Genomic DNA, 115,343 nt, shown 5'->3' with positions numbered 1-115,343 from the left:
TCACGGTGGAGGGTTTCATAGATGGCTTCTACGAGCGTAGTGGTCTTTCCGGTTCCCGGAGGACCGTGCACAATGGCTACGTCGCGGGTACATAATACTTTGTTTACAGCCGTTTCCTGCGTTGAGTTCAGCCAGGGAAAGCGCACGGGATAAAGTTCACGAAACCCGGCTTTGGCTGTTCCCAATAGAATATCCCTCAGCTCGGACAAACGATTGCCTTTTGCGCGAAGCACATCTTCCAAAGCCTCGAACATCGTTCGGTAGGACGTTTCATCAAAATAAAGTTGTACACCGAGGTTTTCTGCTTCTTGTACTTCCATGATGGCGCCTGCTCCAGGCATCACCACTACCATCCGTGCTTCATCTGCATAACTGACAGTGGCAATAAAATTCATATAGGAGATTCTTCCATCAGCAGACTGACGGAAAAAACAAACGGGGCGACCGAACTCAAAATTATGTTCTATATCAGTATTTTCACTACGTGTAATCTCTATTACTAACTGATTCAGTGAATTATAGTAACTTCGTCCCGGAGTGGCAGGATACCAGCAAAGGCCGCGTTTCACTTTTCGGGCAACACCCATATTTTCTGTTTGCCGCTTAAATTCCTCCTTTTCGTATTCGTACTCCATACGCAGCAGGAGTTGATGCTTCTGGAGATGTATGGTGGGACTGTTTGAATCTTCTTCTTTCATGGCTGCAAAGGTAATAATTCTTCGCTTTCGGTGGAAGAAATGCTTTATTTTGTTAAACTTTTCCTGCTTTTCATTTGTTTATTATATTAATTTGTAATCTTTACAATATTGAAAAACAAAACAAATAGTGGTTATGGTTTATGACTTAGTGATGCTTAAAGCGTTTTATGCTGCTTATGCTCAGAAAATAGAACGCGTTCGGAACGTACTGCAACGCCCAATGACGTTGGCAGAAAAGATTTTGTATGCTCATTTATATAATGAGAAAGAAGTAAAGGACTATAAGCGGGGAGAGGAGTATGTGAATTTCCGTCCTGACCGTGTGGCTATGCAGGATGCAACGGCACAAATGGCCTTGCTGCAATTTATGAATGCGGGGCGCGACCGGGTGGCAGTTCCTTCGACGGTGCATTGCGACCATCTGATTCAAGCCTATAAGGGTGCAAAAGAAGACATTGCAACAGCTACCAGGACGAATGAAGAGGTTTACAACTTCCTCCGTGATGTCTCTTCCCGCTATGGCATCGGCTTCTGGCAGCCGGGTGCAGGCATTATCCACCAAGTGGTGTTGGAGAATTATGCTTTTCCGGGAGGCATGATGATTGGAACAGACTCTCATACCCCTAATGCCGGCGGATTGGGAATGGTAGCTATCGGTGTAGGTGGTGCCGACGCGGTAGACGTAATGACCGGCATGGAATGGGAATTGAAGATGCCTCGGTTGATAGGGGTGCACCTGAAGGATAAATTGAGCGGTTGGGCTGCTCCTAAAGATGTAATTCTGAAGTTGGCAGGCATTCTTACGGTAAAAGGCGGTACGAACGCTATTATTGAATACTTTGGTCCGGGAACGGCATCGCTTTCTGCTACCGGAAAGGCGACTATCTGTAATATGGGAGCGGAAGTAGGCGCTACCACTTCTCTCTTCCCGTACGACGAACGTATGGCTACGTATTTAAAGGTAACCGGACGTGAAGAAGTTGCAGAACTGGCTACTTCCGTAGCTGCCGACCTTCGTGCCGATGAAGAGGTACTGGCAGATCCGGAGAGATACTATGACCGTATCATCGAAATAGATCTTTCTGACTTAGAACCCTATATAAACGGTCCGTTTACTCCGGATGCTGCCACACCTATTTCGGAATTTGCAGAAAAAGTATTGCAGAACGGTTATCCCCGTAAGATGGAAGTCGGCTTGATAGGTTCCTGCACAAACTCTTCTTATCAGGATTTGAGTCGTGCTGTTTCTCTGGCCCGGCAGGTTACGGAAAAGGATTTGCATGTAGCTGCTCCTTTGATTGTCAACCCCGGTTCTGAACGGATACGCGCTACTGCGGAACGTGACGGAATGATAGAAATTTTTGAGAAAGTAGGTGCCATCATTATGGCCAATGCCTGCGGCCCTTGCATCGGACAGTGGAAACGTGAAACGGATGATCCTACCCGCAAGAACTCCATTGTAACTTCTTTCAATCGTAATTTTGCTAAACGTGCCGATGGTAACCCGAATACTTATGCTTTTGTCGCTTCTCCCGAACTGACAATGGCGCTGACTATTGCCGGTGATTTGTGCTTCAACCCGTTGAAGGATACATTGGTAAATGGTCGTGGCGAGAAAGTGAAGCTTTCCGAACCCGTAGGTGAGGAATTGCCTCCACAAGGTTTTGAGTCTGGGAATGAAGGATACATTGCACCGGCTAATGTCAAGAAAGACATTGTAGTCGATCCGCACTCACAGCGTCTGCAATTACTGACACCTTTTCCTGCTTGGGATGGAATGGATTTACTGAACATGCCTCTGCTGATTAAGACACAAGGCAAGTGTACTACCGACCATATCTCGATGGCAGGTCCGTGGCTCCGCTTCCGCGGTCACTTGGAAAACATTTCGGATAATATGCTGATGGGGGCTGTCAACGCTTTCAATGGAGAAACGAACAAAGTATGGAACCGTTCTACCAATACCTATGGAACCGTATCCGGTACGGCGAAGCTTTATAAATCGGAGGGAATTCCTTCTATTGTTGTGGCCGAGGAAAACTATGGCGAAGGTTCCAGCCGCGAACATGCTGCTATGGAGCCGCGTTTCCTGAATGTGCGTGTTATCCTGGCAAAGAGTTTTGCCCGCATCCACGAAACGAATCTGAGGAAACAAGGCATGCTGGCATTGACTTTTGTTGATAAAGCTGATTATGACAAAATTCAAGAGCACGACCTGCTTTCCGTTATCGGACTGAAAGACTTTACTCCGGGACACAACCTGCATGTCGTTCTTCACCACGAAGACGGTAGTAAAGAAAGTTTTGAAGTACAACATACTTATAATGAACAGCAGATAGGCTGGTTCCGTGCCGGTTCTGCACTTAATGCAAGATAGAATATGGAAAAAATTACCGTACCTTTTATAACAGGTGATGGAGTGGGGGCGGAAGTGACCCCATCCATGCAGACAGTTGTGGATGCAGCTCTTAAAAAAGCCTACAATGGAGAGCGAAGCATCGAATGGAAAGAAGTATTGGCCGGAGAACGTGCTTTCAACGAGACAGGCTCCTGGTTGCCGGACGAGACGATGGAAGCTTTCCGTACTTACAAAGTAGGTATCAAAGGTCCGTTGACAACGCCTATCGGCGGTGGCATCCGTTCATTGAACGTGGCGTTGCGGCAGACACTCGATTTATATGTTTGCCAGCGTCCCGTACGTTGGTATAAAGGAGTGGTTTCGCCGGTGAAAGAACCGCAGAAAGTGAATATGTGCGTGTTTCGTGAGAATACGGAAGATATTTATGCCGGCATCGAATGGGAAGCCGGTACACCGGAAGCTGAAAAGTTCTATCGTTTCCTGCACGATGAGATGGGAGTAACGAAAGTCCGTTTCCCGGAGACTTCTTCGTTCGGTGTGAAACCTGTCTCTAAAGAGGGAACGGAACGCCTGGTGCGTGCAGCCTGCCGGTATGCACTCGAACATGGTTTGCCTTCCGTGACGTTGGTGCATAAAGGAAACATCATGAAGTTTACCGAAGGCGGTTTCAAGAAGTGGGGTTATGAATTGGCAGAGCGTGAGTTTGGCAAAGAAATAGCCGACGGACGCCTGGTGATTAAAGATTGTATAGCTGATGCCTTCTTGCAGAATACGCTGCTCATTCCTGAAGAGTATTCCGTCATTGCCACTCTGAACCTGAACGGAGATTATGTTTCCGACCAGTTGGCTGCTATGGTGGGTGGCATCGGTATTGCTCCCGGGGCAAATATTAATTATAATACGGGGCATGCCATCTTCGAAGCTACTCACGGAACTGCCCCTAATATTGCAGGAAAAGATATTGTGAATCCTTGTTCTATCATTCTCTCCGCAGTGATGATGCTCGAATACCTCGGTTGGAAAGAGGCGGCATCCTTGATAGAAGAAGCGTTGGAAAAAAGCTTCACCGAAGCCCGTGCTACTGCCGATCTGGCTCGTTTCATGCCTGGTGGCGTTTCTCTGCCCACTTCCGTGTTTACCCGCGAGATAGTGAAAAGAATAGAAAAGTAAGAATAACGATTAAAACGAACGAATTATGAAAAAGGAGTATTTGATTTACAAGCTGTCCGAGGATTTGAAAGAAGCTACCCGGATTGAGAACGAACTGTTCAAGAAGTTTGATGTGAAGCGCGGTTTGCGTAATGAAGACGGGACGGGTGTGCTGGTCGGTCTGACCAAGATTGGTAATGTAGTAGGCTATGAACGTATTCCCGGTGGTGGTTTGAAACCGATCCCCGGTAAATTGTTCTATCGTGGCTACGATGTAGACGACCTGGCACATGCCATTATCAAAGAAAAACGTTTCGGCTTTGAAGAAGTGGCCTATCTGCTGCTTTCCGGTCGCTTGCCCGACAAGGAAGAACTGGCATCTTTCCAGGAGTTGATTAATGACAATATGCCGTTGGAGCAGAAGACCAAAATGAATATCATTGAACTGGAAGGAAACAATATTATGAACATCCTGGCCCGTAGCGTACTCGAAATGTATCGTTTCGATCCGGCTGCCGATGATACTTCCCGCGATAATCTGATGCGTCAGAGTATCGAGTTGATATCTCAGTTCCCTACTATCATTGCTTATGCCTATAATATGCTTCGCCATGCTACTCATGGACGTTCGCTGCACATTCGTCATCCGCAAGAGAATCTTTCCATTGCCGAGAACTTCCTTTATATGCTGAAAAAAGACTATACGCAATTGGATGCCCGCACGCTCGACTTACTGCTGGTATTGCAGGCAGAACATGGTGGTGGTAATAACTCAACTTTCACTGTACGCGTCACTTCATCGACCGGAACAGATACTTATTCGTCCATTGCCGCAGGTATCGGTTCCTTGAAAGGCCCGCTTCATGGAGGAGCCAATATTCAGGTAGCCGACATGTTCCATCATCTGCAGGAAAATATCCGGGACTGGACGAATGTGGACGAAATAGATACTTACTTCACCCGCATGCTGAATAAGGAAGTCTATAACAAGACCGGACTAATCTATGGTATCGGCCATGCCGTCTATACCATTTCAGATCCCCGTGCCGTCTTGTTGAAAGAGCTGGCTCGTGACCTGGCTCATGAAAAAGGCAAGGAACGTGAATTTGCATTCCTGGAATTACTGGAAGAGCGTGCCATCGCTACATTCGGTCGCGTGAAGAATAACGGTAAGACGGTTTCGAGCAACATTGACTTCTATTCCGGCTTTGTATACGAAATGATCGGATTGCCGCAAGAGATCTTCACTCCTCTGTTTGCTATGGCTCGTATCGTGGGCTGGTGTGCCCATCGTAACGAAGAGTTGAACTTTGAAGGCAAGCGTATTATCCGTCCGGCATATAAGAATGTGCTGGAAGAGGTTTCTTATATTCCTATAAAGAAACGATAGTAGTAACAAATTGAAAGTGTCTCAGAATAGTAGAACCAATCTATTTTGAGACACTTTTTGCATTATTTCTTGTAGCGCAACTGGCGTAATAAATTCAATCCTTTCTTTATGATATGTTTCTATTTCCGAAACAATCTCTATTAACTTTTTCTTCTGGCGCAAAAATGTTCTTTTTTTGTTCCTTGTTTTTCGTATTGGGTAGTGGATATTTTAGATAATTTCATTAATAGTTGTCTCCCTTTGCTTCCTGGTTCCTATCTCAGAAATGAATGTAATTCCTGGTCTCCTATAATACTCCGATATTTGCAATATGAGATTTGGGTGAGCCGTATGGCTTGATATACATATCTCATATCGTAAATTCATAAAACCAGTTAATGAATTGATTTCAATTACACCTGAGGTTGTGGGAGTTTTTCTCCCACAACCTTGCTTTTGTAAAAGAGACATTTGCTGCAATGGCAGTTCCTTCTTCTTATTGCTTGATAAGTGGGATTGCTGTGGGAAGTTGGTTATAGCGTTTCAATGATCTTTTTTTGTTGTTGGAAGTAGGCGATGCGTTGGGCTTCTCCGCTTCCTGTAATCAAAGTGGAATGCCTTCTTAAGGATTGTATCCATTCTTTTTGTATCTGGCAGATGTAAGGACTTTGAGAATCCATGGAGTTGATAGAGAAAACTCTGATGAGGCTGATTTGAAAGTCTTGCTTGCTGATGAAGCTATAGGTTGCTTCGAAGTTAATATTCGAGAGATAGATGTAAAGTTCATTGTCTTCATTGAATTTGCCTTTGACAGATAAGTATTCCAGTTCAATGAGCAATTGTTGTAATTCCTCTTTTAAGATTGCGACGTCTGTACTGGAAATCAGTCCCAACTCTGCAAAATACTTTATCTCTTTTACAAAAGAGTAGAAAATGCATGTATCCCATATGAAGTATGTTTTTCTATTCATCTTTATATTTTCACCCAGCTTCTTGTGTGCATTGATAATTTTCTCCGGTGCTTTCAGGTCAGACAAGGAATGCGGGGTTTTTATTTTTCCGTTTTGATACATCCATCGGCATAAACGGAATCTGGAAAGATAATCATAAGAGGAATAGAGAGTAAATGGAATGGTATTGGAGGCTGTATATATTTCAGAACTGTTGTCTCCTTTGGTAAAATGAATGAGTTGCAGATAGCGGTCTATAATTTCATAATAACTTTCAAAAAGATCTTGTGAATATAATAAATTCAAATCAAAAGTAACCCGGTTTGACAAGTGATTACCTATGACTTGATCGATGGAGATGCCCAGACTGGTAGATATCGTTGCTATTTCATCAAAGGTGAACGCTACTTCCCCGCGCAGTCTGCGATAAATGGCTTCTTTCCCTATACATAGGGTTTCAGTCAGGTAGTTCGCTAAATTCTGTCCTTGGGGAAGTCTTTCTTTCATCTTACGAATCAAGTCATTTACGATATAATTCTTCATCTCAATTTTCTTATTTTAGTTGGTAAATGCGTGCCCTTATTTGGAACTTGCAAATATAGAGGTTGTGAGCGAAATATTAATGCTTTGTACCATGTATAGATTGAGAATAGTCTTTCTAATTTGGAAAAAAAGAGATGCTTAAAGTTGTATATGATGAAAAAGAGCTTCAAATACTTGCAGAAATTGCGATAATGGAAACAAAAAAAGAGCAGCGTTGCGTTTACCGAAAATCGCAATTACAATGTGTTGATAACCTCTCGTTGCTGCTTGAAGAATTGAATTCGTTGCATTTCTCCGCTTTCAGATATCATCGTCGAGAACTTCTTTAGTGATTGAATCCAATCTTTTAAGCTGGAAAATATTCCTTTGTCTTGTGTAGTGATTGAATTGATGGAATATATGCGAATCATACTGATTTGTAATGAATTTGTTTGCAGGTAACTATAAGTAGCTTCGAAATTCATATTTGATATATAAATCTTTACGTCATTGCCCGTTTCGGATTTACCGCGGGTAGACAATACTTCCAACTCGTCTATTAATAGGAATAAATCTTCTTTGATTTTGTTTTTATCTTCTTCTGAAAGCAGATGGATATTGCAAAAATACTGGATATCATTGACCAGATGCTGGAAAATCATATTGTCCCAGATATAAGCAGTAGAACGAATATGTGATGTCATATGAGCAAATTCTCTTTGCATGTTCACTAACTTTTGTGGGATTTCGAGTGATTTAAAGCATTGGCAGTTTATGCTTTCATTCTGGTACATCCATTTGTAAAACCGGAACTTGGACAGACTGTCATACTTCAGCGACAGAGTCTGAGGGATGATGTTGGAGGAAGTTCCCATTTCAGAACTGGGATCGTCTTTGATTGAGTGGAAGATCTTCACGTCTTTTTCCAAAATAGAATAATAGGTTTCAAAGGGATCTTTATGGTCTACTATATTTATGTTGAATACAGCATTGTCACGAAAACTTGTACCTATAATTTGATCTAGCGATATACCTAACTTTCTGGAAACAATGCTTGCTTCCATCATCGTAAAAGGTACTTCGTTTCTCAGACGGCGGTAAATAGCCTCTTTACCTATGTAAAGAATATCCATTAAGACATTGGCAAGATTATCTTTAGGGGAAAGCTTTTCTTTTACGGCGTTAATTAATGCTGCGTTTAATTCATTTGTTATCATAATCTTTGTGTAAGTTGATGTCATTCATATAACACTTTTAAGAATGTATTTGTTTCGAAAAACGTAAAAAATCCATTGAAAGGGATGATATTGGCGGAAAACGTAATAACGTAACGAGGAATGTTCACATGTAGAAAGGCGTAAGATTGGCAATGTTTCTTTTAAGTCATAGAAATACATTAACTCTGATGTAACTTTGCCATGCTATTTAAAGATTCCTTTATCTTATTTAGAGGATAAGAAAAACGATAATTGAAATGTGTGATAAAAAACAAATAGATAATAACCCTGAAGTAATTGTAAATGGTGATATCCCTGTTATTAAAGATGTATATGATCCGTTGACGGGTTTGCGTGACGGCACTATTACACCAAATGCTCCTATTGTGGTCACTGGGGAAAATCTGTGTTTGTCCTTGCCCGAAAATATGGTTTTGGGCCTTTCTCCTGCCGAAAACAGTGAACAGCTGATTAGGATTAAGACAGTGTGTAAGCATACTGATACCCAAGTGTTGATAGTTCTTCCTGATTTGCTTCCGGGAACATATCATCCGGTGATGGAAATACGCATGGAAGGAAAAGTTTGTTCAACTTATATACTGCCGGTACTATGGACAGTGCGTGATGAAGGGAATTCCGTTTATCTTCTCCGGAGGGACCGGAGTATATTGATTTGACGGGAATATTCTTAAAATGTCACGATAAAACGTTTTTAATTTCGTGCGTTTTCTCTATATTTGCTGCATCTAAATGAAAGAGTATGGATCAGGAATCCTTTCAACTGTTTTTAGGTGCAATGAGTATAGTGGCGCTTTTAGTTTTTGTTGCACTCTATTTTGTCAAAGCCGGTTACGGAATGTTTCGTACTGCTTCGTGGGGAATTTCAATCAACAATAAGTTGGCTTGGATACTTATGGAAGCACCGGTGTTCTTTGTTATGTTCTGGCTTTGGGGTAGGAGCGGAACCGGTTTTTCTATTCCCCAATATATATTTCTTTTGTTGTTTCAATTGCATTATCTGCAACGTGCCTTTGTTTTCCCTTTCTTACTAAAAGGTAAAAGTCGGATGCCGGTTGCCATCATGCTGATGGGTATTGTATTTAATGTACTAAATGGAATGATGCAGGCTGGCGGACTGTTCTATTTTGCCCCGGATAATTTGTATGCCGGTGGCTGGACGTATCTATTGCAGTTTCATGCGTTAATAGGTCTTATTCTGTTTTTTCTCGGTATGGGTATTAATTTGCATTCCGATCATATCATCCGTCATCTTCGTAAACCGGGAGATACCAGGCACTATCTGCCTGAAAAAGGATTGTACCGCTATGTGACATCTGCTAATTATTTCGGTGAATTGATTGAGTGGGCCGGTTTTGCTGTATTGACGGCTTCTCCGGCTGCCTGGGTGTTCGTATGGTGGACATTTGCTAATCTGGTGCCGCGTGCCAATGCCATTCATAGGCGTTATCGGGAAGAGTTCGGGGCTGCTGTGGGATGCCGGAAGCGGATTATACCTTTCATTTATTAAGTGAGATATTATGGAATCTAAGCTATTTACTCCCATTACTTTGGGACCATTGACATTGAGAAACCGTACGATTCGTTCTGCTGCTTTTGAAAGTATGTGCCCGGGCAATGTTCCCTCGGATATGTTGCTCGATTACCATCGTTCGGTAGCTGCGGGTGGTGTGGGGATGACGACTGTTGCCTATGCGGCAGTAACCCAAAGCGGATTATCTTTCGACCGTCAGCTATGGATGCGCCCCGAGATTATTACGGGGTTGCGGCGTATAACGGATACAGTGCATGCCGAAGGGGCTGCTGCCGGTATTCAATTGGGGCATTGCGGGAATATGTCTCATAAAAGTATTTGTGGCTGCCTCCCCGTGGGAGCTAGTGGAGGCTTCAACCTTTACTCTCCGACTTTTGTCCGTGGGCTTCGTGCCGATGAACTTCCGGGGTTGGCTCGTGCTTATGGTCGTTCTGTGAATTTGGCCCGAGAAGCCGGTTTTGATTCGGTGGAAATACATGCAGGGCATGGTTATCTGATCAGCCAGTTTTTGTCTCCTTCAACTAATCATCGCAAGGATGAGTTTGGCGGTTCGTTGGAGAACCGGATGCGGTTTATGGATATGGTGATGGAAGAGGTGATGAAGGCTGCCGGTAACGATATGGCTGTTCTTGTGAAGATGAACATGCGTGATGGCTTTCGTGGAGGTATGGAGATAGACGAAACGATGCAGGTGGCCAAACGCTTGGAACAATCCGGTGCCCATGCGTTGGTACTGAGTGGTGGCTTTGTCAGTAAGGCTCCGATGTATGTGATGCGGGGAAAGATGCCTATTCGTTCCATGACCCATTACATGACTTGCTGGTGGTTGAAGTATGGAGTACGAATGGTTGGCAAATGGATGATCCCCAGTGTACCTTTCAAGGAAGCTTATTTTCTGGAAGATGCTTTGAAATTTCGTGCGGAACTGAAAATGCCGCTTGTTTATGTAGGAGGATTAGTTTCGCGTGCCAAGATCGATGAAGTGCTGGACAATGGCTTTGAGGCAGTGCAAATGGCGCGTGCTTTGATTAATGAACCGGATTTCGTGAACCGTATGCTTGCTGAGGAGAATGCCCGTTGTAATTGTACGCACAGTAATTATTGTATTGCGCGGATGTATTCCATAGAAATGGCTTGTCATCAACATTTGCAGGAGGAACTTCCGGCTTGTCTGAAAAAAGAAATAGAGAAATGAAACTTGCTATTATCACCGGTGCCGATGGCGGTATGGGTACAGAAATAACACGGGCTGTGGCAAAAGCAGGATATCAGGTCATTATGGCTTGTTATCATCCGCAGAAAGCCGAAGGAGTGAAAGAGACGTTGATACATGAAACCGGCAATACATGCATTGAAGTCCTGGAGCTTGATTTATCCTCTCTTTCGTCGGTTGCTTCATTTGCTGAAGCCGTTTTGAAACGTGGAGAACCGGTGGAGTTACTGATGAATAACGCCGGCACAATGGAAACAGAACGTCGTATGACTGAAGACGGATTGGAGCGGACGGTCAGTGTCAACTATGTTGGACCTTGGCTGCTTACACGTAAACTGTTACCTTTGATGAGGGAGGGTAGCCGCATTGTAAATATGGTATCTTGTACTTACGCCATCGGGTGTTTGGACTTCCCGGATTTCTTTTTTCGGGGTAGAAAGGGGAGTTTCTGGCGTATTCCGATTTATAGTAATACGAAACTGGCATTGACATTGTTTACAATAGATTTGGCTAATCGGTTGAAAAACAATGGAATTGTTGTGAATGCTGCCGATCCCGGAATTGTTTCTACCGGCATTATCCGTATGCAGATGTGGTTTGATCCTTTAACGGATATTTTTTTCCGGCCTTTCATCCGCTCTCCACGTAAGGGGGCTGCCACAGCTATCAGCTTATTACTGGATGATGATGGAGGAAAACGTACAGGAACTTTAAACGCAAATTGCCGCGTAAAGAACCTCTCAGAAAAATATACTCGGCATGTGCAGATGAAAGAACTTTGGGATAAGACGGAGCAAATTGTAGGGAGGTGGTTATAAAAGAAATGAGGATATTTGAATATCCTCATTTCTTTTGATAATATGCTGATATAAGATTGTCAGATAGACAATTCTCTTAATACAGTGACGAGTTCTTTCTTGATCGGTTTGTCATTTTTGATGGCCTTGGTGAAAGGAACATAAACCACTTCGTCGTGTTCAATGCCAATCATGACGTTGCGCTGTCCCTCCATAATGGCATCAATGGCAGCTGCGCCCAAGCGGCTGGCAAGGATACGGTCGTGAGCGGTAGGACTCCCGCCGCGTTGCAAATGGCCGAGGATTGTAACACGTACATCATATCCCGGATACTCGTTTTTAACACGTTCTGCGTAATGCATGGCACCGCCGGTCAATTCGCTCTCAGCTACCAGTACAATACTACTGTTCTTTGATTTCCGGAAACCATTCTTGATGAATTCTTCCAACTGGTCTACTTCTGTACTGAATTCCGGAATGATGGCGGCTTCTGCACCGGAAGCAATCGCACCGTTCAAGGCTAAGAACCCTGCGTCACGTCCCATAACTTCAACAAAGAATAAACGTTCGTGAGAAGTGGCTGTATCGCGAATTTTATCTACTGCATCCAAAATAGTATTCAAAGCGGTATCATAACCGATGGTTGTATCTGTTCCATAGAGGTCATTGTCAATAGTTCCCGGCAATCCGATACAAGGCACGTCAAATTCTTGTGCAAAAATGCGTGCACCCGTCAAAGAACCGTCACCACCGATGATGACTAAGGCATCGATGCCTTCTCTTTTCATGTTTTCGTAAGCTGTCTGACGTCCTTCGGGAGTCGTGAATTCTTTGCAGCGTGCTGTTTTCAGAATCGTACCACCCAACTGGATGATGTTACTCACATTCTGACTTTTGAATTCTTTGATTTCGCCGGTTACCAAACCTTTGTAACCCCTATATATACCTTTAACCTGAAGTCCGTTGTAAATAGCTGAGCGTGTCACGGCACGTATAGCCGCGTTCATTCCCGGAGCATCACCTCCCGATGTCAAGATACCAATGCACTTAACTGTTCCCATAACAATCTTTTTGTTTAGTGTTAATAATCCGGGGGCAAAGATAGTAAAAAGCTGAGGGCGTGACTAATAAATTACGTTAATTTGCAGTTCCAAAAGGATGACATTTTGTTTTTATAGTCTCGTCCGTATCGCTTTGTATATTTCTTCCATTAGCCATTTGGGGGTAGAGGTGGCTCCGCAGACCCCGATAGAATTAGCTCCGGTAAGTAGGGAATTGTCTATCTCTTCCACATTGTCTATCAGATGTGAATTAGGATTGACTTTTTTACATTCGCTGAACAGCATTTTCCCATTGGAACTTTTTTTACCGCTTACAAAGAATACCAGGTCGTGCGAGGCTGCAAACTTGCGAATATTAGGAATCCGGTTGGCTACCTGCCGGCAAATTGTGTCGTAGTATTTGAAAGTAACTTCCGGGGAAATATGCTTCTCTATATATTTCACGATGTCTTGAAATTCATCCAAAGATTTTGTAGTCTGAGAGTAGAGGCGGATATCCTTACTGAAATCCAGTTTCTTGGCTTCTTCCAGTTTTTCAATGACAATGGCTTTCCCGGTTGTTTGGCCTACCAAACCTAACACTTCGGCATGTCCGGTTTTTCCATAAATAACAATCTGTTTGTTGCCATTGTCTTCCTGGATATATTCTTGCTTGATTTTCTTTTGCAGGCGAAGTACCACCGGACATGTGGCATCAATGATTTCAATATTATTCCGCTGTGCTATGTCATAAGTCTCGGGCGGTTCTCCGTGAGCGCGCAATAATACTTTGGCATTGTGCAGGTGGTTGAACTCTTCGTGGTTGATAGTGATGAGCCCCATTGCTTTCAGGCGCTCCACTTCCCGGCTGTTGTGTACAATATCTCCAAGGCAGTATAGTGTGCCTCCCTTCGCCAATTCTTCTTCAGCTTTATTTATCGCAGTGACTACTCCGAAACAAAAACCGGAACCTTCGTCTATTTCTACTTTTGCCATAGTGCAGGTGGTTGATAATTAGGTATATGGAGTTATGAAGAAAGGGCTACACCTTTCAGGCGTTAGAGCTACACCCTTTTGTACAAAAGGTGTAGCCTTACCGAACAAAGGGTGTAGCCTTTTGTCCTTTATGCTTTGACGGTCTTGCTGAATTGTTCGGCCAACCATTCTTTTTGTTGGAGAATAGTCATGTGGCTGTTGTCCAGCAATAGAGCGTCGTCGGCTTTTCGAAGCGGGCTTACTTCCCGGTTTTGGTCAATGTAGTCGCGCTGCTTTACATTTTCCAGTATTTCATCGAAACTTGCTTCTTCTCCTTTTGCTTTTAATTCGTCATAACGACGTTGGGCCCGTATTTCGGGAGATGCTGTTACGAATATTTTCAGTTCGGCATCCGGGAAAACAGTTGTACCGATATCCCGTCCATCCATGACAATGCCTTTGCTCTTGCCCATTTCCTGTTGCTGTGCTACCATGGCGGTACGCACAAAATCCAGTGTGGCAATGGGGCTGACTCGTGAGGATACCTCCATTGTACGTATCTTGTTTTCTACATTAACTCCGTTCAGGTAAGTGTCCGGGCGTCCGGTTTCCGGGTTCAGGCGAAATGATATATGGATGTTTTCAATTTGCGTCTTTAGCTTTCCGGTGTCGATATGGTCACCTTGGAAAATTCCGTTTTCTATGCTGTACAGAGTTACAGCACGATACATAGCGCCGCTATCTATATATATATATCCTATTTCGCGGGCAAGATCCTTGGCCATAGTGCTTTTCCCACAAGAGGAAAAACCGTCGATTGCGATTGTTATTTTCTTCATGACTTTTATACTATTGTTATATGAGGCGTAATGCCTGCAAAAAGTATTTTTTGATCTTTCATCTAAAATTCTTGCCAAAGATACGGTATTTTTAAAATATCTCATTACATTTGCCGCACAAAAGCAGATAGAGGCTTTTAGAAGAATTAAAAAAACAAAAATGCAACGCCTGTTCTGTAAAAAAAAACAGCGAAGTATGAACATTCATCGGAAAAGTGCTATATTTGCCCAAAATGAGAAACACTATTAATTATATTATAGATTATGGAAGTTAAAAAATCACCAAAAGCAGACTTGGAGAATAAGAAGTCGACTTGGCTGCTCGTCGGTTATGTAATCGTGCTCGCTTTCATGTTTGTTGCGTTTGAATGGACTAAACGTGATATCAAGATTGATATGAGCCAAGCACTTACCGATGTCTTTTTTGAAGAGGAAATTATTCCTATTACGGAACAACCCGAACAAGTTACCCCACCACCCCCTGAGGCTCCTTCAATAGCCGAAACACTGACTATTGTGGAAGATGATGCCGACGTTGAGGAAACTGCAATTGTATCTTCTGAAGAATTGAATCAGGCTGTAGAAATTAAATATGTTCCTGTAGCTGTAGAAGAAGAAGAACCGGAAGAACAGACTATCTTTGAAGTTGTAGAACAAATGCCGGAATTCCCAGATGGAGGTATGGCAGGTTTGATGCAGTATTTGAGCAAGAATATCAAGTATCCTACCATTGCGCAGGAAAACGGAACTCAAGGCCGTGTTACTGTACAGTTTGTGGTTAACAAGGATGGTAGTATCGTTGATGCAAAAGTTCTGAGAGGTGTTGACCCGTACTTGGATAAAGAAGCTGTCCGTGTGATTATGGGTATGCCGAAATGGAAACCAGGTATGCAACGCGGTAAACCTGTACGCGTTAAGTACACTGTGCCTGTAATGTTTAGATTGCAGTAATAAAATAACTATAAGTGGAAGAGGCTGCCGGGATGCAGCCTCTTTTCATTATCCGCTATTCCTAATTCAATTTTACTATGTTTACAGCTTCCGAGCTTTTGGAGAAAATAAATTCTCATGTTGCAGAATTGCAGTTTACTCGTACCCCTCAAGGTTTATATGATCCCGTCACTTATGTATTGTCTATGGGTGGCAAAAGGATTCGTCCGGTATTGATGTTGATGGCTTACAATCTTTATCAGGAAGATGTCAGCCGTATATTTGCTCCTGCAACGGGTATCGAAGTATATCATAACTACACCCTTCTGCATGATGATTTAATGGATCGTGCAGATCGCCGACGAGGCAAAGAGACCGTCCATAAGGTTTGGAATGATAATACGGCCATCCTTTCGGGGGATGCGATGCTGGTACTGGCTTACCAGTTCATGGCACAATGTCCTGTAGAGCATCTGAAAGAAGTAATGGATTTGTTTAGTTTGACCGCTTTGGAGATCTGTGAGGGGCAGCAATTAGATATGGAGTTTGAACGTCGTAAAGATGTGAAAGCGGAAGAATATCTGGAAATGATTCGTTTGAAAACTTCAGTTCTCTTGGCTGTGAGCTTGAAGATTGGTGCTCTTTTAGGAGGGGCATCTTCTGAAGATGCGGATAGTCTATATGATTTCGGTATGAATTTAGGAGTTGCTTTTCAGTTGAAGGATGACTTGTTGGACGTTTATGGAGATGCTGCCGTTTTTGGGAAGAATATCGGTGGTGATATCTTGTGCAATAAGAAAACCTATATGTTGATAAAGGCTTTTGAACATGCGGATGATAACCAACTGTCTCAACTGAATGCTTGGGTGGATGCTGATGCGTTCAATCCAGCAGAAAAAATTGCAGCTGTAACCGATTTGTATAATCAGATTGGTGTCAAGGAACTCTGTGAGAAGAAGATGGCAGAATATTGTGAATGCGCAATCAAGAACCTTGATGCTGTGAAGGTGGCTGATGAAAAGAAAAAAGAACTGAAAAATCTGATGACTAACCTGATGCACCGGGAAGTGTAGTCATATTAATCTGAAAAGTAATGCCTTATAGAAGATTGCCAAATACAGATCAAGCGAGACTACGGGCACTGAAAGCAGTGGTCGTAAAAGCGGATATATATAATGTATATGATTTGGCTGTATCTTTGAAAACATTGACTGAGGCCCGGAATTTCTTGACCAAGTTTGAGGCTGCACAGGCTTATTATACGGAGTGCTTTGAACGTCAGGCACAAGCGGGACGTAAACATCAGGCTAATGTGAAGACTGCACGTCTGTATATTTCCCATTTTATCCAAGTATTGAATTTGGCAGTAATACGTTCTGAGGTACGTAAGGCGCATAAAGAATATTACGGCCTGGACACAGGCAATAACAACGTGCCCGATTTGTCAACAGAAACCGCGTTGGCCGAGTGGGGACGAAAGATCATAGATGGAGAAAACAAACGTACTTCTCAAGGAGGGATACCTATTTATAATCCTACAATAGCAAAAGTAAGGGTGCATTATGACATCTTTATGGATAGTTATGAAAAGCAGAAAAACTTGCAGGCATTGACTGCCCGTAGCTTGGATGCTTTGTCTTCAATGCGTGCGGATGCCGATGAACTGATTCTTGATATCTGGAATCAGGTTGAAAAGAAATTTGAAAAGGTAATGCCGAATGAAAAGCGTATGGACCTGTGCCGTGATTATGGTCTTGTATATTATTACCGTACCGGCGAAAAACGTAAAGAACTGATTAAAGAATGAATTTAGTTGATTCACATTCCCATCTTTTTTTAGAAGAATTTGCAGAAGATTTGCCGCAAGTTATGGACCGTGCCCGCGAGGCTGGAGTTACCCATATATTTATGCCGAATATAGACAGTACCACTATTGAATCTATGCTTCGGGTATGCCATGAATATAAAGGTTATTGTTATCCGATGATAGGACTGCATCCTACTTCTGTGAATGCAGACTATAAAAAGGAATTGGACTTTGTTGCCCGAGAGTTGGCGGCGTCGAGGGAATATGTAGCAGTAGGTGAAATAGGACTGGACCTGTATTGGGATAAAACCTTCTTAAAAGAGCAGCAAGCCGCTTTGGATAAACAGATTGAATGGGCTTTGGAATATGACCTGCCGGTAGTACTCCATTGTCGGGAAGCTTTCGACTATATATATAATGTGTTGGAACCCTATAAGAGTACTCCGTTAAAAGGAATTTTCCACAGTTTCACGGGTACACAGGAAGAAGCTTTCCGCATCATGGAGTTTCCCGGTTTTCTGATTGGGATCAATGGCGTTGTAACTTTTAAGAAGTCTACTTTACCCGAAGTTTTGAAGAGTATTCCTTTGGAGCGTGTTGTTCTGGAGACCGATTCACCCTATCTCACTCCGGTACCTAACCGGGGAAAGCGAAACGAAAGCGCATACGTGAAATATACTTCGGTGAAAGTAGCTGAAATATATCAGAAGTCTCTTGAGCAGGTGTCGGAGGTGACTTCCGAAAACGCATTAAAAGTGTTCGGAATGCTCAAATAACCTCCTAAAGATTTTAAAGTTTATTAATTTTGAGATTTTATTTAATATAAAAAGGGGAGAATGAAGCGGAACAACAAAAAAAAGAATACATTTGTAGCTGAAAACGCTTGTGGTTCGCATTTTTTTTGTAATTTGCAGCCGATTTCGGAGGAGGCGTCTATTGGAGAGATGCTCGAGTGGTTGAAGAGGCACGCCTGGAAAGCGTGTATACTCCTAAAGGGTATCCGGGGTTCGAATCCCCGTCTCTCCGCGGGACAGTGAAATGGAGATAAAAACAACAAATATATAATAAATAATTTAATTAATTAATCTTAAAAATTAGACACACAATGAAAAAGTTATTTGCAATTGTTGCTGTAATGGGAGTCTTAACATTTGGCTCAACTCAACTTGTTCAGGCTCAAGATGCTCCTGCAGCGGAACAAACAGAACAGGCTGCTCCTGCAGCTACAGGCTCTGCAGACGTTGAAGAAGGTGGTATCCACAAAGAAATTAAGACGAAGTTTATTGAAGGTACTGCATCCTTCATGAGTTTGGTAGCCATCGCATTGGTTATCGGTCTTGCATTCTGTATCGAACGTATCATTTATCTGAGTTTGGCTGAAATCAACACAAAGAAGTTTATGGCTGCTATCGAAGCTGCTTTGGAAAAAGGTGACGTTGAAGCTGCTAAAGACATCGCACGTAACACAAGAGGTCCTATTGCTTCTATCTACTATCAAGGCTTGATGAGAATTGATCAAGGTATTGATGTAGTAGAAAAATCAGTAGTATCTTACGGTGGTGTACAAGCTGGTTACTTGGAAAAAGGTTGCTCTTGGATCACATTGTTCATTGCAATGGCTCCGTCTTTGGGATTCTTGGGTACTGTAATCGGTATGGTGCAGGCATTTGATAAGATCCAACAAGTAGGTGATATCTCTCCGACGGTTGTAGCAGGTGGTATGAAGGTTGCCTTGATTACTACTATCTTCGGTTTGATCGTTGCTTTGATCCTCCAAGTATTCTATAACTACATCCTGGCTAAGATTGAAGCTTTGACTAGTGAAATGGAAGATTCTTCTATCTCACTGTTGGATATGGTTATCAAATATGACTTGAAATACAAAAAATAATCAAGATGGCTAAGTTATCATATAAAGTATCATACTACGTACTGTACGTAATGTTTGCTGCCATTTTGGTAGTATTGGGATTGTTCTACCTCGGTGGAGATGCCCAAGGCGCTGCAGTACTGACGAGCGTTGACGCAGATATGTGGCAACCGGCTCAGACAGATGCGCTGATCTATTTGATGTACGCTCTGTTGGCTGTGGCTATTATTGCTACAGTGGTTGGTGTAGTGTTCCAGTTTGGATCTGCATTGAAAGATAATCCTGGGGCAGCATTGAAGTCTTTGATCGGTTTGATTATACTGGTTGCAGTTGTTATTATTGCTTGGGCTATGGGTAGCGATGAGCCTCTCAATATCCCGGGATATGACGGTAGTGACAACGTTCCTTTCTGGTTGAAGATTACTGATATGTTCCTCTATTCAATCTACATTTTGTTTGCCGGAACAGTTTTGGCAATCATTTTCAGTAGCATTAAGAAGAAATTATCATAACTAATTGGGGCAACTCAATTTAAAGAGTAATTACAATGGCAAAAGGAAAAAGAAAAGTTCCTGATATTAACTCAAGTTCTACAGCGGATATTGCGTTCTTGTTGCTGATCTTCTTCTTGATTACAACATCTATGGACACTGACCGTGGTTTGGCAAGACGTTTGCCGCCACCGCCGGAAAAAGACCAGAAGATAGATGATGCTAAGAAGAAAGAACGTAACGTATTGCAAGTCTTCTTGAATATGAACGACCAGTTAATGTGCGGTAACGATTATATCAACGTAGATCAATTGCGAGCAAAAGCAAAAGAATTTATTGCTAACCCGTATAATGACGAAAACAAACCGGAAAAGGTTTCAAAGAACGTTCCTTTCTTCGGTACTGTACAAGTTACGGAGGGGCATGTGATTTCTTTGCGTTGTGACCGTGGTTCTTCATATAAGGCATATATGGCTGTACAGAATGAGTTGGTAGCAGCTTACAATGAGTTGCGTGACGAATTAGCTCAGGAAAAGTGGCAGAAAAATTATGCTGATCTGGACCAGGAACAACAAGATGCAATTCGTGAAATTTATTCTCAGAAGATTTCTGAGGCAGAACCTAAAAAGTACGGAGAAAAGAAGTAATGGGAAAATTTAATAAGACTGGTAAACGCGAAATGCCGGCGTTGAACACTTCTTCTCTGCCTGACCTTATCTTCACCTTGTTGTTCTTCTTCATGATTGTAACAACTATGCGTGAGGTAACATTGAAGGTTGAGTTTAAGGTTCCGCAAGCTACAGAATTGGAGAAACTTGAAAAGAAGTCTTTGGTTACGTTTATCTATGTAGGAAAACCTACTGCCGAGTTTCGTAAGAAGTTGGGTAATGAAAGCCGTATCCAGTTGAACGACAGTTATGCTGAAGTTGCTGAAATCCAAGACTACATTATTGGTGAACGTGCCAGTATGAAGGAAGAAGATCAGCCGCAGATGACAGTGTCTTTGAAAGTTGACCAAGATACGAAAATGGGTATCGTAACAGATATCAAAGAAGCTCTTCGTAAGGCTTATGCATTGAAGATTAACTATTCTGCGCAACCGCGTCAGTAAGAAGTTAATAAACTATATTAATAAAGGTCGTTTGCACTGCTGCAAACGACCTTTATTTGTTTTTATATCACTACTACTTCGCGTTGTATACTTCGCGGTAGATGTGCTCTTTTACATTATCGAAGTCTTTCTCACATTGTATATCTCCGTAGGCCATGAGCAGCATGGGGAGATAGCCGTCTCCGGCTTTGTATGGAGGTTGCTGGTAAGGTTCTTCCCATAATGAGAATCCGTGACGTTGATAGAAGTTGATACGGCGTTGGGCCATTTCCTCATTGGGTACTTCTACTTCCAAGATAATCGGATGTTCCAGAAGCTGGCACAGGTGGTTCAGTACATTCTTTCCATGTCCGCCGTTGCGCTGTGCAGGGTCAACGGCAAAATGTTCTACGTAATAGAAATGTCCGAAATCCCAGTAGGTGATGAATCCTACCGGGGTGTCGTTGTGAAAGATGATGTTGTTATGAAAATGTGCCTTGGTGTCTGTATACCTGCGCAATTCTTCCAATTCCCGGTATTCCTCCGAGGGGAAAGAAGCGGTCATCAGCTGCTCCATATAATGGTATAAAGCGGTGTCGGCGGTAGTGATACGTTGAAGTCTGATCATAAATTGTTTTCAGTTTAGTTTTTATTATTCGGTATAGAAATCAATAATTCGCTGGATGGCCCGTTGGCAAACCGGGCAGAAAGTAGGATATTGGTTGGTACGCATGCGGCAGTTATCAGCAGGGCGATATATGCCTTTGGCAGAGTAGCCGGCTCCCTCGTATACACCTACGGGATATTTTTCACTTTCAGATACAGGGGTAGGGATTGGAGTTCCTTTCACAAGCATATCTTCCCATTTGGATGCGAAGTTGATGCGGGTGCTGATATTCTGTTCCCAGGGCTCTACATCCAGTGGATAGGTGTCTGTCATTACATCATTATCATAGAAATATTCATCGGCAAGTCCGCCGAAGCTATGCCCAAATTCGTGTACAACTACAGGGCGGAACATCGGATGATGTGCGGCTGTCAACGTATAGGAATTGTATATGCCACCGCCACCGTACTCTTCTGTATTGGCAAGGATGATAATGTGTTCATAAGGTATTCCTGCCAAGGCATCATGAATGGATTTTACGCGTGAAGTGGTGAGATACCGGTCCGAATAGAATGTGCTGAAATGAGAACTGAATGCCGTACGTTTCCATTCATCCAGGCGTGGTACGCTTACTCCGCTGTCTTCCGAGGGGCTGGCTACGGCTACAATGTTGAAGCGGTTCTTCATGGAATGGAAAGGCTCGTGCGAAAGCAAACTCTCGCAGGCAATGACGGCATCCTTATAGAATGTTTCCATTTCCTGAGCGGTATATCCCTCTGCAAGAATAGCTATGTCAATGCACTTGTCCGTGTCTCCGCTTTGCAGAAGATACTTATGGGGAGTGACGTGGTCGGTTCCTTTCCGGTGTATCAAGATATCATCCGGGCGGACCACATGCTTCATGCTTGCGCGTACGTTTCTGCGCGGATCAAGAAGCGATATTTCTATTTCTGCCGGATGCAGCGGGTAGGGGAGCAGGAATGTATTTTCAAAACCCTTCGTTACGGTTTTGGCTTCGTCCGTTTCCAACCACTCCTGAAAGAGAGCAGAGAAAGACGTTTTATAGATAATGGCACCACTGTCTACATCTCTCATTGTGATTTGCCCGTTTCCCTGCAGAGGGAGTTCGGACAGATGCTGCTTTCTTCCCGCCCAGGAAGGCAAAGAAGACAATTCGTCCAGGCATATCTCTTGCTTGGCGGCATTGCCGGTAAAGATATAATCTACACGCAGGGTTTTGTCTGCAAAATAATCCGTGAAATTCTGTGCATGCAGAGACAGCGATGCAATCACGCATAATAGGAATAACGAGTACTTCTTCATAACCGTTTGTTGTTTAATTTCTTACAAAGATACTATCTTTAAGGTTCATCTGCAATTTTCTTGAAGGGTGAAGATGATTTTTGTACATACGTCTGCATACTCCTGGTGAGGTTTTATTCTTTTTTTTGCAATAAAAGTTATAAACCGTATTTTTATTGGCAAAAAAATAGCTAACTTTGCATATTGCCGTATGCAGATACGGGAAATATAATAATTCATTAATCATTAGAATTAGAAATGGGACATCATCAATTGGATACCTTAGACGAGCAGATACTGAAGCTTATTGCCGACAACGCGCGTATTCCTTTCCTTGAAGTGGCCAGAGCTTGTAATGTATCGGGAGCGGCCATCCATCAACGCATTCAAAAGTTGACAAATTTAGGCATATTGAAAGGGTCTGAATATGTTATCGACCCCGAGAAGATAGGTTATGAAACATGTGCATATATAGGCATCTACCTGAAAGACCCCGCTACTTTTGATGCTGTGACAAAGGCTCTGGAAGCTATCCCTGAAATTGTAGAATGTCATTTTACAACGGGCAAGTACGATATGTTCATCAAGCTGTATGCCCGCAATAACCACCACTTGCTGAGCATTATCCATGACAAGTTGCAGCCGTTGGGGTTGGCTCGTACGGAAACCTTGATTTCTTTCCATGAAGCCATTAAACGACAGATGCCGATAACGGTAGAAGAGGAAGAAGATTAATCTTTACCGGCGGATATAGTCAACGAATGCATAGGGGCAGGGATGTTTCTCATCGACAGAATGAGATTCCCTGCTTTTTTCTTGCCATACCGCTGCATCTACTTCGGGAAAATAGGCGTCGACTTGTGGCGCTTCCGCATCTACTTCCGTCAGGCAGAGAACATCGGCCAAGGGGAGTGCCTGGCGATATACGCTTGCGCCACCGATAATGTAGACCTGCTCGTCCGGGCGGCAACTTTCCAATGCCGCTTCCAGGGAAGAGAATACTTCTGCCCCGGGATAAGCTGCATCGCTTCGGGAAGATAGAACTACGTTGCGCCGGTTGGGCAGGGCGCCTTTGGGCAGAGATTCAAAGGTCTTTCTGCCCATGATGATGGTGTTTCCGGTGGTCAGGGCTTTGAAACGTTTCAAGTCGTTGGGCAACCAGAACAAAAGTTTGTTCTCATAGCCGATGCCCATGTGGCGGTCTACGGCAGCAATAATATTTATCATAAATCTTTCTTATACTGATACTTTTCCGGCAATATGCGGATGCGGGTTATAATCTACTAATTCAAAATCTTCAAACTTGAAGTCAAAGATGCTTTTAACCTCCGGATTGATTCTCATTTGTGGCAATGGCCTTGGTTCGCGTGAGAGCTGGAGTTTTACTTGCTCCAGATGGTTCAGATAGATATGGGCATCACCGAGGGTATGGACGAAGTCGCCGGCTTGCAGACCCGTAACTTGTGCCATCATTTGCAGGAGCAGGGCATAGGAGGCGATGTTGAAGGGGACTCCCAGGAAGATATCTGCACTGCGCTGGTAGAGTTGCAGGCTGAGTCGTCCGTTGGCCACATAGAATTGGAAGAAAGCATGGCACGGAGGCAGGTTCATATTGTCCAGGTCGCCCACGTTCCAGGCGCTGACGATGATGCGGCGGGAGTCGGGATTGTGCTTGATGGTTTCGACAGCTTCACTGATCTGGTCGATGAATCCGCCTTTATAGTCGGGCCACGAACGCCATTGGTAACCGTAGATATGCCCTAAGTCACCGTTCTCGTCGGCCCATTCGTTCCAGATACGTACACCGTTGTCCTGCAGGTATTTCACGTTGGTATCGCCTTTGAGGAACCACAGAAGTTCGTATATGATAGATTTCAAGTGAAGTTTTTTAGTTGTCAGGCAGGGGAAGCCTTCGTCCATGTTGAAGCGCATTTGATGTCCGAATACGCTGATAGTGCCGGTTCCGGTGCGGTCGCTCTTCTCTGTGCCTTCGGTCAGGACCCGGTTGAGCAAGTCTAAATATTGTTTCATTGTTATTATGCGGATAGTTTATCGCAAAGATACTGCTTTTGGGGAATACACGAAAGTTTCAAATGATAATTTCCCCCTTTAGGGAGCAGATGATTTACAGGAAAGGCGTCATCAGATTACCCACCCAGCCTACAAACTTCTTCCATGCAGAGCGCTTCTTCCAAACTTCGGGGGTCAGTAACGTACTGTTCAGCTTGTCTCTTTCAAACATTTCGTTCAGCTGGTGGGTAGTCGCGGGGTCGAAGATGAAAGCATTCGTTTCGTAGTCGTAGCGCAGGCTGCGGCTGTTGAGGTTGGCAGTGCCCACGGTGCAGAAGGTGCTGTCCACCATCATAATCTTGGAGTGATGGAAGCCGCCGTTGAAGAGATAAATCCTGGCTCCCCGTTTCATCAGCTTGTGTACGATGTAGAAAGAAGCTTCGGGAGTGAAATAAATGTCCGATACGGCAGGTATCATGATTTCTACTTCCGTACCCTTTTTCAAGGCGCTCTTTATTGCCTTGCGGATGGACTTGGTGGGGACGAAATAGGGGTTCACAATCCGTATATTCTTCTGTGCAGCCTGGATGGAAGCACTATAGGCATGGCTGATGGAGCGCGGCGTTTCGCGCGGAGTGCGGTCTACGATGGCTATTTCTTCGGCTATGCTGTCCGGAAACTGGGGGATGTCGGGGAAGTAGGCCGGTCCCCCGATGTGCTGTCCCGTTTCGCGGTTCCACATGGTGAGGAAGATGCCTTGCAGGTAACGGACGGCATCCCCTTCGAGGTGGATGTGCATGTCGTGCCATTTCCCGATTTTGGGCAGGCCGTTGATATAATAATCGGCGATGTTCATGCCGCCGGTATAACCTATTTTACCGTCTATCACTACAATCTTGCGGTGGTCGCGGTGGACGGCGTGGTTTACCCAGGGAAAGGTGATGGGGTCGAACTTCACGATCTCGATGCCACGCTCACGGATGGCTTTCAGGTGATGCTTCTTCAGAGGCTGGTTGTTGGACCAGTTGCCGAAGGCATCGAACATGGCACGCACCTCTACGCCTTCTTTCACCTTTTCGGCCAGGAGGTCGAAGAGGGCGTTGGCAATGGAGTCGTTGCGGAAGTTGAAGTACTCCAGGTGTATGTGGTGCTTGGCTTGGCGGATATTCTCGAAGAGGTCGACGAACTTGTCTCGACCGGTCATCAGCAATTTTACTTCGTTATTGTAAGTGACGGGGGCTCCCATTTGCTGCAAGTAGTCCATAACGATCGAGTCGCTTGCTACTTGTGCCCGGATATTACCAATGGAAAGGATGAATAATATGATGAATAAAACTTGTCTCAAAACTCTCTCTTCTTATTTCGTTTTACGAGGGAGCAAAGATACAATTTATCATTGAAAATGCCAACTATGCCATTGATGAAATCTTGCGATAACCGAAGTAGAGCAGCACGATGCCTGCTATTACCAGTGATTTGGGGTCGACTTCCGTTGCTCCGCTCTGAAGGGCGGTATTGAAAGTTTCGCGCAAAGTATCGAGTACCAGTTGCAAGCCGTCGAAGGCAATGAACAGGACGAGGGCGAGCGTGAAGCAGAACGTGGTCCATATCTGCGACAAGCGTTGGACGCGGTCGGGCAAGTGGCGCATGACGCGGCGGCTGAAGCCATTGTCGGCTATTTCCTGCCGGTGTTCGGCAAAGAATGAAGCGAGGAGTTTATCATCATTTTCCATCATAACCATTTTGTTTTAAGTAAGTAGCCATTTTATCTTTTGCCCGCGAGAGGTGGCTTTTTACGGTTCCCGTCGGGCATCCGGTGATGCCTGCAATCTTTTCGATGCTTTGATCTTCGAGGTAGAAGAGGGTGATGCAGGTGCGTTCCATTTCTTTCAGTGAGGCCAGGGCACGGTAGATGTCCATGTGCTGGCCTACGTCTTGTTGCAGTGTGCTGCATTGAGCGTCTACCCGATACGTGTCCAGGTCATCGGTTTCTTTCCGGCTGCGAATATAATCATAAAATACATTATAGGCAATACGATAGAGCCAGGTTGAGAAGCTGGAAAGATTCCGAAATGAGGCAAGGTTGGTATAGGCTTTGACGAAGGTATCTTGGGCCAGGTCGTCACTCAGTTCGCTGTCGCCGCAGGTCTGGTGCAGGAAGAATCGCCGCACGGGCGACTGGTACTTCTTGACCAACTGGTCGAAGGCCCTGGTGTTGTGAAACACCACGACCTGTGCGACTAACGATATGTCGTTGAGTTGACTCATTTCTTGTCTTCCTGCTTCTGACTGTAATAGATGACTAACTGGCCGAAGCCGGTAAACATGATGAGCAGTCCGATGCAGCCGATGCTGAACTGGGTGGTGATGGCCCAAAGGAAGATGAACAGTCCGATGCCGACGAAGATATTGTTGATGCCTTTGCTGCGTATATCGTTGGAGGCGGCTTCCTTGAAGAAGTTCTCGGGTAACTGCTGTCCGCGGGCCAGAGCTTGCTCGGCAAGGCGGTATTTGGCCTTCCGGTTCTTGTAGCGGAAGAAGAAGATGACGAAGATGATGAGCAGCGGCAGACCGAAGACAAATACGATGGCTGTTACGGTGATAAGAGTTTCGGAGGCTTTGTCGCCGAAGCTGAAGCTGCCCCATTCCAGTCCGCTGTCGTTGCGGTGGTGCTTACTGCTGCCGGAGCGGTTGCTGTCGGCGTCGGTTTCGTAGGTCATGATACTGAGGGTGTCGGTCATGGTCTGCCCGTTGATGACGGTGTCTTTGAGTTCTATCACTCTTTTCTTGTTTCCATGACTGTCGTTTTCAGTCACGGTTCGGTTGCCTCCTTGTACCAGTGCGCAGTACAGCATGGCAAGCATAACTCCTAAAATAATCCGTTTCATACTCTATCGTTTTTTAAGTTTTTATTTCTTTGTTTGTTAGACGTAGCTTGATATGCATAAAGTTGCAAAGAGAAGAAATTTTTTTGAGAAAAGATGCATGGAGGGAGACTTATTGTTAGTCTGATATGAAAGATACTTGTTGGCGAAGCAAGACAAGCTTTACTGCAAGATGCTGCAAACTTGTTGCAACGATGCAGCATACTTGTTGCAGTGCTACTGCAAATAGGTTTGCAATGTCGCTGCAAAAGGTTTGCAGTAGCACTGCAACTTATTTGCAGCGACGCTGCAACACGTTTGCAGTAAAACTGTGGCAGGTCTGCAGCGACAGCAATAGCAGTGGCTGATGTGAATACCTACATCAGTTATGCTGGGGGGATGCCTTCCCCTGGTGCCGAACAAAAAGTACCTTGTAGATTGATAAAAGGTCTTTTTTGTATTACCTTTGCGGACACAAAACAATTCAGAGCATGGAATTACCTGCAGCATTTACCGAGTATTCGCATACCCTCTTGGGCGTTGAAGAATATGAAAGGCTGGCTGATGCCTTGGAAAAGGAGCAACCGATTAGTATACGACTGAATGAGGATAAGTTAACCGACTCTTCGTTTAGTCTTTTTCGTACCTCTTTTAGTCCTGTCCCTTGGTCTTCTACCGGTTTCTACCTGGAGCGGCGTCCGACGTTCACCTTCGACCCCTTGTTTCATGCCGGCTGCTACTACGTGCAAGAAGCCTCGTCCATGTTCGTGGAACAAGCTCTGAAACAGTATCTCACCGACCAACCGGCCGTAATGCTCGACCTCTGTGCTGCCCCCGGCGGCAAGTCGACCCATGCCCGCAGCGTACTTCCCGCAGGCAGTCTGCTGGTTGCCAATGAAGTCATCCGCAACCGCTCGCAGATATTGGCAGAGAACCTCACGAAGTGGGGACATCCCGGCATCGTAGTTACGAACAACGATCCCGCCGACTTTTCTGCCCTCGAAGCTTTCTTCGACGTAATACTGACCGACGTCCCCTGCTCCGGCGAAGGCATGTTCCGCAAAGACCCCGTTGCCGTCAGCGAGTGGAGCCCGGAGAATGTGGACATTTGCTGGCAACGCCAGCGGCGCATCATCTCCGACATTTGGCCTTGTCTGAAGCCCGGCGGCATCCTTATATATAGTACCTGTACTTATAATACACAGGAAGACGAAGAAAACATCCGTTGGATACGTGACGAGCTTTCTGCCGAAGTGCTTCCTCTCTCCATCCCTGCCGATTGGAATATTACAGGAAACCTGTTGGCAGGCGAAGACTTCCCCGTCTACCGCTTCTTGCCGCATAAGACCCGCGGCGAAGGTTTCTTCCTTGCCGTGCTCCGCAAGCCGGGGATGAGCGACGGAAATACCAGGGCTGAGCAAGCTCTTTCTCAGGGAAGGTGTTTTGAAATGCCGGGGAAAAGGAGTGATAACCCCAGGGATAAGGGACGGAAATCCCAGGGCAAAGGAACAAAGACCCCGGGAATCTCCAAAGAGCAGTTATCGTCCCTCGGTCAATGGCTGACGGCTCCGGAGAAGTATGAGTGGTTGATCGATGCCAATCGCGTCAGCGCTTTTCCCCGTGAGTATATGTCCGAGTTGGCAGCTTTGCGTTCGTCACTTCGCATGGTGCAGGCCGGTGTAGAGGTTGCCGAACTGAAAGGCAAGGATTGGATACCTGCGCACGGCCTTGCCATGAGCAGGGCACTGCGTCCGGATGCCTTTGCCTGCGAGGACGTCAGCTACGAGCAGGCCATCGCCTACTTGCGCAAGGAGGCTGTTGCACTATCCGAGGCGGCTCCCCGCGGAGTGGTGTTACTCACTTACAAACAAATCCCCCTTGGCTTTGTCAAGAATATCGGTAACCGGGCTAATAATCTTTATCCTCAGGAGTGGCGCATCCGTAGTGGCTATTTGCCGGAGGAAGTGCTGGAACTGATGTCAATTCTATAATAATCAGACCAAAGCAGCCGAGAAATAATTCTTGTTTTATTTCCCTGCTGATGCAGTGTTTTAGTTTTTACAGCATTTATTATATAAATAATTGTAAAACTAAAACTACTGCCTATGCTAAAGAAAATGATTGCTGCTTTAAGTTTACTCAGTATCTTTGCAGCGTGCCAGAGCGACGAGGACCCCGCACCACAACCCAAACCTCGTAAAGACATCTCCCTTACACGTACCGAACAGGAAATTACGAATTTAGGAACGGATTTCGCTTTCCGCTTCTTCAATCAGGTGTGTAGAACTGAAAAGTCTAATTTGTTTATCTCACCTTTGAGTGCTACGCTCTGTCTCTCCATGATTACCAATGGAGCTGCAGGCAATACCTTAGCAGAAATGCAGACCGTCCTGGGATTCTCCGGTTATTCAATCGAAGATATGAACAGTTATAACCGGAAGCTGGTTTCGGCTCTGCTCGATCTGGATAATACTACCCGCTTGGGCATTGCCAACTCTATTTGGATAAGGCAGGGATTCAGTGTGTATGACGACTTTGTGAATGTGAATAAAAAGATGTACGATGCCCAGGTACAGGAACTGGACTTTACGTCTCCCAACGCCAAAGACATTATAAACAAGTGGTGTGCTGAGAAGACAAATAATTGTATTACGGAAGTGCTGAAGTCGATTCCGGAGAATGCACGTCTTTATTTGTTGAATGCCCTTTATTTCAAGGGAATCTGGACGAATCAGTTTAAGAAATCCAATACGGCTGCAGATCAATTTACAAATCTGGATGGAAGTAAATCGACCGTACAAATGATGAACATGTCCGAAGGACATTTCAATTATACGGAGAATGATTATTTCTCCATAGCAGAGTTCCCTTATGGCAATGAAGCTTTCAGTATGGCAGTGCTTCTGCCGGCTGAGGGGAAGTCTTTGGAAGATTGTTTGCCGCAATTGACGGATGAGCGTTGGCAGGAGTGGAACGATGATTTGTCGGGGACGACTCTGAATGTCAAGCTCCCCCGGTTTGAGTTGAAATATGATAAGGACTTGATAGACGACATGAGGGCAATGGGGATGAAGGATGCTTTCAACGGTACGGTTGCCGATTTCTCTAAAATGTCTGCTGCTGATTTGTTTGTAGGATTATTGCAGCAATTTACTTATATAAAGGTGGATGAAGAAGGTACCGAAGCAGCAGCTGTGACTGTTGGAGGAATGCTGGACGCTGCTGTTGGCCCGGGTATGTCTAAATCATTCCATGTGAATCGTCCTTTTGCTTTCCTGATAAAGGAGAAGAGTACAGGGACTATTCTCTTTATGGGTAAGATCACAAAATTATAGGTACAATCCATAAAAGGAAAGGGATCGCTCACTATCAGAGTGAACGATCTCTTTTTTTATAATTGACTTTTGTATATTTGTGCCATAGCCTTCTGATACTGATTCTCTAATTGCAGAAGGTTTGTCTTGCTCTGATAAACTACCGATATTTCCACGAAATACTCTATCATGCTGATTTGTCCGCCCATGAGTGCTTGTTTCAGCAGTGCGAGGTCTTGTTGCTGCTGGAAGGTACGTCGGTACTCTTCCATAGAGGTATGCAGGTTGCGCGCCTCTTCGTAGAGCTGCCACAGTGTGGAGCTGGCCTGCAGGGCGGCGTTCTCTTTCTGATAATCGATGTTGAGTGCCTGCGTTTTGGCAATCTTTACCTTGTTGCGGTTTTCAAATATCGGGAAGGAGAAACCTACCACGACACCGTTCATCGGATGGCCGGAATCGGTGTTCCGGCGATAACCCAGTTCCAGTTTGGGCAGCCAGCCTTGCCGGCTTGCCGAAATCTGTTGTTGGGCGGCGGCACTTGCGCCTTGCAGGGATTGCAGGGTGGGGTCGGAAGCAATGAGCTCGTCGCACACCTGCCCGAAGTCGGTGGGAAGTGGAGTAACGGGGTAATCCGTCAGCCCCAGGGCTTCGGCTGCGGGGCGGTCACCGATGGTCAGGGGTTGGTTGCCGTTCAGGGTGGTCAACTCTTTCAGCTTGTTGTCGAGGGTAGTGCGGTTCATGCGGGCTTCGGTACGCACGTTCAGCAGTTCCAGGTTGATTTTGTTTGTCTCCAGGGCGTTCGCGTCGCCGGTTTCCATGCGGCGGGCGTACATGGCGGAGAGTTCTTCGGCATTCTTCAACCGCTCGTCGAGCAGGGCTTGCTGGCGTTGCAGCATGATGATGTCCAGGCACACTTCCTTGGCCTGCAACAGTATCTGTTGGCGGAAGGCGATGGCTTGTGCGTCGAGGGCATTGGTCTTCAGGCGGTTCATCTTGCCCCGTGTGGCGTAGAGGGTGGGGAAGTCGAAACTCTGTGAGATGACCAGTTCGCCGGCCGTTTCGTCACTGTTCTTGGAGTCCCAGACGTGGGCGTAAGACAGGGTAGGGTCGGGCAGGTTATTGTCCGTCTTGTTTTCCAGCTTCTGCGAGGAGATGAGGTGGATGTTGGCTTGCAACTCCTTGTTGTTGGCCTCTATCTGTTGGAGGACGGCGTCGATGCCGCCGGTTTGTGCACGCATCCCCACAAAAGTGAGGACGGCGGCACTGAATATCATAAATCGTTTATTCATTATCTGACGTTTTAGGTTGTTTATTACGGTGCATCATCAGGTAAACAATCGGAATGATGAAACCGTTCAGGAACGTGGATGTTAAAAGTCCGCCCAGAATCACCTTTGCCATCGGGCTCTGTATCTCGTTGCCGGGCAAGTCACCGCTCAATGCAAGCGGGATAAGTGCCAGCGCACTGGACAGGGCTGTCATCAGAATCGGGTTCAAGCGATCCAGCGAACCACGGATTACGCTGTCGCGGACACTGTAACCTTCTTCTTCCTGCAGATGGTTGTAGTGGCTGATGAGCAGCATTCCGTTTCGGGTGGCGATACCGAACAAAGAGATAAAGCCGATGATGGCCGGAATGCTGACTTCACCCGTAGTGATAAGCAGGGCAAACACGCCACCAATCAATGCCAGCGGTAGGTTGATGAGGATGATGGCGCTCTCCTTCACACTGCGGAACTCGTGATAGAGCAGCAAGAAGATGACTACGATGGACATGAACGAAGTCAGCGCCAGCGTGCGGCTGGCTGCCTGCTCGCTTTCGAACTGGCCGCCATATTCCAGATGATATCCTTCCGGCAGCTTTATCTGCTTGTCCACGCGGTCTTGTATGTCGTTCACCACACTTCGCAAGTCGCGGTCGGCCACATTTGCCGAGATCACAATCTTACGTTTCACGTTCTCGCGGCTGATGGTATTCGGACCCATGGCCGAACGGACTTCCGCTACATAGTTCAGTGGAATCTTTTGTCCGTCGCCTGCGTCAATCATCAGGTTGCGGATTTTCTCCATCTCATCGCGCAGATCGTCTTTGACGCGTACGGTGAGGTCGAAACTCTTTCCTTTTTCATAAACCTGCGAAACGGCTTCGCCCGCCAGGCAAACGTTGACGAACTCCGAGAATTCCGGCAGTGAGATGCCGTATCGAGCCAGCATTTCCCGTTTGGGCGAGATGATGAGCTGTGGGCGTTCTATCTGCTGCTCTACGTTCAAGTCGGCAATGCCGGGGATGCCCTGGATGGCACTCTTGATTTCGTTACCCAGGGTAAACATGCGGTTCAGGTCGTCACCGAACAACTTGATGGCGATATTGGCCTTTGTACCGCTCAGCATGGCGTCGATGCGGTGGCTGATGGGCTGTCCTATTTCGACATTGGCGCCCACGATGGTGCCCAACTTCTGGCGCACGTCGGCTACAAGTTCACTGCGCGAACGGTCTTTCAACTCAAACGGAGCTTCAATCTCGGAAACGTTTACGCCCAAGGCATGCTCGTCCAGTTCGGCGCGTCCCGTTTTACGGGCCACGGTCTGTATCTCGGGAATAGAGAGCAGAAGTTCTTCGGCACGATGTCCCATCTTGTCACTTTCTTCGAGCGAGATACCCGGCAGTGAAGAGATATTGATGGTGAACGAACCTTCGTTGAAAGGCGGCAGGAACGAACGTCCCAGGGTGAAGAAGCAAGCCAGTGCTACCACAAACAGGGCGATAGTGCCACCGAGTACACTCTTCTTATGTTCCAGGACGAAGGTCAGCGCCGAACCGTACCATTGCTTCATCTTGCGTGCTACAAAAGAGTCGCCGGTAGCGTTTTTCTCCTCTTTGGCTTTTTCTTTGCCCAGCAAGTAGGAGCAGAGCACCGGTGTCACTGTCAGTGCCACCACGGTAGAGGCTGCCAATGCTACAATAAATGCGATGCCCAGTGGTACCAGCATCCGGCCTTCCATGCCGCTCAGGAAGAACAACGGCACAAAACTCACCACAATTATCAGCGTAGAGTTAAGGATAGGCATACGTACCTCTTTGGAAGCGTTGAACACTACTTCCAGGACAGAGAGGCGCTCTTCGACAGGCTTCTGCCGGTTTTCGCGCAACCGTTTGTAGACGTTCTCCACATCCACAATGGCATCGTCCACCAGCGATCCGATGGCAATGGCCATACCTCCCAGGCTCATTGTGTTTATCGTGAAACCCATGTAGTGCAGGGCAAGGATGGAAGTTATCAAAGACAACGGTAGCGTTACCAGTGAAATGACGGTAGTACGCACGTTGGCAAGGAACAGGAACAGTACGATGACAACGAATATACCTCCTTCCAACAACGACTTCTGTACATTTCCGATAGAGCTTTCGATGAAGCGGCTTTGGCGGAAGATGTCCGTAGATACCTTTACGTCGGGGGGAAGATTCTTTTGAAGATCTTTCAGCGAAGCTTCCAGCTTGTCGGTCAGTTCCAGCGTACTGGTTGCAGGCTGCTTGGTGACGGTCATCAATACGGCAGGTTTACCACGTTCCGAGGCAGTGCCCAGTTTGGGAAGCTTGGCTCCGATTCTGACGTCGGCGATATCTTCCAGCAGGATAGGAGCGGAGGATGTTCCGTTGCTGCGTACCACAGCTTTGGCCACTTGCTCTATCTGGTCGGTAGAGAGTACTCCGCGCACGATGTACTCGTTGCCATATTCATAAAGCACGCCGCCGTTCGCATTCAGATTCATTTCGCGTGTGGCGTTCATTACTTCGCTCAGCGTCACGCTGTAGTGGCGCATCCGTTCAGGGTCCAGTTGTATCTGGTATTCCTTGATGTCTCCACCCAGTACGGCCACTTGTGCTACGCCGCCGGTAGAGAGTAACCGCGGACGTATCGTCCAGTCGGCAATGGTGCGCAGGTCCAACATGGAAGTCGAGTCTGCTGTCAGTCCTATAATCAGCATCTCGCCCAGGATGGACGATTGGGGTCCCAACGTCGGCTTGCCTACATTGGCGGGCAGCGATTCGCCGACTACCGCCAGCTTTTCGCTGACGATTTGCCGCGCCAGGTATATGTCCGTGTCCCAGTCGAATTCAACCCATACCACGGAGAATCCGTTGGTAGAGGACGAACGTACGCGACGTACTCCCGTTGCGCCGTTGACAGCTGTCTCTACGGGAAAGGTGACAAGCTGCTCCACTTCCTCGGCTGCCATGCCGTTGGCTTCGGTCATGATGACTACCGTCGGCGCATTGAGGTCGGGGAATACATCCACTTCCGTATGCATGGCGGTGTATGTACCGCCAATCAGCAGCAACAGCGATGCCACCAGTACCAGGATACGGTTGTGGAGAGAAAAATGTATGATTTTGTTTAACATTGAATTAAAGTGTTAGAGTGTTAATGTGATAATGTTATAGAGCGATATCACTCTATAACTTTATCACCTTATCACTAAATTAATGTTCATGACTATGTGCCGGAATCGCATTTGTAGCCGATGCCAACTTCACTTGGTAGGTTCCTTGGGTTACGACGCGGTCACCTGCTTTTATGCCGGAAAGTATCTGTACGCTTTCACCGTTATCCGCGCCGAGGGTGACAAGTTGCTTCTTGTAACCTTCTTCGTCCAGTTGCAGGTAAGCGAAGAAACTGCCTTGCTCCTCAGTCAGTGCCGTGTGCGGCAGGGATATCACACCTTCCATCGGTGTGGAGAGCAGGAATATTTCTACAAATGCACCGGGAATGATGTCTCCCTTGTTATCGAACTCGAAAGTGACGGGCACATAGTAGCCGTTCTCGCCCGAAGCTTTTCCATAAGAAAGCATACGGCCATCCAATTCTTTCAGTGTATATACCTTATTATTATAAGGAGTACTGAAATTGGCCGAACCGATACTACTCAGATACGGATAATACTTCTCCGATACATCGGCACGCAGAAACAGTTTCCGGTTTTGGGTGACGCTGACCAGTGGTTGTCCTACTGCTACATAATCCCCCTCTTTCACCAGCAGGTTTTTTACATATCCGCTGATGGGCGAGACAACAGCCTGCCCGCTGGCAGAATGATTCTTGGCAACTGCCTCATAACTGATGCGGGCATTCTCGTAAACCTGTTCGGCTTGTGCAAACTCTTTTTCCGATACAATCTTGTTTCCTACAAGCGCTTTCATGCGTTCGTATTCTTTCTTGGAAACTTCGTAGGCAATGCGCGCTCTTTGTACCGGGTCGCCGTCTGCCATGTTCTTGGAAGAAAGAATTACCAAGGGAGTTCCTTTGCTTACGCTCATGCCTTCGATGACCTTGCCTTTGAATGAAACGACACCTGCCACTGTAGCTACGGCTACGCTTTCGTCTCCTTGTGCCGCCAGTACCTGCCCGCTGGTTTTGATAACCTGGTGGAAGATACCGGGTTCAACTGTGCTGACTTTCACGCCGGCAGCTTGTGCCTTGGCGGGAGGAAAAATGATTTCATCGCTTCCGCCGTCACTGTGACTGTCTTCTCCTTCGTGCTCATGGCTATGGCCTTCGTGTTCGTGGTCATGCCCTTCGTGGCTGTGCTCTTCTGTTTCGTGATTATGTCCTTCGTGATTTTCTCCGGACTTGCTGTTGCAGGAACCCAATAGGAATAATCCTAAAGCTCCCATGAAAATAACTTTTCTCATGATGATATTTTGTTCTTACTTTTAAATTTGAATACAAAGTTAGGAAATGGGAATTGCAGTTTGGTTGCATACATTCCCATCCGGATGAAACCTGTTTCCGGCGGTATGCCGATGCAGGATTAAGCAAGAACAAAAGGAGGGGCGCGAAGTCCCGTGGCACGTGTGATAAACGTGCCGTGCAGAGATTCTAAATAGACACAATCCTGCCTGTTTATATCGAATTCGGGCAAGATGAGTAATTTGGAAAGAGGCTCAAAGAGTAAAGTAACTACCCACGGAGTGTCCGGATGTAACCAGACATCGTTCGAAGTGGGCGTTTGCTGGAAGAAGTGCGTGGTCATGCATCCGGTGTCACAGCAACAATGGTCACCTCCGTTGCTATGCTGATGTCCGCAGCAACTGGTAGTGACATCATTCTTCATGCAAATCAGTCCGTCGGCATGATGATGATGGGGAATGACGGGTATCACCAGCATTATTAAGCTGATGAAAAACAGGAAAAGTGTTATGTACTGTCTTTTTTTCATTCCTCTATCTCTGAATGGACGCAAAGATAGAGGTTAATAGCTTAATTACCAAACACAAAATGCTAAAAAGAATTGAATAATTCATTCAAACCTTCGTTCATGCTGGGATGAGTGAAGATAAAATCTCGCAGGAAACTGTAATGTTGTCCCGTTTTCATGGCCAGTGCCACTGTATTGATTACTTCCGGAGCATCGATACAAAGCAGTGTACAGCCGACGATGCGTCCGGTGTGCGAATTGATTACTGCTTTGAGCATGCCGTCCATGTTGTGCTGCGTGCGGGCACGCGGAACCACGGCTGCCGGAATGCGTGCTACTTGCACGGGGTAACCTTGCTTCACGGCTTCCTCTTCCGTCAGTCCGATATGCGCCAGCGGTGGGTCGGTAAAGATGGCAAAAGGTATCGGATGCCGGTCGTTCAGACTTCGCTTCTTATCTCCGAACAGCTGGTTGCGGATGATGCGGAAATCGTCGATGGACAGGTAGTCGAACTGTTCGCACCCCCGGACATCTCCCAATGCCCAGATATGTGGAGTTGTGGTTTGGAGATATTCGTTGACAACGACGGCTCCCTGTCCGTTTACCAATACCCCGGCTTTGGATAGATTCAATGCATCGATCATAGGTTTACGTCCGGTAGCCAATAGCAGTGCATCTCCTTTCAGATAATAGGGAGTGCCATCCGTGCTGTCCGTATAGGTCAGGGTGATTCCGCCGGCGGTGTCATGTACCGACTGGATACGGGCATTCTGTCTGATATGGATATTTTTCCGTTCCAATGCTTCGAGCATGGATGCGGCGATGTCACGGTCTACTTTGGGTAGAAAGCGGTTTCCGGCTTCCAGCAGGGTGACCTGACTTCCGAAGCCCGCATACATGGTTGCAAATTCCAGCCCGATGGCGCCTCCGCCGATAATGAGTAATTCGGCAGGCAGCTTGTCCAGGCTTAGCAAAGTCTCGCTGGTATATACATACTTGCTGTTCTTAATTCCGTCTATGGCAGGCAGAACGGGGGTGGAACCGGTATTGATGAATATCTCTTTTCCTTTCAGAACAATTTCTTCCTTATCGGAAGTCACTTTGATTGTATCTTTCGACAGGAAAGAAGCTGTTCCGTCATAGAGGGTTATATTAGGGTTGTTTTTTACATTTTCATAATTCTTTTCACGTAGGAAAGCCACCAGTTTGTCTTTCCGGCCGACGGCTTGTGCATAGAGCTTGGACTGATTTGGGTAATCGTTGTAGAATCGTTGTTCGGCATACTCGGATTCATGAATCAAGGCTTTGGTAGGAATACAGCCTACGTTGACACACGTCCCTCCGTACATGTGGGGAGAACGTTCCGCAATGGCTACTTTCCAATTGCGCTCGGCCAGTTCGGTGGCAAGTTTCTTGCCGCCTTTGCCGAATCCTATAATAAGGGCATCATATTGTTTCATATTCTTTCTCGTTATTAAACGGTTAATGAAATGAAACAATATGAATTAACAATTTGTTCGGCAGGAGAGTTAAGGAATGTTTACCGTTCCAGTTCGCGAAGCGAGTCCATCTTCTTCTTTTCCAGAAATTCATAGATACCACTCAGATGTTCTTTCACCTGCTTGTTTCCGAATTCATAAACCTTGGTTACCAGCCCGTCCAGGAAGTCGCGGTCGTGACTGACGAGGATCAGCGTGCCGTCGAAATCCATGAGCGCCTGCTTCAGGATATCTTTGGTTTTCATGTCCAGGTGGTTGGTGGGCTCATCCAGTATCAGCAGGTTTACCGGTTCGAGTAGCAACTTTATCATGGCAAGGCGCGTACGCTCTCCTCCGGACAGCACTTTTACTTTCTTCATAGATTCTTCCGGACCGCCAAACATGAAAGCGCCCAGCAGATCGCGTATCTTGTTACGGATTTCTCCTTTGGCAACGTCGTCGATGGTTTGGAACACCGTCAGGTTCTCGTCCAGCAGGGAAGCCTGGTTTTGTGCAAAGTAGCCTATCTGTACGTTGTGTCCTATGGTGAGAGTTCCTTCATGCTCTATCTCCTTCATAATGCACTTCACCAGGGTAGACTTACCTTCGCCGTTTTTGCCTACGAAGGCCACCTTGTCACCTCTCTCTATAGTGAGGTTGGCATTCTTGAACACGACGTGGTCACCGTAGCTCTTTCCTACGCTTTCCATAATGACGGGATAATTGCCCGAACGGGGGGAGGGTGGGAATTTCAGCCGCAGTGCTGAGGTATCTTCTTCGTCTACTTCCAGTATCTCCAACTTCTCCAGCATCTTTACGCGGCTCTGCACCTGCAGGGTTTTGGAGTAAGTACCTTTAAATCGCTCTATGAACTCTTTGGTTTCGGCTATGAACTTCTGTTGTTCCTCGTAAGCCTTCTGCTGCTGTTCACGGCGCTCTTTGCGGAGTTCCAGATATTTGGAGTAGTTTACTTTGTAATCGTAAATCCGTCCCATGGTTACTTCGATGGTGCGGGTGGTAATGTTGTCCACGAACTTGCGGTCGTGGCTGATGACGATAACGGCCTTACCATTATTAATAAGGAAATCTTCCAGCCATTGGATGGACTCGATGTCGAGATGGTTGGTAGGCTCGTCCAGTAGCAGTACATCCGGCTTTTGTAACAACAGCTTGGCAAGCTCGATGCGCATGCGCCATCCGCCACTGAAATCACTGGTTTGGCGGCCAAAGTCGTCACGCGTAAATCCCAGGCCGAGTAATGCCTTCTCTACATCTTCCTCATAGTTTGTTGCATCAATGGCGTAGAACTTCTCGCTCAATGCCGAAACGTTCTCGATAAGTTCCATGTAGCTGTCACTTTCGTAGTCGGTGCGTGTTTCCAGTTCTTTGTTGAGGCGTTCTATCTCGGCTTCCATCTCGTGCAGGTGGGCAAATGCCTGTGCTGCTTCCTGGAATACGGTACGTCCGTCTTCCGTCATCAAGTGTTGCGGCAGATAGGCTATGACGCAGTCTTTGGGAGCTGAAATCCTGCCGCGGGTAGGCTGCCTGGCACCTGCCAGTATCTTTAGCAAAGTACTTTTTCCCGCGCCGTTTTTTCCCATTAGGGCGATGCGGTCTTTTTCGTTGATGACAAAGGATATATCACTAAATAAGGTAGTGCCGCCAAACTCTACGGCCAGTCCGTCTATAGAAATCATTGTGTATTATTTAAATTGAGGCGCAAAGATAACATAATTATATTATTTTTTATATCTTTGCCTCGTACAAACAAAATGCGTAAGTCATGGAAACTGAAAAATTGTCAGAGGATTATCGCCCGCTAATATTGGTTGCGGAGGATGATGAAAGTAATTTTAAGTTGATTAAAGCTATTATCGGCAAGAAATGTGATATATTATGGGCGAAGAACGGTGAAGAAATGGTTGCTTTGTTCAAGGAGAACCGTGATAAGGCGGAAGCCATCTTGATGGACATAAAAATGCCTATTATGAATGGTTTGGATGCTACGGTAATTATACGCCAGGATAATGGGACGTTGCCCATTATTATGCAGACGGCCTATGCATTTACTACCGATCGTGAGAAAGCTATGGAGTGCGGAGCATCGGAGGTATTGGTGAAACCGATTACATTGAGTGCTTTGCGTACCTGCTTAAGCAGATATCTGCCAAAATTGGTGTGGTAGATTGAGAATAGCGTACATTATAAAATGAGGGGATGATAAAACGATTGTTTTACCATCCCCTTATTTTATTGTATGTCTGTCTGTTGCTTCCTTTCCTCCATTTTCTTCTTTACGAACTCAATCTTCAGATTGGCTTCTTCCATGTTCTTTTTTATCTCTGTTATGGACGAGAGTAGCTGTGCCAATTCGTAGACACTTGCAAGTGCCTGGCGATCGGCGGGAGTCATATTGGTGGAGTAGGGGCGTTCTCCCTGATAGTCCACTTTGATATTCTTGTCTTTGTTCAGATAAAGGAAGCCCATGACGTTGCCGTCTTCACCCATCTTGAAATCCGCCTTTTCTATCTTCTCACCAAGGTCAGTGGTTTCGTAGCTGTCTTTGGCGGCAGGCGTTTCAGCAAAGCTGCCATCGGGGGCAGTGACTTTGACGGCTACATGATGGATGTTGTGAGAACCGCAGTAAATGGAAGTCATACTCATCACACCGTTTTCATCTACCTGGAAGCGGAGGAAGGAGCGGTGTAGATTCTTTTCTATCACTTGTGAGGGATGCAGGTAGTTACCGATTGTTTGATACTCGGCATCTTTCTCGAAAGTATATTTACCTTTAATGGCGTCAAATTCCTGCTGTTTCGCCTGGAGCATGCTGTCAAGGTAGACCAGGCTCTTTTGCTGCTCTTCAAGTTCCACTTCCTGCATCAGTCCGATGCCTGCACGGCGGGTTTCAAAGGCTTTGGGATAGAGAATCTTGATGCTGTCGATCAGTATTTTGGCTTCGCTGTAATTGCCCTGTTCAAAAGCTTGGCGGGCAGCCTGCAACTTTTCACCGGCTTTCTTCTCTACGTCATCGCAGGAGAAGAGCGTGCAACAGAGGCACGCAAGGAGTATTACTTTCTTCATAATTGTTGTTCTTTTATTAGTGAGGACAAAAATAGAAATAATATCTGTATCTTTGCAGCTCGAAAATGATTTATTGACAAATGATAGAGTTGACGCCAGAAGAACTGAAACAACATTTTAGTGACGATATATTCAAACGGATATCCGAAACTGCTGATGAATTGGGATTGGAATGCTATGTAGTTGGCGGATATGTACGCGATATTTTCCTGCAACGTCCCTCCAAGGATATTGATGTGGTGGTGGTGGGCAGCGGCATTGCAATGGCCGAAGCATTGGGCAAGCGCCTGGGGCGTGGTGCACACGTATCCGTCTTTAAGAACTTTGGTACGGCACAATTGAAGTATCACGGTACGGAGGTGGAATTTGTAGGTGCACGGAAAGAATCCTATACGCACGATTCCCGCAAGCCGATCGTGGAAGACGGCACATTGGAAGATGACCAGAACCGTCGCGACTTTACCATCAATGCATTGGCCGTTTGCCTGAACCAGACACGTTATGGTGAGTTGGTAGACCCGTTCGGAGGTATGGAGGACTTGAAAGAGAAGACTATCCGTACTCCGCTCGACCCTGATATCACGTTCAGCGACGACCCTTTGCGCATGATGCGCTGCATCCGATTTGCTACCCAGCTGAACTTTTACATAGACGATGTAACCTTTGATTCCTTGTGTCGCAATAAAGAGCGTATTTCCATTATTTCCAAAGAGCGCATTGCCGACGAGTTGAACAAAATACTTCTTTCACCGGTACCTTCCAAAGGATTTATTGATTTGGACCGTTCCGGGTTGTTGGAACTGATCTTCCCCGAACTGGTTGCTTTGCAGGGAGTAGAAACCCGTAACGGACGGGCACACAAGGATAATTTCTATCATACCCTCGAGGTGCTTGATAATATAAGTAAGAAGACCGATAACCTTTGGTTACGCTGGGCAGCTCTTCTGCACGATATAGCCAAGCCCGTAACCAAACGTTGGGAACCCCGTGCCGGTTGGACTTTCCACAATCATAACTTTATCGGCGAGAAGATGGTACCCGATATCTTCCGTAGGATGAAGTTGCCCATGAACGAAAAGATGAAATATGTGCAAAAGCTGGTCAGCCTGCACATGCGTCCTATCGTCATAGCCGATGATGTTGTTACCGATTCGGCTGTCCGTCGTCTTTTGTTTGAAGCAGGCGATGACATTGATGACCTGATGACTTTATGCGAAGCCGACATCACCTCCAAGAATACGGAACGCAAGAAGCGCTTTCTGAATAACTTCCAGCTGGTACGCCAGAAGTTGAAAGATCTGGAAGAGCGTGACCGCATCCGCAATTTCCAGCCTCCGGTCAGTGGTGAGGAGATTATGAAAACTTTCGGCTTGTCTCCCTGTCAGCAGGTTGGTACTTTGAAAAGTGCTATTAAAGATGCAATTCTGGATGGCGTTATTCCCAATGAATACGAAGCCGCCCGTGCATTTATGTTGCAACGGGCGGAGAAAATGGGGCTGAAAAAAGTAATAGAGTGATAAGGTGATAATAGTGTTATCACTCTATTACCTTAATCCCAAATCCCTTTCAGAAAGTCCTCCAATTTAGCGTCACCGGCTAACCCCAGTCTTTTACGCATCCGGCTGCGGGCCTTGTTTACTCCAATTCTGGAAATACCCAATGTGAGACCAATCTCGTCACTGCTTAATTCCAGAATAACAAGCATGGCAATCAGCTCGTCTGTACGGGTAATATCCGGGCTTAACCGGTGTAGGGCAGGAATATAATTGGGATAGAAGGCGGTGAAGCTACGGCGGAACTCAGCTTCTTTGTCGGAATTGAAAATTTGGGTGCTGATTTTCATCCGAAGGTCGGTAACAACTTTCTGTTTCGACACGGCATCCAATCGTGAAGACACTTCGTTGAGCTGGCTGGATGTCGTGTGAAGCTCTTGTGTCAATGAAGCATTATGCTGGCTTAACTCTTGTTTTGCCTTGAACAATGCCTCGTTGCTTTGACGCAATTCTTCCTGCATTTCCAGCAAGGATTCGTTTTTCTCTTTCAGTTCCTGTTGTGCCTGGAGTAACCCGCTGATTTGTGAGAGGCGTGCGTTACTGATCTGACGAAGGAATTGCTGGCGCTGACGCATATACATCCCCCCAACGAGAAGGATGGCAAACAGCAGTCCGACCAATAGCCAGGTAAAAATTAGCGTCCGTTGCTTCAAAGACACCTCGGCGGCAAGAACAAGGTTCTCATGTTCCTTGCGTCCTGTTTCGTAACGGATATTGGCTCCGATAGCAGCATTGGCACGTGCCTGATGCCGCAGGCTGTCGCTTGTTTCAGTATATAAGGAGTATATAGATGAAATCCGGTCCGGCATTCCTGTTTGGATGTAGGCACGTATCAATTCATCGCCGACGGAAATGATCCCTTCCGGAAAACGGGACGTTTGAAAATTCCGAAAACTCCGCTCCAACTGTTCCACTCCTTCTTGTTCGTGTCCCGGCGTTCGCAGCAATGCCATGCCATAGTAAGCATACAAATTGTTCTGGGCAACCGGGTCTATATCGGTGGTATCTTTTAGCAAACGGCAACATTCATCCAGTTGTCCGGCTATGGAGTCTGGGTAGGCGGCATAATAATATTCCAACCGGTTGATGCGTAATAAAAGATTGAAGTAATTTTCCGCGCTTTTCGGAGTAGCTTTGATAGCTTCCTGGATATAAAACAGCGCAGAATCCTTCTTCCCGGCATTGCTGAAGCAGGCGGCACGCAGACGGTACACCTCTTCCAGCGTCCAGTTATCCAGCTTCTTGGATACTTCCACGGCAAGGGTATTGGCTTCTATGGCTTTATCATATAGTTCAAGGGTAGTATATACCCGGCTAAGGTCGTTGTAACATTCTATCAACCCGTCCCCCGGAGTCCCCGGACGGGCTGTGTACCAGTCTATCGCTTCCTGAATGGCGGTTATTGCCTTCTCGGGTTCTCCGTTTTTCCAGTAGAGGTAACCCATGTAGTCATATATTTCACCTTCATTGCCTACTTTGCCTTCCGCTTTCCGGCACGATTCTACCGCATGTTCCATCAGTTGCATGGGTGTTTTAGTGTCAATACTGCAAAACTCCAGAGAATATGCCATAATATGCCATGTCCGGGCATCTCTCCGTGGATCGTCCGTAGGGGGAAGTGAAAGAAAAAGGTGTCCGATACTGTCTACCTGCTTCATCCGGTTTTGAGCCAGGTAGAACTTGCAGGAGTGGGCAAGCAGTTCCGGGCGAAGCACCTGGGTATAGTAAGGGTGGCTACTGTTCAGCAGGCTGTCAGTCAGAAATTCGCTGCCGTCCACTTTGTCTTGATACATCAGGGCATTATAATAATAGGACAGCACCCAGCCCATCAGGAAGTTCATATTTTTGCCCCTTTTGGGATGTTCCGGCATAGCACGCAAAACGGAGGCATACAGTTGCTCTATTTCCTGGTATCTCTTTTCTTTAAGTAAGGTGGTATATTGGTCGGTACAATACCATAAGCACGAGTCTGCATCCTGTGAAAGCCATTCACGGATATCACTCCGGTTAATCGGTTGGGACGACTTGTGGCATCCGGTTAATGCCACATAGAGAAAGAAACAAAATATATATAATAAGGTGTGTTTGTTTATCATTGTACAATCGGAATAATATTAAATGATTAAAGATACATAATTTCTCTAATCTCCTTGCAAAACAAGGGAGAAAAGGTGCTTTTTTAAGAAATAATTGACGGTTTTCGTTTTTGGGTATCGAATTGTCCATCGGCTTTTTCTCCCTTACTGCTCGTAAGTTAGTATTTTCGTACCGTCCGGTGAAAACAATTGCCGTGCTGCTTTGATAAATAAACGGCATTCGTTATCTTTGTACGCATTCTGCTTTTTAGGGCGGAATGAGACATGTGACAACGGAAGCGTTTAAAAATACCAATCTCCATAAATCAAACTTCGCAACTTTGATTCAGTGTTGTTGGAGATGGTAGCAACAAACGCTCACGTCCTTTTGTTATATACCTACTTATTGCAAACCCTTCCGGGTATGCTACGTAGTAGCCTATATACAACAAATGGCGTGAGTGCTGTTGCTTTATCTAACAACACGGGTATTGCGAAGACCTGATTTATGGATAAAGTTAACAGTGGCTCACGCCTTTCTTGTGTTTAGGCGCGATAAAACGTAGTGTAAAATGAATATGATGATTTTATGAACCTGATTATTCCCGGATGGGAATCCGTTTTGCAGATGTTGATACCGATGTGTACCGTTATCTGCATGGCGGGAGCGATTTTACTTCTTCTTAATGCAGAAGGCAGTCGCTCCAAGCGTTTGCTTGCGTATGTCATGCTGGCTTGGGGAATAGCTTATGTAATCCGCATCTTTGGTATTTTACTCGGCTTTATGGGAACGATGGAGAGTAGCGTCCTTGACCCTTTTGTCTTGATAGCCGGTAATCTTTATGCTATCATTACCCTTTTCTATCCTCTTGAAGTCGTCCGCCCCGGCTGGCTCAACCCGAAACGCTGTTTGCTGGTCATGTCTCCTTATCTGGTGATTGTAGCTTTATATTTTGTGATTATGTATCTGCTCGGCGAAACTCCTGTCTGTCTGGATCATTGGGATACCCTTCTTATAAATATGGGACAATTCAATGTCTGGTACAGATTAGTTATCGCTTTTTCCGTGTTTGCATATATCGCTTATCTGATTCTGATTGTCTATCGCTATGAGGTTTCATACCAGCAATGGTGTGATGCAAACTATGCTTCGACCGAAGGCATGGAAATATCCTGGTTGCGGTTTTATGGTTTAGGGACGATGTTTATCATGTTCGCTTTCTGCTGGATATTGCTGGACGGCAATACCTATTGCTATGTAGTACATAATATCATAGTCCAACTGTTTTTCGGTTTCATCTTTTACAAAGGCTTCTTCCATGAAAACCCGTATCCGGAAAACTTCTTCCGCCATACCATGAATGAAGAAGAAGCCCGGAAAAATGAAGAAGTGGAAGAACTGCCGCCTCTTTTAACCGTGGATAATGTGGAACAACAGGAAAAGAGTATGAATGAAACGGTATTTCTTGTAAAACTGCCCGAATACAAAACAAAAGTACAGCAATGGATGGAAGAAACAAAACCTTATTTGCGTAAGGATTTCAAATTGATGGATGTTGCAGGGGTGCTTCCGTTGAACCGGACTTACCTTTCACAGATATTCAATGAAGGCTGGGGAGAAAGTTTCAGCGATGTGGTACGCAGCTACCGCATCCATTATGCCGAAGAACTGCTGCGGAATCATTCGGAACTTACAGTCAACCAGGTTGCTCTGAAATCCGGCTTCACTTCACCTTCGGCATTGCACCGGGCTTTTGCACAATATCACGATGGAATTACACCTAAACAATACCGTGAAAAAGAGAATTCAGGATAAAATTGCCCTCAATTCCGCATGAATACTAAGATTTTGATAAAATGACAATATGGTTTTGACGAATTGCAAATTAAGGATATATAGCTTTGCAAAATAGAATAAACAACGATAGTTAAGAACAAAATAAATACATGTATTGATGAATAAAAAAATCATTAGTTGCCTGATAATAGGCTTCATTCTTTGTTCCTCACTGAATGCACAAACGACGCAGGAAGGAAATAAAGGTACTGCCTCCGACAGTACATTCGTTTTCCATTACCCGCCTTGCATACAAATGTTCAAGGCAGACTACAAAAGCAACCGGCAGACACTACAATTATTAAAGAAACGGTTGCAAACGTTTTCCAAAGGAAAGGATACGCTCTATGTGAATGGTTATTCCGGGGAATGTGAAAATGACTCTCGCAACCAGCGTACAGCTTTTCACCGTTGTATCAACCTGAAAGGTTATCTTATTAATTACTATGGATTGCGCGAACGGGATTTCAAAACAGTAAATACCCCTCATAACCATCCGGATTTGGGAGATATAGTTGTAATCAGCTATTCATCACTTCCACCACTTAAACAGATGGAAGAGGACGTATCGAAATCCCTTCCGGCTGAGAAAGAGCAGAAAACCGAAGAAATCACTCCGGTCGTTGTGGAAAAAGAGACGGAACCGGTTAGAGAAAAGCAGGAAATAAAGGAGGAGATACAGCAGGTGGAGCAACAAGTCACCCCGGTGCAGCAACAAGTGAAATCCGAACCGGAACAGACGGACAAACCGATGCAAACAGACGAATCAGTATCCGCTCCGCAAACGTCATCCCGCTACGTGGCCGTCAAGACCAACCTTGCGGCATGGGCGGGTACGATAATGAACCTTGCCGCCGATGTGCAGGTGAGCGAACATATTTCTGTGGAATTACCGGTACTCTGGTGTCCGTGGCACGTCAGCGACAAACATGCCGTTAAGACCTTTACCATCCAGCCGGAAGGCCGCTATTGGCTGACACGTCCCGGCGAAGGGCATTTCTTCGGCGTACATGCGCACATAGGTTGGTTCAACGTGAAGTGGAACCGCGACCGCTATCAAGATACCTCCCGTCCGCTTCTGGGTGCAGGTATCAGTTACGGTTACTTGCTGCCGCTCGGCGAACACTGGGCAGGCGAGTTTACCCTCGGTGCGGGATACGCCAACATGAAGTATAACACCTATTATAATATAGGCAACGGCGCACGGATAGACACCCGTACAAAGAACTATTGGGGCATCACCCGTGTAGGTATTTCCGTTGTATATCGGTTCAATCTTAAATAATAAACGATATGAAGAAACGATACTATTTGCTATTCTTATTTATCATCCTGCTTACGGGTTGCGTACACGACTACCCGACGATGACAGACGATGGCGAGGAAGGCGTTGACCCTACACTCGTACAAGTAAATACCGAAGTGACACTTGATTTGGAGCTTGTGCCCTTACAGATTATCACCGATAAAGCACGCTCGGGAACCACGAAAGCCGCTACCGATACCTACCGCCGCCGCTTCATCATCGATGCCTACCACGACGGCAAAGTCGCCCAGCGGCAAGTAACGGTACTCGAAGAAGCGGAAGAAAGCGGAAGCGACAAAATCACCCTGCCCATCAACCTGAAACTGCACGCATTGGAATACACGCTGGCAGTCTGGACGGACTACGTGGCGGCAGGTACGGAAGCCGACCTTTATTACAACACGGAGGACTTGCAGCAAGTGTCCTGCACCACGCCCTATATAGGAAACACCCCTTACCGCGATTGCCTTTACGGAACGGCACCGCTCGATTTGCGCCCGTACCGGGACGAATGGAACGCCAAAGTACAGGTGCAGGTAGATATGGTACGCCCGCTGGCACAATACGAGATTATCGCTACGGACGTAAAGGACTTCCTGCGCAAGATGAAGAAAGAGCGTGGCACAGCCGAAGGTTACAGCGTCACCTTCTCCTACGGCTTTTACGTTCCGCTGGGCTTCAACGTCCTGACGGGCAAACCTGCCAATTCGCAGGCGGGAGTGAGTTTCACCACCCCGCTGACACTGCCCGCCGACGGCTCGGAAGAATGCACGATAGGCACGGACTACATTTTCGTCAATGGCACGGAATCATTCGTGGTGCTCACCATGGAAGTAAAAGGCCCTGCCGGGGAAGTCGCAGCCCGTACCGCCGGACTGGAAGTGCCCTACCGACGGGGACACCTCACCACCGTGCGCGGAGCTTTCCTTACCAACGAAATGAAAGGCGGGGTGGATATAGACACCGGATTTGACGGGGATATAGACTTTGACCTCGACGGTTTAAAATAGAAACGAGTGAATTACCAATAAATTTATAACTTAAAAAACTCTGAGAACAATGAAAAAGTACCGATTTTATCTCTGGTTAATCGCCCTCGCAGGGCTGATAACCTCGTGCAGTCCGAACGAAACCGAGGCGCTGACTGCCGGTGAAAGCAACCGCGTGAGCTTCACCGCCTCGCTGCCTGCCGACTTTGCACAACCCGGAACACGGGCACTGCCAACGCCTCCCACGGAGATTAATGGTGGTCAGCATAAGCTGCGCTGCATACTCGAAGTATGGAGCAAGGATTTAAGCACACTGATTGTCCGTCAGGAAAAAGTCCCCACTACAGGAGATACCGACATCAAGTTTGAGTTCGAGCTGGAGAATCCTGCCGACTACAAGGCTTTGTTCTGGGCGGATTATATTCCGATAACTACAAATGGAATACAGAAGACCACCCCGAACAGTTACACACATTATCAGGATAACAGCTATACAACGGATGATGAAACTGACGGGCTGAAAGCCGTAAGTATAGCAAATTACCAATATAACCCTCTAATTCGGGACGCTTTCTTTGCCTGCAAGGATTTCACGAAAGGAGTCGGGGCGCTGACCAATTTTAATGTGACCCTTACCCGTCCGCTTGCCAAACTGACCATTGCAGAAAAGAATGCAACGAACTTCAGTTACTGCAAACAAGTAAATGTTACCCACGATATTCCCACGACGCTGAATGTAGCCACGGGAGCCGTTTCGGGAACAGTTACTAAGAAATATTCTGCATATTATTCTAATAATTCTGCATATGGTGGTTTTGGCAACGATGTCATCATCAATGGCGAAACGTGCAAAACTCTCTTCTTCAACTATTTCTTTGCCGGGGATAACGACACGATGGGAGAAATCGCGCTCGAATTCGAGCCCGACGATGGCAGCAACAAAACGCTGAAAACCGTCACCATCCCCGCCGGAATACCCCTGAAACGCAACTACTGCACCAATGCCGCCGGAAGCCTTATCAACGAGGCGGTGACTCCTTCGCCCAATACGGTAATGACGGTGGATATCACGGATGAGTGGGGGACATCGGATGAAAATCATGACATTACCACTACCATCGATACTTGGGACGGCAACTATCCTGCGGACGTAGCAACAGCAAAGGCATGGCTCGGAGAGGCAGTCTCCTCCGGTACGGACGGCAAAGACTACGTCTTCGAAATCTCCACAGCGAAGCAGCTTTGTGCATTGCAGAAGTTAATAAATCAAAACATATCAGACGCCGTCACTACTAATAATACATATACTTATGCCACCTATAAACTGACAGCCGATATTAATCTGAACAACCATCAATGGATGCCGTTAGGTATTTTTAATATGGGTGGCATGGCCTTTTACGGAGTATTCGACGGGCAAGGACATACCATTTCAGGACTAAATGTATCTGAAAGCCAAAAATATTATGTTGGTTTTATCGGTTACGTACAAAACGGTGGAATCGTCAAGCATTTAACAGTAAAAGGTGAGGTCGAATATACTGGTACAGGGGGTGCAAGCATCGGAGGAATAGCAGGTGATAATTACGGAACCATTGCATTCTGTAGCTTTGAAGGTACAGTGAAGGCTACCGAAGTGAATACTTCTGAAAGCCGTCTTGGATGGATATGCGGGAAAAACCTGCAGGGGACTTCAGACAGCAATGTAGGACAGATTACTTCCTGCTTTGCCAAAGGGACAATCAGCGGTAATACAGGTGTACAAACGGGTGGAATGACAGCCATTAATACAGACCTAAGTGGTAATTCAGGAGTCATTTCAGGATGTACGTGGTATTACAAAAGTGGTGCTACTCCGGAAGGCATCGAGAAATGCTATTCAGGATGGACTTCGGGCGGTGATAACGCTTCCTACTCTACTGAATCAGAATTATCTGGCAGAGTCAGTACAATGAACCAAAATGCCACTAATTATAATTATAAATGGGAAGCCAGTGGCAGCACATTGAAACTGGTTAAGAAACAGTAATAATCCTAACAGCGAAGTTTGATTGAAGAGGTGTAAAACGGCAGGTACGGACGGACTCAACCGAGGAAGTCCGTGCCTCTCCGTCCGCCTCCTTTCAAACCCACTGTAAATTCAATTCAAACAGCTATTCGGGCAGTTTGCGTAAATGTCCGGGTGCAGTCGGCAGCACTCCCCGTTTCGCAGCGGGGAATAGCGCAAAAGCGAGAGATTCAACTAATTTATTAATCACAACAGCAAGACAGAAAGATACGCCATGACTGAGAATGAAACAATACCGGGAGCATTCAAAGCCCTCGCAACAGGATACGGCATCATAGGGCTCGATTATGCTTATATCCCTGCGACATCTGTTCCTGAATTTTCTTTGAAAGGCGACAAACCCTTCACGATCTTCACTACGGTTTGTTTCAAAAATACACAGAACGGATCGATTCTCGAACAGAAGGATATGTTTCAGATGGGTATCATGGATGGATTGCTCTACGTTGCAGCAATAGATTGGTGTGTCACTAAGTTCTCGGAATATAAGGTCGCTGAGTTTGTCACCGACCATTGGTATTCCATTGCCATAGTCTATGATGGCAAAATCTTGTCCGCATGGCTGGAAGGAGAAAAGAAAGATTCTTTCAAATGCAAAGCACCCTACAAAGGAAAGGCGGAAAAGGAACTATGTATCGGAAAGCGACTGGATGCGTATTTTAAGAACTTTCTCATTTTCGACCGGGCATTGTCCGGTAATGAAATCAGCAGCCTGACTTCCGGTGAAGAAACATTGCAGCAAGAAAGCCTCGTCTGGTTCGATTTCAGCAAATACGGAAGAAGAAGCCAAAGTCCTAATGGGATAAAAATAACAACGAAATGCTTTGGCCGCATCGTCATAGTCTATCCAAGCAGGCAATTCCGTTTCACGATAAACCGTAGGTATCAGAACATAGAACAAATGCTCAACGAGCTATTTGAAACTTCAAAAACCGTCAATTTTACCGGTCGCATTGGCTACAAACCCGAAGCAGGTACTCACCATTTGGCAGGACTGGTATCCCTCGGTACATCCAAACCGATAATGTGCGAAGTCGATGGTGAAATCGTCACTATCTGGGAAAGTATTACCATTGCCCAAACAGGTATATAAACAAAACCAGTTACCCTAAGCATCAACTTTTATTATATTTATGAAATTCACAAAAGAAACACCGGAGCCCAACCAAATCCATGGTTTGAATTCCGGTGTAGTCTTTTAAGAATATCACCCTCCTTTATTCTTCTATTTGGAACTTACGGCTTACCTTCATTAAATTAATCGTGTAAGTCACCACATTCTGTGCTTCTTGTATCATGGTCAGATATACCATGCTGACTTTGATGCTTCCACTTTGGCTTTGAATGCGCTGCAATTCTTCCCGTTTCAGATGGGCAAGCTGTCCGTTGAGGTCGTTTGCTTTACGTATCTCCGTTTCAAGGTTCTCGTAGTCATTGGTTTCCAGTCTGTGGCGGCATACTTGCAACAGGTATGTAATGTCTTCCGTTACATCGGCAAATTCACCTTTCTGAATGGCATCCAGTGGCTTGAAATTATTGTCTATATGTTCCAGGCACGGTTCGCAAAGACGGCCGACGCTATACACCAATTCACTGGCGAAGTCATTACCTTGATAGTAATAAAGACCTTTTTCCAAAACAGTGTTGTTGTCGAGGCGGCACATGGCAAGAGTTCCGGTACGTTTTATCTGCTTGATGAGCTGTTTCTCAAACTTCACTGAACCCATGGCACGGCGCAGGCCACGCAGATTTTCGTGTAAGAAGGAGGTCACGGTACGTTCGAAGTTCTCTTCTGTAAATTCCAGCACCTTGGCTTGTTCTTCGCGGGTGTGTTTACGGAGCAGTTCCAAAACTTCCGCATTGTCGGTGCTTTGCATCAGTCTCTTTAATGTTTCGTTACCTTTCTCTTTAGCTTTACGCTTTTTGTACATCACTTGGCTGCGAATCAGCATGAATACGGCCAGTCCGATGAGGGCGACAATGGCTATTGTGCCACCGAAGTAGATAACCATGGCTACAAAGAAACAGATTGTGAAGGCAGCTCCGGCTGTGATGAACCAACCACCGATAACACTCAGCACACCGGTGATACGGAATACTGCCGAGTCACGCCCCCAGGCACGGTCGGCAAGCGAGGTACCCATAGCCACCATGAAAGTGACGTAAGTAGTAGAAAGAGGGAGCTTCAAGGAAGTACCCAGTGCAATCAGCAAACCGGCCAACACCAGGTTAATGGAGGCGCGCACCAGGTCGAATGCGGCACCGTCGGCAATGATGGCCTCGTCTTTCTGGAAGCGGGTATCAATCCAGCGTTTGGCACCTTCGGGCAGGGATTTGGAGATTCCGTTGCCCATTGCCATACTAAAACGTACCAATGTGCGGGCTATCGGGGTGCTTCCGAAATTCTCTTCACCTTCGTCCTGGCGGGAAAGATCAACAGAAGTCTTGATAACGTTGTGTGCTTTCTTAGAGGTGCAGAGAGCATAAACCATAATGGCACCCGCACCAATCAGGAAGTACCAGGGAGTTTTGGCAGGGCCGAGCAGTGAAGTCATCAGGAAGCCGTCGGGACCTGCAGCCATTCCGTTGGTGGTGTAATCTACGAAGGAAGAATAACCGGCCAAAGGCACACCGATGAAGTTTACCAAGTCATTTCCGGCAAAGGCCATGGCCAGGGCAAATGTGCCCATCAGTACCACTACCTTGAAGATGTTTACTTTGAGCCAGTGCAGTATCTGCATCAGCACGGTGAAGAAAACAAAACTATAAAGAATAAGCAATCCGGTATTTTCCTGTATCCAATGCTTGTTGTCGGGAGTCATGAACGAACTGTCCTTTAGACCCTTTATCAGCATGAAGTAGATAATGGATGTGGCAGCTATGCCTCCAAACAGGGCAATGCTGTATTTCATCTTCTTCTTATAATTAAAGGTAAACACGATACGTGCCAGCCACTGTACCAGCATACCGAAGAAGAAGGCGATGGCTACGGACACGAAGATTGCCATGATGACGGATAAAGCCTTGTCGGTGTTGATAAGATTTCCGAGTCCCAGCGTGTCACTGTTGTGGACTTTGATGAGTGCCAATGCAAATGTACCTCCCAGCAACTCGAATACCATCGAAACAGTAGTGGAAGTCGGCATACCCATCGTGTTGAAAACGTCCAGCAATACGACGTCCGTCAGCATCACGGCGAGCAGGATACACATGATTTCGGCAAAATAGAAATGTTCCGGCTGATAGATTCCATGTCGTGCAATGTCCATCATGCCGTTGGACAGGGCGGCGCCGATAAATACGCCGATACCTGCGATGAACAATACTGTCTTGAAAGAAGCCGCTTTAGCTCCGATGGCAGAATTTAAAAAGTTGACCGCATCGTTACTGACGCCTACCACAAGATCGAAGATGGCAAGTACGAACAGAAAGACGACGATACCTAAGTAGATTGTTTCCATAAATATGTATTTTATTTCTGACTGCAAAGGAAGGACTTTCGTGTTGCAGAGAAATGTCATACATGTTACAGAAATGTTACAAGGCAGTTGCTTTTAAGTATTCGTAGAAAGTATATTGCGAACGTACTTTTTCTTTTTGCGGTCGCGACGATTTCCAGCGGTTGCGCAGGTGGTCGTCTACGAAACATGCTTTCCGCCTGTCGGACAGTTGGATGGAGAGCATATCCGTGAGTTCCCGTTTTAAGTCGGGGTCCAGTATGGGCGTTACGGCCTCGATGCGGCGATACAGGTTGCGTCGCATCCAGTCCGGTGAACCGAGGAATAACTTCGGATCTCCCTCATTGCCGAAGTACCAGATACGGGCATGTTCGAGGAATGTATCTACAATGCGTGTTACATAGATGTTACGGCTATATGTCTGTCCGGGTATGAGGCAACAGATGCCGCGTACAATCAGGTCTATTTCAACGCCTGCCTGCGATGCTTCGTAGAGGCGGTCTATCATGGCAGGGTCTTGCAGAGCGTTCATCTTGAGGATGATTCTGCCTCGCTTTCCGCTTTGTGCCAGTTCCATTTCGTGGCTGATGAGGCGGTTCAGTTCCGGTATCAGGTTGAAGCGTGCCACGAGCAGGCGGTGGAAAACCGGGTTTTCCTTGCCTTGCAGGGTGCGGAACAGATTGTGCAGGTCGTTTACGATGACCGGATTGCATGTAAACAGTCCGCTGTCGGCATAGAGTGTAGCAGTCTTTTCATTGAAGTTTCCGGTACTGATGTAGGCGTAGCTGGTCAGTTTGTGTCCTTCCTTGTCGCGACGCAGAACGAGGGCTACTTTGGCATGGACTTTCAATCCCGGTATGCTGAAGATGATGTTGATGCCGGCGGCCTTCATCATCTCGGCGGTGGCAAGGTTGTTCTCTTCGTCGAAACGGGCTTTCAGTTCTACAAATACAGTTACCTTCTTCCCGTTTTGTGCGGCAGCTATCAGGGTGTTGATGACTGTCGAGTTTTCGGCCACACGATATTGGGTTACCATGATTTCGCGTACGGTGGGGTCGTGCACTGCTTCGTACAGGAAGTGGATGAAGTGGTCGAAAGAGTGATACGGATAATGCAGCAGCAGATCTTTCTTCTCTACATAGCGGAAGATGGATTCGCGCTCGTCCAGGCACGTCAGCTTCATGGGCTGGGGTTTCTTGATGGGGCGCACGGTGTGGTTCGGGTTAGGCAGATGGCGCAAATCTTCCAGGTTGAGGTGTTTGTCGCCCGGCACCAGTTCGCGGCGGTCTATGCGGTAAGCATCTACCAGGAAATCCAGGAAATCCTGCGGCATGGCACGGTCGTACACAAAACGGCAGACTGCTCCGATTTTGCGCTTCTTCACTTTTGTCTTCACCTGTTCGATGATTTCGGAAGTATTGGCAGCATCGTCTATCAGGATGTCCGCATCCCGTGAAATCTTGATGCAATAACTGCTGTCCACTTCGTAGCCGGGGAAGATGACGTCCAGGTTTGCCTTGATAATGTCTTCAATGAACATCAGGTAATAGTTCTTCCCTACTTTGGGGAGCTGGATGAAGCGGGGCACTTTGGTGTATGGCTGCTTCATTACGAAGTATTGTGTATATTCGGGCGAGTCGGCAGGCACACCTTTCAAGTGCAGGCGCACGGCAAGGTAGAGGCGGTTGTCGCGCAGGAATGAAACCACTTTGTCTTTGGTCACCGGCACAGGAGCCAGATACGGAAAGATTTCTTCCTGGAAGAAGCGGCGCAGGAATTCCTTGTGGAAGGGCTCTACGTTGCGGCTTTGATAGAATATGATATGGTGTTTCCGCAAGGCGGGCAGTATCTTCTGTTCGTAGATGCGGATACGCTCTTCCAATTGGCGGTTCACTTCGTTGTTGATTTCGTCTACCAGTTCGATGGCGGACTGCACGGACTCTTCGTCACTTTGTGCGGCGCCGGTTGCTATCGCTTTATGGTCTGCCACACGTATTTTGTAGAACTCTTCCAGGTTGGACGAGTATATGGAAATGAAATTAATGCGTTCGTACAGTGGCAATGTGTCATCTTCAGCCTCCAGCAGTACGCGGTAGTTGAATGACAGCCAGCTGATGTCACGTTTGAAATATCTGTTCTCCATGGTGGTTATTTTTCCCAAATATAATTACCTTTGTCAACATAAACAATAGAAAGATGACAAAAGTTGGTTTATTATCGGATACGCATGCTTATTGGGACGAAAAATACCTGCAATACTTCGAGTCGTGCGACGAGATTTGGCATGCCGGAGACATCGGCTCGCTGGAAGTGGCACAGAAGTTAGCGGCTTTCCGTCCGTTCCGTGCAGTGTATGGCAATATAGACGGGCAGGATATCCGCCGGCTCTATCCGCAGATTCTGCGCTTCACGGTAGACGGGGCGGAGGTGCTGATGAAACATATCGGTGGCTATCCGGGCAATTACGATCCTTCCATAAAAGGTAGCATTCTGGTACATCCGCCGAAGTTGTTCATCAGCGGACATTCCCATATATTAAAGGTGAAGTATGACAAAACACTGGATATGCTCCATATCAATCCGGGAGCGGCAGGTATTTCCGGTTTCCATAAAGTACGTACGATGGTGCGCTTTATTGTAGACAATGGAACCTTTAAAGACCTCGAAGTGATAGAACTGGCAGGCTGATTTAAGCTTTATTATTTTGGATTGTCCCGATTTATTTAGATATTTGCAGTCCGAATAGCAACGAGAGCCGTGGGGCATGGTCCTCCTTCTTATTTTATTCTCCATTTGATAGAAACCAAAAAAGAACTGAAATATGAAAGGAATTATTCTTGCAGGTGGCAGCGCCACTCGTCTCTATCCGTTGTCCAAGGCTATCTCCAAGCAGATAATGCCCGTCTATGACAAGCCCATGATTTATTACCCGCTCTCCACGCTGATGTTGGCGGGAATACGTGAGGTACTGATCATCTCCACTCCGCGTGATTTACCCATGTTCCGTGATTTGCTGGGAACCGGCGAAGAACTCGGAATGTCTTTCTCCTATAAGATTCAAGAAAACCCTAACGGGCTGGCACAAGCCTTTGTGCTGGGTGCCGAATTCCTGAATGGCGGTCCGGGCTGCCTCATCCTGGGCGACAATATGTTCTATGGTCAAGGCTTTTCCGCCATGTTGAAGCGTGCTGCTTCCATAGACAAAGGTGCCTGCATCTTCGGTTACTATGTAAAAGACCCGCGTGCTTATGGTGTGGTAGAATTCGATGCCGACGGCAAAGCCATTTCCCTCGAAGAAAAACCTGCGCAACCCAAGAGCAACTATGCCGTTCCCGGTCTATACTTCTATGACTCCACCGTAACAGCCAAAGCCGCCGCCCTGAAACCTTCTGCCCGTGGCGAGTACGAAATCACCGACCTCAACCGTCTCTATCTCGATGAAGGTACCCTGAAAGTCGAACTCTTCGGCCGTGGCTTTGCATGGCTCGATACGGGCAACTGCGACAGCCTGCTCGAGGCAAGCAACTTTGTGGCTACCATACAGAACCGTCAAGGCTTCCGCGTCAGCTGCATCGAAGAAATAGCATGGCGCAAAGGCTGGATAGACATCGACCAACTCTACCGCCTGGGCGAGCAACTCGGCAAGACCGAATATGGCCGATACTTAATGGAACTCGCCGACTCCCGTCGTTGATTAATTGATAGTTGATAATTGATAATTGATAATTATCCTACTGTCTCCCCTTTGATTTTTAATTTATAATTTATAATTAATATGAAAACCTATCTTGTAACCGGAGCCGCCGGATTTATCGGCGCCAACTATATCAAATATATCCTGGCGAAACATAATGATATCAAAGTCGTGGTATTGGATGCCCTGACCTACGCCGGAAACCTGGGCACCATCGCCCGCGACATTGACGACGAACGCTGTTTCTTTGTAAAGGGCGATATCTGCGACCGTACCCTTGCCGACGAACTGTTCGCCAAATATAAATTCGACTATGTAGTGAACTTCGCCGCCGAGAGCCATGTGGACCGTAGCATCGAGAACCCCCAACTCTTCCTGATAACGAACATCCTGGGTACGCAAAACCTGCTCGATGCCGCCCGCCGCGCCTGGGTGACGGGTAAGGATGATTCCGGCTATCCCACCTGGCGCAGCGGTGTACGCTATCATCAGGTTTCTACCGACGAAGTTTATGGCTCGCTGGGTGCCGAAGGCTACTTCACGGAACAGACCCCGCTCTGTCCTCACAGCCCCTACAGTGCCTCCAAGACCAGTGCCGATATGTTCGTAATGGCCTATCACGACACTTATAAAATGCCCGTCACCATCACCCGCTGCTCCAACAACTACGGGCCTTATCACTTCCCCGAGAAGTTGATTCCGCTCATCATCAAGAATATCCTCGAAGGAAAGAAACTTCCCGTCTACGGTGACGGCAGCAACGTGCGCGACTGGCTCTATGTAGAAGACCACTGCAAGGCTATCGACCTCGTAGTTCGCCAAGGCACAGAAGGAGAAGTCTACAACGTAGGCGGTCATAACGAGAAGACGAACCTCGAAATCGTAAAGCTGACCATCGCTACCATCCGTCGTCTGATGGAGGAGGAGCCCCGCTACCGCGAAGTCCTGAAGAAGCAGGTGAAAACTGCGGATGGCCGGATTGATATCAGCTGGATTAACGAAGACCTGATTACGTTCGTGAAAGACCGCCTTGGTCACGACCAGCGTTATGCCATCGACCCGACGAAGATTACCAATGCCCTGGGTTGGTATCCCGAGACGAAGTTCGAGGTGGGTATTGTGAAGACCATCGAATGGTATCTGAATAATCAGCCGTGGGTGGAAGAAGTGACCAGCGGTGATTACCAGAAGTATTACGAGAAGATGTACGGAAAGAGATAAAAGCCCAATCTCTTCCAATACAAGTTTTTTATCAATTTGCTTCCACGCTTCCACCTCTTGTCTATAACTCCTTGTTCATCGGCATTACAACTGCGGTGGAAGCAACAAAAAGAGGTGGAAGCAAATTCTGCTTCCACCCCGAACCTTTACTTTAATGTCTGAAATGTAGCTCTGCAATAAGTGTATGCCCTGTACTTAATAAGTACGGGGCATACACTTTGTTCTTGAAAGCCTATAGATTGATTGTAATTTAACGGTCGTGAGCTGATTTGTTGATGGCCGTGAACAGATTGAATCACGTCCATGAATCAATCAGCTCACGGCCGTTAAACGCTCTTGATCTCTATAGTCCGAGTGGATGAATGCAGGGGGAATGAGGGGCGATATCTTATGCCGACAGCGCCACCGCCAGCAGCAACCCCAGAAACAGCATATTGCGCGAAGTCTCTCCCAATATCCGGTTCAGCTTTTCTCCGCTGCGGATGCTTACCATCCTGCGCCATGTCAAGGCATGCAGATAGAAGTAGACGCAAGGTGCCCAAATGAATTCGAGCGGTGTCAGCCTGCTGGTATAGACAAACCACAGACAGAGCAACACGGCTGCAATGCCCAATCCTAAATACATATTCCTGCCGAAAGCCTCGCCGAAGCGCACTACCAAGGTGCGCTTGCCGCTTATGGCATCTTGCTCGCGGTCGCGATAATTGTTTACCATCAGCAATGTGTCTATCGCCAGGCCGCTGACCAGTGAAAGCACTACCACATCCATGTTCAGTGTATATGCCTGTACATAATACGTGCCGGCCACGGGCACAAAGCCGAAGAACACCAGCACCAGCAAGTCGCCCCATCCGCGATAGGACAATATCGTGGTATAGAGAAAAGCAAACAGGATGCATACTATCCCCAGGACCACCAGTTCCCAGCCTCCATGAGGCAACTGCCCCCATACCGTGAACAGCAGTCCCAGTCCCGCAAGGCACGACAGCAGCAACATAATGCCTATTCCCTGCTTCATGGCGCCGGGCGTAATCCATCCTTCGGCGCAGGCGCGTTTGGGGCCGAGGCGGTCTTCGCGGTCGCTTCCTTTCAGATAGTCGAACAAATCATTGATGAAGTTGGCGGCAATCTGCATGCCGCAGGCGAAGAGTGCACACAGCAAGGCGGGCGTAGTCTTGAATTGTCCGTCGCTGAAGGCCAGGGCACTGCCCAGCAATACGGGAATGACGGCGGCTGTCAGTGTCTTGGGACGCGCGGCAAGCAGCCAGGCATGAAGCGAATTTGACTTGATTTCTTTCATATGCTGTTTTAATAAGTATCAACATCCGTCTACAAAGATACTGAAAAATGCCTATATTTGCACCCACTTATGATGAAGAAGTTACTATATATATCCGTTCTTTCCTTGTTGCTCTTTTCCTCTTGTAAGTCGAAAAGAAATCTCGTTGCGTCGTTGCCGCAGCAAGTAATAAAGACTGATACTACCCAGTTGGCTGATACTGTCGGCTTGCCGTCCTCCCTTTCCCCGATGCTGACCTTCGATCAATCCGATCTGCGTAATATTCACCGCCAGGAGGTGACGCGTGCTCCGAAGAAGAAAAAGAAGGAAGAACCGGTGAAGATTCAAAAGGAGATAGTACAACGCGGTACAAAGATTACAACCAAAACCATTCATGTTTCTTCTGCTTACAAGGGCGTCAGCCGTATCAAAGAATACGACTTTACCCATCGGGATGTCCCTGCTTCCTTCGAGGGGTTCCGCATTGCTTTTGTTTCTGACTTGCACTATCAGAGTTTATTGAAAGAAAGGGAATTGAATGACCTTGTTCGCCTGCTTATTGACCAGAAAGCCGATGTATTGCTGATTGGCGGTGATTTCCATGAAGGTTGCCAGTATGTGCCTCCCGTCATGGCTGCGCTTGCCAAAGTAAAAACTCCGATGGGGACTTATGCTGTTTTGGGAAACAACGACTATGAAGCCTGCTACGACGATATTGTGGAAGAAATGAATCGCTATGGGATGCACTTGCTGGAACATAAAGTCGATACATTGAGGCGTGGCAATGAACAGATTCTGATAGCCGGCGTGCGCAATCCTTTTGACCTGGCACGGAATGGCAAATCGCCTACGCTTGCCCTGTCTCCCGATGATTTTGTCATCCTCATGACCCATACTCCCGACTATGCGGAAGATGTCTCTATTGCCAACACCGACCTGGTGCTTGCCGGGCATACACATGGCGGGCAGGTGACGTTGTTTGGCCTTTATGCGCCAATCGTTCCGTCACATTACGGTCAGCGCTTCCTTACCGGATTAAAGTACAATTCGGCTCATGTTCCGATGATTATCACGAATGGCATCGGCACTTCACAAAAGGCTGTACGCATGTTTGCACCTGCCGAGGTGGTGATGATAGTGCTCCATCAGCTGAAAAACTGAAAACTTGCCGGAACATATTTATTTCTCAGGCATCAGCACCACTCCCAGCTTCTTCTTACCATCCATCTTTACCGTAACGGGACTTTCAAAGTGTACATGGCGCAGGTACTTGCTCTCGTGTACGGCAGGTTGTGCATTCAGGAAGTCCTGATTGTATACACCATCATTCATAAACGCATTGATAGTGAAGTAACCTACTCCGAACGATGTCAGGTTCTGGAAGAAGTGTGTTCCCTGGCTGGGGTCTACACGGTAGTTCGTCAGTCCGGCTTCTACAATGACACGGGCTGCACTGATATGCGGCCACTTCACGGGGATGCCCAGCCAAGTATCGCTGCTACCCCAACGGCCGGGACCTACCAGGACATAGTTCTTGCCTTCGTTCAAGAATTGCTGATTCAACTTCTCTATCTCCCAGGCTATCTCCTGATTGTGGGAAGCACTGTAATCATCGGTCTTCACATAAATAACGTCGTAGATGTCATTCATAATCCCATGTCCCAGCGAATTGTTGGAGCGCAGCAGCACTTGTTCGTCGGGAATGGTGGTGAGGTCTTCGTCCAACATCTCCTTGCTATCGACGATAGGACGGATTTGCAGCAGATAGAAGGTTCCGGTCTTATCCTTTTCGCGGCTCATGGTGGCGGCAAACTCTATCTCTACCGGGCGGCGCATCTCTTGTTCCCCGTACTTCAACACTAATTGCAGAATGCGGGGTAACGGGAATACATCGTGTTGCAGGATATTGGCAAAGGTGATGACTTTGCGTCCGCCGGGGTATAGACCGTCACGTATCACCTGGTCGTAAGGGTCGTAAGTGGAGGCGATGTAGTTCAAGGCTCCGTCTTTCTCAGCCTCCTTGACGTGGAGTTTCAGCAGATTGAAGCCGTCGTCGATAGAGAAATCCTGTCCGGCATTGCGCAGGTCGAGGGCATAGAAACGGGTTTGCGTCTCTTTCAGCGCTATGTCCAGTTCGCTGGTTTGCAGCACCTGGTTGGGGTGATAGGGGGAGAAGCGGAGCGTCATGCCACCGTCCACAATATATTTTCCCAAGCCGAGAGCCAGGTTAACGGTACCTTCTTCAGCCTTTTCGTCGCCGATGGGGTAGTAGTTGAGCGAACGTGCCACACCGGACATGCTGGGATAGTAACGGTCGCCATACTGGTTGCCGACTACTTCTTGCAAGATGACGGCCATCTTTTCCTGGTCGATAACATTGCTTGTGGCCTGCATATATGCCTTGGAGTCGCGGAAGTAGACCGAAGCATAAACTCCCTTGATCGCATCGCTCAACATACGCAGCATTTCGTATTTATCGTCCAGATACGGAATCATATAGGTGTTGTAGATGCCCGCAAACGGCTGGTAGTGCGAGTCTTCCAACAAAGAAGACGACCGGATGGCGATAGGCGACTTCACTACATCGAAGAAAGTAAAGAAGTCCTCCACCAGGCTGTCCGGCAACTTGGCTTTGAGGAAATAACGCAGGATGACGTCATCATCTGCATCCGACAAGGCTATCTGATACAGATTGTTGGTATCCATGAATTCGTCGAACACATCGGTACAAAGCACAACGGTCTTCGGGATGGCTACACGGGCATTCTCAAAGTCTTCGAATTCGGGATGGTGCTTCACCATGTTGTCGATGAATGCCAGGCCGCGGCCTTTGCCTCCCAACGAACCATCACCGATACGGGCAAAGTTGGAGTAACGGTCGAAGCGGTCGCGCTTGAAGACGGCTACCACACCCTGGTTCTTCATCTTGCGGTACTTCACGATGGCTTCGAAGATTATTTTGCGGTGAGCATCCACATCTTGCAAGCTGTTCCAGGTGATGGGTTTCAGGAACTCCGCAACGGGGAACATGGCACGCGAGTAGAGCCAGCGGCTGACGTGGTTGCGGCTGATATGATAGAGGAACGATTCTGCCGGTACGGCAAACAGGATGTTCTGCAATTCTTTCAGGTTCTTTACGCGGGCTATCTCCTCCAGAGTGTCCGGGTTGCGGAAGATGAAGTCGCCGAAACCGAAGTTATCCGATACGATGCGGCGCAAGTCCACATCCATCTTCTTGGAGTTCTTGTCGATGAAAGCGGCATCGTACTTGCTTGCATAAGAGGCGTTCTCCGATTCGGAGGACTGTATGATAAGGGGAACGAACGGGTCTTCTTTCCGTATGGCGGCACATAGCTTGATGCCTGCCAGTCCATCCTTTTCACCACGCTCCACGCGGGGGAAGCGGACATCGGTAATTACTCCCAGTATATTGTTCTTGTATTTCTCGTAGATGTTGATGGCTTCCTCGTAGGTACGTGCCAGGACAATCTTGGGACGTCCTCGCATGCGCAGCGTACGTTGGTGGGCGTTCAATGCTTCGGTAGAGAACTCCTGGCTCTGCTTCAATACGAATTTATAAAGATTGGGCAGGATGGAAGAGTAAAAGCGGATGCTATCTTCCACCACTAATATAAGCTGCACGCCCACTTCGTTGACGTCGTGCTCCAGGTTCATCTTGTCTTCTATCAGCTTGATGATGGAAACCAGCAAGTCGGTGTTGCCCAGCCAGCAGAATACATATTCGAAGGGGCTGAGGTCTTCGTTGGCGATGCGCTTGGTGATGCCGTGGCTGAAAGGGGTCAGTATCACCATAGGGATGTGCTCGTACTGGCTTTTGATATGCCGCGCCACGTCGAAACTGTCATTGTCTCCCGTACCCGGCATGCAGATGATGAGGTCGAAAGAGATGGTGGCAAGCTGTGACAATGCTTCTTCGCAGCTGGATGCTTGTGAGAAACGCGGCGGGTAGCGCAGGGAGAGGGAGGTGTATTCGTTGAATATTTTTTCGTCGATACGACCGTCATCTTCCAGCATGAAAGCATCGTAAGGATTGGCTATCAGGAGGACATTGAAAATGCGCCGTGTCATGAGATTGGCAAACTGCGTATCCTTGAAGTAGAGCTGGTTTAATTTATATTTGCTAAGCATTGTTTCTCACGGTTTATTGGTTTGATTGGCAAAAGTAATAGAAATCAAACCTATTCGGATAGTTTTTCGACCACTTTTTTTATATTTGTCCGTAAAATTGCAAGCCTGAAGCATTTATTACCAATGAATAAGTAAACCCCTATGATGACAAAATACAGACTCTGTTCGGAACAAGTCCGATATAAATCTAATATAAGTCCGATACAGCTTGCTAAGGAGATGCTGTGCAAAAGGTACGTTTTAGGTACACTTTTGATACTATGGATGTCGGTTTTTGGAACAGTTGATTTATTTGCCGGTTCGTTTCGGACACTGGGTGTCAAGGATGGATTAAGTAGCAGGCAGGTGTTTCGGATAAACAAGGATTCTGCAGGTTTTGTCTGGGCGTACACTCACGTTGGCATAGATCGCTATGATGGGAACGAGATTAAGCATTATAAATTGGATGAGACGGTTGATCCTAAAGAATATATACAGCCTTCTACAGTTATGGCCTGTGACAAGTCCGGTATTCTTTGGGTTGCCTTGAAGAACGGGAAAATTTATGCTTATGACAGGCAGACAGATTCTTTCCGGTTGCGCATAAATTTGTCCGACTATCTCCCTTATCCGGTGCTGAACAATATTTTATTTGACAGTAACAACCGTTTCTGGTTATGTCTGTCCGACGGGGTTTACTGTTGGGAAGAAGGGACCGGCCCAGCCATTGCCGGCTTGAAAGGGCAACATGTCTGTAGCATTGTCCAAGCGGACGGCGGGCTGTTTTTTGCAGGTACGGACAAGGGGGTGTGGCAACTGACGGAAGAGACGTCGAACCCGCTTTTCCTGGAGAAACCCATCCATTTTCCGATGGAGATGCGTGTTGAATCGCTGTGTGTGTACGGAGCGAAACTGTTTGTCGGCACTTTTTCCGATGGCGTTTTTGTGATGGACAGGGCAGTAGGGCGGATATACTCCTTGGACGGCTTGGCTCTTCATGTTCCGGTCAGCGTTTTTGCCAAGACCAAAGCCAATGCATTGCTGATTGGTGCGGACGGCGCGGGACTTTTCTGTGTGGATGCTGTCACCGGAAAGCTTCTGAAACATTACATGGTTGATGAGGATGACGAAAGAGGTTTGAGCGGCAATACTGTATCTGATATCTGTGTTGATGAATATGGAGGTATCTGGGTCAGTACTTCTACAAACGGCATCAGTCATCTGGATCCGTTGATGCCGGATGTCTATCGGTTCAGGCATGAACGGAACAATGCCAATTCTTTGAAATCCAATCATGTGAATGTGGTCTTCCAGGATTCCGAAGGGGATTGCTGGTATGGCACGAACAACGGTATCAGCTTATACCAGCGCAAGGGAGGCAAATGGACGCACTATCTGGAAAACACAGGACTTAGCGGTAAAGTGATATTGGCCCTTGCCGAAGATGCAAAAGGGAATATATGGGCCGGCGGTTATGGAACCGGAGTTTATTGCATCCATAAGAAAACGGGGCGGGTACAGAAGTGGGAGAGCAGGAGCGCACATCCGGACAGGGGGATGGGCACTGATTATGTCTATGCCATCCATGCGGAGGGAAATGAAATTTGGTTGGGCGGAATAGAAGGGGAACTTACTTGCTATAACATAGAGACGGGCGCGTATACATATTATCCGATTGATTGCATAGGCGATATAAAACGGGGTGTGGACGGTTCGTTGCTGATTGCCGGTTGCGGCGGATTGGCCATTCTTGACAAAGCGACGGGGAACACCCGTTGGTACCAGCAGTTCGGGGAACTCTCTCTGCACTATCCCATCCGTTGCCTCATGCAGTCTTCGTCCGGAGACATCTGGCTGGCGACGGATGGTGACGGACTTATTCGCTTCAACCCCGGCAAACAGGAAGCGCATATCTATACGGCAAGCGATGGTCTTGTATCCAATTCTATCAACAGTCTGCTGGAAGATAATGACGGGCGTATCTGGTTCAGTACGGAGAAGGAGCTGTACTGCCTGGACTTGGCAGGGGGCATCGTTGTCGGAGTCAATGATTTCCTGGGCATCGGGTGGGGACATTATAATCCGAATGCCGCTTTCAGGCTGGATGACGGTTATCTCTCTTTCGGTACGGCGGAAGGGGTGGTCTCTTTTCTTCCTTCGCTGGACTTCGGGCAGTGTGTGTCGGCCGAGCTCATATTGACGGACTTCAAGCTGCTGTACGAGTCGGTGAAGGCAGGCCGGAAAGGTTCTCTTCTGGCAACAAACATTAATGATACGCGGCATGTCGGCCTGAAATACAATCAAAATTCCTTTTCCATTTCTTTTTCTACCATTAATTTTACATCTCCGCACAGAATCAGATATGAGTACATGCTGGAGAACTACAATGAACAATGGGAGTCTTCCAATTCGGTGGGAAGTATAAACTATATGAACCTTTTTCCCGGTAAATATATCTTCCGTTTGCGGGCGTTCGACAAGTACAGTGGTCGGCAGATAGGGGAGCGTAGCCTTGAGGTTGTCATCCATCGCCCTTATTGGCTTTCGTGGTGGGCGTTGCTTGTTTACTTCATGATACTGTCCGTGTTCGTTTATGTGTTCGTACAGTACCGCAGGCATAAGCTCAATGAAGATAGAGTGAAGGAAAAGATACGGTTCTTTATTAGTATAGCCCATGACATATGTACTCCGGTGACATTGATAAAAGCACCTTTGAGTGAGCTTGAGGTGCAGCCGGAACTGCCGGATGAGAGTCGGAAGACGGTAGCTGTAGCAGTAAAGAATGTGGAAAAACTGCTTTCCATGATTACCCAGTTGCTGAATTGGCAGAAGATGGAGCTTCATACCGAATGTTTGAAAGTTTCGCTATATGATATCAAGGCCTATCTGGAGGGGAAAATGGCGGAGTTCCGTCTAGCTGCTATGCAAAAGGGCATAGAGTTGCAACTGGAGGTGGAAAGGGATATGCCGAAGGTGTGGATTGACAGGGGAAAGATGGATCATATTATAGATAATCTGCTTTCCAATGCATTGAAATATACGGAGCAGGGTATTGTCCGCATTGCCGTAAAGACTGCAAAGAAGAAGTGGACGATTGAAGTGCGAGATACGGGCATCGGTATTCCGAAGAAGGAGCAGCGAAATATTTTCCATGAATACTACCGGGCGCAGAATGCGACGAATTCCGAGGAAACCGGTTCAGGCATCGGGCTGATGATTACTCGTCGGCTTGTAAAGCAGCATCATGGCAGCATTTCATTCAGCAGTGTAGAGGATAAGGGAACGACTTTTGCCGTTACTTTTCCGCAGAAGATAAAGTCGGGTATTGTCGTTGAACCGGAAAAAGACAAAGCGAATGCATCTGCGGCAACTGTATGCTTACAGAATAATGGTGACGATGTAGGGAAGAACGTACTTCTTTTGGCAGAAGATGATGCGGACATGAGGGAGTATCTGACAAACTGTCTTTCCTCCGAATATAAGGTAATCGGTGTGTCCGACGGCGGGAAGGCACTGGAAATGGCTCGGGAAATCAATCCGGACATTATCATTTCAGATGTTGTGATGCCGGTGCTGGAAGGAGACGAACTGTGCAGGATTCTGAAGTCATCCATTGATACGAGCCATATACCTGTTATATTGTTGACAGCACTTAGTGAAAGGGAAAACATCATCTTTGGGTTGGAAGCCGGTGCAAGCGACTATATCATCAAACCTTTCGACCTGTCGGTATTGAAAGTGCGGATAAGGAATATCCTTCAAAACAGACAACACTTGCGTGATACGGTATTGTCACTGAATGCCCGGCCGGAAGAGACGGATTATACCAGTCAGCTGGATAAGGAATTTTTGGATAAAGTGATGGAGGTCATTCATGAAGAATTGTCTAATTCCGAATTCTCCATCAATGACTTCTGCAGGATGTTGGGTATGAGCCGCACTTCGGTCTATAACAAGATAAAAACATTGACAGGACAAGGCCCCAATGATTTTATCCGGATTGTTCGTTTGAACAAAGCAAAGGAGTTATTGGAATCTCGGAAATATTCTATCGGAGAAGTTTCTACTATGGTGGGCTTTTCTGATCCGAAATATTTCAGTACATGCTTCAAGAAGCAGTTTGGTGCCAGTCCTAGTAAGATTTGATATAATAAAGATAGTTTTCGAACCATTGCGGATAGGTATTAAACCTTTTTTGCTAAATAACGAACCTCCGTTTTTCTGATAGTGCGTAATATTGTAGACAGAAACAATAATAAAAAATCGCATATAAAAATGGAAACGTATTTGGGTCTTGATTTGGGTGGTACCAAACTGCTGATTGGTGAAATGGACAGCCATGGCAATATTTTAAGGTATAAGAAGTATGATTCAGGGTATTTTAACCAGCAAGCTGCATTGGAAATTATTAAATCGTCGCTTGACGATTATATCCGTACCGTGGGCTGGTATGACCAGAAACCAGTGGGCATGGGAGTCGGTTTGATTGGTCGCGTCGATCCTGAGCAAGGGATCTGGTTGCAGATTGACCCCAGTCGCACACAACCGATAGCTCTGGCTAAGGAACTGGAGGAAACATACGGTATACCTTGTCATATAGACAATGACGTGAAGAGTGCCACAAGAGCCGAACGGGTGTGGGGATTCGGTCAAATCTCCAAGAACTTCATCTATATGAATGTGGGTACCGGTCTTGCTGTAGGTACGGTGGTGAACGGCAGGCAGATACGAGGCAGTCATTTTAATGCCGGTGAAGTGGGTCACGTACGTGTCGGTGTGAATGTCGGTGTCAAGTGTGGTTGCGGCCGGATGGACTGTGTGGAAGTCATTGCTGCCGGTATTGGGTTCGACAACTGTGCCCGTTTGCTTTGCAGCCAATATGAGACCAGCCTGCACATCCCGGCAGAAAAGGGGGAAAGGGTGCTTGTCAGTGAAGTCTTTGCACTCAGCCAGAAGGGAGATCCTCTTTGTACGGTATTGGTGGAGAATGCTGCCGAGGCTCTTGCCAATCTTATTATGAACCTGGTGCGCGTGATTGACCCTGATACGGTGGTATTGGGCGGCGGTGTTGTATCCGATGGATATATGCACGGAAAGATTCTGGAAAAACTGCATCCCACGACCATGCGTTTTGTGAGCAACGGAGTTGTTATCACGAAACTGAATCCCGGCTTTATCGGTCTGTTGGGAGCGGGAGCAGTAGCAATGAATATGTAATTGTCATTCAGCGCGCAAATGATATAAACTAATTTTAATCACTTACTTATGAAAATTACTATAACAAATAATGAAAGAGAGTTTGACTGCGCTGCTGCGTGGCGTGTTATCGGAGAAATTCTGAATAAACCTTCGAGCGTTATCGGGCTATCAACAGGGCGTACTACCGGCAATCTGCATCGGTTGATTGGAGAAATATACTCCAAGTATCCTTTTAATGTGGCTTCCACCACTTTCTTCGGATTGGATGAAGTGACCAATGTGCCGCGTGAATATGCAGGTGCGTGCTATACAATGTTGAAAACAGAGTTAATGGATGCTTTGGGTGTCAAAGATGAAAATTTCCTGATGCTTCCTACTGTTTCAGATGATTTTGAAAAAGCCTGCAAAGACTTCCAGCAGGAGATAGCAAGACGTGGAGGCATCGACCTGCTGATTTTGGGATTGGGGGAAAACGGACATTTGGGGTTCAACCAGCCAGGAAACCCTTTCGATACTGAAACATGGGTTACCGGTATGCACGCCGAACTGGAAGTGCGTATCCGCCGGGAAACGAATACGCCTCCCGAAAAGCAGTTGGGCGGTATTACATTGGGAATAAAGAACATCATGCAGGCCCGCCGGATTGTATTGGTTGCCAAAGGCACCAATAAGACGGATATTGTGAAGCAAATGCTGGAAGGTCCCGTGACGACAGATGTTCCCGCTTCTATCCTGCAACTTCATCCTAATTGCGAGTTCCTGCTGGACAGTAAGGCTGCTGCAGGGCTTTCTGCCAAATAATTGAATCCTTTATTAATTCTCTAATATTATGACACAAAAAGAAAAACAAATCAACTATATGGGGCCATTTATTACGATGGTGTTCCTGTTCTTTATTGTAGGTTTCCTTACCACTGCCAATACCCAATTCCAGGGACCTCTGAAAGAGACTTTTCTGGCAGAAGTGGGCGGGTTGAAAAATACTTTTGCCACTTTAATCACATTTTCCTGGTTTCTGGCATATCCGGTTTGTGGAGGATTAGGTTCGTCTTGGATTGGCAAGCACGGCTATAAAGGCACGCTGATGCGCGGGCTGTTGCTTATGATTGCAGGCTTGGGCTTGTTCTTTGTCTCTTCTTATTTCACTGTACACTTTCCCGGAGCCAATTGGCATGTGGGGGAAAATGTTATTCCAGGCGGTTTCCTTATTTTCCTCTTGGGCTCTTTTGTGGTCGGTGCTTCGGCTACTATTCTTCAGGTAGTTATCAATCCTTACCTTACGGCTTGTCATGTGAAGGGTACCCAATCCATCCAGCGTCTGGCTATAGGTGGGTCTGCCAACTCGGTGGGAACGACATTGGCTCCTTACTTTGTAACCGGCGTTGTTTTTGGTGGTCTGGCGATGGAGGATATACAGATAAACCAGTTGATGATGCCGTTTTTTGCATTGATGGTGGTGATTTTCCTTATTGTCTTGCTGTTGATGAAACTCTCCCTGCCCGATATACAGGGAACAAGGGCAGAGAAAGGTGAGAAGCTCGAAAAGAGTGTCTGGTCATTCAGCCATCTAACTTTGGGCGTGGTGGCTATCTTTTTTTATGTAGGTTGTGAAGTCTGTATCGGGGCGAATATCAATATGTATGCCATTGAGATGGATTATGCTTCTCCGGCGCTGATGGCTACGCTCTATTGGGGCGGCATGCTCGTGGGGAGGTTGGTAGGCAGCTCGTTGAGCCGGATTTCTCCGCGTGTACAGTTGACGGTCACGACGATAGGAGCAGGTGCACTTGCTCTGGTGGCCATTCTATTGAATAACCCCTGGTTGCTTACGGCGGTCGGATTGTTCCACTCCATCATGTGGGGGGCAATATTCACCTTGTCTGTGGCTCGTCTGGGGAAATATACGTCCGTTGCTTCCGGTGTGTTCATGATTGGAGTGGTGGGAGGCGCCATATTGCCTTTGTTCCAGGGTGTGCTTGCCGATCTTATGGGCGGTTGGAGATGGTCCTGGCTCCTTGTACTTCTGGGTGAAGCGTTTATGCTGTACTATGCACTGATAGGCTCGCGAGTCCGCCAAGCAGCCGATTGATTCTTGTTTACCAATAATTACCATAGATAAATATGAATAACATGAAGAATTTTAGAACGATTGTTTTGACCGTACTGGCTGTATTGTTGTCGTGCGGCAATCTGAGGGCTGCGGATGGGCCGAAAGCCCCGCTTGACAGTAAAGTGATTGTGGCATACGTCACTTCCTGGAGTCACGTCATCCCCGACCCCAAGTACATGACTCACATCAATTATGCCTTCGGGCATGTCAGTGAGACCTTCGACGGTGTAGGCATTGCCAATGAAGACCGCCTGAAGCAGATGGTGGAGCTGAAAAAGCAGAAACCGGACCTGAAGGTGCTACTCTCCATCGGCGGTTGGGGCAGTGGACGTTTCAGTGAGATGGCCGCCAACGAAAAATACCGCAAGTCATTTGCCAAAGATTGTCGGCGGGTGGTGAAAGAGTATGGGCTGGACGGCATCGACATCGACTGGGAATACCCTACGAGCAATGCTGCCGGCATCTCTTCCTCTCCCGACGATACGAAAAACTTCACGCTGCTGATGCGTGACATCCGCAAGGCCATCGGTCCGAAGAAGCAGTTGACTCTTGCTACTGTGGCTTCGGGCGAGTATATAGACTTCCCGTCCATCCTTCCTTATATTGACTTCGTGAACATTATGTCCTACGACATGGGGAATGCTCCCAAACATCACTCTGCTCTCTATTCTTCGGACAACAGCAGCGGGATGACGGGCGACAAGGCTGTGAAAGCCCATCTGGCTGCCGGTGTGCCTGCCGACAAACTGGTGATGGGTATGCCTTTCTATGGTCGTGGCGGAAAGGGGTATCCCAATTTTCAGGATTTCAACAAAGTGGGATATGCCAAAGGATTCCGCGAATGTTGGGACGAGACGGCCCGGGTACCTTATCTGGTGAATAAGGAAGGTACACTGGTTTTCGGTTACGAGAATCCGCGTTCGCTAGCCATCAAGTGCCAATACATCCTGAAGCAGAACCTGCTGGGCGGCATGTATTGGGACTACGACGGTGACAACGAGCAGGGCGACCTGCGCCGCACGGTCTACGAGAACCTGATAGAGCGCAAGCCTTTCCACGACCGTATGTACCGGGTATTGGTGCTCACAGAGAGCGCCGGACAGCACAAACCTTTCTCGGATGCGGCTTTGAAGTGGCTGATAGACGAAAGCAAGGTGCAGAACCTGCAGATTCAGGTACTGAACAGTGCCCGCCTGCTGGCACAGAAGGAAGTACTGAACGGTACGGATTTGGTCATCCAGTTGGACTTCCCTCCCTATACATGGCCCAAGGAAGCGGAACAGAATTTTGTAGACTACATCAATGAAGGTCGTGGCGGCTGGATAGGTTTCCACCATGCCACGCTGTTGGGCGACTTCGACGGCTTTCCTTTGTGGCAGTGGTTCAGCGACTTTATGGGTGGCATCCGTTTTCAGAACTACATTGCCCCGCTTGCCGATGGCACGGTAGTGGCCGAAGACAAGGAGCACCCGGTGATGAAGAACGTGGATGCTTCGTTCGTCCTCCCGGACGATGAATGGTACACTTACGACAAGAGTCCGCGCCCCAATGTACGTGTACTGGCCCATGTGGACGAGTCTACTTATTCTCCGGTTTCGGATGTGAAGATGGACGACCATCCGGTGGTATGGGTCAATGAGAAGGTGAAAGCACGCAATGTCTACTTCCAGATGGGGCATAGCCCGAAGCTGTTCAATTCGGATGACTTCACCACGATGCTGCACAATGCCATTTCGTGGGCATTGGGTAAATGACATGCTATATATAAGGTAGATTTTTTTAGGTAATGGCTTTTCGTTAGGTAATTGTTTGTAATAGGTATTTAGTAGCTCCCGTATCGTGCTTGTTAGTAGGCTGCGATGCGGGAGTTTTGTTTTTGCTCAAGAGCGCCTCTCGCCCCATTTGACAGACACTGGCGTCTGTCGCGATGAACACTGGTGTCTGTCATGACAAACACTGGCATCTGTCACGACAGACTCCAGTGCTTGTTAAATGGGGGATTTCTGTTGAAATAAAAACAGATTGTTCTCCTTGCAGAAATAGACAGTCAATCGGGACATTTTCATAATCAGCATCTTGTTATTGATGGATTTTAAACTCATAATGATAATGAATGAACCTTTCGCTGAGATGGAATGCCTATATTTGAATACTTGTATGGGCAATATTAATTCAAACCATGAAAATCCGGATTTTATCATTGGCTGTCATGCTTTCATTGAGGTATAGCCAAAGGGCTTCGGCTGTTTATTTATTGTCAGTTTTGTTTTTTGTGGGCTGCACAGCTCACGATAAACGGAGCGGGAATGAAAACGTCACTGCAATTCGTATAGATTGGAGCAATGTCAGGGAGACGTTCGATTATGCTCCGATGGTGGAAGACAGTGTGTTGGTGATACCGTTGGAAACGCGGGACGATTGTCTTATTGGTGAAGTCTCCAAAGTTATCTGTCGAAATGGCCGGATATATGTAGGGGATGCAATGAGGCAGGCTGTTTGTGTCTTTGATATGTCCGGTAAGTTGGTGACAAGGATATGCTCGTTTGGCAACGGGCCGGAGGAGTATCTCAGTGTCACCAGTTTTACGGTACATGGCTCGGGTATTATAATTTATGACAGCTTTACAAGGAAATTGTTCTTTTTTGATTCAGCGGGCATTCTCCAGAAAACGGAGGATGTGCCGGATATTTGGGGAATGGATATGTTCTGTATAAAGAATAAACTTTATCTAGTAAATGACGGCAGTTCTTCTCAACGGGGATTTTACCACTTGTTTTCGGTGAATCTTGACAAGGCAGAAGAGCATGAGGCTTTTTTGCCGTTTAAGGATCCGGGAAATTCCGGGTGGGGTACGGAGTCCGTCATTGCTCCGCTGAAAGATGAGGCTTTAATCTATACTTGTCCTTTCGACACACTTTACATGGTGAAGGATGGGGCTGCTTATCCTGCCTATTTCGTCGATTTTGGGCGTAAGAGGCTTCCGCGGCAATACATCGGAGAAGAGGGCCGCATTGCATTGAAGGCAGCATTTGACGGCAACTATGTCAGGGGCTGTGAGAATGTCGTGCAATCGGAGAAATACATCTTTTTGCGGTTTGGAGATTCCAATGAGGACTATACCGGCATCTATAATAAAGAAACGGGGAATTTGGAAGTCGCCAAGACGGCTGTCAATTCATTGTTGGGGGATTTGCCACTTCAGAAGAATAAATTCCATATAGAGGATGAATGCCTTATCCAATATTATGCCATTTCCTTTTGGAATCTGGCATTTGAGATGGAAGGTGAAGCCGGTCTGGATAGGCACAGATTCTATTCGGCAGCTTTGAGACAACGGATTGACGGGTTTCGACGCATGGATGGGGCAGAATCCAATCCGGTTATCTTGATACAAAAGTTGAAACAATGAAATGTGCCGGTGTCTTTGGCCCTTATCTTGCATAGGCTTCCATTTTCATCGGCAGGTACATGGACAATAGATTAAAATCATTTTGTTGCAGTGTCTCATTGCTCTCTAATCCTCTTCCGGTGCAGCATTGGGATAGCGTATGTTTCTGAAAAGGAGCTGCATATATTCTTCCTCTTTCTTTTTGCCTTCTTCTGTCAAAAGAATCTTCATCATTGCAGACGGATATCCTCTTTTGATTGCATTTATTCCTATACATTCATTGTACGATTCTTTATAAGGCTGGGAAGCCTGACTTTAAAGATAAAGACAGTATCAGCATTAAAATAATCCTTCATATTGTCTTCAGCGATGATTCTTATATATTGGGCGGTATCCAATTTTGCTGTTTCTTCATTTGAGCCTGAATCCGGTGCTCCTTGAACCATGAATTTGCCATCGGCCACTTTTATTCTCATATCACTACCGGAATCCATGTTCAATGCAGCTTTCACCTCTCTGTATGGCATGTTTTTTGCCGCACGGTAATGGCTTGAATACGTGTCGAAACAAGGATACAGAATCAGACAATCCTTGGACTTTGATTCTAAAACCATCTGATAGAACATTCCTATATTCATCTTTTCGTTTATTCTGAATATGGTCAACCCGGCAATCACCTTGAAATCTTTCAGTTTAATCAAATCGATGCTATGCTGCTTCGAGCAATGGGAACGATGCATTCTGAAAAGACGATTCTGGGCAAAGGCATTTGCTGAGAATGAAAGCATGATGGCAAATGATAAGACTAAAGTTTTCATATCAGTCCGAATTTTTAAAAGTGTATTTGAGAATGATAGGGTTAGCATCATCATCCAATGAATTTAACTTTTTATAATCTGCTTTATCAAGTAAATCCGTAGAGACGTAGGTGTTTAATAAATCTGTAGGAATAATAGCATAAGCATATTTCTCATCCACAAATATTGGTGAGAAAAAATTCATTTCTTTGAATGAATTAAATAGCAAATGCCGATTATTTCGTTTGTCAATTAATAAATGGTATATTTTTCTTTTCCAATAAAATGCAGTAAAATAATAGTTGGAGTTTTCGCTATATTGAATAAAAATTGTTGCATAGTTCGTGCCAAATGTTTTATTCCATTCTAAATAATACCGAATATCTTTTCCTGCTGGCAAGTTTTTTATTTCAAAATTGTATTCTCCAAAATCCCATGAATATTTAGGCTGTAACTTTTGATTGACATATACAAAATTATCGCCATTGTATGCTTGAACAAAATGAACAGAATCATTGTACAGATAAAATGGGCTATATACATGATGGTATAGGGTTTTAATTATGTCATCAGACAGATTGTAGGTTTCAGAGACTACATTTTTCAGAGAGTCATCATACAATGCCATTTTAGTTCCCGTTTTAGTGTCGCTATAAAATAAGTATTGATTAGGGTTTATAGCTATAAAATTATGGGCAGTAGACATTGAACTTGGTAATTTTACATGGTGTCTATAAATAATTCCTAAACTGTCATAAACATAAATACCTGCTACCGGACTTAATAGTTCTAAGTCTCCACTGAATCTGTTAAAATCAAAATCATATAATTCTGAATATTCGCCCGGTCCATTTCCTTGTTTACTAATGCTTCTTATGTATTTACCCTCCATATTGAATATTAAGATCTGATTCTGATTTTTATCCAGTATGTAATATCTGTTATTATGTATCTTTACAGATAGATTGTACCCTTTGATTAAGGAACTGTCATTTGTTTCTAACGGTATTAATTCCATTTTAGAGAATAAGTCATAGAATGAAACTGTATTTTTACTATTCAAATCTATATAGACAGCTTTTGCACGTAGTCCTTTAGAATTATGAGAACATGAGACTAATAGAATGAGTAAACATATAACTGGAAAATATCTTTTCATTGCCATATTAAGAATAGAAGTTAAGACTCGATAATAGGTAGAGTGGAGATTTTCTATTATACCTTATGCCGTTTGATAATAGGCATGGCAGATAACATCAAAACTGTTATAAAGAAACGCATAGACTTCCATTTTCATCAGCAGGTACATAGATAGCTGACAGAGTGCAAAACGTCAATACTCCACGAACCATTGCTGATGTCCATAAGCTATTTGTATTTCTTTGAACTTTGGATAAATAGAAAGATAGTACGATGTTATATAACAGCAAGCTACTCACTTTCCATAAAATAGAGAAACAGTCTTGCCCGTTTCCAAATATCCAAAATGGAATTCCCCAAAGAGTCCAGACTAAACCAATCAACACTGGCTTGAAAATGTTGGAACATCGTAAATGATTTTCCATGAATCCACGCCATCCAATTTCTTCTGCTATTACAGAAAGTGCTCCTAAAGTGCTACCGACAATCAATGCATAACCGGTTATTATGCCCCACAGTTGTACAATTCTTAAATAAGAATTATCCACAATGGGGATTCCCATGTACGAAAAATCATTGTGGGAGGGTATTGATATGTGGCCTATAGTCTCTACGTTCAAGAGGTTTCCGCCCACATATATAAGGAGCATTGCCAATAAAGGAAATAAGCATGCAGTAGCCGCAACATAACTGATAGAGGCTTTCCATGAAATATTCTTAAAAGTCAATTTGTTGTGTGAGCAAAATTTGCTAAAGTTCCCTTTCTCAGCTGCCCATGCAGCGAAAGCAGGGGATAAATACAAAAAGAAATCTATGATATGTATCCATCCGGCATTCATCTCAGCCGAATAAGCATATCCTATAATGGCTCTTGCTATGATTACAATAGCTAAGTAGGATAGAAATGTTGTCATAGGTTTCCACTCATTGATGTTTTTTTTCATGGTACGTTGTATTTAGAAGGTTCATAATTTCAATCAGACTTAAACCAAAGCCGTTTTCCGGTGCAAGTATAAGGGTATATTTTGACGAATAAGTTGAGAAAATCTCGAAAAAGGTTTGAATATTATTATATATATCATTATTCATGGCTATTCTTGAATTTTTCGACTCATTTTGATGATTTCTAAACCTTTGTGCCGGAAGTATGCGCTAATTTTACAATCGGTTTTAAATACAATTGAATAATCGAATAATTATAATAGTATAGGTATGAAATACTTTTCAATGGTGTTGCTTATGATTGCCTCGATGCTGTCATGCTCTTCGAAGGGCGATGAGCTGAAAGAGCTTCCGCCTTTTCCGGACGAGCCGGCGACAGAGGAGCCGAATCCCATTCCTGGTTCTACCGACAAAATCGTTGTCGGTTATGTCACATCATGGTCAAACCACGAGGTGAAGCCGGAATATGTTACCCACATCAATTATGCCTTCGGGCATGTACAGGGAACATTCCGTAGTGTCGGAATCTCCAACGAGGAACGTCTGAAGTCGGTTGTCGCCTTGAAGAAACAAGCCGCCCACTTGAAGGTGCTCTTGTCGATAGGAGGTTGGGGCAGTGGCAACTTCAGCGAGATGGCGGCAGATGCCGACAATCGCCTCGCCTTTGCTGCCGACTGCAAGCGTGTGATTGATGAGTTTGGTCTCGACGGCATCGATATAGACTGGGAATTTCCTACGAGTGACATGGCAGGCATCTCTTCGTCACCCGACGACACCCACAATTACAACCTGATGATGCGCGACATCCGGCAGGCTATAGGCAGCGACAAGCTTCTGACGCTCGCAACAGTGTGCTCTGCCGACTACATCGATTTTGAAGGCATTATGCCTTATATCGACTTTGTCAACATCATGGCATACGACATGGAGAATCCTCCTAAGCACAATGCACCCCTGTATCAGTCTTCAAAATTCCCCGGATGGTTTAACTGCGACATGGCGGTCAAGGCGCACCTTGCCAAGGGAGTGCCCGCATCGATGCTTGTGCTCGGTATGCCTTTCTATGGTCATGGAACCGATGTCTACGACCACTCCACGGATTTCAAGAATGTAAAGGTGCCCTCGGGGTACACTAACTGCTGGGACGATGAGGCAAAAGTCCCTTATGTGACCGACAAGAATGGACGTTTTGTCCTCAGCTACGACAACGCTCGCTCAATAGGTTTGAAATGTGATTATATTCTCGAATACGGACTTCTCGGTGCCATGTTCTGGGACGATGCTGGCGATGACAGCAACCACATGCTTCATAAGGCTATAGCCAATAAACTTTTTGTTGAATCTAACTGACAACTATATATACATATCAGTAGATGCTTTAAGAGGAATGATGTTTTCAGGTAGAAGAAAGAGGGTATGTCACGGTGATGGCACACTCTCTTTCTTTTTAGACGGTGTGCTTTGGGGAAAATGATGAATTTTTGACCCTCTTTGATAGTTATTAAACCTATGCGGTGTTAAAATGCAGATATTAGTGCTTTTTTAAACCTCAAATGTTATTTTTTACCCATTGTTGGAAAGATTCATTAATACATTTGCAGGCAGAGAATATTTATTTTATTAATGATTTTATTAATGATTATTTTTATCTAATGCTAATGGGAAAGTTATGCAGATTACATCTCCTTTGGTTGGCTTTGTTGCTACCGGGAGTGTCCTTCGCACAAAATCTTTTAAAAGTGCAAGGTTGTGTTACTGACGAGCAGAACGAGCCACTTATCGGGGCTACCGTGCAGACTAAAGACAAGTCTAAAGGCACGATAACAGATAGCAGTGGCAACTATGTCTTGTCGGGAGTTCCCAAGGGTTCAACCTTGGTGTTTTCGTATGTCGGCTACAAGTCGAAAGAAGTAAAGGCAACATCAGTTTCTCTGAATGTTGTTTTGGAATCGGATGATGAGATGCTCGATGAAGTGGTTGTCATCGGTTATGGCCAGCAGCGCAAGGTGACGCTGACGGGTTCTGTCTCTAATGTAAGTAGTAAGGAACTTCTCAAATCGCCGGCCGCATCGCTTGGTAACAGCCTTTCGGGTAAGCTTCCCGGTCTCCAGTCGGTGCAGTACACCGGTGTTCCCGGTGCCGACGATCCTGTCATCCGTATCCGTGGTGTCGGTTCGTTCAACAGCGCCGAGCCTCTCGTGCTTGTCGATGGTGTAGAGCGTGAGTTCAGCCAGATAGACCCAAACGAGGTGCAGGACATTTCTATTCTTAAGGATGCGTCCGCTACGGCTGTCTTCGGTGTGCGTGGTGCCAACGGTGTTATTCTCGTCACCACTCGTCGCGGTGCGATAGGCAAGCCTACCATCACACTAACAGCTTCAGCAGGTCTTCAGCAGATTTCTAAATTCCTTGAGCCTGCAAACTCCTACGAGTATGCAACGGCTTACAACCATGCTCAGGCAGTGGAAGGAGTGGCCGAGGACGGATGGAAGTTCTCGAAGGAAGCTATACAGCACTGGAAGGACATGGATATGCCCACCGTTTATCCAAGCACCAACTGGTTTAAGTACTTGATGAATGACCACGCATGGCAGCAACAATATAATATTAATGTGTCGGGTGGTACTGAACGTGCCCGCTATTTCGTTTCTGTCGGTATGCTCGATCAAGACGGTCTTTTCAAAACCTTCGACCAGGGTGATGACGCGAACTTCAAATACCGCCGTTACAACTTCCGCGCCAACCTCGATGTAGATTTCTCTAAGCTGAGTACGCTTTCTATCGGCATCGGTGGACGCATTGGCAGACGCAACTCTATCGGTAATGGTGAATATAACGGTCAGTCTGGTGTCTTTGGTGTTGAGGGGCTTCTCAACAATGGTACGCCCATGTCTGGCTACGGTCTTGATAGTGAGGGACGTCGCATCGTTTCCGACCCTGACCTCGTTGGCGCAGTTGGCTCCGATGGTCTCGGCCTTATCTACGAACATGGTTATACTACTGAGCGTCAGAGTGTTGTAAACCTCGATCTTCAGTACAAGCTCAAGCTCGACTTTATCACCAAGGGGCTTGATTTCCGTATCAAGGGTTCCTACAACTCTGACTATACACAGCAGAAAAAACGTACTACTGACGGTGGAATCAGCTACAAGGCCACCATCGCCAAGGGTGAATACAACGAAGACGGTTCTCCGAAGATTGTTTATGTCCGTCGGGGTGACTCATGGCCTCTTGGCTATGAGGAGAAAAAATGGGGAGGTAGAAACTGGTATGCAGAAGCGAGCCTCAACTATGCCCGCAAGTTCGGTGACCACAATGTGGGTGCGCTTCTTCTTTATAATGAATCCAAGAATTACTATCCCGGCGGTATCTACAATTCCATCCCACGCGGCTATGTGGGTATGGTGGCCCGCGCCACTTATGACTATCAGACCAAGTATATGATAGACCTCAACATGGGCTATAACGGCTCGGAGAACTTCGCCAAAGGCAAGCGCTTCGGCTTTTTCCCTTCCGCTTCTATCGGCTGGATCATCTCTTCCGAGAAGTTCTGGGAGCCTATCCGTAACGTTGTTTCCTATTTCAAACTTCGCGGTTCTATCGGTAAGGTAGGTAATGACCAGGGTATTGGCCGTTTCCTCTATCTGCCCGGCACGTGGCAGTTCTACACCAACGACAATGGTAAAGGTGGTGCATGGTGGACCAACGACCGTACAGGTAACTTTGGTACCAACAACGGTGTGTTCATGCCTGGCGCACGCGAATCCAGCAACGGTAACCCCGATGTTACTTGGGAAACAGCTACCAAGCAGAACTATGGTGCGGATGTACGCTTCTTTGGAGACCGTTTGAGCCTCGGTGTCGACCTCTTCTGGGAAGACCGTAAGAACATCCTCGTTTCCAACGAAACAACCATTGCAGGTATTTCCGCTCTCAAACCTAACTCCATCAACTTTGGCCGTGTCAAGAACCATGGTTATGAAGTGACCCTACGTTGGGCCGACCGTATAGGTAAAGTGGACTACTCAATAGCTCCTACATTTGCTTTCGCACGCAACAAGGTTGTGGAAATGGCAGAAGTGAAGAAGGAATTCCCACACATGTATCATACGGGGCATCCTGTAGGTCAGCCTTTCGGCTACGACTTCTTTGAGTTCTATGTTCCTGGTGAAACCGAACAGCGCTACAAGGAAGTTTACGGCGTTGACATGCCGGACCAGCAGATTACATTGCGTCCCGGTGACAGCGTATTCGCTGACCTCACAGGTGATGGCAAGGTGGATGCCAACGATGTACATGCTATCGGCTACAGCGATATTCCCGAGTATACTGGTAGCATAAACGCAACCCTCAACTGGAAGGGTCTCGACTTCTCCATGACTTGGGTAGGCGCCACTCACGTTAACCGTCAGCTCAGTTCTTTCTATACTCCGGCCTTCGGTACCGGTAACCAGTCCATGCTCAATAAATGGGTCTATGACAATTCCTGGACCGAGGATAACCCCGGTGCCATCCTGCCACGTATCTCTCTTGAGAAATCGGCACGCGAGCATAACGGTTCACTTTCAGACCCATGGATGGTCGATGCATCGTATATCCGTCTGAAGAACCTTGAGATTGGTTATTCATTCCGCATACCCGGTGTGCCCATCAACAACATCCGTGTTTATGCCAATGGTTATAACCTCCTTACTTTCACAAGCTTCAAGGCCAATGACCCGGAGGCGCAAGCCGGCTATGGTAGCACGCGTTATCCTATGACCCGTGTTTATAACTTCGGTATCAACTTAAATTTCTAACATTCAAGACAATGAATCTAATAAAGAAACTCAGAATAAAGACTGTTACCATTATATGTGTAGCTGTTACCATGATGGGGATGGGTTCGCTGAACTCCTGTGTCGATGATATTAACATCGGAAATGGCTTCCTTGACAAGCAGCCGGGTGTCGATGTGACCGTAGACTCCATCTTTGTCAAGGGAGAGAATGCAAAGCGTTTCCTCTGGCACATGTACGGTGCTATGCACAACCCTTTCACCTATACAGGTGCAGTATGGTATTCTCACCCCGATGCCCTTACCGATATTTGCCAGTCGTACTGCGGATGGCACAATCTTGGGAAGTACTACGGTGGTGACCTTACCGAGACCGACCAGGATAACGGCGGTTTCGCCAAGTTCCCCTTCATCGCCAACGGTGACGGCAATAACCGTGCAGGCATTTGGCGTACCATCCGTGAGGGTTGGATTTTTGTCGAGAACATCGACCGCGTTCCCGACTTGAGCGAATCAGAGAAGAGCCAGCTCCGTGGCGAGGTGTATGTCATCATGGCATCGCGCTATCTCGATGCTTTCCGCAACTTCGGAGGCCTGCCCAAAGTGGACCGCTCATTCATGGCCGCTGATGTGGTAGATGGCAGGCGTATGAGCGTAATTGAGACGGCAGAGTTCATCGACGAGCTTATCCAGGCCGCTATCAACGAGCCGGGTCTTCCTTTCTTTGTGCAGGATCAGGCCACCAACTCCGGACGTCTGACCAAAGGCTCGGCCTATGGTCTGCGTGTAAGGCTGTGGAACTTCGTGGCTTCGCCTCTGTTTAATAGTGACAAACCTTATCTTGAATTCACCCGTAACGAGGAGAATCAGGACCTCAATCAGGTATGGACCGGTGGTTACAAGTCCGAACTTTGGCAGAAAGCACTGAAGGCTTGTGAGGATTTCTTCCAAGCCAATAGCGCCAACGGCAACTATTTCGCCCTTGTACAGCCCACCGGTAACAGTGAACAAGACTATTGCAACGCTTTCCGTGCTGCCTACTGGTTCCGTGGCAACAGCGAGAAGGTGATTGAAGTTCATGCCGGTTTGGGTACAAATGCTTGGAATGGTGACTGGAACGTAGAAGGTATGGATGAGTTCGGTATGGCTCTCTTCACCCTCGAATATATGGAAATGTTTGGTATGGCAGACGGTCGTAACTTCCCTTACGACAACGTGTTCAATACCGATAACCCCAACAACGTAGATATTTTTGCCAACCGCGACCCGCGTCTTTACGAGACAATGGTGGTGAACCGCAACAATCTTGTCGAGCAATATCAGGGGCTTTCGAGCACCGAGATATGGCAAGGTGGCAATGTTGACCAGACCTTCAGTCCTGCTGTTACCGACAATCCATGGTCTACCCGTATGAAACTGTTCAAGTATCTCCGCGACAACGGCTATGCGGCATACTATCCGACCAACTATGCTTATCTGCGTATGGCCGACATTCACCTTTGCTACGCTGAGGCACTCGCACAGACAGGCAATCTGCAGAAAGCCTGCGACGAAATGAACAAGGTGCGTGCACGCGTAGGTCTTGGCAAGGTAGAGGTCCTGAACCCAGGGCTCAACCTAACTACCAACAAGGACAACTTCATCGAGCAACTCCTTAGGGAACGTGCCTGTGAGTTCGGTTATGAAGACTCGCGCTGGTATGACCTCATCCGCTACAAGAGAGTCGACATATTCAAGAAACAGGTACACCAGTTGCGTGTATGGCGCAAGGATGCCAATGGCAAGAAAATGGATCCCGCCGACTACGGTGGCAACACGAGTCTCGAACCCGGTGAACCTTGGCCCAACTGTATCTATGAGAAGATACCTTGTACCAACAATATCCGCGTATGGTGGGATACTGACAGCCAGACGAGCAAGTGGACCGATAAATGGTATCTCTCGCCTATTTCACGTGATGAGATCAACAAGGGCTATGGCCTGAACCAGAACCCAGGTTGGTAATACAGATTTTAAATACCAATAAGACTTGTAGAATATGAATATAAATAGAATGTTGATGCTTGCGACTGTATTTGCCTCTCTCACGGCAAATGCGCAGGTAAAACTCAACGATAAGAATGCAAATGCCTATGACTTGGGTTACGGCGTGGAAATAAGCAATTTCCTCAGCACCGCTTCCGCAACCACAATCACAGGCGAAGAATTGCAGCAGACTTCGGCAACGAACCTTGCCCAGGCCCTCTATGGACGTCTGCCGGGCCTCACGGCTCTATCGCAAGGCGGCTTCTCGGGCGACGAAAAGAAGGGTGCCTCATTTAATATCCGTGGCTATCATACGCTTAACGATAAAAACATTCTCATCCTCGTCGATGGCTACGAGCGTCCCATCGACCGCCTCAGTGTAGAGGAAGTGGAGAGCGTTACCATCCTCAAGGATGCCGCTGCTACAGCACTTCTTGGCCATGAGGGCATCAATGGTGCCATACTGGTGAAGACAAAGCGTGGCACAGAAGGCAAGACACGCATCAAGGTGAACTACAGCCATAAGTTCCAGTTCGACCCTGAATTCGCAGACATGGTAGACGGTTACGGCTATGCCAATGCCTTCAACAATGCCCGTCGCAACGACGGACTCTCTGCCGCATATACCGAGCAGGAGCTTAACCTCTTTAAAGATGGTTCCGACCCGCACTTCTATCCTAACGTGAACTGGCGCGACCTTACTTTCAAGAACACTGCCGAGGAAGACCATGCATACGTTTCGGTGTACGGAGGTACGAACAAGGTGAAATACTACACCCATATCGATTATACCGATGTGCGCGGTGCCTTCAAGGACACCAAGCAGGCCGATTACAATGCGCAGTTGCGACAGTCGAAGGCCAATATCCGCACCAATCTCGACTTCAACATCACCAACACTACTCTTATGTCGGTGAATCTCTTCGGCATGTTCCAAGAGACCAAGCGGCCTTCCGACCTCAGTGCCGATGATGCTACAGCTGCCATCTACAGACTGCCGGCCAGTGCCTTCCCTTATAAGACCTCGACAGGTATATGGGGTGGTAACGAGGCATACGGTGATGCCAACCCCATTGCCAAGATTCAGGAGTCCGGCTTCTACAAGACCCATCAGCGGCAGTTATGGGTAGATGCCAAGCTGTCGCAAAACCTCGACTTCCTGGTCAATGGCCTGAGCGTATTTGTCAGTGCCGGCTATGCCAATTCGGCGATCTACGCGGAGAACTCACACAAGGCACACCAGTATGGCTACGAGCGTTACACCGGTACCATTGGCGACAAGAACAACGTATCTCTGAGCACATTCGGTAACAAGGAGACCAACCTCACCTTCAGTAACTGGAATGACAGACAATGGTGGAAAGCAAAGGCCAGCATAGGCTTCAACTACAAGCGTTCGTTCTTCGACGACGACCACTTCAATGCTACCGTCCTTTACGACAACAGCGGTTCGAGCACCGATGAACGTGGAAACACCTTCTATCGTCAGAACATCATGGGAGTCTTCCACTACGACATTCGGAACCGCTATGTGGCCGACCTTGTGCTTGCAGGCAACGGCTCCAGCCGTACCTATCCTTCTAAGTGGGCATTCTCACCCACACTGTCGCTCGGCTGGATTTATGCCAACAGCGACGAGGGCCTGCTCAACTACGGTAAGTTGCGTGCATCGGCCGGCATCCAGCATACCGACTATATGCCTACCTATGGCATGTGGCTTCCCACATGGGATGTTACACACGGCTATGTGATTATTGGTAACAACTACGGTGCTACCTGGGGCGCATCGCTCGGAGCCTTCCCCACTACCAACTTCGCACAGGAGACCTCTACAAGCTTCAACCTCGGTACCGACCTTCGCCTGGCGAATGCTCTTGACATCTCAGTAGATGCCTTCTACCAACTTCGCAGCCACATCATGCTCTCTGCAAATAATGAGAACTCATCAGTAGTAGGTATACAGTCGTCATACAACGATGTGGGCGAAGTGAAGAGCTACGGTTTCGAGGTAGGTGCCAAGTACGTGAAGAAGCTCACTTCCGACCTTAATCTCAATCTCGGTGCCAACTTGTCGTGGGCACGCAATGAGGTGAGCAAGTTTATCGGCACACCGACCTATCCGCTGAGCGACCCTGTAGGCCGCCGTGTAAACGAGGCGTGGGGATTCAAGTCGGCAGGCTTCTTCAAGGATCAGGCCGATATAGACGCCAGCTACCGTCAGGAATTCTCTACTGTAAGACCTGGTGACATCAAATATCAGGACCTCAACGGTGACCAGGTAATCAACGAGTTCGATATGACCAGTCTCGATGGTGCTACCGATATTCCTGAGCTCAACTACGCCTTCAATGTCGGTATAGAGTATAAAGGCCTCGGCCTGAATGCATGGTTCCAGGGCATCGGCAACTATATGAAGCGTCTTCCGTCGACAATATGGGGGGGCATGGCCAACAACGGCAACCTTTCAGTGGACTACTACAACAATTGCTGGGATGTGGCTGGCGACAAAGCTCTCTACCCACGCCTGACAACTCTGGACAATAGCAACAACAATCAGGCAAGCAACGTCTGGCTCAAGCCTGTCCACTTCTTGAAGATGCGCAACATCGAGGTCTACTACAAAGTTCCTGCAACGCTGCTCTCAAGGCTCTCTCTTACCGCAGCCAGGGTGTTTGTTCAGGGCGAGAACCTTCTTTCCTTCGACAATGTTGAGGCTATGGATGCCGAGGTGCTCTCGACGGCATATCCCATGTTCAAGGGTGTAAACATAGGTATCACACTAACCTTCTAATTAAAGATACAGTTATGAACAAGATAAAATATGCTCTTTTAGGTATGGCAGCAGCACTATTTGCAGGCTGCGCCGACCTGGATTACAACGAAGCTTCGAACCGCGATGAGGACTGGACCTACAACAGTCCCCTCAACGGTATCAAGGCTCTCGTCTACGATGTCTATGCACAAATGCCGAGCGAGTTCAAAGACAATGTCTACGGTGACGGTGCCCTGATAGCCAGTGCCACAGACGAGTCTGAGTTTGCACTTTCCTTCTCACCTATTCACAAGTATTTCAACGGTGGCTGGACTCCTTCGAATCCTTTCGCGACCACATGGACCAGTTCATATCGTGCCATCACTCAGGTGCACATGTACCTTGAGCGCATCCACAAGATAGACCTGTCGGATTATGAATACGATCCCGACTATCAGACCATGGTGCAGCAGTTCGAGATATTCCCTTACGAGCTGCGTTTCCTCCGTGCCTATTTCTACTTCGAGTTGGTACGTGCCTACGGCGATGTGCCTTTGGTGACCACAACCCTCACCAATGAGCAGGCCAACAGCGTGGAGCGCACTCCGGCCAAGGAGGTGTTCAAGTTTATCATCAACGAACTGGATGCCGTGGCCCAGTATCTGCCCGTATCGTACAATGACATTCCCGGTCAGGAGATTGGTCGTGCCACCCGTGGGGCTGCTCTTGCACTGAAGGCACGTGTACTTCTTTATCAGGCTTCCCCGCTGTTCAATACGGATAATAATAAGGAGCTTTGGAAAGAGGCCGCTGCTGCCAGCAAGGTCATCATCGATAATGCGCAGCGCTGGGGCTACAAGCTCAGCAGCTATGCCAACCTGTGGGGGCACGATACATTCACCAATCCTGAATTCATCTTCGTACTGGGCACCCAGGCAAGCAACAACTTCGAGAAGTACAATTATCCGGTAGGGGTAGAGAATGGTAACTCCGGTAACTGCCCTACGCAGGCACTGGTAGACGCCTACGAATATCAAGCCGACGGCAAGACATTCCGGGAGAAGCATCCCGGAGATGTGGACGTGACTGCCGAGAATCCATACGATGGCCTTGACCCGCGTTTCGAACTCACTGTAGTGAAGAACGGCGACCTCTGGCCCTCCAACGCAACTCAGCAGATTACCATTGAGACGTATCAGGGTGGCTTCAACGGTGCTCCCAAGTATGGTGCAACTACCACAGGCTACTACCTGAAGAAGTTTGTGGACGGTAACTGCGTGACCACAGCCAACAACCAGACTACCACTCGCCACAACTGGATTGTGATGCGTCTGGCCGAGGTTTACCTCAACTATGCCGAGGCCATGTACCAGTACTACGGCAATGCTGACGAACCGGGCGATCTGGGCCTCTCGGCCAACGAGGCCATTAACGTGCTTCGTAACCGTCCCGACATCATGATGCCCGAGTTCCAGGGAAGCAATGGCTTTGAAGAGCGCTACATGCGTGAGCGCATGGTAGAGCTTGCCTTCGAAGGTCAGCGCTTCTGGGATGTACGTCGCTGGAAGAAAGGTGCCGAGTTCTTTAAGAGTGTCGATGTGGCAGACTTCAAGCTGAATGGAGACGGCAACCTGATTCTCAACCGCGTGACCAAGGCTCGCCAGTGGGACGAGAAGTACTATCTGTACCCCATCCCACAATCTGAGCTTCAGAAGAATGGCAACCTGACGCAGAACCCCAATTGGTAAAGCAGATTCAATGAAATATCAAACGAATAAGACTTATGAAAAAACATATTATATATCTTCTGGCCTCAGGCTTCGCATTACTGTCGAACATGGCACTGACCTCGTGCAGCGATGATGATGCGGCGGATGCCAACGATGTGCTTATGGTGAAGTCTGTCCTGCCTACAAAAGTTATGGAAGGGCAGGTTGTTACCATCACCGGTACAGGTCTTGAGAAGGCCACTTCCGTTGTGTTCCCCGGCAATGTCTCTACAAGCAGCATTACCAAAGTAGGCAACGGCTATATCTCCGTAATAACCCCTGCTGGCATTTCTGCAGAGGGAGGAACAGTAACCATAGAAGCCGACGGCGAATCGGTAGAGTCGGTCATGAGGCTGACCATCGGTAAGCCAGAGCCTCTGCGCGTGGCTCCTCTCGACAAGGAGATAAAAATCAACGAATGTGTGGAGGTATACGGCAACGACCTCGAATTCATCACCAAGGCTTACTTCCCCGGTGAAGATGGCCGGGACATTGTGGTAGATGCAAGCAGCTTCAAGCGCAAAGCTACCGGTTCTCTCTACATCTATTCGCCCATGGGCATAAAAGCCGGACCTACCCAAGTGGTCATCGAAGACTGCAGTGGCAAGAAGTATACTTTGCCGGAGGTAACGCTGTCCGACGAGGTTGTAGGTGGCAGCGAGGAAACCGGAGGCGAAGGATATGCTCCCATCTGGCAAGGCAATGCCAATATCCCCAGTTGGGACGACTGGCAGTACCTGACGTCAGACCAACTGAATCTTGAAGGTTTCATGATTCGCGAAGGTATTATGATGCGTCTTACCTTCGATAATCCCGATGGTGCCAGCATATGCGTATGCGATGGTAACTGGGGTGCGCCCGATGTCGACGGCGAAGGTAATAACACCGTATGGGTTGATGCAGGTACTACCGAACTCGAATTCCCCATATCGCAGGGTATGGCCGAAACTCTGAAAGGGGGTGGTGGTATCATTGTCGGTGGTGTTAACTTCACGCTGAAGAAGATTGAGTTGTACCGCGAGTATCCTACACTCTGGCAGGGCGAATACACTACCGGCTGGTGGTGGTATCTCCCGGCATCGGAGCTCGACCTCTCGGCAATAACGCCGGAAGCCGGACAGACCATTAAGTTCACGTTCACTCACCATGACGCTCCTCAGACGTTCTGCCTGTGCGACGGTGCGTGGGGTGCTCCCTTCATCCGCGAGGGCGGTGAAAGCGGCAACAACATCACCCTTGCCGCCGGTGAGGACTTCCTGGAGTTCGAGATCTCGGAAGGTATGGCGACAACGATGAACGGCTCTGAAACCGCTCTCATTATTGGCGGGGACATCACCATCATCAAGATCCAGATCAAGACGGAGTAGGCACCATGTCGTGAAATCATGGCCTGGTATCTGCAGACATTCCAAGTCCGCCGGAGAACATTAGTTCTTCGGCGGGCTTTTCACTGACTTACTCCCCTCCTCCCCGGGAGGAGGGGTGCCCAAAGGGCGGGGTGGTAGAGGATACTCCAGTTGTATCGAACTGACAGTAACATAACGTATTTATGACAATGATGATTGTATTATTGTGTTTATTGATTTTGGTGGTAGTGGCGTTGGCATTTGCCTGCGTCTCGCTGTTTCTTCGCCTGAAGACCTTGGAGCAGCGGATACCAGCGCAGTCTATGGAGACGGAGCGAAGACTCGACATGCAGGTACCCTTGTCTCTAACCGAAGCGGAAGTGCCTTTGGTAAGCATACCTCCCTTGGGGGCGACGCCGGAGACTGCAGGCGAGGAGGAGGGGCGGCAGGATATGCCGAAGCATAAGATTGTGGTAGTGGACGACGATGCCGGGATGCGCGATTATCTGGGACAACAGTTGTCTGCCGACTTCGAGGTATTGGTGGCAGAGAATGGTGAGCAGGGACTTGCTTTGATCCGTGAAAACTGTCCTGCCATTGTGATCTCTGATGTCCGCATGCCTGTCATGACGGGTTACGAACTATGCCATGCACTGCGCCAGAATGTGGAGACCAGCCGCATTCCTGTCATCTTGATTTCCTTTTTGTCGGAGCGCGAGAACATCATCTATGGCCTGGAGGCCGGTGCCACAGACTATATTGTCAAGCCTTTCGACATGACAGTATTGCACACACGCATCCGCTCTATCCTGAAACGTAACCAGGAGCAGCTCGACAAGGCGGTGATGGCCCCTGTGCTGAGCAAGATGGAATACAAGAACCGGCAGGATAAGGAGCTGATGGACCGCGTGGTGGCTATTATAAAGGAACGTTTGCTGGACTCCGACTTCTCCATCAACGAGCTCTGCCAGGAACTGGACATGAGCCGTAGCACCGTCTACGGTAAGATAAAGGTGCTGACGGGGCATGGACTCAACGACCTCATCAAGACAGTGCGCTTGAACGAGGCGTACGAGCTGCTGCTCTCGCGGGAACTGAATGTGAGTGAGGTGGCCTACCGTGTGGGATTCTCCGACCCGAAGTACTTCAGCACATGCTTCAAGAAGCAGTTTGGCATCAGCCCTACCAAAGTATAATAGATATTATTGGATTTAACTTTATATTAAGAATATGGATACATATATCAGCGTAGCTCTAAACGGGGCAAGCATGATGGTTGGCGAAATGGATGCCAACGGCAACATATTAAGGTTGAAACGCTATCATGTGAACTGCTTTAATCAAGAGGCTTTGCTCGACTTGATTCTCTGTTCGCTGGAAGACTATAGACTCCACGAAGGCTATGTGGGCACGCCCTGCGCCATCGGGATGGGGCTCATCGGACGTGTGGACGGCGAGCGCGGTATCTGGCACCAGATAGACCCGGCCCGGACGCAACCCATCGATGTGGTGCACCGGGTGGAGGACGCCGAGGGACTGCCCTGCTTCATCGACAACGACGTGAAGGCATCGGGGCGCGCCGTGCAGCGTTGGGGTTTCGGCAAGACTTCGCAGAACCTCATCTACCTGTATGTGGGCACAGGCATTGCCGCCAGCATCATCGTGGAGGGGCGCCAGATACGTGGCAGCCACTTCAATGCCGGTGAAGTCGGTCACATGCGGGTGGGGGTGTCCGTAGGCGTGAAATGTCCCTGCGGCCGGACCGACTGCGTGGAGACCATAGCCTCCAGCATGGGCATAGACAGCTGTGCACGTCTGCTGCGCGGCCAGTATGACACGCGCCTGCCCATACCGGGCGATGATGAGTGCGTGTCGGTGGAGGAAGTGTTCCGGCTGAGCCGTGAGGGCGACCCGTTGTGTGTGAAGCTGGTGGAGAACGCAGTGGCGGCATTGGCCGACCTGATAATGAACCTGGTGCGCGTCTCCGACCCCGATATTGTGGTGCTGGGTGGCGAGATGGTGGCTGATGGCTTCTTATTGGAGAAGATTCAGCAACAGCTGCATGACGTGACTATGCGCTTTCTCACCAACGGCGTAGTGATTACCAAGCTCAACCCGAGGTTCATTTGCCTGCTGGGTGCTGGAGCCTTGGCCATCGACGGCATGGAGGAGTTGCTGAGCGAGAAATAGTAACCTTTGCCTCTTGCTTTTACGGATGAAATGAACTTTAAAAACGAAACGCCATGAAAATGAAAAATTTAATAGTGGGTGCGCTATTGTTTTCCTGCACCGGGCAAGTAAATGCCCAATCATTGAACTTACGGGCCGACAATATTGATCAGATTGTCAAGGCTATGACTTTGGAAGAGAAAGTAAATCTCCTGGTAGGTCGTAACGACTATCTCTTTGGGGGTTATGAGGAACAGGATACGGTTCCTCGTGTGATGGACCCGAATATCTCCGGATTTACTCAAGCAGTTTCACGGTTGGGGATTCCTGCCACCGGGCTTGCCGACGGTCCTGCCGGTGCTGTCGTAGTGACACGTCCCGATAACAAGAAAAGTTATTACGCCACAGGTTTTCCTATAGGTTCCCTGCTCGCCTGCTCGTGGAACGTTGAACTGGTGGAAACCATCGGCCAGGCAATCGGTAATGAAACGTTGGAATACGGCGTAGATGTTGTTCTGGCGCCGGGGATGAACATACACCGTTCACCGCTTTGCGGCCGTAACTATGAATATTTCTCTGAGGACCCTGTGCTGACCGGCAAGATTGCTGCCGCCTATATCCGCGGTGTCCAAAGTAACGGCGTAGGAGCCTGTCCGAAGCATTTTGCCGTCAACAGTCAGGAGACGAACCGTACGGAAGTAAACGAAATCGTCTCCCAACGCGCGCTGCGCGAAATCTACCTGAAAGGCTTCGAAATAGCCGTGAAGGAAAGTCATCCATGGACCATCATGTCCTCTTACAATCGCCTGAACGGCCCTTACACTCAGGAGAACCGTGAGTTGCTGACCACTATTCTACGTGACGAATGGGGATTCGACGGTATCGTAATGAGTGACTGGATTAGGTTGCGCAACACTGCGGCCCAGATACATGCCGGCAACGATCATCTGCAACCGGGTGAACAAAAGCAAGTGGATGATCTTCTCGACAAGGTGAAGACTAACCAGCTCTCTATAGCAGACATCGACATTTGCGTAAAGCGAATGCTGGGCTACATTGTGAAAACCCCTCATTTCAGAGAATATAAATACAGTGACAACCCTGATCTGAAAGCTCATGCCATCCTCACTCGCCAATCGGCAGCCGAAGGCATGGTACTACTAAAAAACGACAATGCTGCATTGCCCCTGAAAGGCGTGAAGAAAGTCGCCCTCTTCGGCTGTACCTCCTACAACTTCTGGGCAGGTGGCACAGGTTCGGGTAACGTCGTCAAGCCCTACGTAGTGAATATGCAACAAGGCCTCAATAATGCCGAACTTGAAACCACTGGAAACTTGAGAGAACTATATGCCAGATACCTCGATTACCAGCGTATCAAGAATCGTTGCGACCGCGGCAAGTCCCACGGCTATTACAGTGAAGAGAGCGATATACAAGAAATGCCCGTCGGCAAAGACTGCATCACCTATCAGGCTAAAGAAGCCGATGTGGCCATCCTCACCATCGGCCGTCAGGCTGGAGAAGGTAAGGACCGCACGATTGAAAACGATTTCAACCTGAGCGAAGTAGAGCTGAAACTGATAAATGACCTCTGCGATGCTTTCCATGCCCTCGACAAGAAAGTGATTGTCGTGCTCAACGTGGGTGGCGTTGTTGAAACCGCTTCTTGGAAAAGTCTTCCCGATGCCATTCTTCTGGCATGGCAGCCTGGACAGGAAGGAGGAAACTCAGTGGTGGATGTATTGCTGGGCAAAGAAAATCCGTCGGGAAAGCTGGCCATGACTTTTCCTGTCACTGCCATGGATCATCCCTCTTCACGTAACTTCCCGCTCAATGGCTACAGTGGACAAAGAGGTAGCAATGGGCGTGAAAACGTGGACTATACCCTGCACAAAGAAGGCATCAACATCGGTTACCGCTATTTTAATACCGTAAATAAACCGGTTTCCTACCCCTTCGGTTACGGATTGAGCTACACGGAATTTGCTTATGATGCTCCTGTTGTAAAAGCTGTCGGCGGAGGATTCAAAGCCACCATCCGCGTTAAAAACATCGGTAAGACGGCCGGACGCGAAAGTGTCCAACTCTATGTTTCCGCTCCCGCCGGCGGACTGGAAAAGCCTGCTTGCGAGTTGAAGGCTTTTGCCAAAACCAAACTGTTGCAGCCTGGCGAAAGTGAAGTGCTGATGTTCAATGTATCCGACTATGACTTGGCTTCTTTTGATGAAAGCACACAAAGTTGGGTGAGTGCCAAAGGAAAATACCTTGTGAAGTTCGGTGCTTCCATCGAGGATATCCGTGGTGCAGGGAGCTATCAGTTATCTAAGGAATTCACGGAAAAGGTTAATGACGTATTGAAGCCGACGATGGCTCTTGATGAACTAAAATTTTAGAAACGGGTATCTATATAAAATGACCGAGACAGATACTTTTTACAGGCAAAAGTATCTGTCTCGGTACAAAAGATTATATTTCTGAGCGAAGTCAAAAAATACTATATCCTTTTGCTTTCTTGATTGCCGTTATGGGAACCTTTTATTTAAGGAACGGATCTCCCTTTTTATCCTTGCTCACTACCCAACGGAAAACATTGACCAATAAAAGATTCTGTGTGGCGTCAATAAATTCTTCGTCGCCATGCCCTATGTTCAGGTAAACCATTCTGTAATTCTTATTCGACCATACGATAGGGAAGTCTCCGGATTTCACCACATCTTTGATGCCCAGCGGATAGTTCTTGGGGGAGAGGGAGAGCAGCACTTCCACGTCCTTGTTCTGGCGGGGACTGGGATTCCACTGATACCACTCGCTGGCAGGCACCACAAATGATGCCGGCAAGTTCTTAGTGACGGGATGTTCTGCATTGTCAACTTCAACCAATACCGGCTGGGGGGGCCAGTTGTTGCAATAGAACACCCCGCCGCCAAGGAACTTGACGAGCCAAGGCCAATTCGTGTTTTTGTCATTATAGGCGGCGGCGTGGAATCCTACCCAACCTCCGCCGTTCTCCATATATTGCTCAAAAACATCACGCTCGGCCTTGCTGCTCGGGGTTGTGTTAAGCATGATAATAACGTTGTACTCTTTCAGTTTCTCGTATGGATATTGCGAAAAGTCTGTGGTAATGTCCAATACGAAACCATTACCATAATTCAGCTTCTTAAAGAACTGTACAGCCTGTTCAGCAAACTGCACATGCGCTTCTTCTACATGCTGCGTGTAATAAACCAATGCCTTGAAGCGGGGCGCACGTGCGTAGTTAGCCGGATAGCCTTCAGGCTCTTGTGCATGCACCAACAAAGTACAAACACTGAATAACAAAATTAGAATGTTTCTCATGTCTTCTTTTTATTTATCATTTATATTAAGTAAACTATCACCTATCTCCTTATCCCTTTATCACCCATTTAATATTCCGCAATCAGCGACAGCCACTTCCCTGCCGATGTCACCCATACCTCTTTATAGCAGGCATTGTTCGTCTGTGGCCAGTAGGGGATGTCGTCATTGCCAAGGGTACGTATGCCTACCGGCATTTCTCCTGTTATCTCACCGGAAGAAAAACTGTTCAGTTGCGGGTAGTTGTGTCCTTCTCCATAAATCAGTGATTGTCCGAAGGGATTCTTGCCCACGGTCCAGTACAACTGCTCCCTGCCGATGTCGAGTAACTCTTTATCTTGCAGAAAGTTTCCGCAGATAGCAGCTGCCTTCCCGGTCGAGAGGTGAATGGCCGTGTTACCGTTGAATATATTGAACCAGACGGGGAAGCGCTTCACATAATGCTCCTTATCCAGCCGGATGCCTTGCTTTATCTGCTCCGTATATAGTTCCTCCGCATTAGTGGGCGGGAAGAGGTGGAGGGCGTAGAAGCCGGTGGTATCTTTATATTCCTCTGCATGATATACACCGCTCGGTATCATTCCGTACGGGAGGGTGTACTTCATCAGTCCTTTCAGATAATTGCCGTACAGTTCTATGGAGCGTGCCCATCGGGGGAAGTCGGGATGCTCCGGTTGCGTCTCGCACAGCAGGCTCATGGCTTGCATGTAGACCTGCTCGCGGGACTGATGTATATAATGTATTATTGACTGTTTCGATGTGTTCCGATAGAAGAAGCCACAAGTCTTGTCCTTGTCATTCAATGGCTCAGTACGTTGGCAGTCCAGCGTATAGCGGATGTACTCGGCGGCTATTTCTGCATAATAAGGCTTGTGCGTCAGCTTATAGAGCTGGCTTGCCGACCAGGATATGGTGGCCATATACTGGCTTTCGGAAGTATTGTAACTATGTTCGTAAGGCTGCAGAAACTTGTCGAAGCCGTCTCTTTTATACTTCTCCATGGCAAATGCAAAGTCTTCTTCGGCCACTCGGAGCAGATGCTCCTGCAGCATCGGGTCGTTGTCCAGCGTCATGGAGGCGTATGCTTCATATCCGGCATACAGGAAATTGTCGAATGCCATATTCTGTACACGTACCGTGGAGATATCATCCAGGGTATTGAATATACCGTCTTGCCAGATCAGGAGTCCTACACTGCTGGCACGGTAACCGTCGCCATAACGGTTCTTCAGGATGAACTCCACGCCCCATTCGGCTTCTTCCCGCAGGCGGGCGGCAAGGGCGATATTCTTATTCCTCAGTTTGTTGTAGGCTTCCAGCAGCGCGAAGGTTACGTCTCCCGTCTGAAGCGTCTGTTGCGAGAGGTCGCCTGCATCGTGCCATCCGCCTGCGTAGGAGATGCTGCGCCCATCGTGCCGGGACATCAGGTCGATGTGGCAAGTGCCGTGCTTGCCCGGAACCGGATATCCGCAACGCTGGCAGAAGATGAAGTTCAGCACTTTCCATTGCGAGTCCTCCCAAATGCTTTCTCCGATTCGGAAGGTGGGGGTTAGCAGATTGCCTGCTTTCAACCTATACTCACCAGGACGGTCGAAGGCTGTAAAATCAAGGAGTCCGAACCGCCCGATAGTACTCGTTTCTTCTTTGATGTCTCCCTCGTAGACTGTCTCACCATCCGGATTCAGCAACTGGAATCGCCTACTATTATATATAGGTGTATCTACATTGACAATAGCCGTTTTCGGACTGTTCAAGGCATATCCCGTAGTCGAATAGACAATCTTCCCTTCGGCAGGTACCCATCCGCTTACCTTTTCCGGATTCTTCACCGTCTGCAATTGCAGATTATTAATGTAGTAAACGGCAGAATCCCCCGTTGTCCGGTCCTTACCTTTCTGGGCGGTGCTGAAACGGATTTCCATGACCTTGTCCCGTTGATACTCGTCTATCTCGAGAAAACACTGGTTCCACTCTTTGTTCACCAGATTAATAAGGTGTGAACCGGTAGGCTGGTTGTAGCCTTGCTTGCCGGGAGTACCGGCATTTACAAACGTAAGGTTCACGTTGACTACGCGGGCGCCGTCACAATCGGGGTATATGGAGAATACAATCCGGTTGTACCGTTCCAGATTGGCGCCATTCAGTTGATAGGCGACGCTACTATTTCCGTAAGTGGCATAGTCCGGATCGGAAGGAGAGCCGGTAGCCCTTTTCCCGGTGTAGGTGGGAAATTGCAACTTGAGGCTTTCCGATAGAGGAAGCGTGTCACTTTGCAACACTTCTTTCTTCCACCCGTTAGCTTCAAAAGAATTCCCGGTATTTAACGGCAGGGGCTGATGTATCAATCCGCTTTCATAAAGTTGCTTTTCCAACTCTGCATCCTGAGTCAGGCGAACTTGCCCGTATGTAGAAAACTTACTTGCGGATAGTAGAAGTAAGATAAATAGTGTCTTTCTCATTTTTCAATGTCAACCTTTGGTTTCTGTGCTGCAAGGTTAGCCATTATTTGTCAAAATGAGGTTTGATAATTGCCATAAATACTTTAAAAACTATCTAAATGCAGGGAAATGATAGAATCTGAACCTCAGGAGATGTTTTTTAAACCTGGGCATCGAATGCTTTTTCTTCATTTTTTATCTTTATATTCTTCTTCTCTGCTTGTTTATTGTTTATTATTTTATAACTTTATCCCGTGAAACCGGGTTGTTGACCGAAAATGAGAGGAATATGCAGCATGTTACCAGGAGATTTTGATTGCTATTTTGACGTTTTATCATTATTTAATCAAAATATCACTATGTAATTTAGCTATTTTGAAAAGTTTCCCTATATTTGCAGTGTTGTTCGCTGACATTTTGATCGGATAACATTAAGTCAACAAGGTAATAACCTTTAAAACGTAATATTATGAATATCGAACGTATCATGTCCTCTTTGGAGGCAAAGCATCCCGGCGAGTCTGAATATCTTCAAGCCGTAAAGGAAGTACTTCTTTCTATCGAAGATATCTATAATCAACATCCGGAATTCGAGAAAGCAAAAATCATTGAACGATTGGTAGAACCCGATCGTATCTTTACTTTCCGTGTTACTTGGGTGGACGATAAGGGTGATGTTCAGACTAACCTTGGCTATCGTGTACAGTTCAACAATGCCATTGGCCCGTACAAAGGCGGTATTCGTTTCCACGCTTCCGTGAATCTTTCTATCCTGAAGTTCTTAGGTTTCGAACAAACCTTTAAGAATGCCTTGACCACATTGCCGATGGGTGGTGGTAAGGGTGGTTCCGACTTCTCTCCACGTGGAAAGAGCGATGCTGAAATCATGCGTTTCTGCCAGGCTTTCATTCTGGAATTGTGGCGTCACATAGGTCCGGATATGGATGTTCCTGCCGGTGATATCGGTGTAGGCGGTCGCGAAGTAGGCTATATGTTCGGTATGTATAAGAAGTTGACTCGTGAGTTTACAGGTACTTTCACCGGTAAGGGTATGGAATTCGGCGGTTCGCTGATTCGTCCCGAAGCAACCGGTTTCGGTGGATTGTACTTTGTGAACGAAATGTTGCAGTCAAAAGGCATTGATATCAAGGGTAAGACTATCGCTATTTCCGGTTTCGGAAATGTGGCTTGGGGTGCTGCTACCAAGGCTACCGAATTGGGAGCTAAGGTCGTTACCATCTCCGGACCTGACGGCTACATCTATGACCCGAACGGCATCAGTGGCGAAAAGATAGACTATATGCTGGAACTCCGTGCATCGGGTAACGATATCGTGGCTCCGTATGCTGACGAATTCCCCGGCTCTACTTTCGTTGCCGGCAAACGTCCTTGGGAAGTAAAAGCAGATATCGCTCTGCCTTGCGCTACTCAGAACGAGTTGAACGGTGAAGATGCACAGCACCTTATTAATAATAAGGTAATGTGTGTAGGTGAAATCTCTAACATGGGATGCACCCCCGAAGCTATCGACCTCTTTATTGAAAATAAGATAATGTATGCACCGGGCAAGGCTGTAAATGCCGGTGGTGTGGCTACCAGTGGACTGGAAATGTCGCAGAACGCTATGCACCTCAGTTGGAGTGCAGCCGAAGTGGACGAGAAACTCCACGCCATCATGCACGGTATTCATGCACAGTGTGTAAAATATGGGACAGAACCTGACGGTTACATCAACTACGTGAAGGGTGCGAATATTGCAGGCTTCATGAAGGTGGCTCACGCCATGATGGGTCAGGGAATTATCTAAGAGAAACTTTGTTTAGTTGTATTTGTATTTGTGGTTTGTGCTGCCCGCCCCTGCGAAGGTCCGGGCAGTACTTTTTTTTAGTTATGAGTGATAAATGACTTAAAATCGTTATTTTTGCATCTTGAAACCATAAATAACAAAGAGATGTTACAACCCGAATTGAAAGTGAGACGCGATAAGATACGCGCACTTATGGCTCAACAAGCAATCGATGCCGCTCTTATCACTTGCAATGTAAATTTAATCTATACGTATGGACGTGTTGTCAGTGGTTACCTGTATTTGCCGCTGAATGCTCCGGCCCGTTTGTTCATCAAGCGCCCCAATAATATTGAAGGAGAGCATATTCATACCATCCGTAAGCCCGAACAGCTTCCCGAATTACTTAAAGAATGTGGTTTGCCGATACCTGCCAAGCTGATGTTGGAAGGTGACGAACTGCCTTTTACCGAGTACACTCGTCTGGCTGCCTGTTTCCCCGAGACAGAAGTGTTGCCTTGTGGTACTTCTCTTATCCGCAAAGCGCGGAGTATAAAAACGAATATAGAGCTTGAAATCCTCCGTCGCTCCGGCATAGCACATGCCAAAGCCTACGAACAGATACCTTCTGTTTATCGGCCGGGAATGACAGACCACCAGTTCTCGGTAGAGATAGAACGGCTGATGCGTCTGGAAGGTTGTCTGGGAATCTTCCGTGTGTTCGGTCAGAGCATGGAGATATTCATGGGAAGCCTTTTGACCGGAGATAATGCTGCAGCTCCTTCACCGTACGACTTTGCTTTGGGAGGTGAAGGGCTTGATCCGTCTCTGCCCGGCGGTGCCAATGGTACTCAGCTGAAAGAGGGACAGAGTGTGATGGTAGATTTGGGAGGAAACTTCTATGGCTATATGGGAGATATGAGCCGCGTATTCTCTATCGGCAAGTTGCCGGAGCAGGCTTATGCTGCCCATCAGACTTGTCTGGAAATTCAGGAAGCTGTTGCCGGAAAAGCAAAACCGGGAGCAGTTTGTGAAGACCTCTACAATACAGCTATTGATATTGTCACGAAAGCCGGTTTTGCCGATTACTTTATGGGAGTAGGCCAGAAAGCTAAGTTCATCGGTCATGGCATCGGCCTGGAGATAAATGAAATGCCGGTATTGGCTCCGCGTATGAAGCAAGAATTAGAACCGGGCATGGTTTTCGCTTTGGAACCGAAGATTGTATTGCCGGGCGTAGGTCCTGTAGGTATTGAAAACTCTTGGGCAGTGACGACGGACGGTCTGGAGAAACTTACACTCTGTAAGGAAGAGATTATTGAGTTGTAATAGTTACGAGCTACAAGCTACGAGTTACAAGCTACAAGTCGCTGCGCTATTTGCCGCATGGTACTTGTAGCTCGTAGCTCGTAACTATTTCACCCTTCTATTAAGTTGGTTATTCGCCTTCGCCGGCTTTGATTTTCCAATCCGTTTCCCGGTTGGTTTGGCTTTGCCGGTCCGCTTGGGGCGGGGGGCGGTATCCTTATTCCCCCTCATAATATTCGCATAAATAGTAACGGGCTATGAAGTCCCAATATTGGTGCAACACCTCTTTTCCGTTCGGGAAGGGGAGTGCTACATCGGGCAGAAGTCCCTTCGCCATTCCATACTTCAATAAGTCGAACGGACAAGCGCCCGGATGGCAGAACATATCATAACCGTGTTTCCTGGCTCGTTTGGCATTATACATCGGATTATGCTCTTCGCAGAAGTAAGCGGCTACATCGTGTGCCACGAGCATACCTTTGGCATTGGCGTAAATCACGAACTCTTTCTTGCTTTTCAAGTCGGGCAACAGGGAAGCCGGATTCTTGTCCCACTCCAATACTTCGACAAAGAAAGAGCGCAGTTTCTGATAAGTGGGGAAATAGAGCAATGGTTTGCCTCCGCTGTATTCCAAGCAACGCGCTACGTCTTTGCTCAGTTTGGTTTCCGGTGTAACTTCCGGGAGTGGCGTTATGGGCATATCCAGCAAGTCCGGTCCCATCACCCAAAGGAATAAAGTCTCTTCTTCGCTGATTGGTGCCTCTTCGAAACAGGCATCCATCAACTCGTAGACGGACTGGCTCAATGCGAGCAAATCCTTGTCAAAAGGATCGAATAAATAATATTTGCCCTCTTCGTAGAGGGTGGCATGCGACTTTAAAGTCCATATAATAAAGGAGATATCCTCCTTGTTTACTTCGTCGGGTACATACTCGTCGGTCAGCGGATAGAAGGGCAGATAACTTCCATATCTTTCATGATAGGCCTCCGAAAATACTTTCCAACCTCCGTTCTGAGAGATGGCATCCTGGAAGTACATGCCGAAACTGATAGCGGCATCGTCCTGAGTATAATCGTCCTCATTTCTGAACAAGGGAGATTGCCTGATAAGAGGAAGAGTCTTGTTGGAAAAGTCCAGATACCATTTATCGCTTGGCACTACGTGGCTACGTTCATTGGCACCCAGCCAATGCTTCATTGTAATTCTTGTCATATTTTGCTCGTTTCCGGCAAAGATAACCGATTTTAATATACAATAGCCATAACCGGGCAAAAATATTTACTGCACTGGCTGTTTTTCTTATAAGATTCTTATAATCTTTTCAATGCCAGCTTGATGACCTGCTCTACCGGTGCATCGGGTTCTTCTTTCAGAATGGCCAATACCACTTTCTGCGAGGGGGCTTGTGCAAAGCCCAGCATGGTGAGGGCGGCTATGGCTTCTTCCTGCACTTGTGCATTGGCTGCGGACATCAGCGCACCCACTGTTCCGGCAGTACCTGCAGCCATACTGCCGGTCTTGATTTTATCTTTCAGGTCTACAATCACGCGTTGGGCAGTCTTCAGCCCGATGCCTTTCACGGTCTTCAGCAGATTGGCATTCTCGGTGCTGATGACGTTGACCAGTTCGGAAGGGGAGAGTGCCGAAAGAATCATCCGTGCCGTATTGCCGCCGATGCCCGATACGGAGATCAGCAGCAAGAACAGTTCCCGTTCCTGCTTGTCGGCAAAGCCATAGAGGATATAGGCATCTTCGCGGATGGCTTCGTATATATATAGCTTACACTCCTTTTTGCCTTGAATGGCAGCATACGTATTCAGGGAGATATTAACGGCATATCCCAGTCCGTTACAGTCTATTACTGCGGTTGCCGGACTTAGTTCGGCAATTCCGCCTTTGATGTATTCTATCATAAATGCTTCTTATCGTCCGCGAATGTAGGAATTATTATCGAACTTTCAGTCACTAAAAAAAGAAAAACTCTGTGAAACAGTGGCTGCTTCTATCGTTGTATATAAATGAAAATGATTACTTTTGTGCCGATAATATAGAAAACTGATAAACAAAACCAGTAAAAGAATGAAAAAAGTAAGAGCAGCCATCGTTGGTTATGGCAATATCGGACACTTTGTGCTCGAAGCCCTGCAAGCAGCTCCCGATTTTGAGATTGCCGGTGTAGTACGCCGTGCCGGAGCCGAGAACCGTCCTGCGGAACTGAGTGAATATCCCGTTGTAAAGAATATCCAGGAATTGGAAAGTGTAGATGTAGCTATTCTTTGTACACCCACCCGCAGCGTGGAGAAGTATGCAAAAGAGATTCTGGCTTTGGGCATTCATACGGTAGACAGCTTTGATATCCATACGGGCATCACCGACTTGCGTCGTACGCTGGATGCAGAGGCTAAGGCTCACAATACGGTATCTATCATTTCTGCCGGCTGGGACCCGGGAAGCGATTCAATCGTCCGCACCCTGCTCGAAGCCATTGCTCCGAAGGGCATCACCTATACGAACTTCGGTCCGGGTATGAGTATGGGACATACGGTGGCTGTAAAGGCTATCGACGGTGTAAAAGCCGCTCTCTCCATGACTATCCCCACCGGAACGGGTATTCATCGTCGCATGGTTTACATCGAACTGAAAGATGGTTACGAGTTTGACAAAGTAGCTGCCGCCATCAAGGCCGACCCGTATTTTGTGAATGACGAAACACATGTGAAGCTTGTTCAGAGCGTAGATGCACTGCTGGACATGGGGCATGGTGTAAACCTGACCCGCAAGGGTGTATCGGGCAAGACACAGAACCAGCTTTTCGAATTCAATATGCGTATCAACAATCCTGCACTAACGGCTCAGGTATTGGTATGTGTGGCTCGTGCCGCCATGCGTCAGCAGCCGGGCTGTTACACCATGATTGAAATTCCGGTGATCGATCTCCTTCCTGGCGATCGCGAAGAGTGGATCGGACACTTGGTATAAGGGCATAAAAAAACAGATGATGCGTTTACCTCAAACAGACCATCTGTTTGCCTTAAACGCATCATCTATTTTACCCAAACGCATCATCCGTTTTTCAGGAACAGATGATGCGTTTTTTATTTGCTGTTTATCAGAAGAAGAATCTTAGAATATCATTGAAGTTTGCCCATATCAGCAGGCCGAAGAGCAGGAACATACCTACCATCTGTGCCCGTTCCATGAACTTGTCGCTTGGCTTGCGGCGTGCTACGATTTCGTATATCAGGAACAATACGTGTCCGCCGTCCAATGCCGGGATGGGCAGGATGTTCATAAAAGCGAGGATGATGGAGAGGAACGCCGTCATATACCAGAACTGATGCCAGTCCCATGTTGCGGGGAAGATGCTGCCGATGGTTCCGAAACCTCCCAGCTGCTTGGCTCCTTCTTTTGAGAAGAGGTATTTCATCTGGCCGACGTAACCTTTCAACGTATTGACACCGAGGGTGACACCTGCGGGGAATGAAGCGAAGAAGCTATATTCCTTTTTTACGACAGGCAGCAGTTGGGCTGTACGCGTTCTGGCATATACACCTATATTATATAGAGAATCAGTAGTAACTGTCAACGTATCTGTCACACCATTGCGGACGTAGGTCAGAAGCAGTTCATGCGTCGCATTGTTTTGTCTGCGTTGCGCTTTATCTTCTTCAAAATCGGAGAATGAGATATTCTTTCCATTCAGTTGTATGATGCTGTCGCCCGGTTGCAGTCCGGCAAGAGCGGCAGGAGTACCGGCTGGAATGCTGTCTATCACATACGGATAGCGGAAATCGGCAAAGCGTGCACTGTCCGCCAGCAGGCGGTTCATCATATCTTCGGGAATGTATATGGAGGCTTCTTCTCCATCGCGCAATACAGTCACCTGGCGTGCATCGACAATCGCTGTCAGCAAATCACCTCCCATACGTTCGAGGGCTACGCCGTCGGCAGAAATCAGCACGTCACCGTCGCGGAAGCCGACTGCTTTGGCTGTCTCGTTGAAGTCCATACCCAGCGGCACCTTTTGTACCGGAATGTATTCATCGCCCCAGGTGAAGAGTATCATGGAGTAGATGAACAATGCCAACAGGAAGTTGAACAATACACCGCCTATCATGATGAGCAGGCGTTGCCATGCTGGTTTGGCACGAAACTCCCATGGCTTCATGGGCTGTTTCATCTGTTCGGTGTCCATGGACTCGTCTATCATACCGGCTATCTTTACATAACCGCCCAGGGGCAACCATCCGATGCCGTATTCTGTTTCACTGTTTTTGGGTTTGAATTTGAATAATGTGAACCACGGGTCGAAGAATAAGCAAAACTTTTCCACTCGTGTTTTAAAAAGTCGAGCAAAAAGGAAGTGCCCTCCCTCATGAACGATAACGAGCAACGAAAGGCTCATAACGAGTTGCAGGGCACGAATCAAGAATGTTTCCATCTAATAATCTGCTAATTTATTTGTTTATATTATCATTTCTTTTGCTATCCGCCGCGCTTCCGCATCCGTTGCCACATAGTCCTCGTAAGTAGGCCTCTGTATATAGGATACGCGCGACATTGTCTTTTCTATTACTTCGCTCATGCCGAGGAACGAAATTTTGTCTTGCAAGAAAGCAGCCACTACTACTTCATTAGCCGCATTGACAATGCACGGCATATTTCCCGCACGGTGCAGTGCTTCGTAAGCCAGCGCCAGGTTGCGGAAACGTGTCGTGTCCGGTTGCTCGAACGTCAGTTCCGTGCATTGCTTGAAATCCAGACGCGGGAAAGAAGCCTTCAGGCGGTCCGGGTAAGAGAATGCATACTGAATGGGCAGGCGCATGTCCGGCATGCCAAGCTGTGCTTTTATGGCTCCGTCTTCGAACTGCACCATTGAGTGGATGACGGATTGCGGGTGTACCACCACCTCTATCTGGTCGGGGCGTACACCGAACAGCCACTTCGCTTCAATCACCTCGAACCCTTTGTTCATCATCGAGGCAGAGTCTATCGTGATTTTGGCACCCATATCCCAGTTGGGATGTTTCAGCGCTTGCGCTTTGGTGACGGTTGTCAGTTGCTCCATCGTGCAGGTGCGGAACGGACCGCCGGAAGCAGTCAGTATCACTTTTTCTATCGGATTGCCTATTTCTCCGGCTAAACACTGAAATACAGCGGAATGTTCGGAATCGACGGGCAGTATGGGCGTACCGCTGAGGCGTGCCAGGTCGTTGATCAGTTCTCCGGCAACAACCAGCGTCTCCTTGTTGGCCAAGGCTATCACTTTGCGGGCACGGATGGCGTTCATGGTCGGTTTCAGTCCGGCATAGCCCACCATAGCGGTGAGTACAATGTCGATGGGAGTTTCCGCTACAATCTGGCAAAGTGCCTCTTCGCCGGCATACACCTTGATGGGCAGGTCGGCAAGCGCATCCTTCAGTTGAGTGTATTTCGATTCGTTGGCTATCACCACTGCTTCGGGCTTGAACTTGCGGGCCTGGGCAATGAGATCGTCTACGCGGTTATTGGCGGTCAGCACATACGCCTCGTATTGGTCGGGATGCTCTTCGATGACCTGAAGGGCTTGTGTGCCGATGGAGCCGGTAGAACCGAGTATAGCTATTTGTTTCTTCATTTTATCTCTTTATCACTTTTATCACTCTATCACCTAAAACACAATATACAGTTCCGGATTCACCGCTCTTCCCTTATGCCATAGCTCGAAGTGGAGGTGTGGTCCGGTAGTCAGTTCTCCGGTATTTCCTACCAATGCGATGGCTTCACCGGCTTTCACCGTCTCGCCTTCCTTCTTCAGGAGAGAGCCGCAATGCTTGTAGACGGATACGAAGTCCTGGTTATGCTGTACTTCTATCAGATAGCCGGTTTCGGCTGTATAGGTGCTCAATATGACGGTACCGTCCAGGGTGGCCAATATGCTCTCACCCGGATTGGCGGCAATGTCCGTACCGAAGTGCTTCAATTCAGCATTGAAGGGCGACGAAATCATGCCGCGAGTAGGGCGGTAGAATATTAATCCGTCCACTTCGGGACGGGCTGTGATGGTAGTCAGATTATACTTTTCTGTTTCTTCGTACTGCTTGCGGAATTCCGCTTCGCGTTGGGTGCGTTCCATCAGCGAGTCTTCGCGCACGTTGGTCAGCGAGTCTATGGAGTGTACGGTATCTGCTTTTATCTTACCCTGGAAGATGTCCTGGATATTCATGATATACAGATTCTGCCGCTCTACCAGTTGTTGGAGTGAGTCTACACGCAAGGCATTATTCACCACCTGGGCGCGGACTTCACTGTTCATATATCCGGGCAGGTAGTTTCGCAGGGGAGTAAATGCTATGATGACGGCAGCTATCAGGAACAAGATCGTCAGTACGGAAAGCAATACAGAGATTCCGTTCAGCTTGGACACATGCAGACCTACCACTTCCTCGAGCGTATTCTCGTTGATAATGGTCAGCTTATATTTGAACTTGATGTTGTTCCAAAAAGCCTTGCTCCGTTTCTTGTTTTTCTTCTTTATTGCCATCTTATCGCCTTATAACCCAATCACTCATAACTTATCACCCTATCACTTCTCACACCTCTTCCGTCTCATCCAGCGCCAGCAATCCTTCCGGCAGATCCACCGTAATGACTTTATGTTTCTGGTCGATGCCGACAATGAAATCTTCCTGAGCAGGAATCAGCAACTCTTCTCCTTGATGATCTACCACAAACAAAGTATTGATAGTCGTTGTATCTACATCCGTCACTTCGCCCAACCGGCCGTGATGAATCTCCTCCATGCGGAAACCTACGAAGAAGTCCCAACTCAGTTCCTCCGGTCCGGCCTCTTCGGCATGCTTGGCGGGGAAGTAGACTTCGATATTGGTGAACATGCGTGCACGTTCTGCCGTGTCTACTCCTTCGAGCTTGACGAGGGCGGTTGTGTCCGAACGGAAACGGTATTCCTCCAGAAAGAAAGGCACCAGGATGCCGTCCAACAGACAAATTAGATAATCGGCTTCCACCCGGTCGAAAATGTCGTCCGTGAAAGTAAATGACAACTCTCCGTGAATGCCGTGCGGTTTGTTGAATACACCTATCTTATATACTTCTTCTCTTCTTATCATTATATTCTCGTTATTCTTGCACCAAGGGCATTCAGGCGCCCTTCAATGTTCTGATATCCGCGGTCTATCTGCTCGATGTTGTGGATGCGGCTGATGCCGTCCGCACTCATGGCAGCTATCAGTAGGGCGATACCGGCACGGATATCGGGTGAAGTCATGTTGCCGCCGCGCAGCTTGAAGCCGTGGTCGTGTCCGATGACAACGGCACGGTGCGGGTCGCACAAAATGATTTGCGCACCCATGTCTATCAGTTTGTCGACGAAGAACAGGCGGCTTTCGAACATCTTCTGATGAATCAGCACACTGCCTTTGGCCTGTGTGGCAACTACCAGCAGCACACTGAGCAAGTCCGGTGTCAGTCCGGGCCAGGGAGCATCTGCAATGGTCATGATGGAGCCGTCAAGAAAAGACTCTATCTGGTAACTGTCTTGTGCAGGCACGTAGATGTCATCTCCCCGTTGCTCCATTTTGATGCCGAGGCGGCGGAAGCTGTCGGGGATGATGCCCAGATTCTCGTGTGAGACATTCTTGATGGTCAGTTCACTTTTCGTCATGGCGGCCATGCCGATGAAACTGCCCACTTCGATCATATCCGGCAGGATGGTATGGTTGGTGCCGTGCAGTTCGTCCACACCTTCGATGGTGAGGAGGTTGGAGGCAATTCCTTCTATCTTGGCGCCCATCCGGTTCAGCATTTTACACAGTTGCTGTACGTAAGGCTCGCAGGCGGCGTTGTAAATGGTTGTTCTCCCTTTTGCCAGTACGGCGGCCATTACGATGTTGGCGGTACCCGTCACGGAGGCTTCGTCCAGCAGCATGTAAGTGCCATGCAACTGTTCGGCCGATATTTCGTAGATTTCGCGGGTGTCGTTGTAGGCAAAGTCAGCACCCAGGTTCTGAATGCCGATGAAGTGCGTGTCCAGTCGCCGGCGTCCTATCTTGTCTCCGCCCGGTTTGGAAATCATGGCTTTGCCAAAGCGGGCCACCATCGGACCTACCAGCATGACGGAACCGCGTAGGCTGGAACATTTCTTCAGGAATGCATCGCTTTCCAAGTAGGCGAAGTCGACGTCGGCAGCCTGGAAGCTGTAGGTGTCGATGCTTTTCTTGGAAACATTCACTCCCATGTCCCGCATCAGTTGGATGAGGTTGTTGACGTCCAGGATGTCCGGGATATTGTGCACAGTCACCTCTTCGGCAGTGAGGAGCGTGGCGCAGATAATCTGCAATACCTCGTTCTTCGCTCCTTGGGGGTAGATGTCACCGGAAAGGCTGTGTCCTCCTTCAATTACAAATGATGCCATGGGTTTTGATTAGTATTTACGTTTGCCGTTATTCCGGTTGTTGTTCCGGTTATTCATGTTCATCTTCGGGCGATAGTTCAGATCGATCCGTTCGGCCATGAGGCGGACGATGCTGTCGGTCATTTGCAGCTTGCCGTCAGAAAGGTCGGAAAGGTCGTCTGCAATCTTGCGGTCGTCCACGGTATCTTTGTTCCATGCCATGTAGTCCTTCTTCATGTGGTTGCAGATCAGCGCTATCAGGTTCTGCTTTTCTTCTCCTTCGGGGAAGTCGATGGCTTTCTTTATCAGCACTTCGAGCGTACGGCCGTAGTGGCGGTAACGGATTTTGGTGCTGGGGTAGGGGACATTCTCCGGTTTGGTGTTCAGGTTATCCTTGCGGATGATTTCGTACGGATAGTCGATGTCCAGTTTGAAGTCCGACATGATGGCGAGGTGATCCCACAACTTATGTTTGAAGTCGGGCACATCGCGCAGATGAGGGAACATATTTCCCATGATGTTGATAATCGTGTTGGCACAACGTTGGCGTTCGGCGCGGTCTTCAATCGTCAGGGCGTGGTCTACCATGTTTTGGATGCTGCGGCCGTATTCAGGCAGGGGCATCCGTTTTTGTTGGGTATTATATTGCATACTTGGCAATTAAAAATTAATAATTAAAAATTAAAGGAGTTTCTTCGGCATGCTTGCTACGAACTCTTTCAGGTAGAAGGGTTCGAAGTAAGCTACGTCTTTATAATCGTTCTCGGCGATGGCTTTCTCTGCCAGCGGAAACATCATGCTGGCCAGTGGGCGGATGTCGTCGATGAAGTGTGCGTTGGGGTGCGTGATTTTCTCTTTGCACTTGGCTGCGCCGTCGCCAAAGAAGTAAACGGGCTGTTTATCGAGGAACTCGGTATAGGAGTTTTCGTCTACAATGTCGGCTGCAATGTCGCGTACCGGTTTCAGGGCACGGTCGTAAATGGCGGCATAAACTTCCATACGGCGGGCGTCTATCATGGGGCAGAGCAGTGCATCATCCGGCAATTCTTCGTGATAGAGCAATACCGGCACACATTGCACTTTCAGCGTGGGCAGTCCGATAAGCGGCAGATTGCGTCCGTAGCAGATGCCTTTTGCCATAGATACGCCGATACGCAGTCCGGTGTACGAACCGGGTCCGCAACTTACGGCAACAGCATCCAACGGCATGGCATGGCTGTCGGCAAACGACAACGCTTCGTCCACGAAAACGCCCAGTAGCACGGCGTGTGAAGGCCCCTTCAGGTCTTCTTTCTTGAAAACGTTCTGCCCGTCTTCGCTCACGGCTACGGAGCATGCCGATGTGGACGTTTCAATATGCAAGATACATGACATAACTTTTATTCTTAATTTTATTGTGGCAAATTTACGTGATTATTTTCAGTAATTAAAATAATCGCGTAAATTTGCGCAAAACTATAACATTATGATACAATCAATGACGGGCTACGGCAAGGCAACGGTCGAAATGTCCGATAAGAAAATCAACGTTGAAATCAAGTCACTCAACAGTAAGGCTATGGATCTCTCCACCCGTATCGCTCCGCTTTACCGGGAGAAGGAGATGGAAATCCGTAACGAAATATCTAAGATACTGGAACGTGGCAAGGTGGATTTCAGCCTTTGGATTGAAAAGAAGGATGCCGAACAGCTTGCCACTCCCATCAATCAGGACGTGGTAGCGGCCTACTATAAGAAGATTCAGGAAATTTCTGCAGCAACCGGTATCCCCGAACCTGCCGACTGGTTTTCGACCTTGCTCCGTATGCCGGACGTGATGACGAAGAACGAAACGCAGGAGTTGAGCGATGAAGAGTGGTCTACAGCCCATGCTGCCGTAGTAGAGGCAGTCAACCACCTTGTAGATTTCCGCAAGCAGGAAGGTGCGGCCTTAGAGAAGAAATTCCGTGAGAAAATAGCCAATATTGCTTCCCTGCTGGAAACAATTACTCCGTACGAGAAGGAACGGGTTGTGAAAGTAAAGGAACGCATCACCGATGCACTCGAAAAAACGTTGAGCGTGGATTATGACAAGAACCGCTTGGAGCAGGAACTTATCTATTACATTGAGAAGCTGGACGTGAACGAAGAGAAACAGCGTCTCAGCAATCATCTGAAATACTTCATCAATACTTTGGAAAGCGGAAACGGACAGGGTAAGAAGCTCGGTTTCATCGCTCAGGAGATGGGACGCGAAATCAATACGCTGGGCAGTAAGTCCAATCATGCCGAGATGCAGAAGATTGTCGTTCAGATGAAGGATGAACTGGAACAAATCAAGGAACAAGTCTTGAACGTAATGTAATATGGGTAAACTTATCATCTTTTCAGCTCCTTCGGGTTCGGGCAAGTCAACGATTATCAACTATCTGTTGACCCAGAACTTGAACCTGGCTTTTTCCATTTCGGCTACCAGTCGTCCGCCGCGCGGCACGGAACAAGACGGAGTGGAATATTTCTTTCTGACTCCCGATGAGTTTCGTCGTCGCATCGCCAATGATGAATTCCTGGAGTATGAGGAAGTGTATCAGGATCGCTATTACGGCACGCTGAAGTCGCAAGTAGAGACTCAGTTGGCTGCCGGACAGAATGTGGTGTTCGATGTAGACGTGGTAGGCGGTTGCAACATCAAGAAGTTCTATGGCGAACGTGCTTTGTCTGTCTTTATCCAGCCTCCATCGGTAGAGGAATTGCGCAAGCGGTTGGTAGGTCGTGCTACGGATGCTCCCGAAATCATCGAAAGCCGGGTTGCGAAAGCAGAGTATGAACTTACGTTTGCTCCGAAGTTCGATACGGTGATTGTGAATGATGACTTGGAGACGGCGAAGGCAGAGGCTTTGAAGGTAATCAGTGAATTTTTGAAGCTTTGAATATAGGAATCTTCAGCGGCTCATTCAATCCGGTGCATATCGGACATCTGGCTCTCGCTAATTATCTTTGCGAATACGAGGGGCTGGATGAAGTATGGTTTATGGTCACACCGCACAATCCGCTGAAAGAAGAAGGTGAGTTGATGGACGACAAACTTCGTCTGGAATTGGTGCAACTTGCCATTGCCGATTATCCCAAGTTCCGTGCTTCTGATTTTGAATTTCATTTGCCCCGTCCGTCTTATACTGTTCATACGCTGGATAAGTTAAAGAAGGCTTATCCCGAACATCTATTTCATCTTATTGTAGGTTCGGATAATTGGCTGCTCTTTTCCCGTTGGTATGAGTCGGAGCGGATACTTGCAGAGAATCCTATCATAGTTTACCCCCGTCCCGGTTATCCGGTGAATGCCGATTCTTTGCCGCAGCATGTGAAGCTGGCATCTTCACCCGTTTTTGAAATCAGTTCTACCTTTATACGCAGGGCGTTGAGTGAAGGAAAGAACATTCGCTACTTCCTTCATCCTGCCGTCTACGCAAGGTTGAAAAGATAAATCTCCCTTGTTTTAGGAGGAAAATTCCTTTCTCAAATAAAAGTTGCAACGCATTTTACCCTCATACCCTCATAAAAGCTCTGTATCCCTTTATTCATGGGCGTTTGAGCTATGAGAGTAACCCTGGTAGTAACTATGAGAGTAAGCGTTTGCTCTCATAGTGCTGCTCTGTTAGGAATAGGAAGGTATAAGTCTGAATAATGTATTGTAAATGAATTAATTACAGTTTCCTACTGGAGGGGAACGCGCGTTTCTGCCAACGGGAACGACAGTTTCTCTTCATGGGAACGCGCGTTTCTCCTAATGGGAACTGCAGTTTCCTCTTATGGGAACGCGCGTTTCTCTATATAGAAACGGGCGTGACTCATAGACAATCTGTCAGAAAAGAAATATTCAATACTTGATTATGATTATTCCTTTTTGTATATTTGCACGTAGAGCACTATGAATGTGCTTAATATACTAATCAGGTTATGAAAATATGGAAGATATAATAAATGCACGTTGCGGTTGGGCCGGAACAGATGAACTATACATAAAGTATCATGACGAAGAATGGGGCAGACCCGCTACCGATGACAAAACTCTGTTTGAGTTTCTGTTACTCGAAAGTGCTCAGGCAGGTTTATCCTGGATTACTATCCTCCGGAAACGTGAAGGTTATCGCGAAGCCTTTCATCATTTTGATGTGGAGAAAGTTGCGCAAATGACCTCGGAAGACGTCGAGCGATTGATGCAATTTGATGGAATCGTCAAAAATCGGTTAAAAATCAATAGTGCAATCAACAATGCGAAACTGTTTATGACTGTTCAGAAAGAGTTCGGCAGTTTCTATAACTATATCTTATCATTCTTTCCCAATCGGCAAC

At 47.2% G+C, this 115,343-nt stretch carries 91 protein-coding genes and 1 tRNA gene (1 of these 92 running past the window's edge); 52 read left to right on the top strand and 40 right to left on the bottom strand.

The annotated features are described in order from the left end of the window. Positions 1-698, bottom strand: partial view of an AAA domain-containing protein gene (locus tag AAE250_RS17400; protein ID WP_294601295.1) — the 5' portion only. 1,219 nt of this gene lie to the left of the window's left edge; only the first 698 of its 1,917 coding nucleotides appear in the window; the start codon lies at positions 696-698; the stop codon falls past the left edge of the window. Positions 699-831: 133 nt separating this feature from the next. Here AAE250_RS17400 and AAE250_RS17395 point away from each other — a divergent pair, with 133 nt between their 5' ends. The 3 genes from AAE250_RS17395 to AAE250_RS17385 are packed head-to-tail and all read left to right on the top strand — an operon-like array spanning position 832 to position 5,596. Beyond that, positions 832-3,075 (top strand): aconitate hydratase, encoded by a 2,244-nt coding sequence (locus AAE250_RS17395; RefSeq protein ID WP_342289181.1) that lies wholly within the window; start codon positions 832-834, stop codon positions 3,073-3,075. A gap of 3 nt (positions 3,076-3,078) precedes the next feature. Next, positions 3,079-4,227, top strand: a complete 1,149-nt coding sequence (gene icd / locus AAE250_RS17390; protein WP_294601297.1) for an NADP-dependent isocitrate dehydrogenase — start codon at positions 3,079-3,081, stop codon at positions 4,225-4,227. A gap of 25 nt (positions 4,228-4,252) precedes the next feature. Beyond that, positions 4,253-5,596 (top strand): citrate/2-methylcitrate synthase, encoded by a 1,344-nt coding sequence (locus tag AAE250_RS17385; RefSeq protein ID WP_294601298.1) that lies wholly within the window; start codon positions 4,253-4,255, stop codon positions 5,594-5,596. 512 nt (positions 5,597-6,108) lie between these two features. On the opposite strand, the gene AAE250_RS17380 is transcribed toward AAE250_RS17385, so the two are convergent. Both AAE250_RS17380 and AAE250_RS17375 read right to left on the bottom strand, forming a co-directional pair. Continuing rightward, positions 6,109-7,068 carry a hypothetical protein gene (locus AAE250_RS17380; RefSeq protein ID WP_294601299.1) on the bottom strand — a complete coding sequence of 320 codons (960 nt, stop codon included), beginning with the start codon at positions 7,066-7,068 and terminating at the stop codon, positions 6,109-6,111. Between the two features lie 236 nt (positions 7,069-7,304). Further along, on the bottom strand, positions 7,305-8,264 hold the full coding sequence (locus AAE250_RS17375; RefSeq protein ID WP_294601300.1) for a hypothetical protein: 960 nt from the start codon (positions 8,262-8,264) through the stop codon (positions 7,305-7,307). A gap of 257 nt (positions 8,265-8,521) precedes the next feature. Here AAE250_RS17375 and AAE250_RS17370 point away from each other — a divergent pair, with 257 nt between their 5' ends. The 4 genes from AAE250_RS17370 to AAE250_RS17355 all read left to right on the top strand — a co-directional run bounded on the left by AAE250_RS17370 (position 8,522) and on the right by AAE250_RS17355 (position 11,847). Then, entirely contained in the window at positions 8,522-8,941 is a 420-nt protein-coding gene (locus AAE250_RS17370; RefSeq protein WP_294601301.1) for a DUF4469 domain-containing protein, read from the top strand. Between the two features lie 83 nt (positions 8,942-9,024). Beyond that, positions 9,025-9,792, top strand: coding sequence for a DUF1295 domain-containing protein (locus tag AAE250_RS17365; RefSeq protein WP_294601302.1), 768 nt, complete (start codon positions 9,025-9,027; stop codon positions 9,790-9,792). Positions 9,793-9,802: 10 nt separating this feature from the next. Then, entirely contained in the window at positions 9,803-11,011 is a 1,209-nt protein-coding gene (locus tag AAE250_RS17360; RefSeq protein ID WP_294601303.1) for an NADH:flavin oxidoreductase, read from the top strand. Continuing rightward, positions 11,008-11,847 (top strand): SDR family oxidoreductase, encoded by an 840-nt coding sequence (locus tag AAE250_RS17355; protein WP_294601304.1) that lies wholly within the window; start codon positions 11,008-11,010, stop codon positions 11,845-11,847. The genes AAE250_RS17360 and AAE250_RS17355 overlap by 4 nt, the downstream gene beginning before the upstream one ends. A gap of 59 nt (positions 11,848-11,906) precedes the next feature. Here AAE250_RS17355 and pfkA read toward each other — a convergent pair whose 3' ends face one another. The 3 genes from pfkA to cmk form a co-directional block, all read right to left on the bottom strand. Continuing rightward, the gene (gene pfkA, locus AAE250_RS17350; RefSeq protein WP_294601305.1) at positions 11,907-12,887 is read right to left on the bottom strand and encodes a 6-phosphofructokinase; all 981 of its coding nucleotides are present in this window, start codon (positions 12,885-12,887) and stop codon (positions 11,907-11,909) included. Between the two features lie 111 nt (positions 12,888-12,998). After that, positions 12,999-13,862, bottom strand: coding sequence for a 4-hydroxy-3-methylbut-2-enyl diphosphate reductase (locus AAE250_RS17345; protein ID WP_294601306.1), 864 nt, complete (start codon positions 13,860-13,862; stop codon positions 12,999-13,001). 128 nt (positions 13,863-13,990) lie between these two features. Continuing rightward, a complete protein-coding gene (gene cmk, locus AAE250_RS17340) occupies positions 13,991-14,680 on the bottom strand; it encodes a (d)CMP kinase (protein ID WP_294601307.1) in 690 nt (229 codons plus the stop codon). 264 nt (positions 14,681-14,944) lie between these two features. Here cmk and AAE250_RS17335 point away from each other — a divergent pair, with 264 nt between their 5' ends. The 9 genes from AAE250_RS17335 (at position 14,945) to AAE250_RS17295 (ending at position 20,889) form a co-directional block, all read left to right on the top strand. After that, positions 14,945-15,631 carry an energy transducer TonB gene (locus AAE250_RS17335; RefSeq protein WP_294601308.1) on the top strand — a complete coding sequence of 229 codons (687 nt, stop codon included), beginning with the start codon at positions 14,945-14,947 and terminating at the stop codon, positions 15,629-15,631. A 77-nt stretch (positions 15,632-15,708) separates the two neighbouring features. Then, positions 15,709-16,683 (top strand): polyprenyl synthetase family protein, encoded by a 975-nt coding sequence (locus tag AAE250_RS17330; RefSeq protein WP_294601309.1) that lies wholly within the window; start codon positions 15,709-15,711, stop codon positions 16,681-16,683. A 20-nt stretch (positions 16,684-16,703) separates the two neighbouring features. Next, the gene (locus AAE250_RS17325; RefSeq protein WP_294601310.1) at positions 16,704-17,417 is read left to right on the top strand and encodes a hypothetical protein; all 714 of its coding nucleotides are present in this window, start codon (positions 16,704-16,706) and stop codon (positions 17,415-17,417) included. Further along, entirely contained in the window at positions 17,414-18,193 is a 780-nt protein-coding gene (locus tag AAE250_RS17320; protein ID WP_294601311.1) for a TatD family hydrolase, read from the top strand. The genes AAE250_RS17325 and AAE250_RS17320 overlap by 4 nt, the downstream gene beginning before the upstream one ends. 162 nt (positions 18,194-18,355) lie before the next feature. Next, a tRNA-Ser gene (locus AAE250_RS17315) sits at positions 18,356-18,443 on the top strand. A gap of 79 nt (positions 18,444-18,522) precedes the next feature. Continuing rightward, on the top strand, positions 18,523-19,308 hold the full coding sequence (locus tag AAE250_RS17310; protein ID WP_294597768.1) for a MotA/TolQ/ExbB proton channel family protein: 786 nt from the start codon (positions 18,523-18,525) through the stop codon (positions 19,306-19,308). 5 nt (positions 19,309-19,313) lie between these two features. Beyond that, positions 19,314-19,799: a hypothetical protein gene (locus tag AAE250_RS17305; protein ID WP_294597385.1), complete on the top strand. Its 486-nt coding sequence runs from the start codon at positions 19,314-19,316 to the stop codon at positions 19,797-19,799. A gap of 35 nt (positions 19,800-19,834) precedes the next feature. Beyond that, a complete protein-coding gene (locus AAE250_RS17300; protein WP_294597387.1) occupies positions 19,835-20,425 on the top strand; it encodes an ExbD/TolR family protein in 591 nt (196 codons plus the stop codon). Beyond that, positions 20,425-20,889: an ExbD/TolR family protein gene (locus AAE250_RS17295; protein ID WP_106040786.1), complete on the top strand. Its 465-nt coding sequence runs from the start codon at positions 20,425-20,427 to the stop codon at positions 20,887-20,889. Before AAE250_RS17300 ends, AAE250_RS17295 begins: the two co-directional genes overlap by 1 nt. A gap of 73 nt (positions 20,890-20,962) precedes the next feature. Here the strand turns inward: AAE250_RS17295 and AAE250_RS17290 are convergent, their stop codons facing one another. Further along, on the bottom strand, positions 20,963-21,496 hold the full coding sequence (locus AAE250_RS17290) for a GNAT family N-acetyltransferase (RefSeq protein WP_294597390.1): 534 nt from the start codon (positions 21,494-21,496) through the stop codon (positions 20,963-20,965). Positions 21,497-21,520: 24 nt separating this feature from the next. Continuing rightward, complete coding sequence (locus AAE250_RS17285; protein ID WP_294597393.1) at positions 21,521-22,798, bottom strand: IgA Peptidase M64; 1,278 nt, start codon at positions 22,796-22,798, stop codon at positions 21,521-21,523. 237 nt (positions 22,799-23,035) lie between these two features. Between AAE250_RS17285 and AAE250_RS17280 the strand changes: the two genes are divergently transcribed. Next, entirely contained in the window at positions 23,036-23,512 is a 477-nt protein-coding gene (locus tag AAE250_RS17280; protein ID WP_294597395.1) for an Lrp/AsnC family transcriptional regulator, read from the top strand. A 3-nt stretch (positions 23,513-23,515) separates the two neighbouring features. On the opposite strand, the gene AAE250_RS17275 is transcribed toward AAE250_RS17280, so the two are convergent. From AAE250_RS17275 to AAE250_RS17250, 6 genes are all read right to left on the bottom strand, one after another. Beyond that, the gene (locus AAE250_RS17275) at positions 23,516-24,004 is read right to left on the bottom strand and encodes a dihydrofolate reductase (RefSeq protein WP_294597399.1); all 489 of its coding nucleotides are present in this window, start codon (positions 24,002-24,004) and stop codon (positions 23,516-23,518) included. A gap of 9 nt (positions 24,005-24,013) precedes the next feature. Continuing rightward, positions 24,014-24,808: a thymidylate synthase gene (locus tag AAE250_RS17270; RefSeq protein ID WP_294597401.1), complete on the bottom strand. Its 795-nt coding sequence runs from the start codon at positions 24,806-24,808 to the stop codon at positions 24,014-24,016. 94 nt (positions 24,809-24,902) lie between these two features. Beyond that, positions 24,903-26,051, bottom strand: a complete 1,149-nt coding sequence (cls, locus tag AAE250_RS17265; protein ID WP_294597771.1) for a cardiolipin synthase — start codon at positions 26,049-26,051, stop codon at positions 24,903-24,905. A 145-nt stretch (positions 26,052-26,196) separates the two neighbouring features. After that, the gene (locus tag AAE250_RS17260; RefSeq protein WP_294597404.1) at positions 26,197-26,523 is read right to left on the bottom strand and encodes a DUF5056 domain-containing protein; all 327 of its coding nucleotides are present in this window, start codon (positions 26,521-26,523) and stop codon (positions 26,197-26,199) included. Continuing rightward, positions 26,510-27,055: an RNA polymerase sigma factor gene (locus AAE250_RS17255; protein WP_294597407.1), complete on the bottom strand. Its 546-nt coding sequence runs from the start codon at positions 27,053-27,055 to the stop codon at positions 26,510-26,512. The genes AAE250_RS17260 and AAE250_RS17255 overlap by 14 nt, the downstream gene beginning before the upstream one ends. Next, positions 27,052-27,675 (bottom strand): DUF6249 domain-containing protein, encoded by a 624-nt coding sequence (locus AAE250_RS17250; protein ID WP_294597410.1) that lies wholly within the window; start codon positions 27,673-27,675, stop codon positions 27,052-27,054. Before AAE250_RS17250 ends, AAE250_RS17255 begins: the two co-directional genes overlap by 4 nt. A 467-nt stretch (positions 27,676-28,142) precedes the next feature. Between AAE250_RS17250 and AAE250_RS17245 the strand changes: the two genes are divergently transcribed. Both AAE250_RS17245 and AAE250_RS17240 read left to right on the top strand, forming a co-directional pair. Further along, positions 28,143-29,642, top strand: coding sequence for a methyltransferase RsmF C-terminal domain-like protein (locus tag AAE250_RS17245; RefSeq protein ID WP_294597413.1), 1,500 nt, complete (start codon positions 28,143-28,145; stop codon positions 29,640-29,642). A 114-nt stretch (positions 29,643-29,756) separates the two neighbouring features. After that, entirely contained in the window at positions 29,757-30,986 is a 1,230-nt protein-coding gene (locus AAE250_RS17240; RefSeq protein WP_294597416.1) for a serpin family protein, read from the top strand. A gap of 56 nt (positions 30,987-31,042) precedes the next feature. On the opposite strand, the gene AAE250_RS17235 is transcribed toward AAE250_RS17240, so the two are convergent. From AAE250_RS17235 to AAE250_RS17210, 6 genes are all read right to left on the bottom strand, one after another. After that, positions 31,043-32,254: a TolC family protein gene (locus tag AAE250_RS17235; RefSeq protein WP_294597419.1), complete on the bottom strand. Its 1,212-nt coding sequence runs from the start codon at positions 32,252-32,254 to the stop codon at positions 31,043-31,045. Beyond that, entirely contained in the window at positions 32,247-35,369 is a 3,123-nt protein-coding gene (locus AAE250_RS17230) for an efflux RND transporter permease subunit (protein WP_294597423.1), read from the bottom strand. Before AAE250_RS17230 ends, AAE250_RS17235 begins: the two co-directional genes overlap by 8 nt. Positions 35,370-35,448: 79 nt before the next feature. After that, on the bottom strand, positions 35,449-36,657 hold the full coding sequence (locus AAE250_RS17225) for an efflux RND transporter periplasmic adaptor subunit (protein WP_294597425.1): 1,209 nt from the start codon (positions 36,655-36,657) through the stop codon (positions 35,449-35,451). Positions 36,658-36,776: 119 nt separating this feature from the next. Beyond that, positions 36,777-37,184: a DUF6769 family protein gene (locus AAE250_RS17220; protein ID WP_294597428.1), complete on the bottom strand. Its 408-nt coding sequence runs from the start codon at positions 37,182-37,184 to the stop codon at positions 36,777-36,779. 62 nt (positions 37,185-37,246) lie between these two features. Then, entirely contained in the window at positions 37,247-38,623 is a 1,377-nt protein-coding gene (locus AAE250_RS17215; RefSeq protein WP_294597431.1) for an FAD-dependent oxidoreductase, read from the bottom strand. Between the two features lie 80 nt (positions 38,624-38,703). Next, complete coding sequence (locus AAE250_RS17210; protein WP_294597434.1) at positions 38,704-40,338, bottom strand: ABC-F family ATP-binding cassette domain-containing protein; 1,635 nt, start codon at positions 40,336-40,338, stop codon at positions 38,704-38,706. An 86-nt stretch (positions 40,339-40,424) separates the two neighbouring features. On the opposite strand from AAE250_RS17210, the gene AAE250_RS17205 reads away from it, so the two are divergent. Continuing rightward, positions 40,425-40,826 carry a response regulator gene (locus tag AAE250_RS17205; RefSeq protein WP_294597437.1) on the top strand — a complete coding sequence of 134 codons (402 nt, stop codon included), beginning with the start codon at positions 40,425-40,427 and terminating at the stop codon, positions 40,824-40,826. 65 nt (positions 40,827-40,891) lie between these two features. Here the strand turns inward: AAE250_RS17205 and AAE250_RS17200 are convergent, their stop codons facing one another. Next, positions 40,892-41,725 (bottom strand): hypothetical protein, encoded by an 834-nt coding sequence (locus tag AAE250_RS17200; RefSeq protein ID WP_294597440.1) that lies wholly within the window; start codon positions 41,723-41,725, stop codon positions 40,892-40,894. 80 nt (positions 41,726-41,805) lie between these two features. Between AAE250_RS17200 and AAE250_RS17195 the strand changes: the two genes are divergently transcribed. Next, positions 41,806-43,242, top strand: coding sequence for a CCA tRNA nucleotidyltransferase (locus AAE250_RS17195; protein ID WP_294597442.1), 1,437 nt, complete (start codon positions 41,806-41,808; stop codon positions 43,240-43,242). Positions 43,243-43,274: 32 nt separating this feature from the next. Here AAE250_RS17195 and AAE250_RS17190 read toward each other — a convergent pair whose 3' ends face one another. Beyond that, positions 43,275-45,374, bottom strand: coding sequence for a tetratricopeptide repeat protein (locus tag AAE250_RS17190; protein WP_294597445.1), 2,100 nt, complete (start codon positions 45,372-45,374; stop codon positions 43,275-43,277). Positions 45,375-45,942: 568 nt separating this feature from the next. Between AAE250_RS17190 and AAE250_RS17185 the strand changes: the two genes are divergently transcribed. The 5 genes from AAE250_RS17185 to AAE250_RS17165 all read left to right on the top strand — a co-directional run bounded on the left by AAE250_RS17185 (position 45,943) and on the right by AAE250_RS17165 (position 52,646). Further along, positions 45,943-47,169, top strand: a complete 1,227-nt coding sequence (locus tag AAE250_RS17185) for an AraC family transcriptional regulator (protein ID WP_294597448.1) — start codon at positions 45,943-45,945, stop codon at positions 47,167-47,169. 139 nt (positions 47,170-47,308) lie between these two features. Beyond that, entirely contained in the window at positions 47,309-48,475 is a 1,167-nt protein-coding gene (locus tag AAE250_RS17180; protein ID WP_294597450.1) for a DUF3575 domain-containing protein, read from the top strand. Positions 48,476-48,483: 8 nt separating this feature from the next. Continuing rightward, positions 48,484-49,506 (top strand): DUF6562 domain-containing protein, encoded by a 1,023-nt coding sequence (locus tag AAE250_RS17175; protein WP_294597452.1) that lies wholly within the window; start codon positions 48,484-48,486, stop codon positions 49,504-49,506. A 49-nt stretch (positions 49,507-49,555) separates the two neighbouring features. Further along, positions 49,556-51,514 carry a DUF6562 domain-containing protein gene (locus tag AAE250_RS17170; protein WP_294597455.1) on the top strand — a complete coding sequence of 653 codons (1,959 nt, stop codon included), beginning with the start codon at positions 49,556-49,558 and terminating at the stop codon, positions 51,512-51,514. A gap of 253 nt (positions 51,515-51,767) precedes the next feature. Further along, positions 51,768-52,646: a LamG-like jellyroll fold domain-containing protein gene (locus AAE250_RS17165; RefSeq protein ID WP_294597457.1), complete on the top strand. Its 879-nt coding sequence runs from the start codon at positions 51,768-51,770 to the stop codon at positions 52,644-52,646. 124 nt (positions 52,647-52,770) lie between these two features. Here the strand turns inward: AAE250_RS17165 and AAE250_RS17160 are convergent, their stop codons facing one another. After that, complete coding sequence (locus AAE250_RS17160) at positions 52,771-55,014, bottom strand: inorganic phosphate transporter (RefSeq protein ID WP_294597460.1); 2,244 nt, start codon at positions 55,012-55,014, stop codon at positions 52,771-52,773. A gap of 76 nt (positions 55,015-55,090) precedes the next feature. Next, positions 55,091-57,154, bottom strand: coding sequence for an RNA degradosome polyphosphate kinase (locus tag AAE250_RS17155; RefSeq protein ID WP_294597463.1), 2,064 nt, complete (start codon positions 57,152-57,154; stop codon positions 55,091-55,093). A gap of 53 nt (positions 57,155-57,207) precedes the next feature. On the opposite strand from AAE250_RS17155, the gene AAE250_RS17150 reads away from it, so the two are divergent. The 3 genes from AAE250_RS17150 to rfbB all read left to right on the top strand — a co-directional run bounded on the left by AAE250_RS17150 (position 57,208) and on the right by rfbB (position 59,926). Next, on the top strand, positions 57,208-57,699 hold the full coding sequence (locus tag AAE250_RS17150; protein WP_294597465.1) for a metallophosphoesterase family protein: 492 nt from the start codon (positions 57,208-57,210) through the stop codon (positions 57,697-57,699). Between the two features lie 133 nt (positions 57,700-57,832). Then, positions 57,833-58,705, top strand: coding sequence for a glucose-1-phosphate thymidylyltransferase RfbA (rfbA, locus tag AAE250_RS17145; protein WP_294597468.1), 873 nt, complete (start codon positions 57,833-57,835; stop codon positions 58,703-58,705). A gap of 81 nt (positions 58,706-58,786) precedes the next feature. Beyond that, a complete protein-coding gene (gene rfbB / locus AAE250_RS17140; protein ID WP_294597470.1) occupies positions 58,787-59,926 on the top strand; it encodes a dTDP-glucose 4,6-dehydratase in 1,140 nt (379 codons plus the stop codon). Positions 59,927-60,314: 388 nt separating this feature from the next. Here the strand turns inward: rfbB and menA are convergent, their stop codons facing one another. After that, entirely contained in the window at positions 60,315-61,226 is a 912-nt protein-coding gene (gene menA / locus AAE250_RS17135; RefSeq protein ID WP_294597472.1) for a 1,4-dihydroxy-2-naphthoate octaprenyltransferase, read from the bottom strand. Between the two features lie 72 nt (positions 61,227-61,298). Between menA and AAE250_RS17130 the strand changes: the two genes are divergently transcribed. Continuing rightward, positions 61,299-62,366 carry a metallophosphoesterase gene (locus AAE250_RS17130; protein ID WP_294597773.1) on the top strand — a complete coding sequence of 356 codons (1,068 nt, stop codon included), beginning with the start codon at positions 61,299-61,301 and terminating at the stop codon, positions 62,364-62,366. Between the two features lie 18 nt (positions 62,367-62,384). Here the strand turns inward: AAE250_RS17130 and AAE250_RS17125 are convergent, their stop codons facing one another. After that, positions 62,385-65,354 (bottom strand): PEP/pyruvate-binding domain-containing protein, encoded by a 2,970-nt coding sequence (locus AAE250_RS17125; protein ID WP_294597474.1) that lies wholly within the window; start codon positions 65,352-65,354, stop codon positions 62,385-62,387. Positions 65,355-65,573: 219 nt separating this feature from the next. On the opposite strand from AAE250_RS17125, the gene AAE250_RS17120 reads away from it, so the two are divergent. The 6 genes from AAE250_RS17120 (at position 65,574) to AAE250_RS17095 (ending at position 76,051) form a co-directional block, all read left to right on the top strand. Further along, on the top strand, positions 65,574-69,479 hold the full coding sequence (locus AAE250_RS17120) for a hybrid sensor histidine kinase/response regulator transcription factor (protein ID WP_446715768.1): 3,906 nt from the start codon (positions 65,574-65,576) through the stop codon (positions 69,477-69,479). 129 nt (positions 69,480-69,608) lie between these two features. After that, positions 69,609-70,550, top strand: a complete 942-nt coding sequence (locus tag AAE250_RS17115; protein ID WP_294597476.1) for an ROK family protein — start codon at positions 69,609-69,611, stop codon at positions 70,548-70,550. A gap of 48 nt (positions 70,551-70,598) precedes the next feature. After that, positions 70,599-71,333, top strand: coding sequence for a 6-phosphogluconolactonase (locus tag AAE250_RS17110; RefSeq protein WP_294597479.1), 735 nt, complete (start codon positions 70,599-70,601; stop codon positions 71,331-71,333). A 28-nt stretch (positions 71,334-71,361) separates the two neighbouring features. Next, the gene (locus AAE250_RS17105) at positions 71,362-72,621 is read left to right on the top strand and encodes an MFS transporter (RefSeq protein ID WP_294597481.1); all 1,260 of its coding nucleotides are present in this window, start codon (positions 71,362-71,364) and stop codon (positions 72,619-72,621) included. Positions 72,622-72,662: 41 nt separating this feature from the next. Then, the gene (locus tag AAE250_RS17100) at positions 72,663-74,396 is read left to right on the top strand and encodes a glycosyl hydrolase family 18 protein (protein ID WP_294597483.1); all 1,734 of its coding nucleotides are present in this window, start codon (positions 72,663-72,665) and stop codon (positions 74,394-74,396) included. Between the two features lie 425 nt (positions 74,397-74,821). Continuing rightward, positions 74,822-76,051 (top strand): 6-bladed beta-propeller, encoded by a 1,230-nt coding sequence (locus AAE250_RS17095; RefSeq protein WP_342289179.1) that lies wholly within the window; start codon positions 74,822-74,824, stop codon positions 76,049-76,051. A gap of 248 nt (positions 76,052-76,299) precedes the next feature. Here AAE250_RS17095 and AAE250_RS17090 read toward each other — a convergent pair whose 3' ends face one another. The 3 genes from AAE250_RS17090 to AAE250_RS17080 all read right to left on the bottom strand — a co-directional run bounded on the left by AAE250_RS17090 (position 76,300) and on the right by AAE250_RS17080 (position 78,911). Then, entirely contained in the window at positions 76,300-76,848 is a 549-nt protein-coding gene (locus AAE250_RS17090; protein WP_294597489.1) for a hypothetical protein, read from the bottom strand. A gap of 1 nt (position 76,849) precedes the next feature. Continuing rightward, entirely contained in the window at positions 76,850-77,992 is a 1,143-nt protein-coding gene (locus AAE250_RS17085; protein WP_294597492.1) for a 6-bladed beta-propeller, read from the bottom strand. Between the two features lie 100 nt (positions 77,993-78,092). Then, positions 78,093-78,911, bottom strand: coding sequence for a CPBP family glutamic-type intramembrane protease (locus AAE250_RS17080; protein ID WP_294597495.1), 819 nt, complete (start codon positions 78,909-78,911; stop codon positions 78,093-78,095). A gap of 268 nt (positions 78,912-79,179) precedes the next feature. Here AAE250_RS17080 and AAE250_RS17075 point away from each other — a divergent pair, with 268 nt between their 5' ends. The 9 genes from AAE250_RS17075 to AAE250_RS17035 all read left to right on the top strand — a co-directional run bounded on the left by AAE250_RS17075 (position 79,180) and on the right by AAE250_RS17035 (position 96,140). Beyond that, positions 79,180-80,259: a glycoside hydrolase family 18 protein gene (locus AAE250_RS17075; RefSeq protein WP_294597497.1), complete on the top strand. Its 1,080-nt coding sequence runs from the start codon at positions 79,180-79,182 to the stop codon at positions 80,257-80,259. 308 nt (positions 80,260-80,567) lie between these two features. Further along, the gene (locus AAE250_RS17070; protein ID WP_294597500.1) at positions 80,568-83,708 is read left to right on the top strand and encodes a SusC/RagA family TonB-linked outer membrane protein; all 3,141 of its coding nucleotides are present in this window, start codon (positions 80,568-80,570) and stop codon (positions 83,706-83,708) included. 11 nt (positions 83,709-83,719) lie between these two features. Next, positions 83,720-85,690, top strand: a complete 1,971-nt coding sequence (locus tag AAE250_RS17065) for a RagB/SusD family nutrient uptake outer membrane protein (RefSeq protein WP_294597503.1) — start codon at positions 83,720-83,722, stop codon at positions 85,688-85,690. 34 nt (positions 85,691-85,724) lie between these two features. Then, positions 85,725-88,502 (top strand): SusC/RagA family TonB-linked outer membrane protein, encoded by a 2,778-nt coding sequence (locus AAE250_RS17060; RefSeq protein ID WP_294597506.1) that lies wholly within the window; start codon positions 85,725-85,727, stop codon positions 88,500-88,502. 14 nt (positions 88,503-88,516) lie between these two features. Continuing rightward, complete coding sequence (locus AAE250_RS17055) at positions 88,517-90,211, top strand: RagB/SusD family nutrient uptake outer membrane protein (RefSeq protein WP_294597508.1); 1,695 nt, start codon at positions 88,517-88,519, stop codon at positions 90,209-90,211. A gap of 35 nt (positions 90,212-90,246) precedes the next feature. Beyond that, positions 90,247-91,599 carry an IPT/TIG domain-containing protein gene (locus tag AAE250_RS17050; RefSeq protein WP_294597511.1) on the top strand — a complete coding sequence of 451 codons (1,353 nt, stop codon included), beginning with the start codon at positions 90,247-90,249 and terminating at the stop codon, positions 91,597-91,599. 188 nt (positions 91,600-91,787) lie between these two features. Beyond that, positions 91,788-92,774: a response regulator transcription factor gene (locus AAE250_RS17045; RefSeq protein ID WP_294597514.1), complete on the top strand. Its 987-nt coding sequence runs from the start codon at positions 91,788-91,790 to the stop codon at positions 92,772-92,774. 34 nt (positions 92,775-92,808) lie between these two features. Continuing rightward, on the top strand, positions 92,809-93,768 hold the full coding sequence (locus tag AAE250_RS17040; protein ID WP_294597516.1) for an ROK family protein: 960 nt from the start codon (positions 92,809-92,811) through the stop codon (positions 93,766-93,768). A gap of 59 nt (positions 93,769-93,827) precedes the next feature. Beyond that, entirely contained in the window at positions 93,828-96,140 is a 2,313-nt protein-coding gene (locus AAE250_RS17035; protein WP_294597779.1) for a glycoside hydrolase family 3 C-terminal domain-containing protein, read from the top strand. 142 nt (positions 96,141-96,282) lie between these two features. Here AAE250_RS17035 and AAE250_RS17030 read toward each other — a convergent pair whose 3' ends face one another. Both AAE250_RS17030 and AAE250_RS17025 read right to left on the bottom strand, forming a co-directional pair. Further along, complete coding sequence (locus tag AAE250_RS17030; protein ID WP_294597519.1) at positions 96,283-97,086, bottom strand: ThuA domain-containing protein; 804 nt, start codon at positions 97,084-97,086, stop codon at positions 96,283-96,285. A 68-nt stretch (positions 97,087-97,154) separates the two neighbouring features. Beyond that, complete coding sequence (locus AAE250_RS17025) at positions 97,155-99,545, bottom strand: glycoside hydrolase family 9 protein (RefSeq protein WP_294597522.1); 2,391 nt, start codon at positions 99,543-99,545, stop codon at positions 97,155-97,157. A gap of 448 nt (positions 99,546-99,993) precedes the next feature. On the opposite strand from AAE250_RS17025, the gene gdhA reads away from it, so the two are divergent. Both gdhA and AAE250_RS17015 read left to right on the top strand, forming a co-directional pair. Further along, complete coding sequence (gene gdhA / locus AAE250_RS17020; protein WP_294597525.1) at positions 99,994-101,331, top strand: NADP-specific glutamate dehydrogenase; 1,338 nt, start codon at positions 99,994-99,996, stop codon at positions 101,329-101,331. 144 nt (positions 101,332-101,475) lie between these two features. Further along, positions 101,476-102,639 carry a M24 family metallopeptidase gene (locus AAE250_RS17015; protein WP_294597527.1) on the top strand — a complete coding sequence of 388 codons (1,164 nt, stop codon included), beginning with the start codon at positions 101,476-101,478 and terminating at the stop codon, positions 102,637-102,639. Positions 102,640-102,835: 196 nt separating this feature from the next. Here AAE250_RS17015 and AAE250_RS17010 read toward each other — a convergent pair whose 3' ends face one another. Both AAE250_RS17010 and ruvA read right to left on the bottom strand, forming a co-directional pair. Next, entirely contained in the window at positions 102,836-103,831 is a 996-nt protein-coding gene (locus AAE250_RS17010) for a DUF3843 family protein (protein WP_294597532.1), read from the bottom strand. Positions 103,832-103,929: 98 nt separating this feature from the next. Next, entirely contained in the window at positions 103,930-104,532 is a 603-nt protein-coding gene (ruvA, locus tag AAE250_RS17005) for a Holliday junction branch migration protein RuvA (RefSeq protein WP_294597535.1), read from the bottom strand. A gap of 166 nt (positions 104,533-104,698) precedes the next feature. Here ruvA and AAE250_RS17000 point away from each other — a divergent pair, with 166 nt between their 5' ends. Then, entirely contained in the window at positions 104,699-105,598 is a 900-nt protein-coding gene (locus AAE250_RS17000) for a diaminopimelate dehydrogenase (RefSeq protein ID WP_294597538.1), read from the top strand. A 130-nt stretch (positions 105,599-105,728) separates the two neighbouring features. Here the strand turns inward: AAE250_RS17000 and rseP are convergent, their stop codons facing one another. The 7 genes from rseP to tsaB are packed head-to-tail and all read right to left on the bottom strand — an operon-like array spanning position 105,729 to position 112,385. Then, positions 105,729-107,060 carry an RIP metalloprotease RseP gene (gene rseP, locus AAE250_RS16995; protein ID WP_294597541.1) on the bottom strand — a complete coding sequence of 444 codons (1,332 nt, stop codon included), beginning with the start codon at positions 107,058-107,060 and terminating at the stop codon, positions 105,729-105,731. Between the two features lie 24 nt (positions 107,061-107,084). Then, positions 107,085-108,236, bottom strand: coding sequence for a 1-deoxy-D-xylulose-5-phosphate reductoisomerase (locus tag AAE250_RS16990; RefSeq protein WP_294597544.1), 1,152 nt, complete (start codon positions 108,234-108,236; stop codon positions 107,085-107,087). A gap of 33 nt (positions 108,237-108,269) precedes the next feature. Beyond that, positions 108,270-109,142 carry a M23 family metallopeptidase gene (locus tag AAE250_RS16985; RefSeq protein WP_294597547.1) on the bottom strand — a complete coding sequence of 291 codons (873 nt, stop codon included), beginning with the start codon at positions 109,140-109,142 and terminating at the stop codon, positions 108,270-108,272. A 49-nt stretch (positions 109,143-109,191) separates the two neighbouring features. Further along, a complete protein-coding gene (gene rimM / locus AAE250_RS16980; protein WP_294597550.1) occupies positions 109,192-109,728 on the bottom strand; it encodes a ribosome maturation factor RimM in 537 nt (178 codons plus the stop codon). Next, on the bottom strand, positions 109,728-111,032 hold the full coding sequence (gene murA, locus AAE250_RS16975; RefSeq protein WP_294597553.1) for a UDP-N-acetylglucosamine 1-carboxyvinyltransferase: 1,305 nt from the start codon (positions 111,030-111,032) through the stop codon (positions 109,728-109,730). Before murA ends, rimM begins: the two co-directional genes overlap by 1 nt. Before the next feature lie 9 nt (positions 111,033-111,041). Next, positions 111,042-111,662, bottom strand: a complete 621-nt coding sequence (locus AAE250_RS16970; RefSeq protein WP_294597555.1) for a DUF4290 domain-containing protein — start codon at positions 111,660-111,662, stop codon at positions 111,042-111,044. 30 nt (positions 111,663-111,692) lie between these two features. Beyond that, positions 111,693-112,385, bottom strand: a complete 693-nt coding sequence (tsaB, locus tag AAE250_RS16965) for a tRNA (adenosine(37)-N6)-threonylcarbamoyltransferase complex dimerization subunit type 1 TsaB (RefSeq protein WP_294597558.1) — start codon at positions 112,383-112,385, stop codon at positions 111,693-111,695. Positions 112,386-112,476: 91 nt separating this feature from the next. On the opposite strand from tsaB, the gene AAE250_RS16960 reads away from it, so the two are divergent. The 4 genes from AAE250_RS16960 to AAE250_RS16945 all read left to right on the top strand — a co-directional run. Next, complete coding sequence (locus tag AAE250_RS16960; protein WP_294597561.1) at positions 112,477-113,355, top strand: YicC/YloC family endoribonuclease; 879 nt, start codon at positions 112,477-112,479, stop codon at positions 113,353-113,355. Position 113,356: 1 nt separating this feature from the next. Further along, positions 113,357-113,920 carry a guanylate kinase gene (gene gmk / locus AAE250_RS16955; RefSeq protein WP_294597564.1) on the top strand — a complete coding sequence of 188 codons (564 nt, stop codon included), beginning with the start codon at positions 113,357-113,359 and terminating at the stop codon, positions 113,918-113,920. Then, on the top strand, positions 113,917-114,474 hold the full coding sequence (gene nadD / locus AAE250_RS16950) for a nicotinate (nicotinamide) nucleotide adenylyltransferase (protein WP_294597567.1): 558 nt from the start codon (positions 113,917-113,919) through the stop codon (positions 114,472-114,474). The genes gmk and nadD overlap by 4 nt, the downstream gene beginning before the upstream one ends. A 481-nt stretch (positions 114,475-114,955) precedes the next feature. Further along, positions 114,956-115,343: DNA-3-methyladenine glycosylase I (locus AAE250_RS16945; RefSeq protein ID WP_342289177.1), on the top strand; the 388-nt coding region annotated here is incomplete at its 3' end.

It is taken from the genome of Bacteroides sp. GD17, from assembly GCF_038448625.1.
Classification (GTDB): Bacteria; Bacteroidota; Bacteroidia; order Bacteroidales; family Bacteroidaceae; genus Bacteroides.
This window is presented reverse-complemented; position numbering and strand designations above follow the sequence as displayed.

Coding starts and splice junctions, on each gene's coding strand:
- AAE250_RS17395 (WP_342289181.1), top strand. CDS start 832: ATGGTTTATGACTTAGTGATGCTTAAAGCGTTTTATGCTGCTTATGCT.
- icd (WP_294601297.1), top strand. CDS start 3,079: ATGGAAAAAATTACCGTACCTTTTATAACAGGTGATGGAGTGGGGGCG.
- AAE250_RS17385 (WP_294601298.1), top strand. CDS start 4,253: ATGAAAAAGGAGTATTTGATTTACAAGCTGTCCGAGGATTTGAAAGAA.
- AAE250_RS17380 (WP_294601299.1), bottom strand. CDS start 7,068: ATGAAGAATTATATCGTAAATGACTTGATTCGTAAGATGAAAGAAAGA.
- AAE250_RS17375 (WP_294601300.1), bottom strand. CDS start 8,264: ATGATAACAAATGAATTAAACGCAGCATTAATTAACGCCGTAAAAGAA.
- AAE250_RS17370 (WP_294601301.1), top strand. CDS start 8,522: ATGTGTGATAAAAAACAAATAGATAATAACCCTGAAGTAATTGTAAAT.
- AAE250_RS17365 (WP_294601302.1), top strand. CDS start 9,025: ATGGATCAGGAATCCTTTCAACTGTTTTTAGGTGCAATGAGTATAGTG.
- AAE250_RS17360 (WP_294601303.1), top strand. CDS start 9,803: ATGGAATCTAAGCTATTTACTCCCATTACTTTGGGACCATTGACATTG.
- AAE250_RS17355 (WP_294601304.1), top strand. CDS start 11,008: ATGAAACTTGCTATTATCACCGGTGCCGATGGCGGTATGGGTACAGAA.
- pfkA (WP_294601305.1), bottom strand. CDS start 12,887: ATGGGAACAGTTAAGTGCATTGGTATCTTGACATCGGGAGGTGATGCT.
- AAE250_RS17345 (WP_294601306.1), bottom strand. CDS start 13,862: ATGGCAAAAGTAGAAATAGACGAAGGTTCCGGTTTTTGTTTCGGAGTA.
- cmk (WP_294601307.1), bottom strand. CDS start 14,680: ATGAAGAAAATAACAATCGCAATCGACGGTTTTTCCTCTTGTGGGAAA.
- AAE250_RS17335 (WP_294601308.1), top strand. CDS start 14,945: ATGGAAGTTAAAAAATCACCAAAAGCAGACTTGGAGAATAAGAAGTCG.
- AAE250_RS17330 (WP_294601309.1), top strand. CDS start 15,709: ATGTTTACAGCTTCCGAGCTTTTGGAGAAAATAAATTCTCATGTTGCA.
- AAE250_RS17325 (WP_294601310.1), top strand. CDS start 16,704: ATGCCTTATAGAAGATTGCCAAATACAGATCAAGCGAGACTACGGGCA.
- AAE250_RS17320 (WP_294601311.1), top strand. CDS start 17,414: ATGAATTTAGTTGATTCACATTCCCATCTTTTTTTAGAAGAATTTGCA.
- AAE250_RS17310 (WP_294597768.1), top strand. CDS start 18,523: ATGAAAAAGTTATTTGCAATTGTTGCTGTAATGGGAGTCTTAACATTT.
- AAE250_RS17305 (WP_294597385.1), top strand. CDS start 19,314: ATGGCTAAGTTATCATATAAAGTATCATACTACGTACTGTACGTAATG.
- AAE250_RS17300 (WP_294597387.1), top strand. CDS start 19,835: ATGGCAAAAGGAAAAAGAAAAGTTCCTGATATTAACTCAAGTTCTACA.
- AAE250_RS17295 (WP_106040786.1), top strand. CDS start 20,425: ATGGGAAAATTTAATAAGACTGGTAAACGCGAAATGCCGGCGTTGAAC.
- AAE250_RS17290 (WP_294597390.1), bottom strand. CDS start 21,496: ATGATCAGACTTCAACGTATCACTACCGCCGACACCGCTTTATACCAT.
- AAE250_RS17285 (WP_294597393.1), bottom strand. CDS start 22,798: ATGAAGAAGTACTCGTTATTCCTATTATGCGTGATTGCATCGCTGTCT.
- AAE250_RS17280 (WP_294597395.1), top strand. CDS start 23,036: ATGGGACATCATCAATTGGATACCTTAGACGAGCAGATACTGAAGCTT.
- AAE250_RS17275 (WP_294597399.1), bottom strand. CDS start 24,004: ATGATAAATATTATTGCTGCCGTAGACCGCCACATGGGCATCGGCTAT.
- AAE250_RS17270 (WP_294597401.1), bottom strand. CDS start 24,808: ATGAAACAATATTTAGACTTGCTCAACCGGGTCCTGACCGAAGGCACA.
- cls (WP_294597771.1), bottom strand. CDS start 26,051: ATGGACTACTTGCAGCAAATGGGAGCCCCCGTCACTTACAATAACGAA.
- AAE250_RS17260 (WP_294597404.1), bottom strand. CDS start 26,523: ATGATGGAAAATGATGATAAACTCCTCGCTTCATTCTTTGCCGAACAC.
- AAE250_RS17255 (WP_294597407.1), bottom strand. CDS start 27,055: ATGAGTCAACTCAACGACATATCGTTAGTCGCACAGGTCGTGGTGTTT.
- AAE250_RS17250 (WP_294597410.1), bottom strand. CDS start 27,675: ATGAAACGGATTATTTTAGGAGTTATGCTTGCCATGCTGTACTGCGCA.
- AAE250_RS17245 (WP_294597413.1), top strand. CDS start 28,143: ATGGAATTACCTGCAGCATTTACCGAGTATTCGCATACCCTCTTGGGC.
- AAE250_RS17240 (WP_294597416.1), top strand. CDS start 29,757: ATGCTAAAGAAAATGATTGCTGCTTTAAGTTTACTCAGTATCTTTGCA.
- AAE250_RS17235 (WP_294597419.1), bottom strand. CDS start 32,254: ATGAATAAACGATTTATGATATTCAGTGCCGCCGTCCTCACTTTTGTG.
- AAE250_RS17230 (WP_294597423.1), bottom strand. CDS start 35,369: ATGTTAAACAAAATCATACATTTTTCTCTCCACAACCGTATCCTGGTA.
- AAE250_RS17225 (WP_294597425.1), bottom strand. CDS start 36,657: ATGAGAAAAGTTATTTTCATGGGAGCTTTAGGATTATTCCTATTGGGT.
- AAE250_RS17220 (WP_294597428.1), bottom strand. CDS start 37,184: ATGAAAAAAAGACAGTACATAACACTTTTCCTGTTTTTCATCAGCTTA.
- AAE250_RS17215 (WP_294597431.1), bottom strand. CDS start 38,623: ATGAAACAATATGATGCCCTTATTATAGGATTCGGCAAAGGCGGCAAG.
- AAE250_RS17210 (WP_294597434.1), bottom strand. CDS start 40,338: ATGATTTCTATAGACGGACTGGCCGTAGAGTTTGGCGGCACTACCTTA.
- AAE250_RS17205 (WP_294597437.1), top strand. CDS start 40,425: ATGGAAACTGAAAAATTGTCAGAGGATTATCGCCCGCTAATATTGGTT.
- AAE250_RS17200 (WP_294597440.1), bottom strand. CDS start 41,725: ATGAAGAAAGTAATACTCCTTGCGTGCCTCTGTTGCACGCTCTTCTCC.
- AAE250_RS17195 (WP_294597442.1), top strand. CDS start 41,806: ATGATAGAGTTGACGCCAGAAGAACTGAAACAACATTTTAGTGACGAT.
- AAE250_RS17190 (WP_294597445.1), bottom strand. CDS start 45,374: ATGATAAACAAACACACCTTATTATATATATTTTGTTTCTTTCTCTAT.
- AAE250_RS17185 (WP_294597448.1), top strand. CDS start 45,943: ATGAACCTGATTATTCCCGGATGGGAATCCGTTTTGCAGATGTTGATA.
- AAE250_RS17180 (WP_294597450.1), top strand. CDS start 47,309: ATGAATAAAAAAATCATTAGTTGCCTGATAATAGGCTTCATTCTTTGT.
- AAE250_RS17175 (WP_294597452.1), top strand. CDS start 48,484: ATGAAGAAACGATACTATTTGCTATTCTTATTTATCATCCTGCTTACG.
- AAE250_RS17170 (WP_294597455.1), top strand. CDS start 49,556: ATGAAAAAGTACCGATTTTATCTCTGGTTAATCGCCCTCGCAGGGCTG.
- AAE250_RS17165 (WP_294597457.1), top strand. CDS start 51,768: ATGACTGAGAATGAAACAATACCGGGAGCATTCAAAGCCCTCGCAACA.
- AAE250_RS17160 (WP_294597460.1), bottom strand. CDS start 55,014: ATGGAAACAATCTACTTAGGTATCGTCGTCTTTCTGTTCGTACTTGCC.
- AAE250_RS17155 (WP_294597463.1), bottom strand. CDS start 57,154: ATGGAGAACAGATATTTCAAACGTGACATCAGCTGGCTGTCATTCAAC.
- AAE250_RS17150 (WP_294597465.1), top strand. CDS start 57,208: ATGACAAAAGTTGGTTTATTATCGGATACGCATGCTTATTGGGACGAA.
- rfbA (WP_294597468.1), top strand. CDS start 57,833: ATGAAAGGAATTATTCTTGCAGGTGGCAGCGCCACTCGTCTCTATCCG.
- rfbB (WP_294597470.1), top strand. CDS start 58,787: ATGAAAACCTATCTTGTAACCGGAGCCGCCGGATTTATCGGCGCCAAC.
- menA (WP_294597472.1), bottom strand. CDS start 61,226: ATGAAAGAAATCAAGTCAAATTCGCTTCATGCCTGGCTGCTTGCCGCG.
- AAE250_RS17130 (WP_294597773.1), top strand. CDS start 61,299: ATGAAGAAGTTACTATATATATCCGTTCTTTCCTTGTTGCTCTTTTCC.
- AAE250_RS17125 (WP_294597474.1), bottom strand. CDS start 65,354: ATGCTTAGCAAATATAAATTAAACCAGCTCTACTTCAAGGATACGCAG.
- AAE250_RS17120 (WP_446715768.1), top strand. CDS start 65,574: ATGCTGTGCAAAAGGTACGTTTTAGGTACACTTTTGATACTATGGATG.
- AAE250_RS17115 (WP_294597476.1), top strand. CDS start 69,609: ATGGAAACGTATTTGGGTCTTGATTTGGGTGGTACCAAACTGCTGATT.
- AAE250_RS17110 (WP_294597479.1), top strand. CDS start 70,599: ATGAAAATTACTATAACAAATAATGAAAGAGAGTTTGACTGCGCTGCT.
- AAE250_RS17105 (WP_294597481.1), top strand. CDS start 71,362: ATGACACAAAAAGAAAAACAAATCAACTATATGGGGCCATTTATTACG.
- AAE250_RS17100 (WP_294597483.1), top strand. CDS start 72,663: ATGAAGAATTTTAGAACGATTGTTTTGACCGTACTGGCTGTATTGTTG.
- AAE250_RS17095 (WP_342289179.1), top strand. CDS start 74,822: ATGAAAATCCGGATTTTATCATTGGCTGTCATGCTTTCATTGAGGTAT.
- AAE250_RS17090 (WP_294597489.1), bottom strand. CDS start 76,848: ATGAAAACTTTAGTCTTATCATTTGCCATCATGCTTTCATTCTCAGCA.
- AAE250_RS17085 (WP_294597492.1), bottom strand. CDS start 77,992: ATGGCAATGAAAAGATATTTTCCAGTTATATGTTTACTCATTCTATTA.
- AAE250_RS17080 (WP_294597495.1), bottom strand. CDS start 78,911: ATGAAAAAAAACATCAATGAGTGGAAACCTATGACAACATTTCTATCC.
- AAE250_RS17075 (WP_294597497.1), top strand. CDS start 79,180: ATGAAATACTTTTCAATGGTGTTGCTTATGATTGCCTCGATGCTGTCA.
- AAE250_RS17070 (WP_294597500.1), top strand. CDS start 80,568: ATGGGAAAGTTATGCAGATTACATCTCCTTTGGTTGGCTTTGTTGCTA.
- AAE250_RS17065 (WP_294597503.1), top strand. CDS start 83,720: ATGAATCTAATAAAGAAACTCAGAATAAAGACTGTTACCATTATATGT.
- AAE250_RS17060 (WP_294597506.1), top strand. CDS start 85,725: ATGAATATAAATAGAATGTTGATGCTTGCGACTGTATTTGCCTCTCTC.
- AAE250_RS17055 (WP_294597508.1), top strand. CDS start 88,517: ATGAACAAGATAAAATATGCTCTTTTAGGTATGGCAGCAGCACTATTT.
- AAE250_RS17050 (WP_294597511.1), top strand. CDS start 90,247: ATGAAAAAACATATTATATATCTTCTGGCCTCAGGCTTCGCATTACTG.
- AAE250_RS17045 (WP_294597514.1), top strand. CDS start 91,788: ATGATGATTGTATTATTGTGTTTATTGATTTTGGTGGTAGTGGCGTTG.
- AAE250_RS17040 (WP_294597516.1), top strand. CDS start 92,809: ATGGATACATATATCAGCGTAGCTCTAAACGGGGCAAGCATGATGGTT.
- AAE250_RS17035 (WP_294597779.1), top strand. CDS start 93,828: ATGAAAAATTTAATAGTGGGTGCGCTATTGTTTTCCTGCACCGGGCAA.
- AAE250_RS17030 (WP_294597519.1), bottom strand. CDS start 97,086: ATGAGAAACATTCTAATTTTGTTATTCAGTGTTTGTACTTTGTTGGTG.
- AAE250_RS17025 (WP_294597522.1), bottom strand. CDS start 99,545: ATGAGAAAGACACTATTTATCTTACTTCTACTATCCGCAAGTAAGTTT.
- gdhA (WP_294597525.1), top strand. CDS start 99,994: ATGAATATCGAACGTATCATGTCCTCTTTGGAGGCAAAGCATCCCGGC.
- AAE250_RS17015 (WP_294597527.1), top strand. CDS start 101,476: ATGTTACAACCCGAATTGAAAGTGAGACGCGATAAGATACGCGCACTT.
- AAE250_RS17010 (WP_294597532.1), bottom strand. CDS start 103,831: ATGACAAGAATTACAATGAAGCATTGGCTGGGTGCCAATGAACGTAGC.
- ruvA (WP_294597535.1), bottom strand. CDS start 104,532: ATGATAGAATACATCAAAGGCGGAATTGCCGAACTAAGTCCGGCAACC.
- AAE250_RS17000 (WP_294597538.1), top strand. CDS start 104,699: ATGAAAAAAGTAAGAGCAGCCATCGTTGGTTATGGCAATATCGGACAC.
- rseP (WP_294597541.1), bottom strand. CDS start 107,060: ATGGAAACATTCTTGATTCGTGCCCTGCAACTCGTTATGAGCCTTTCG.
- AAE250_RS16990 (WP_294597544.1), bottom strand. CDS start 108,236: ATGAAGAAACAAATAGCTATACTCGGTTCTACCGGCTCCATCGGCACA.
- AAE250_RS16985 (WP_294597547.1), bottom strand. CDS start 109,142: ATGGCAATAAAGAAGAAAAACAAGAAACGGAGCAAGGCTTTTTGGAAC.
- rimM (WP_294597550.1), bottom strand. CDS start 109,728: ATGATAAGAAGAGAAGAAGTATATAAGATAGGTGTATTCAACAAACCG.
- murA (WP_294597553.1), bottom strand. CDS start 111,032: ATGGCATCATTTGTAATTGAAGGAGGACACAGCCTTTCCGGTGACATC.
- AAE250_RS16970 (WP_294597555.1), bottom strand. CDS start 111,662: ATGCAATATAATACCCAACAAAAACGGATGCCCCTGCCTGAATACGGC.
- tsaB (WP_294597558.1), bottom strand. CDS start 112,385: ATGTCATGTATCTTGCATATTGAAACGTCCACATCGGCATGCTCCGTA.
- AAE250_RS16960 (WP_294597561.1), top strand. CDS start 112,477: ATGATACAATCAATGACGGGCTACGGCAAGGCAACGGTCGAAATGTCC.
- gmk (WP_294597564.1), top strand. CDS start 113,357: ATGGGTAAACTTATCATCTTTTCAGCTCCTTCGGGTTCGGGCAAGTCA.